Genomic DNA, 97,080 nt, shown 5'->3' with positions numbered 1-97,080 from the left:
GAGCAGCTCGACTCGCTCCAGAACATCACGGGACAATATGCCGCGAACAATGGTGTTCAACTTGCAGCTGTGGGCACGGTCGGTGGCGCTTTTGGCTCGGCGGCGACCGGTGGGACGCAAATCCCCGGAGGCGGAGCCGCTACCGGCGTCATCAATATGCTCTTCGATGCTTCGAGAGTTGCGCGCACCTCAACCGAAACCCGTCCTCGCAACATTGCCGTCATGTGGTGCATCAAAGCCTGGAATGCCCCGGTCAATCAGGGAGCCATCGATGTAGCCGCGCTGGCCAAGGAAGTTGAACGGCTGAAGTCAGCCGTCCCAGTGGGTGCTGTTCTGGCATTCCCGACGGGTATCGTCGCTCCCGGTTATCTGGAACTGGATGGCAGTGTGCAGAGCATTGCGACCTATCCTGATCTAGCCGCTTTTCTCGGCACAACTTACAACAAGGGTGACGAGGGCGCGGGCAATTTCCGCTTGCCGGAATCTCGCGGCGAGTTTCTGCGTGGCTGGGATCATGGCCGCGGAGTGGATGCTGGCCGAGCGATTGGCAAATATCAAGCGGAGTCCTTTGCAGCGCATAACCATCGTTATTTTGATGGCACTGCTGCGACTTTCGACCCCGCAGGCAATTGGCAGGGGGGGACTATCAATGGCGGGACAGCGAGTATTTCGGCTGGTGCATTCCTTTCGCCGATAGATAACGGAACCACCATGCAGATGGTGAACGCCCCGAACACGGTCAACACCGGCGGCGCTGAAACTCGCCCTCGCAATCTCGCTGTCATGTGGTGTATCAAAGCTTGGAACGCTCCTGTCAATCAGGGAGGTATTGATATCGCTGCGCTCTCTGAACAGTTGCAGCAGCTTTCTTTGAATGGACCCATTGCAGGAGACATTCGAAACGTTCGGGTTTCGATTCCGGTTGCGGCTTCTACCGCGATGTTTACAGCTTCCGATGTAGTTCTGGGAGATACGAACGGGAAAAGGATTGTTCTCACCAGCTTCAACCAAAGCATCAACCTGTCGGCTGCGGTTAAGGGCTTGGGAGCGATGGCTGCAGGCGCTGCGCCGGTCAATGGGTTTGTTGCGGTGTATGCACTTTACAATCCAGCCACTAAATCCCTCGGCGTTATTGCTGTCAATTGCACTACTTCAATCGCTCCGAAACTGCTGACTGATTTTGCTCCGGACGGATATACGTTTTCCGCGCTCGTCAGCATTCTGCCGACTAATGCCAGTGCCCAATTTGCTGTCGCTGAACAAGTTGATCGGCAGGTTTTTTATGGCACACAAGTGTTGTCGACAACGGCTCCCGTTCTGACGCTCACAGGCTTATCAATCTTTGCAGCTGTCCCAATGAATGCCAAATCGGTTTCGGGAAACTTTCAAGGAACGGTATCCGCCAATGGTTACAGCATGGCGCTTGCCGGTTCACCCGCTGCCATAGGTCTTCAAACCTTTATCGTAAACTTTTCAGGAGCAGGCGGCGGTTCATTTCTGAATGTTCCCCTGTTGTCGCCGCAAACGCTGTTTTATCGCCTCTCCAGCGCCGGAACCTTCAGTGCTTTTGCGATCACGACAAACAGTTACAAATTTTGATGGGTAACCATTAAAAAAATACGCAGGAAGGTCATGTTTGCGGAGACCTGAGGCGGGCGATGCAGTGATGACATGCTCGCTCCGGACTGTCTGCGCTCGACACCGCCCGCGCCGATCACGGCGCATCAATAAACGCACCACACAGTGGGCGTTTTCATATCTGGCCGCCCAAGCAGGCGATCTAGAAAGTTCAAACATCAAACAAGGAAGAACCCATGTTTTATTCACCATCGATGCAAGGTTTCTACGATCCTTCCATTCATATGGAAATACCAAGCGATGCCGTTGAGATTTCTCGCGAATATTGGCTTGAGCTATTGAACGGTCTGTCTCTTGGCAAAATGATCGTCATGAACGAAGAGGGCTATCCGGTGCTGGCTGATCGACCGGGGCCAACACCTGAAGAGCTGGAGGGCTATGAGCGCTCCTGGCGCAACATGCAGATTGCAGCCACCGACAGCGTTGTAACTCGCTACCGTGACGAAATCGAGCGTTGGCCGACCCTGTTGACTCCAGCGCAATACATTGAGCTGCAAACCTATCGTCACGACTTGCGTATCTGGCCGGCCGGTGGCGAATTGCCGTTGAGCGAACACCGGCCGGTTGCGCCGACATGGCTCGCCGGCCTGCCGCAATAAGAAGCGCCCCGCATCGTCGGGGCGTTTTGTTATCGGCTGATCATCTACCTGGCCCCTTCCATGAAGGGGCTTTTTCGTCTCTGGAGCAACTACACATGGCAACCCGCCAAACCTACACCGTGCTCGTCCCATTCCCCACCGGCGGTGGGCACTGGTCGAGCGTTGGTCAAGAACTCGATCTGCTCGATGTCGAGGCCAGTGCCTTGCACTTCGCCGGTCGACTGGAACTGAAAACCCCAACCACCCAGGCCAAAAAGGCCGCTGCCAAGAAGGCTGACTGAACATGGCTGAGGTTCTGAACTTCGAGCACAACGGCATTACCGTCAATGCCACTGAATCCCCCGAGGCCATGGGTGGCCTGGGTGACAACGTCATCGGGCTGGTCGGCACTGCGCCGAAAGCCGATCCGCTGATTCCGCGAAACGCGCCGTTTCGCATCAACAGCTTCACCACCCATGCGCTGCTCGATCCGACTGGGTCGGAAGAGGGCACGCTGTACCACGCGGTTTACCAGATCCTCAAAGTGGTCAAGGTGCCGGTGTACGTAGTCATCGTCGAAGCAGGCGCTACGCCGGCCGACACGGTCAACAATGTGATCGGCGGTGTCGAGCCGGCCACTGGCCGCAAGCTCGGTCTGGCGGCGCTGGGCAGTGTCCCGGAAGACCTGACCATCATCGGCGCGCCGGGCTTTACCGGCAGCAAAGCGGTGGCCGGTGAGTTCGCCGCGTTCGGCAAGCGCATCAAGGCCCGCGTGGTACTGGACGGCAAGGATGTGTCGGTGGCCGATCAGGTGCTGTACAGCCAGGAACTTGGTGGCGCCGAGCTCGGTTTCGACCGTTGCCTGGTGGTGCACAACATGCCCGCCGTGTATTCGAAAGCAGCGAAGAAAAATGTCTTCCTGTCGCCGTCCAGTCTGGCGATTGCCGCGCTGGCCAAGGTCAAGCAGTGGGAGAGCCCGGGCAACCAGGTGACTTTCGCCGAAGACGTTTCGCGGGTCGTCGAATACAACATTCTCGACACCTCCACCGAAGGCGATCTGCTCAACCGCTACGGCGTCAGCTACTACGCCCGCACCGTGCTTGGCGGCTTTTCGCTGCTGGGTAACCGCTCGATCACCGGCAAGTTCATCAGCTACGTCGGCCTCGAAGATGCGATCAGCCGCAAGCTGGTCAAGGCCGGCCAGAAAGCCATGGCCAAGAACCTCACCAAATCCTTCATGGATCAAGAGGTCAAGCGCATCAACGACTGGCTGCAGACCCTGGTCGCCGACGAAACCATTCCTGGCGGCAGCGTGTATCTGCACCCGGAACTCAACAGCGTCGAGAAGTATAAGAACGGCACCTGGTACGTGGTCATCGACTACGGCCGCTACGCGCCGAACGAACACATGGTTTATCAACTCAACGCCCGCGATGAAATCATCGAGCAGTTCCTGGAGGACGTTCTCTAATGTTTACCAACCGCGTAAGACAGGCCATCGCGGCCACCCTGCAAGGCCTGCCGTTGTCGGCGACCGTTGAGGAATTCACCCCGCCGAAAATCGAATTCGACATGGAAGAGATGCGCGGCGGGCGCTTCATCGTCGAAGAAATGGCCAAGGGCGGCAAAGCGCTCGGCGCCAAGCTGACCCTGCAAGGCCTCGGCGCCGAAGTGCTGCTGGCGCTGGGCGTGAAGCTCGGCGACGACATTCTGCTGAACGTGCGTGAAGCCGGTCAGGATCAGGATGGCAACACCTGGTTCACCTACCACACCGTCGGCGGCCAGTTGAAATCCCTTGAGGAAACCGCAGTGAAAATGGGCGAGAAGCCCAAGACCAATCTGGAACTGTCCTGCCGCACCTACAACCGCCTTGAAAACGGCGTGCCGGTGATCGACATCGACGTGCGCACGCAGAAGTTCGTGCTCAACGGCGTCGACATCCTCGGTGATGCACGGCGTGCGGTGTTGATGCCGTAAACCCCGCTTTACTGGCAAATCACAAAACCCTGTGGGAAAGAGCCTGCTCGCGAAAGCGGTCGTTCAGGTACATCAATGTCGAATGTGCCAAAGCCTTCGCGAGCAGGCTCGCTCCCACAGTGGATCTAAACGAATCACCAAGGAATTCATACATGCCGTGGATGCCACCCCAACACGAACTGCTGTCGCCGATCACCGGCGACGATGGTTCGCAGATCGAATCGATCCAGCTCAAACCGCTGCTCTACGCCGCACAGAAAGAAACGCTGGAACGCGCCGGCGATGACGAAGACGATCAGTTCTTCGAGCTGGCGCTGCTCGCCACCGGCCTGTCGGTCAAGGAACTCGATCAGCTCAAACGCCCGGACTACGTGAGCATTGCTCAGTACGTCCATGAGATGTCGACCCGGCCGAGTGCGTACTTTCTCGACCAGATCGAGGACGCGGAGAAATCCGACGATCCCGATCAAGTGCAATTGCTGCAACCGCTCGCCGTGACCGGCCGCACCGTGACTTCGCTGAGCCTGGAAATGCCCGTGCTGCGCGCCACCAAAGTGATGAAGAAACTGAAAACGGCCAAGGAACGCGCCGAATTCATCACTGCCCACTGCACGGGCCTGATGATCCCCGATCTGGCCCAGCTGACCGTCCCCGACTGGACGCAATTGCAGGTGCGCATCGACGATTTTTTAAACCAGCCGGCGGCCTACTTTCGGAACGCGACATCGAAGTAATCCTCGATATCGTCCCGCTCATTTACCCGGTAAGTGAAGCGGAGATTCTGGAATGGGACGCCGAAAAGGCGTTGCGCCGCTACGACATAGCGATCACTCGCCTTGGCGTGAAACAGGAGTAGAGCGGCATGGCAGAGAGCAAATATGCACTCACGTACGCCGGTGAGAGCGGCAATGCAACGGACGGATTTTCGTTGCCCGACAACCTCGGCAAACCGCTGCAGGATTTGAATGTGACGCTAGCGTTGGCAAGCGTGGATATTCGTTTGCTGACCCAGGAACAGATCAAGCTTCGCGAGTTGTTGGCAAGCCAGCAATCGCTATTCAAGGCTGGCGCTGCACCGGTCGCGACGAGCGAACCAAAGTCAAAACTCAACGCCGGGATCGAGCAGCGTCCGCCGCCGAAGCTGATGCAGCCGGCGATGGCCAACGAGACTGCGCTGGTTGAACTCAATCAGTTGCTCAAGATGAGTAACGACCAACTGCAAACGCATTCACAAAGCACTCTAGAACTCGCCAGCGAGAAACAGGTGGCGGCCAGTGGTGCCACCAACGCTGACCTGTTGCAAGTCCAAGTCGCCGCAGCACGATCCGGTATTGCCGATGGCGCCAAGGGTGACCAACGGGCGAACGAGCTGAAGTGGTTCTCCCGTGATGCCGCGATCAACGCAGCGGCGTTCAGTATGGACGTCAAAACGGCTGGCGAGATGTTGGCGGCCTGGCGTTCATCGCTGAAGCTGGATCGCTATCAGAGCCAGGATCTGGCCGATGCAACGAGCTATCTCGGCAACAGTGGCCTGGATGCCAAGGCCGCCGACATCGGTTCGGTCGTGCAACGTTCCGGCGAGGCTGCAATTACTGCCGGTATGACTCCGGAACAAGCGGCCGCGTTTGCGGCGGCACTGCTCAACAGTGGCGCAGACAAGGAGGGCGCCAGCGCCGCGTTGAAGGGTATTACTTCGCTGCTGGCGAAGGGCGCAGATGCATCGACGGAGCAACGTACGGCTCTGAGCCAGTTAGGGTTGAATCCCGAATCGTTGGCAGGAGAGATGCGCAAGGACGCTCCCGCTGCCATCAACTCGGTGCTTGCGGCACTCAATAAACAACCGCTGCAAGAACGGGCAACATTGACGAAGACGCTGTTTGGCGAAAACGACGTCAGAGTCCTTGAACTGCTGAAGAAACCAGAGGATGTAAAAAACGCATTCTCCCAAGTGGCCGACAAGCGCCAATACGCGACATCGGAACTGGGCGCCGATTCGGGGGCCGCCGCGAAATCCGCCGAAGTATTTGGCAATACGTCGCAAGGGCGCTGGAATGCGCTCGATGCGAGTCTGACCCGGATGACCACCGCATTCGGCACTGCATTGGCGCCGTTGGCCGATGGTGCCGCAGTAGTGCTCACCGCGCCGGCCAATGGCGTGAGTACTGCGGCGGAGGCTTTCCCGGCGCTTACTGCAGGATTGGTTCTGCTTGGTGCCGCTGCTCTTCCCTTTGTTGGAGGGGCGCTGAAAACCGGCGTTGCCTCAGTCCTCGACACCGTTTCCGCGAAGCTGTTACGTCTGGCGACGACGCGATTACCCCCCGATATTGCTGATGCCATCGTCGGTGACGATGTCTCTGATGGCAGGCGGAAAAACAAACGAGCGGGTCGTCGACCGGGTCGACGCTCGCCGGCCAGAACATCGGCGCGCACGACAGTTCCACGCGCCAGTGGGAGCAGTCGTTTGGGGGGGCTCACGGCCAAGGTCGCGCCTCTGTTTGATGACATCAAAATGGGCTTCAAACTGTTCACCGATGGCTTGGGCAACAGCGAGATGGTATCGCGACTCAAAGGCCCCGTTGCCAAGCTTATGCCCTTGGTCGAAAGCGTTGGCGCCAAGGTCATGCCAAAAATCGCCCAAGCGCTGCCGGCGGTAAAACTGGGAGCGCCGCTGGCCATTGCGCACGCGGCCTATACCGGACTGAAAGGTTGGCGCGAAGGCGATGACCAAGCGGTCAAAGGTGCCGCCGGCGAGCTGGCCGGCACTGCCATTGGCGCCACGATCGGTACTTTCATTGCGCCCGGTATTGGGACATTCCTCGGTGGGACTCTGGGCGGAATGCTCGGTTCTTACGTCGGTGAACAATGGGGCAAGCCTGCCGAGGACAAACTCGCGCCTCCCGCGCAAGTGGCCAAGGACCTGAGCAACGCTCAGATGCAAAACCAGCAGATCACCTATGCGCCGTCGATTCAGATCAGCGGCAGCGAAATCGCCAGCTCGGAAAAAGTTGGCGCGGTGATCTCTCAAGTGATGCAAAACCATTTCAGTACTCAGTTCATGTCGACAATGAGTACCAACCCCCTCGCCACCCGCCGCGACGCAGCCCTGACCGATGGAGTCGCCTGATGAAACAACAAATGGCATTGGGCAGTTTCATCTTCGGCCTGTCGCGCAACTTTGCGTACCACCAGTTGCTGCGCAAGTCTGACGGCGGCTGGACCGAGATACAGATCCTCACCAGCAAACCCAAGTCCAGCCAGACCGGACAGAAACCGGAAACCCTGACCATTACCGGCAAGTCGATGTACGCCGTAGCCATGGATCGGCTCGATGAATTGCGTGCTTTGCAGGCGCTGCGCACCCCGCTGCCGTTGATCGACGGGATTGGTCGAAACTGGGGCCTGTGGCGGATCAGTAGCGTTCAGGAAACCCAGACCCAGATCATCGATGACGGTACGGCGATGGTAGTCGATTGGGTCATCGAATTAGCGGAGTTCCACAATGCGTAAAGCACGAAGCGTGGCCGGTGATTCGGTGAATCTGCTGCTCTACCGCGAAATCGGGCGCAGTGATGACGCTGCCGAAGAAGCGCTGTGGAAGCTCAACCCGACCCTGGCCGAACACGGGCCGATTCTGCCCGCCGGCGTCTGGATCGTGCTACCGGAACTGGATGTGAAACCCGCCGTGATCAAGGCGGCGACGGCCTGGGATTAAGGAGGTTGCATGGCACTGGGATTCACGCCGGCAGTGAATATCTACGGGGCCAACGCGGCCCTGCTCAATCAACGCCTGATCAGTTGGGAGCACATCGATGCCGCCGGTTTCGAGTCCGATCAGCTGACGCTGACCATCGATCTCGAGGGCCTTGAAGGGCTGCCGAGTCTGGGTGGAAAAATTGGCCTGCAAGTCGGTTATCGAGAAACCGCAATGGTCGATAAAGGCCAGTTCAAAGTGACGCGTCTGACGCCGACACTTTTTCCGTTTCGCCTGACCGTAGTGGCCACCGCGGCGCCGTTCAGCAAGGATGATGAAACCGGCTTCAAGCAGCGCCGCACCGCCAGTCATGGGCCAACGACGCTGGGTGGATTATTTCGCAAGCTGGTGGAGCTGCACGGCTTTTCGCCACGGGTCGCGCCGGAGATTTCGTTGATCCGCATCGAGCACATCGACCAGTCCAACGAAACTGATATGGGTTTCGTCACGCGGCTGGCGAAAAAATACAACGTCGTCGCCAAGCCGTATGGCGATGTCTATGTGCTGGCGCGGCCCGGGCAGACCAAGTCGTTGTCGGGGCAGATTCTGCCGGACGTGACGCTCTCGGTTACCCACAACAATCGTCCCGGTGATCACGCATTCATCAGCGCCACGCTGGAAGAATCGGCCCGCGAGCAGGCCAAGGGCTGCAAGACCTGTTTCTGGGATGCGGCGGCCGGGGTGTTGCGTTGGGTCGAGACGGGCGTAGCGCCGTTCAAGACGCTGCGCCAGAAGCAGCCCAGCGAAGCGGATGCCATCGCAGTAGCCGAGGGCGAAGTACGCAAGATGTTGCGCCAGAGGTACAAAGTGAAAATCACCTGCCCGGGCGATCCACGCCTGGCGGCCGAAGGTCTGCTGTTGCTTGATGAGAGCTGGCCGGACTTCATGCGCGGACGCTGGTCGATCGACAAGGTCACCGCCAGCGGCAGTCGCGAGAACAGCTATCGCTGCCTGATTGATGCGTCGTGCCTGGATCCGAAGGCCGATTCCAAAGACTGATTCACCTCAATTTCACAGCGGTGAAGATACCTGTGGGAGCGAGCTTGCTCGCGAATGCATTCTGTCATTCAAAACACGATTCGACTGATACACCGCTTTCGCGAGCAAGCTCGCTCCCACAGGTGTTTGCAGTGATCTGCAGACCGCATTTGACTCAACTCTGGAACACCCCCATGAAGATCACCCCGATCCTCACGCAACTGCGTGGGCAATGCCCTGGGCTTGCCAATCACATTTCGGTGGGTGTCGATCTGGCGTTGCTGCAAGGCAACCCGGATCTGCCAACACCTTCGGCCCACGTGCTGCCAATCGCCGATCTGGCCAGCAACAGCACCGCCCAAAACCTCACCACCCAACCAATCCGCGATCGCTTCGAAATCGTCCTGGCCCTTGACGCCACCGACGCTACAAAAGCGCTGGATCTGTTGCAAGACCTGCGCGCCGAACTGTGGCGCGCGCTGGTCGGTTTCAAACCTGATGCCACCTACAGCGCCATCGTCTACGACGGCGGCGAGATGGTCTCGATCAATAGCAGCCGCGCCTTCTATCGGCTGCGTTTTTATGCCGAGTTCCAGCTCGGCCGCAATCTGCCAAGTCAGCCTGCGGAGAGTTGGCACGAGCGCGAACTGGACGCTTTGTCGTCCTTTACCGGGATGACGGTGCGGGTCGATGCGATCGATCCGGCCGACCCCAACCTGCAACGCCCGGGTCCGGATGGCCGGGTGGAAATGACTTTCTCTGGAGACGTAACCCCATGAGCAACCGCATCACCGTAGTGCCGGCCGCTGGCCGTGTCGTACCTGACCCGGAGGCCGGCGACCTGTTGCCGGCTGCAGGCCGTGACGTGCTGGACAGCGCCTGGTGGCGCCGGCGTCTGGCCGACGGCGATATCACACTCAAAACCGCAAAAGCGGCTAAACCACAGGGAGCCAAATGATGGCGATCGGATTCAGCAACATCCCGGCGGACATTCGTGTGCCGCTGTTCTATGCCGAAATGGACAACTCGGCCGCCAACAGCGCGACCTCGGCCATGCGCCGTTTGATCGTCGCCCAGGTCAACGACAATATTGCCCCGACTGAAGTCGGCAAACTGGTGCTGGTTTCCAGCGTGGCGCTGGCGAAAAGCATCGGCGGCCAGGGCTCGATGCTCGCCTCGATGTACGAAACCTTCCGCAAGGCTGACCCGATCGGCGAGATCTGGTGCCTGCCGCTGCACAACACTGAAGGCGCTATCGCCAAAGGTGTGTTGACCCTGACCGGCACCGCAACTCAGGCGGGCATGCTCAACCTGTATGTCGGCGGCGTGCGTGTGCAGGCAACCGTGGTCAACGGCGCCACCGCCGCGCAAGCGGCAACCGCACTGGCGCAGAAAATCAACGCCACTGCCGACCTGCCGGTCAGCGCAGCCGCTGCAGAAGGCGTGGTCACCCTGACCGCCAAATGGACCGGCGACAGCGGCAACGACATCAGCCTGCAATTCAATCGCCTGGGCAAGAGCAACGGCGAAGAAACTCCGGCCGGTCTGACCAGCGCAATCAGCGCCATGATCGGCGGCGCCGGTGTGCCGGATCAGATCGCCGCCGTCGCGGCTCTAGGCGATGAGCCATTCGAATTCATCGCCTTGCCGTGGTCCGATCTGGCGACCCTCAATACCTGGCAAGCGGTCATGGATGACAGCACCGGTCGCTGGTCGTGGGCCAAGCAACTGTTCGGTCACGTCTACAGCGCCAAGCGCGGCACCGTTGGCACTCTGGTCGCCGCAGGCCAGGCCCGCAACGATCAGCACATGACCATTCAGGCGCTGGAGCCGGGCGTACCGCAACCGTTCTGGGTGCAGGCCGCCGCGCTGGCTGCGCGCACGGCGGTGTTCATCTCCGCCGACGCCAGCCGTCCGACGCAAAGCGGCAGCCTGCCGGGTGTTGACCCGGCGCCGGCCAGCGAGCGCTTCACCCTGACCGAGCGTCAGTCGCTGCTCAACTACGGCATCGCCACCGCGTACTACGAAGGCGGTTACGTGCGCATCCAGCGCTCGATCACCACCTACCAGAAGAACGCCTACGGCCAGGCCGACAACTCCTATCTGGACAGCGAAACCATGCACCAGTCGGCGTTCATCGTGCGTCGTCTGCAAAGCGTGATCACCAGCAAATACGGCCGCCACAAACTGGCCTCCGACGGCACCCGTTTCGGCGCCGGCCAACCGATCGTCACGCCAGCGACCATTCGCGGTGAGCTGATCGCGCAGTACGCCAAACTCGAACTCGAAGGCCACGTGGAGAACGCCGAGCTGTTCGCCGAGCACCTGATTGTCGAGCGCGACGTGCAGGACCCGAGCCGCGTGAACGTGCTGTTCCCGCCGGATTACATCAACGGCCTGCGCGTGTTCGCACTGCTCAACCAGTTCCGTCTGCAGTACGACGACGCGGCCTGATCCGCGCAGTCGGCGTTAAGCATTCAGCCCACCTTGCGTGGGCTTTTTATTTGAAGGGAGAAACACCATGGGTCAACTGATTGCAGGCACCTGCTACGTCAAGGTCGACGGCGCACAACTTACTATCAATGGCGGCTGCGAAGCCCCGCTGATGGCGGTCAAACGCGAAACCGTCGTACCCGGCTTCTACAAGGAAACCGACATCGCGCCGTCGTTCAAAGTGACCGCGCTGCACACCGCCGACTTCCCGCTGAAGAAGCTGATCGAAGGCACCGATATCACGGTCACCTGCGAGTTCAGCAACGGCAAAGTCTACGTGCTGGCCGGCGCCTATCTGGTCGAGGAGCCAGTCTCCAAGGGCGACGACGCCACCATCGAACTGAAATTCGAAGGCATCAAGGGGACCTGGCAATGAGCGCCGCCGTGAAGCTTCAAGTAGCAATCGAAGCCCACGGCGAGCCTCTGACCGAACTCGTTCTGCGCCGTCCGACGGTGCAGGAAGTGCGAGCGATCAAGGCGCTGCCGTACAAGATCGACAAGAGCGAAGAAGTCAGCCTCGACATGGACGTGGCGGCCAAATACATCGCCGTGTGCGCCGGCATCCCGCCGTCGTCGGTCAACCAGCTCGATCTGGCTGACCTCAATGCGCTGAGCTGGGCCGTCGCGAGTTTTTTCATGAGTGCGGCGTCGGCGCCATCACCGACCTGATCGCCGTCGCCTATGACCTGGCCTGGTTCTGGAAGGTTGACCCCGAACAGATGATGGCCAGGCCACTGGATGTGCTCCGCGAATCGCTGGAGCACGCGCAACGGATCAATGCGATGCAGCAGGTGCAGTGATGGCAGACGAAGAGAAGAAAACCCCGAAACCGGTGCTGATCACCGGCATCGATGAACTCTCGCCCAAACTGGGCGCCCTGCGCATGAAGGTTGAGAGTTTTAAAAACAATCTCGAGCAGACCGGCCTCGGCAAACTGGACATCAGTGGTCTGTTCAACGGCGGCAGCGTGATCACGCCGTTTGTAGACGGCATCAAATCGGCCGCAGCGTTCCAGGGCAAATTGAGCGAAGTCAGCGACACGGCGAAAACCGTCGATCTGCCCGCCACGCCGACTGCTGCCACGCAGAACATGAACGTGTTCAGTGCGTCGATGCAGAAGGTTTCGGCGGCGGTGGACGCTGCGCTGGTGCCGGCGGTGGCGGCCTTGGTGGTCGGACTGGAGCCGATGCTGACGCAGGTCGGCAGCCTGCTCGCCGACAACCCGAAACTGGTTGAAGGCCTGGCGGCGGGGGCAATTGCCTTCTCCGCCATGCAAACCGCGGTCACCGGTATGACCCAGGTGATGGACGTCATGAGCATGGTGCTCAAGACCAACCCGATCATGCTGATCGCCATGGGCATTGCCGTGGCGGCCGGTTTGATCGTGGCCAACTGGACGCCGATCAGCGCGTTCTTCACCGGGATGTGGGAGGGCGTGAAAAACGCCGGGGCGAGTGCGATGGCGACGTTGCGCTCGGTACTAGACTGGCGGCCGCTGGCGGCACTGGCTGCGCTGTGGGAACCGGTCACCGGATTTTTCTCCGGAGTCTGGGACAAGGTGATGGCCGTGACGGCGCCAGTGATCGACTTCTTCAAGTCGGTTTTCGCGTGGTCGCCTGCGGGGATGATCATCGAAAACTGGGGGCCGCTGACCGGTTTGTTCTCGGCGATCTGGGAATTGCTCGAGGCCTTGAGTGTGCCGGTGATGGCGTTTCTCAGAAACCTGTTCGATTTCTCGCCGATGCAGATGATTACCGATGCGTGGGGTGGTGTCGTGACGTTCTTCGAACCGATGTTCACCACGCTGCAATCGGCCGTACAAAGCACCCGGGATATCCTGCGCACGCTGTTCGATTTTTTCCCGATGGAAATGCTCACCAGCGCCTGGGGTGGAGTTGTCGGGTTCTTCGAACCGATCTGGATGGCGCTGCAAACGTCTGTGCAGCGAGTCAGAGGCTTTTTCACCAGCCTGTTCGAGTGGTCACCGCTGGAGCAGATTGCCCAGTATTGGCAGCCGATCGGTGAGGTCTTTTCGGCGCTCTGGGGCGTTGTGTTGGCGCTGTCCGCGCCGGTCGTGGACTTTCTGCACAGCCTGTTCGAATGGAAACCGCTGGATCAGATCATCGAGAGTTGGGGGCCGATCACCGAGTGGTTCGGCGAGTTGTGGCAAAAGCTGCAAACCGTCATCGCGCCGATCAAGGAGTTGTTCGACGGTGGCTTCGCCGGACTGATCGCCAAGGTCACCGGCAAGGTTGAAACTCTCACTGAAGCACAACGCCAAACCAATGCCGAAGGCAAAGGCGAACTGGCGCCGGCGTTCTTCGCTGCCAGTCCGGCGCCTGCTGGCAACGGCACACTGCAAAGCGGTTCGTTGCCACAAACCTCCAGCGCGCTGATCCAGCAGAGCGCCGCCAACAACCGTACGCAGCTCCAAGGCGGGCTGACCGTGCGCTTCGAGAATGCGCCGGCAGGCCTGCGCACCGAACAACCGCAAACCAATCAACCTGGCCTGGCCGTGTCTTCACGCATCGGCTATCGCTCACTGTCGATGGGAGGTTCCCAATGAACTGGCGTGATCGTTTATTGCCGGCATCCTTTCGCGGTGTCGGTTTCTGGGTCGACCAGGCGAAAACCCCGGTCGGGCGCAAAGGGCAGTTGCATGAATACCCGCAACGCGACCTGCCGTTTTTCGAGGACCTCGGCCAGCAGGCCAAGACCCACGATCTGACCGCGTTCATCATCGGCCCCGATTGCCTCGAGCAGCGCGACAAGTTGCTCAAGGCGCTGGAGCAGGGCCGTGGCGAACTGGTGCATCCGTGGCTCGGACGCCTGCAAGTCAAGGTCGGCGAATGCGACATGACCCACACCCGCCAGGACGGTGGGTTGGTGACGTTCGCCTTGAAGTTCTATCCCGACCAACCCCTGCCGTTTCCGACCGCCACGGTCAGCACGCAGAAAGTGCTGCTGGCTAAGGCCGACGGGCTGCTGGGTTCGGCGGTGGCGCGTTTCGAACAGGCGATGACGTTGATCAAGGCAGCGCGGATCGGCATCACCAACCTGCGCAACAGCCTTACCGGCGTCTATGACGTGATCAAGGAGCAATTGAAACCTTTGATCGAGCAGTACCGGCAGATCACTGAACTGGTCAAAGCCGTGAAGGAACTGCCCAAGGAAGTGGCGGCGGAATTCAAGGGTTTGCTCGGCGATATCAAGGAACTGAAAGCGTTCGCCAAGGAAGGCTACCGGGGCGTGATCGCCGACGTGTCGCAGCAACTCGAAGCGATTCGCAAGGCCGATGCGCCGAAGATCACCACCGGCAAGGACACCAATGCCGCAGCGCAGGCGATGGCCGATCTGGTGCAGGACACGCTGATCGTCAAAGTGGCGCAGTGGGTCGCGTCGATGCCAGTGGCCACCCGAGCGATGCAACTGCCGTCGACGCCCACCGTTGCTCAGCAAGCTCATCAGCAAGTCACCCGCCCGGAAGTCCCGGCCACGGATGATTTGCAGGCGCTGCAAAAGGATTTGGTCGAGGCGCTGCAAGGGGCGAAAAACAAGGCCGATCCTGAGCACTATCAAGCCATCAGTGACGTGCAGGATGCCTTGGTTGCGCACCTCAAGGCCGTGGCATCCTCGGGCGTGCGACTGGTCAGCAAAACCTTTCAGGAAAGCCTTCCGGCACTGGTCATAGCGTACAAACAGTTTGGCGACGCCACGCGAGTCACCGAAGTCGTGCAGCGCAACGGCGTGACCAATCCGTTGTACCTCCCGCAAAGCGATGTGAAAGTCTCCAGGGAGTGAACCATGGACGAGTTGGATAACCACGTCACGCTGACGGTCAACAATATGGAATACGGCGGCTGGAAAAGCGTCGAAATCACCGCTGATCTGGAGCGTCAGTTCCGCACTTTCAAACTCGACATCACCTGGCAATGGCCAGGGGAGGCCGTAGACCAAAGGATCAAACCCGGCGACCCCTGCGAGGTAAAAATCGGCAAGGACCTGGTGCTCACCGGTTACGTGTTCAAAGCACCGATCCGCTATGACGGACGGCAGATCAGCCTGACCATCGAAGGCAGTTCCAAGACCCAGGATCTGGTCGATTGCGCCGCTCGCAACCTGCCCAGCCAATGGCAGCAACAACCCTTGCTGACTATCGTCCGCGATCTGGCGAGCGAATATGGGCTGTCAGTGGTCAACGAGATCAGCGAAACCACACGCCTGGCCAAACACACCATCGTGCCGGGTGAAACGGCATTCCAGTCGATCGACCGATTGCTCTCGCTGCTGCGGGTGTTTTCCACCGACAACGAGCTGGGCCAGTTGGTGCTGGCCAAACCCGGCAGCGGCGGCCGCGCCAGCGATGCGCTGGAGCTGGGCAAGAACATCCTGTCGGCCAGTGCGCCAATGGATTTCAGCCAGGTGTTCTCCGAGTACCGGGTGATCGGCCAGCAAAAAGGCTCGGATGCGAAGAGCGGCGCGGCGGTCAGCGAAGTCGAGTCGACCGCGGCTGACCTGAGTTTCAAACGCCGACGCACCACGGTGATCAATGAAGGCACGCAACTGACCTTTGAGTTGGCGCAGCAGCGTGCTCTATGGGAAAGCGCGACCCGCATGGGCCGCGCGCAGACCACCACCTATCAGGTGCAGGGCTGGCGGCAAAGCAATGGCGATTTGTGGCGCCATAACACGCTGGTCAAGGTCAAGGATCCGGTGCTCGATTTCGATGGTGACATGCTGATTTCCAAGGTCACTTATTCGCTGTCGGCGCAGGGATCGGTGACCACCTTGCAAGTGGCGCCGCCGCATACCTTTGATCCTGATCCGACTCCCCCGAAAAAAACCTGAGCCTGACCCCGAACCCTGTGGGAGCGAGCCTGCTCGCGAAAGCGTCGCCAGCCTCAACATCACAGCGCCTGACCCGCCGCGTTCGCGAGCAGGCTCGCTCCCACACTGATCCCATTCGGGCGAATCTTTTCAAGGACACCCCATGAGCCTACTGACACGCCTGCTGGCGCGCGGCACTGTCGTGCTCGCCAATTCGGCTTCGAAACTGCAATCGCTGCAAATGCGCCTCACCGCCGGTGAAATCAACGACGACCTCGAACACTTCGAACCCTACGGTTTCACCAGCCATCCGCTGGCTGGAGCCGAAGGGATCGTCACCTTCATCGGCGGCGACCGTTCCCATGCCATCGCCCTGGTCATCGCCGACCGCCGCTATCGCCTGCAAGCACTCGCTGCCGGTGAAGTGGCGATCTACACCGACGAGGGCGACAGGATTCACTTCAAGCGCGGGCGGATCATCGACATCGAAACCGCCACGCTGAACATCCGCGCCAGTAGCGCGGTGAACTTCGACACGCCGGTGATCAACCAGACCGGCAAGATCGTCTCCACCGGTGATCAACTGGCCGGCGGCATCAGCCAGATCAAACACGTGCATGTTGGCGTGCAGGCCGGTAACGGTCAGACCGGCGTGCCGGCAGGAGGCCAGTGATGTTCATCAGCCAGAACCTCCACGCCGCACTGACCCGCGCGGTGCTGATCAGCCTGTTCACCTGGCGTCGCGCCGCTGATGACGACGCCCTCGATGACGAAGAACGCTTCGGCTGGTGGGGCGACAGTTTTCCCACGGTTGCCGACGATCGCATCGGCTCGCGGCTATGGCTGCTGCGCCGGGTCAAGCTGACCCGACAAACGCAAATGGACGCCGAATTTTATGCCCGCGAAGCCCTGCAATGGCTGCTCGACGACGGCCACTGCAGCGCCATCGACATCCTCAGCGAACGCCTCGACGCCCAGCGCCTGAACCTGCGCACGGTCCTGACCCTGGCCGACGGTGAACGTCTGGACATCAACCCCGATAACAGTTGGCAGGTGATCTATGCCGTTTGAAACCCCTTCGCTGCCGGTGCTGATCAAGCGCACCCAAAGCGACCTGGCCGGCGATTCGCTGCGCCAGTCCGATGCGCAAGTGCTCGCCCGCACCCTCGGCGGCGCCGCTTATGGTCTGTACGGTTATCTCGACTGGATTGCCGAGCAGATCCTGCCGGACAAAGCCGATGAATCGACACTGGAACGCATCGCCGCGCTGCGCCTGAATCAGCCGCGCAAAGCCGCGCAAGTGGCCACCGGCAGCGTCAGTTTTACCGCCACTGCCGGCGCGGTGCTCGACGTTGACACGCTGCTGCAAGCGAACGATGGCCGCACCTACAAAGTCACCGCCGCGCGCACCACGGTCAATGGCAGCAACAACACCACAATTGCCGCGTTGGAGGCCGGCAGCCTCGGCAACGCTGACGCCGGTCTGGCGCTGACCCCGGTGCAACCGATTGCCGGGATTGTCGGCAACAGCTTTATGGTGCTGGCGCCAGGCCTCAGCGGTGGCGTGGCCCGCGAAAGCCTCGAATCGCTGCGCTCGCGGGTGATTCGTTCCTATCGGGTGATTCCTCACGGAGGCGCGGCCAGCGACTACGAAACCTGGGCACTGGAAGTGCCGGGCGTGACGCGGGCGTGGTGCCGTGGTGGCTTGCTCGGCCCAGGCACCGTAACCGTGTTCATCATGCGCGACGACGACCCGCAACCGGTGCCGAACGATGAGCAGTTGGCGGAGGTTCAGGAGTACATCGAACCGCTGCGTCCGGTGACCGCGGAAGTGCACGTGCAGCGACCGGTTCAGGTGCCGGTGGTGTATCGCTTCAAGAGCGTCAATCCGGACACCACCGCCGTGCGCGCCGCCGTCGAAGCGCAGTTGCGCGATCTGCACAACCGCGAGGCTGACCTCGGCGTGCCGTTGCTGATCAGCCATATCCGCGAAGCGATCAGCAGCGCCGGCGGCGAATACGATCACACGCTCACTGCTCCAGCCGCTGACGTGCCGGCCGGGCAGAGCGAACTGCTGACCTTCGGAGGCTGCGTATGGGGGGCATAAGAACCGCCGCGCAATACCAGGCGCAGTTGCGCGCCTTGCTGCCCAGTGGCCCGGCATGGGATCCGGAACGCGTGCCGGAACTCGAAGAAGTGTTGCAAGGCGTCGCCGTCGAACTGGCCCGTCTGGATGCGCGCGCCGCCGACCTGCTCAACGAAATGGACCCGGCCGGCGTCAGCGAACTGGTGCCGGACTGGGAACGCGTCATGCAATTGCCCGACCCGTGCCTGGGCACCACGCCCCTGTTCGACGACCGCCGCCTCGCCGTACGCCGCCGCCTGCTCGCGGTCGGCAGCCAGGCTGTCGGCTACTACCTCGACATCGCCAAAAGCCAGGGTTACCCCAACGCCAGCATCACCGAACACGAAGCTCCGCGCATGGGCCGTGCCCGGTTTGGTTCGGCGCACTGGGGCACCTGGGAAGCGCAATTCATGTGGACGCTCAACACCGGCGGCCGCCTGCTGCTCGGTCGGCGTTACGGTGCGAGCTACTGGGGCGAGCGCTTCGGCGTTAACCCGGGCTCGGCGCTGGAATGCCTGATCCACCGCAGCGCGCCGGCGCATACCAAGGTGCACATCAATTATGACTAGGGAGGAATGAGGGATGGATTATCCGAATAGTGTGCCCAGTGCAGGGCTGGTGAATGGCAAGTTTGTTGACGAGAACCCTATGACCGGGACGCCTGGGTCGTTGATTCCGGCGGACTGGGGCAACGGGGTTACTCAGGAAATTCTCAACGTGATCAAGGCGGCAGATCTGACGCCGGATGAAAAGAAATACGATCAGTTATTGCAGGCGATTCAATCGGTAACCGCCAAAGGCTGGAATCAGGATCTGGCGCTGCCGTTGGCAGCGCTGCCACTGCCTACGGTTGCCACCGCTGATGCACGTCTGCCGGTCAGTCCAGCTGCGGCCTCAACCAGTGGCGGCCGGGTTTCGATTGCTGCTGGCACCTTTATCAGTCTTGGCCAGGAAGTGGTGGCCGGACAACTCGGACGCTCGCGCACCTTCGTGACGACGGCGTGGAGCAGTGCGGACCTGCTACCCAACAGCCATTACTTTCTGCGAGCGCAGGTCATGGCCGGGGTACTGACGTTCTATACGCAACGCGGCGGCATTCATGACGTCGTCCCTGACTCGCTGAAGGGTACTGTCAACGGCGCTGCCAGCGGCGGTTTTCAGTCCACGCCTCTGGACATGTGCCTTGCGTGGGTAATAACCGGAGCACCCGGTTCGGTGCCGGTTGTGCGGACCATATACAACCGCGCACGGTTGACCTGGACGCAGACAGTGAATGGGACCGGCGCAATCTTTTTGCCGCTCGATCCACATGCGCGTGCGGCACGACTGGTCGCCGGTAACCCGACGCCATCGTCGACGGCGGTCACCTCAGTCGCCTTTCCGTCCACAGGGTGGGCAGGAGGCAACTACTGCTTCCTGTCGCCGATCCTGACGGGCAGTTCGAACAACCCGGGAGGATGGAACCCGGCAACGGTTTCACCGTGTGTATTGTTCACCAACAACATCGTCAATGACGTCACGGTTTCGACGCTGGCAGCCAGTTTCGACCATGCCAATTTGCGCTCGCTGTGGCAGTGCTATCAGGCGGAACACAACCTGGGCCAATCGAATGCCGACAGCGATGAGCTATTGCTGAGCATGGGCATCAAAACCCATCCAATCACTGATTACAGCGTGGGGATTGCCATCAACTTTTCCGACGCGGTGAACGTGCAATTCTCGTGGGAGCTTATTCGATGATCGTCATTCAGGAACTTCATCAGTGCGACGGTGAGTTGCGCGTGCCGCAACCCTCGGCTGCGCACGAGTGGGATGGGCAGAACTGGGTTTTCAATACGGATGCGCAGACTGCACTGGATCTGCAGGAAGCCGAACGCCTTTGCGCCAAGGTAGACGCCACTGCCGACAACGCTCGCACCGCACTGGCAGGCGACTCGCTCAAAGCCACGGAGTACGCGCAGGCGGCCGCAGACGCTCAGGCTTTTCGGGACGCCGGTTACCCGAAAAAGGAAGTGCCCCTTTCAGTTGCTGCGTGGGTTGCCAAAGGGCGCAGTGCCAAACAGGCCGCCGAGCAGATACTGAGTAAGGCGGAGCAGTTGACTGACCATTTGCTCACCCTGCGCACTTTGCGCCTGAAGGCCAAAGCGCAGGTCCGCGCGCTGGCGGGCAAGGGCAAGATCGATCTGGCGCGCAGCGCGGCCGATGAAGCCCTGATTGCCATGGGCGAACTTGCCAGCGGTCTTTCCAGCTAAGCGATATTTCCTCCCGCTTCACCCAAGCCCACTTCGATGTGGGCTTTTTATTTTCCGAACCAGACCTGTGTTTGCCAGTGCGCAGGCACGGCTCATTTGTCATTGCACAGGAACGAACAATCTATGGACTATCCAAAAAGCGTCCCAAGCGTCGGCCTGGTCGACGGCCGTTTCGTCGATGAAAACCCGGTGGCGGGAACGCCGGGTTCGTTGATTCCCGCTGCGTGGGGCAACAGCGTTACACAAGAGATTCTCAACGTGATCAAGGCGGCCGGGTTGACACCCGATGAGGCCAAAACGGATCAACTCGCCAGTGCGATCGGTGCACTGGTCGATTTCACCAAACTGAAAAATACCCCGACCACATTGGCCGGTTACGGCATCACCGATGCGGTGGGGCGGCTGCTGGCGGTCAGGCAGTTCGAGAAGGTCGGGATTACGCTTTACAAGCCAAATCCCAAAGCCAGACGGATCCATGTGCGGCTGGTCGGTGCGGGGGGGAGCGGTGGTGGGTGTTCGCCCGTCGCCGCCGGCTATCAGGGCATTGGCGGCGGCGGAGGCTCCGGAGCCTTCGCACAAAGCCTGTATGACGTAACTCCGGAAATACTTGCAGGCGTGCCCGTGACGCTGGGTGGCGGCGGTGCCGCGAGTAACGTAATGGGGCTGGCCGGCGGAGGTGCTTCGTTCGGTACCTATATGAGCGCTGCGGGCGGTGGAGGCGGGCAGGTTCTCACCGTCGCGGTAACTGCCACAGCAGTCGGTTTCGTTCAGGGCGGCGCTGGAGGACAAGCCGTCACAGGCGGCAATCTTGCCAATGCTCGGGGCATACCCGGTGAATACGCGATGTACAACGCCAACTGGGGCGTCCTCTCGGGTGCGGGCGGTGCCAGCCCGTATGACGGTGGCGGTACCCGAGTGGGGGTCAACGAGATTGGCATCACCGGCGGACGCGGTTCCGGCGGCAGCGGCTCCTGTTCGACCAACGCTTCGGCTGCCGTACTCAGCGGCGCCGGCGGCAACGCCTTCTGTGAAATCTGGGAGTACGAATAATGGCTATTTATGCTCGGGTCGAAAATGGCGTGGTCGTCGAACGGATCGATACCGGTGAGTACGTCATCAGCCAGTTGTTTGCACCATCCTTTGTGGAGTCGATGGTTCTGGTGGCTGATGGCCAGAAGATCGAAATCGGCCAGCCGCTCCGTGCGTTTCCGGTCACGGAGGATCTATTGGCGACACCGCAAGACTCGGTGGTTCTCAAAGCCTCTATCAGTGCAGAACCGACATCGCCCACACCCACACCCGCACGCGATTGGCGCCAGGCCGCGCTGGCAGCGACCGAATGGCTGGTTACGCGCCATCGTGACGAGCAGGTGCTCGGGCGGGGCACCTATCTTCAGGCCACGCAATATCTGGAGCTGCTCGAATATCGCCAAGCGTTGCGCGACTGGCCTGATTCACCAGCTTTCCCGGCAGTGCAATCCAGGCCGAAGACGCCGCTTTGGCTAACAGACGTTAATGGCTGATGGGGCGGGACGTAAGTTCAAACAAGGAGATGAAAAATGGATTACCCAAAAAGTGTGGCAAGTGTCGGTTTGGTGAATGGCAGATTCGTCGATGAAGACCCCGTCACAGGCACGCCCGGTTCGCTGATTCCTGCAAGTTGGGGTAACAGCGTGACGCAGGAAATTCTTGAAGTTATCAAAAGTTCAGGCGCAGCAGCGGACGAAGGCGATAACACGCAGCTTCGATCAGCGATCAACGCGTTGATTCAGAAGAGACAAAACGAAAGCCTGGCTACTCAGGAAGACGCGGAGTCGGGTTCGAATTCGACAAAACTGATGACTCCGTTGCGAGTCTTCCAAGCCATTGGCAAAAAAGTTTTGCAAGCAACCGAGACGATAACCGGGGCAGCAAGAGTCGCTTCTCAAGCGGAGGTCAATGCTGGCGCCAGTGATTCGGTCATGGTCACTCCCAGGAAACTCCGACTCGGGTTCATGGTGAGACTCGGTCCCTCTGGGTACCTGGTATTTCCGTCCTGGATGGGCGGTCTGATCATCCAATGGATCAACGGAAGTGCCAGTCAGACCGCTAACAATAACAACGGTGAACTCAATTTGTGGCCGTTGGCATTTCCCAATGCATTGTTCCTTGCGGTTGCAACCCATGAGGGGACTTCAACGGCGACATTTCTCACCTGGAATGCGGTGTCCTCGGTAAGTCGACAAGTGGGCATCAATGTGCGTTGCCCTGATTACGCTAATGTTTCGATTTCCGCGCGGATCATCGGCGTGGGGTATTGAATATGTATTGTTTTTCTCCGCAAACCAGCGGCTTTTATCATTCGCAACTGCATGGCCTGAACATACCGGCAGACGCTTATGAATTAAGCGAAGGCGAGTATTGCGCGCTGATATCAAATGCACCCAAGGGAACCGTTCTTTCTCTCGATAAAGACGGACGCCCGGAACGAATCCTGCTGGCCGAGCAAACTGCCGCCTCCCTTGAACGTGTGTGGCGGGACAACCAGTTGCAGCTGACTCAGTGGTTGGTGATTCGCGATATGGAAGAGTTGGAAACGGGTGGGGGCACGACACTGCGTACCGAGGAATACAGACAACTTTTGGCTTATCGACAAGCGTTGCGCGACTGGCCTGATGATCCGGAGTTTCCGCAGAGTCGCTCGCGTCCGCTGGAACCCGATTGGCTTGAAATAGCGATGCTCGCAAACAGCTGAGTTACGGGCTGAAAAAGCGCAGCGCACAAAAAATCTTCAAGGAATACTCACGTGGATTACCCAAAAAGCGTCCCCGGCTCTGGCCTGGTCAACGGCAAGTTCGTTGACGAGGACGCGATCGCCGGTACACCCGGCTCGCTGATTCCAGCGAGCTGGGGCAACAGTGTCACGCAGGAAATACTCAGCGCAATTACCGCAGCGGGGTTGAGTCCGGACGAACAGCAGACTGATCAGTTGGCCCAGGCCATTCGACAGTTGTCCAGACCTGATCCGCTGCAAGCGTTTCCGGTGCAGGTCTATCGCAAGAATCTGTTGATCAATGGCGATTTCAGAATCTGGCAGCGTGGTGGGAGCAATCAGGCGCCAAATGTCGGCGGGTACGTGGCTGATCGTTTCCGTTGTGACTGGAACGGAAATGCCGGAGTGAGCATCACGCGGCAAAATTTTGCTCTCGGGCAAGGCGAGGTCTCTGATGAACCGGCCTGTTTCCTGCGCTGGCAGCAAACGTCCGCAGGGGCGGGAGCTACCGTTCACAAAATTTCCCAGAATATAGAGTCGGTCAGAACGCTCGCCGGAAAAACGGCAACGCTGACATTTTGGGCTCGATCCGATGCCGTGCGGCCTTTGCAAATAACAATTGCGCAGCAATTCGGGGTGGGTGGATCGGCAGCCGTTGGGAAATTGATTGATACGTTTCAACTGAACCCAGTGTGGACGCGCTACACCGCAACGTTTCAAGTGCCTGTCATTGCGGGGAAAATGCAAGGCAGCGGCGACTGTCTGACATTGGCGTTCGATCTACCTCTCAACGTGCTGCAAACGGTCGATCTGACACAGGTCCAATTGGAGGAGGGGCCTGTATCCACGCCCTTTGAACTTCGTCCCTTAGCGCAGGAGCTGGCGTTATGTCAGCGCTATTATGAAAAGTCATTTGCTTCCGGGTTGCCGGTCAAAGCCAATAATGGCACCAATACCTGTATCTCGACGTTTACTCAGGTTCCGGCAGGAAATACCGGCCAATACGGGATGACGATCGGCTTTCTGGTTCAGAAAAGGGTTCAACCGACGGTTACTGCCTATAGCCCGGCGGACAGCAGTAACCAGGTCTGGAATCAAACGATCAGCAAAGCTTGCACCGGCACGCTACTTCAAGGCGTAACGGATCGTAGTATTTCTTTTGCCACTGTCACGCCAGTCGGCAGCGCACCGGGGCAGACTCTGCAACTGGAATGGACAGCGGACGCTGAAATCTAGGAGCGACACTCATGGCTTACCAACTAAGCGCTTGTGGCGTGTTGCGCCTGGCTGACTGTGCGTTTATTCCACAGGACTCCAATAATCGCGACTGGCTAGAGTTCCAGCAGTGGCAGCTCTCGGGCGGGCAGGTGCTACCGGCGGATGGGGGACTCGCGGAAACTGGTGCGACCGGCCCCCTGAAAACTCTGGCAAATAAATGGCTGGCAAGCATCAGCCGCCAGCCGTGATTCAATCGGGGCAACATCCAGGGAGGATCAAGCATCATGCAATTAACTGAAAAACACCTTACCGACATCATGCCCAACGCCCGCTCCCAAGCGGGCGTTTTTGTTTCGCCGCTCAACACCGCGATGGCCAGGCATCGCATCGATACGCCCAAGCGCATCGCTGTGTTTCTAGCACAGGTCGGTCACGAGTCGGGCCAATTGCGCTACGTGCGCGAACTGGGCAACAACCAGTACCTGAGCAAATACGACACCGGCACGCTGGCGCTGCGTCTGGGCAATACTCCGGAAGCCGACGGCGACGGGCAAAAGTATCGCGGGCGTGGACTGATTCAGATCACCGGCCGGGCAAATTATCGTCAGTGCAGTCTCGGCTTGTTTGGCGATGAGCGCCTGTTGGCATTGCCCGAACTGCTCGAGCAACCGCAATGGGCGGCCGAATCGGCGGCGTGGTTCTGGAGGCAGAAGGGCTTGAACGAACTGGCCGATCGCGATCAGTTCAACACCATCACCCGGCGGATCAACGGCGGGTTGAACGGCTTGCAGGATCGACTCGAGATCTGGGCACGGGCGAGGGCGGTGCTATGTCCGGCTCCTGGCGCGTGATGGGTCTGTTGCTGCTGGTGGCCGGGGCGTTTGCAGCAGCCTGGCAGTTTCAGGACTGGCGCTACGGGCGGCAATTGGCCGAGCAGGCGCGGTTAAACGCCGAAACGCAAAATCAACTCACTCTGACCGCCGCGAGCGCACAACAGGCCGAGCAGGACAAACGCCTTGCACTGGAGCAGCGGCTCGCGGCCAGTGAGCAAACCCATTATCGAGCGCTGAGCGATGCCCAACGTGATCAGGATCGCCTGCGCGATCGCCTTGCTACTGCCGATGTGCGGCTGTCAGTCCTTCTCGACGCCGGCGACGTTGCCCATGGCGGTGCGATGCCAGCCACCGCCGGCACCAGCGGCGTGGATTCTGCAACCGTACGCGCCCGACTTGACCCGGCGCATGCTCAACGAATTATCGCCATCACCGACACCGGCGACCGCGGATTGATTGCCCTGCAGGCCTGTCAGGCCTATGTCAGAGCGCTGGCGCCCGAACATCTTGAATGATTCTGTGTATTGAAAGCATGGCCGGCTCGTGTACGGTGAAGGCATTCCACACGATCCGGAGCTCGCCGTGAAAGAGACCACCCAACTGGCCGCAGAACTGGGCCGACGTCTGCAAGTGCTCAATGCCCATGTCACTACCGCCGAGTCCTGCACAGGTGGCGGGATTGCCGAAGCGATTACGCGGATTCCGGGCAGTTCGGCCTGGTTTGAAGCGGGGTACGTGACGTATTCCAATCGGCAGAAGACCCGGCAGCTGGATGTGCCGGGCGATTTGTTCGAGACGGTAGGGGCGGTCAGTCGCGAAGTGGTCGAGGCCATGGTGCGCGGTGCGCAGCAGCACAGCCTGGCGCATTTTGCCGTGGCGGTCAGCGGTGTTGCCGGCCCCGACGGCGGCACGCCGAACAAGCCAGTGGGCACGGTATGGCTGGCCTGGGGTGTTGGCGATGAGGTTTACAGTGAGGTTCAGCACTTCCCCGGCAACCGTGATGAGGTCCGCCGACAAACGGTGAAGGCCGCGCTAGAGGGGCTTGTGCGACTAGCGGCACGAGAAATCGAAAATCAGGGGTAGGCGATCTTCGAACGCTGTGGAATAATACTGGCTACTTATACAGGTGTTGGCCGTCAGGCCTTATTGATTACGTGAGGACTTTAATGGACGACAACAAGAAGAAAGCCTTGGCTGCGGCCCTGGGTCAGATCGAACGTCAATTCGGCAAGGGTGCCGTAATGCGTATGGGCGATCAGGACCGTCAGGCGATCCCGGCCATCTCTACTGGCTCTCTGGGTCTGGATATCGCACTCGGCATCGGCGGTCTGCCAAAAGGCCGTATTGTTGAAATCTACGGTCCTGAATCCTCCGGTAAAACCACACTGACTTTGTCCGTGATCGCCCAGGCGCAGAAAGCCGGCGCGACCTGCGCATTCGTCGACGCCGAACACGCACTCGATCCAGAGTACGCCGGCAAGCTGGGCGTCAACGTCGATGATCTGCTGGTTTCCCAGCCGGACACCGGCGAACAGGCCCTGGAAATCACCGACATGCTGGTGCGCTCCAACGCCGTTGACGTGATCATCGTCGACTCCGTGGCGGCACTGGTACCGAAGGCTGAAATCGAAGGTGAAATGGGCGACATGCACGTCGGCCTGCAAGCACGTCTGATGTCTCAGGCGCTGCGTAAAATCACCGGTAACATCAAGAACGCCAACTGCCTGGTCATCTTCATCAACCAGATCCGTATGAAGATCGGCGTGATGTTCGGCAGCCCGGAAACCACCACCGGTGGTAACGCGCTGAAGTTCTACGCCTCGGTTCGTCTCGACATCCGCCGTACCGGCGCGGTGAAGGAAGGCGACGAAGTGGTCGGCAGCGAAACCCGCGTCAAGGTTGTGAAGAACAAGGTGGCTTCGCCGTTCCGTCAGGCCGAGTTCCAGATTCTTTACGGCAAAGGCATCTACCTCAACGGCGAGATGATCGACCTGGGTGTGCTGCACGGTTTCGTCGAGAAGTCCGGCGCCTGGTACGCCTACGAAGGCACCAAGATCGGTCAGGGCAAGGCCAACTCGGCCAAGTTCCTGGCGGACAACCCGGAAATTGCCGCGAAGCTCGAGAAGCAGCTGCGTGACAAGCTGCTGTCGCCAGCGGTGATCGCGGACTCCAAGGCCTCGGCGGTCAAAGAGACCGAAGACGACCTGGCCGACGCTGACCTCTGATACCAGCGATGACCACCGCCGTACTGGATACCCTCGTCGCGGTGCGGCGAACCGCCATGGACCTGCTCGCACGTCGCGAGCATGGTCGAGTCGAGTTGACGCGTAAGCTGCGTCAGCGCGGCGCCGAGGCGGAGCTGATCGAAACAGCCCTCGACCGTTTGACGGAAGAGGGGCTGCTTTCCGAAGCCCGTTACCTTGAAAGTTTTGTCTCCTACCGTGCCCGTTCCGGCTATGGCCCCCTGCGAATTCGCGAGGAGCTCAGCCAGCGGGGTTTGCAACGTACCGATATCGAAATCGCCCTGCGCGAAAGCGGTATCAACTGGCAGGCGCAGCTTCAGGATACTTGGCAACGCAAGTTCTCCGGACATTTACCGATTGATGCGAAAGAACGGGCCAAGCAAGGCCGATTTCTAGCGTATCGGGGTTTCTCGATGGAGATGATCAACCGCTTGTTCAGCGGTCGAGGGATGGACGATTAGGCCGATTTAACAAAAAAGCCCGCTATTTTTTAGAAAATAGCGGGCCTTTTTTTTGCCTTCAAATTACGTTGAAAGGCTCGCGTGAGCGTTGTGCAGTGGGCGGTTTCGAATCGGCCCAGTTTTCCGGCAGGTTGATAAAGTCCACCAACTCCCTTAGACGACCATGGGTACGGCCATTGAAGGCAAACGCCAGCCGCGTCAGGTGGCTGAACTGTGCATCGTCGTGTTCTTCACCGCTGTAGGCGTGTTGATGAAACTCGTCGCTCAGGCACAGGTCGGCGAACTCTTCCTGCATCTGCGTCAGTGCTTGGTCGCTGAGTTTGTGGTTCATGCGAATTACAAATTGCCGCTTGAGCCAGCGACTGGAGTGGAAGTTGCTATAGAACTGATTGATCTCCTCCACCGCTTCTTCAACGCTGTAAACCAATCGCATCAACTTCATATCGGTCGGCAGGATATAGCGGTTTTCTTCCAGCTGATTGCGGATGAAGTCCAGCGCACCTTGCCAGAAGGTACCGCCCGGAACATCCAGCAACACCACCGGCACCAATGGGCTTTTGCCGGTCTGAATCAGCGTCAGCACTTCCAGCGCTTCATCAAGGGTGCCGAAACCGCCCGGGCACAGTACCAGCGCGTCTGCCTCTTTGACGAAGAACAGTTTGCGGGTGAAGAAAAAGTGGAAGGGCAACAGATTATCGGTGCCGTTGACGGTGGGGTTGGCATGTTGTTCGAAGGGCAGGGTGATGTTGAAACCCAAACTGTGGTCACGTCCGGCTCCTTCGTGGGCGGCGGCCATGATGCCGCCGCCGGCGCCAGTGATGACCATCATCTCTGCACGCGTCAGCGCTGCGCCGAGTTCGCGGGCCATCGCGTATAGCGGATGTTCCACTGGCGTACGTGCCGAGCCGAACACGGTGACTTTGCGCCGGCCCTTGAATTGTTCGAGCACGCGGAACGCCTGCTCCAGTTCACGCAGGGCTTGCAGGGTGATCTTGGCGTTCCAGCGGTTGTGGTCTTCCTGAGCCATGCGCAGCACGGTCAGGATCATGTCGCGGTAGATGGGGATGTTCGGGCTGTCGGTGGAAACACGGTTGAGTTGGGCTTCGACCTGGCTGATGAGGTCGCCGCTTTCTTGAAAATGACGGCTCAAGAGGTCATTCGGTTGATAAGGCATTCAACGTCTCCTTCTGTACAGAGCGGTTAGCCCTGACAACCAGCGTCCGGGTCGCACTGCAAAAACACACAGGGCCGGCAGTTCCATTTCTGCCGTTAACGAATGATCGGGAATACTCTCAATTTAGACCCTCGCACGCATTCGCGCTGACTTGAACAGTGCGCTGTAACGTTTTGCCTGGCAACCGATTACTGATTTGCGCCCAAGCCTTGCCGCTCGTCTGAACGTGTCGCAAAGGGCCATCACTCTGATTTACTCAAATACAGATGTCGCAAGACAACCTTGCGTTTGCGCAAGGCGAGGCAATTCAAGGATTCGTGGGTGGCAAGGAGGCGGGATGCATGGTCAGAGTGGTTCTGGAGATCGATACGCAGCTGTATCGGATGTTGCAAGAGTCGGCCGAGACGCATCAATTGAGTCTCGAAGAAGAGTGCTGCCGACGATTGGCCGGCGGCGAGCGTCGGTCGCGCTATCTGCAGGCGCTGGTGGCGGAATTGCGCGCCGAGGATGAGCAGCGGCGCGCCAAGGCTTCGCGCTGATTACTTCTTCTTCGCTGGCGCGGCTTTCGGGCAATCGGATTCCTGATAGCTGGCCGAGCCGATCGCTTTGTTGGTTTTCACTTCGGTGAAGTCGTAGCGCATGATCGCGCCCTTGGCCATCAGCTTGCGGTACGACGGGTTGTTGCACACCGACGCGCCCAACTGGAAATACACAGCCTTGGGATCGGCGCGCATCTTGTCGGCGTGGCTCTTTTGCACGCTCAGATGGTTGATCAGCTGCGTGCCTTCGACGGTGTAGCCTTGATCAAGAATGTCTTCATTGATCGCCCGTGGCGTGCCGACGCTGCTTTGGGCGGCGACGTTGCGCAGCTCTCGGTTCAGATTCTGCTCACTCAGGGACGCAGCCTGAGCGGTAAAGGACGACGCCAGCAGAATGGCAGCGGTGGGAACGATAAGGCGCAGCATGAAACTCTCCTGATTCGGTGACTGGTGGTTCGACCCGTCACGGGGCGGTGCGTTCAGTGGCGGCGAATTATAGGGGAGCCGGTCTGGACGGTACAGGCTTGTGGCCGTCGCTCTGGTAAACTGCCGGCCTTTATTGCCCTGCCGAGTGTCGTTCGTGTCGAGTTTCCCTGTCTGCCGGTGTTGCCTGCGATGAACCATGCCCCCAACGCCGTGGCCCGCCTGCGCGATCAGCGTGAGGACGAAGGCATCAAGCCGATTCAGGCGCGCGGCTTTCGCTCCGAGCGTTGCCGCGATTGCCGGGTCATCATCAGTCATTGCCTGTGCGCGTGGCGGCCAAGCGTCGACACCCGTTCCGGCGTGTGCCTGATCATGACCGGCAAGGAAGTATTCAAGCCAAGCAACACCGGTTGGCTGATTGCCGATGTGGTGCGCGACAACCATGCGTTCATCTGGTCACGCACCGAGCCCGACCCGCAGATGCTTGCACTGCTCAACGATCCGCAATGGCAGCCGTATCTGGTGTTTCCGGGTGAGTATGTCGAACCGTCGCGGGTGACCAACACGGTGACAGTCGATAGCAGCAAGCGCCCGCTGTTCATACTGCTGGATGCGACCTGGACCGAGGCGCGCAAGATCTTTCGCAAGAGTCCATATTTCGACCGCTTGCCGATCCTCAGCCTGCTGCCCGACAAACTCTCGCGCTATCGCCTGCGCCGTTCGACCCGTAGCGAGCATCTGTGCACCGCCGAAGTCGCGGCGTTGTGCCTGGAATTGGCCGGTGACAGCGATGCCGCCTCGGCGCTGGACGCCTATTTCGATGTGTTCAGCCAGCATTACCTCGGTGCCAAGCAGCAACTGGACATGAATGAATCGACCCCCGCTCACGCCGAGCTGCTGCCCTATATACGAAAGCCGCAGCCGGAGTTGGCCCGATAGTGGCCCATACTGTCGACAGCGCTGGCCATCTTGCTTGACCACCCCGGCTGCGCTGGGCATGCTTGGCGCCGATTAGGGTGCGGCCAAGGTTTGAGACGCCGTGTTTGCTGTTGATTGGCGTCGAACGTGCCCCTGTGATATCGCTTCCAAGCGCTGTCTCGAGTTGCTTTGGCCAGACCGGAATCTACCGCGTCTGCCATCAAAAACAGGATCATTTGAAAAATGGCCACATACGACATCCTGATTGCCGATGATCACCCCCTGTTTCGCAGCGCCCTGCACCAAGCGGTGACGCTGGGCCTTGGCCCGGACGTGCGACTGGTGGAAGTGGCGAGCATCGCCGAACTGGAAGCGCGCCTGACCGAAAAGGCTGACTGGGATCTGGTCCTGCTGGATCTGAACATGCCCGGCGCCTATGGTTTTTCCGGACTGGTGCTGCTGCGCGGGCAGTATCCGCAGATTCCGGTGGTGATGGTCTCGGCCCAGGAAGAAGCTTCGGTGATGGTCAAGTCCCGCGAGTTCGGCGCCAGTGGCTTCATTCCCAAATCCAGCGATCTGAGCGTGATTCAGCAAGCGGTGCGCAAGGTGCTTGATGGCGACGTGTTCTGGCCGCCGCAAGCGTTCGAAGCAGTCAGCGTCTCGGATGAGGCGAAAGCTGCCAGCGATGGACTGGCTAGCCTTACGCCGCAACAATTCCGCGTGCTGACCATGGTCTGCGAGGGATTGCTGAACAAACAGATCGCTTATGAGTTGAGCGTGTCGGAAGCGACCATCAAGGCCCACGTCACGGCGATCTTTCGCAAATTGAATGTGCGCACTCGCACGCAAGCGGCTTTACTGCTGCAACAACTTGAGTCAATTCCCAGCCAGTGATGGCTGGCGATTTCACGCTTTTTTGACTTTTGTTGATCTAGCTTCCCCACTCCTTTTTGGTTGGTTTCTTCCTTATGTCACCTTTCAAGGGCCAGACCGGCCTGAAACGCATCCTCAACGCGTCCGGCTATTCGCTCGATGGCCTGCGCGCCGCCTTCACCGGCGAAGCGGCATTCCGCCAACTGGTGCTGCTCAACGTGGTGCTGATTCCGCTGACATTCTTCCTCAATGTCAGCCGGGTCGAGCAGGCGGTGTTGATCGCGGTGTGTTTGCTGGCGCTGATTGTCGAGCTGCTGAATTCGGCGGTGGAAGCGGCCATTGACCGCATCTCGCTGGAATTGCACCCGCTGTCGAAAAACGCCAAGGACATGGGCAGCGCCGCGCAGTTCGTGGCGTTGAGCATGATTGGGCTGGTGTGGGCGGTGATTCTGCTTTAAGCAATGGTCGGCAACACGATCTCGTCGCTGCGCTGCACCCCGGCGGTGAAGGCGCGGCACAGCTCGAGAAACTCGCGCATGGCCGAGGTCTGGTATTTCTGTTTGTGCCAGATGAAATAGAACTGCCGGGCCAGATCCAGATCAGGCGTCTCTACCGGCACCAGACTGCCGCGCCGGAAGGCATCGCGCAGCGCCAGCCGCGAAATGCAGCCAATCCCCAAGCCAGATTCCACTGCGCGCTTGATCGCTTCGGTGTGTTCCAGCTCCAGGCGAATATTCAGCGCGCTGCGATGGTGACGCATGGCCTGGTCGAAGGTCAGCCGCGTGCCGGAACCCTGTTCCCGCAGAATCCATGCCTCATGGGTCAGCTCTTCCATCGTCGCACTGCCGCGTTTGGCCAACGGATGCTGCGGCGCGCAAAACACCACCAGCTCATCCTCGACCCAACTCTGCACTTCGATGTCCGGGTGGCTGCAATCGCCTTCAATCAGACCCAGATCAATTTCGTAGTGGGCGACCTGTTGCACGATATTGGCAGTGTTCTGCACGTGCAGCTTGACCTGACTTTCGGGGTGCCGCTGCATGAAGCTGCCGATCAGCAGGGTGGCCAGATAGTTGCCAATGGTCAGCGTCGCCCCCACTGATAAAGAGCCGAAACCGGATTTGCCATTGAGCAGGTCTTCGATTTCCTTGGCCTGGTCGAGCAGGGCGACCGCTTGCGGCAACAGTTGTTTGCCCAGGGCGTTGAGGCTCAGGCGTTTGCCGGCGCGGTCGAACAGCTGGCAGCTGGACTGGCGCTCGAGCTCGGTGATCGAAGTGCTGGCCGCCGATTGCGAGAGGTTGAGCAGACCCGCAGCACGGGATACGCTTTCCTGCTGGGCGACGGCGACGAAGACTTGCAGTTGACGGAGAGTAAATCGCATATCGATATAACCGATAACCCTTATCTTAATAATCCAGTTAACAGATATTGTCGTCGCTATTAGAATGCGATGCAATTGCGCACGTTAAGCCTCATTGAGCCGCGCAGACCAATCTCCAGGAGTCAAACGTACATGAGCAACATGAACCACGAGCGTGTCCTCAGTGTTCATCACTGGAACGACACTCTGTTCAGCTTCAAGTGCACCCGCGATCCGGGTCTGCGCTTCGAGAACGGTCAGTTCGTGATGATCGGCCTGCAACAGCCCAACGGCCGCCCGCTTATGCGCGCTTACTCGATCGCCAGCCCGAACTGGGAAGAGCATCTCGAGTTCTTCAGCATCAAAGTGCAGGATGGTCCGCTGACCTCCCAGCTGCAGCACTTGAAGGAAGGCGACGAGATCATCATCTCGAAGAAGCCTACCGGCACGCTGGTTCTTGATGACCTGAACCCGGGCAAGCACCTGTACCTGCTGAGCACCGGTACCGGTCTGGCGCCGTTCATGAGCGTCATTCAGGACCCGGAAACCTACGAGCGCTTTGAGAAAGTGATCCTGGTTCACGGTGTGCGCTACGTCAACGAAGTCGCTTACCGCGAATTCATCACTGAGCACCTGCCGCAGAACGAGTTCTTTGGCGAAGCGCTGCGTGACAAGTTGATCTACTACCCGACCGTGACCCGCGAGCCGTTCGAGAATCAGGGCCGCCTGACTGACCTGATGCGCAGCGGCAAGCTGTTCAGCGACATCGGCCTGCCACCGATCAACCCGCAGGACGACCGCGCGATGATCTGCGGCAGCCCGAGCATGCTCGACGAGACCAGCGAAGTGCTCGACAGCTTCGGCCTGAAGATCTCGGCGCGGATGCGCGAGCCGGGTGATTACCTGATCGAGCGTGCGTTCGTCGAAAAATAACCTGCGATATCTGTGGAGCGAGCCCGCTCGCGAATGCGGTCTGTCATCAACGTTGATGTTGCATGACACGACGCCTTCGCGAGCAGGCTCGCTCCCACAGTTGGTTTTTCGGTGTGACAGTAGAAGCCCGCGTTGCCTGAGAAGGCAGCGCGGGCTTTTTCGTTTGCGGGCTTTATGCCTCGGCCGGGATGACTTCCAGCACGCGGATCTGTTCGGGCGTCGGGTAATGCCAGCGCACGTCCAGGTCCCAGAACTGTGCACCATATTCACGTTCCGGCGCCGGCGTCTGATACGCCGGACGCGGATCCTGCGCCAGGCACTGCTCGATCAGCTCAACCAACGGCTCATCGAGCCGCTGAGCGTGGGCGTGCGCCTGTTTCAAAGCCGAATCCGCCCACTGCACGTCGATCAACTGCGGCGCGGCGCTGGCGATGTCATTGGTCGCCCCCGGGATGATGTCGGCATACGGCACATAGGGTTTGATATCCAGCACCGGCGTGCCGTCGAGCAGATCGATCCCGGAGATAAACAGCCGATTACCTTCGACTCTGTCCAGCTTTACCACCGACTGGCCAATGCCGTTGGGGCGGTGCGTGGCGCGGGTGGCAAACACGCCCATCGACTTGTTACCGCCCAGGCGAGGCGGGCGCACCTTCAGGCGTGGCTTGTCTTCGAGCGCCTGATGGAACAGAAACAACAGCCAGACATGACTGACCTGCTCCAGCCCCTGCACGGCGTCACCCTGATCGAACGGCGCGACCAGTTCCAGCACGCCACGGGCGGCCGGTGCCAGTTGCGGCTGGCGGGGGATGGCGAACTTCTCCTTGAAGCAGGAGCGCACGAAGCCGATGGGGGAGACGCTGTAAGTCATGGTCTGGGATCGAAGCGGGGTCGGGCGGGCATGATAACCCGGCTTGCTTCAAGTCTGGTGGTGACAGGGCGGACGCCATCGCTGGCAAGCCAGCTCCCACAAATTTGTGAGTGAACCTAGATTATTCAAGCACCCAAGAACCCTGTGGGAGCTGGCTTGCCAGCGATAGTCACACCGCCGATGTCAGAGGCTGAACCCACCATCCAGCGGAATGATATTCCCGGTCATATAAGCCCCCGCCGTACTCGCCAGGCTGATCGCCAGCGCCGCCATCTCTTCCTCACGCCCCCAGCGCTTCATCGGAATCAGCGCAGTATCCTCAGCCAACGCCTGCTCATCATTACCAATATGCTGGGTCATCTTGCTCGGAAACCGTCCCGGCGCAATCACGTTGACGTTGATGTGCTGGCTCACCAGTTCTCGCGCCAGAATGCGCGATAACTGATGCAGGGCGGCCTTGCTCGGCCCATAGGCATATGCGTGCTCGCCAAACGAAGAAATCCCCGCCACCGAACCGATATTGATGATCCGCGCCGGATTCGCCGCCGAACCGGCCTTGCGCAGCAACGGCAGGAACTGCTGGATGCAACTGAACACCGAGGTCACGTTGAGCTGCATGACCTTTTCCCAGCCCTTGACCGGATAACTCTCCAGCGGCGCCCCCCACGTGGTGCCGGCGTTGTTCACCAGAATGTCCAGATGAGTGATCTGCTCACCCAGACGCGCGGCCAATTCCCGCACGCCGTCTTCGGTGGCCAGATTCGCCGCCACACCGTGGCAAGTGCCCAGGGCGCCTAGTTCTTCCGCGGTTTGATGACAGGCTTCGACGTCGCGCGAGCACACGTAGACATGGGCGCCGGCCTCGACGAAGGCCTTGGCGATCATCTTGCCGATACCACGGGTTCCGCCTGTCACCAGAGCGGTGCGGCCTTGCAGGGAAAAGTAGGGATGCATGGCGAGTCCTGAAGATTAGGGATCAGTACACTCTAGGCCATGCGGCCAGCTTCGAGCTGCAAGCTACAAGCGGCAAGTCAAACACCGTGCTCCGCCTTGCCGCTTGTAGCTTGTAGCTTGTAGCTTGCAGCTGTTTTCAGGCTCTCACGCGCAGCGTGAGCCCTTTGAGGAAATTACGCAGCAACTGGTCGCCACAAGGACGGTAGTTGGTGTGGCCGACCTTGCGGAACAGCGCGCTCAGCTCAGGCTTGGACACCGGAAACTCGGCAGCCTTGAGGATCGCGTGCATGTCGTCTTCTTTCAGTTCGAAGGCCACGCGCAGTTTTTTCAGGATGATGTTGTTGGTCACCGGCACTTCGATCGGTTGCGGCGGACGGCTTTCGTCCTTGCCGCGCTTGAAGATCACCAGACCGTCGAGGAAGTGCGCGATGACTTCGTCCGGGCAGCGCACGAAGCCTTCTTCGTCTTCTTCTTTCTTGTCGAGCCAGGTGATGACATCGGCGAGCGTGACGTCCATGCCGCCCAGTTTGATGATCTCGACAACTTTCTTGTCGCTGATGTCGAGCATGTAGCGCACGCTGCGCAGTACGTCGTTATGAACCATGTCGGTATTCCTGATGCGTTGTGGGCAGCGCTCGCGGGCGCTGCCGGAATGTGGGGCGGCAGTGGAAGTCTCAGAACTTCTCTTTGCCGGACAGGTAGCGCCATTGGCCGACCGGGACTTTGCCGATCGACACGCCGCCGATGCGGATGCGGCGGATGCCGATGACCTTCAGGCCGACCGCTTCGCAGAACTGCGCGATGATTCCCGGCTGCGGGTTTTTCATGGCGAAGCGCAGGCGGTTTTCGTTCTGCCAACTGGCCTTCACCGGCGGCAGCTCTTTGCCCTTGTGGGTCAGGCCATGCTGCAAACGGTTGAGGCCGTGGGCAGCCATCTCACCTTCGACTTCGACGATGTATTCCTGCTCGATCTTCGCCGCGTCGGCGGTGAGCTTGCGCAGGATTTTCCAGTCCTGGGTGAACACCAGCAGGCCGCTGGCCTTGGGCTGCAGGTCGGCGCTGGCAGTCAGGTGCAGGAAATGCCCGCGCAACGGGCGCTTGCCGTAGCGATGCTCTTCGCTGAGAGTTTCGGCGCTGAGCGTTTGCATGGCGCTGTCGACATCCATGCCGGCGGGCGCGTTGAGCAGGATGGTCACCGGCTCCGGCGCGGTGGCCTTGGCGTCCTTGTCGAGCTCGACCTTTTGCTCGCCGACCTTGAATTGCGGCTCATCGATGACTTCGCTGTCCACGGTGACCCAGCCGCCCTCGATGAACAGCTCGGCCTCCCGGCGGGAGCAACCGACCAGTTCGATGAGGCGTTTGGAGAGGCGAATCGGGTCAGTCATGACGGGGCCGTAACAAAAAAGGGGTGGGCATTGTACCTGTGTGGAAGCGGTTAAGCCCGGTTCCATTTGCAGGCGCTGTATTCAATGTGGGAGCGAGCCTGCTCGCGAAGGCGTCCTGCCAGTCTATGTGTGCAGTGACGGGTACACCGCATTCGCGAGCAGGCTCGCTCCCACAGGGGTTTCATGGTGTGTCAGCCGTTGCTTGAGCGCTGCTGGGACTGCCGCAAGCGCATATGCAGCAGCGGATACGGCTGGCCCATGCCATCGACCTCGGAGCGGCCGATCACTTCGAAGCCCTGCTTTTCATAAAAGCCCAAGGCTTGCGGGTTCTGCTCATTGACGTCGAGTTCATCGGCGTTGAGCCGTTCGATCGCATAGCGCAGCAACTGCTTGCCCAAGCCTTGACCACGATGATCAGGATCGATGAACAACATTTCGATCTTGCCCGCCGCCACACCGGCAAACCCGGTGATGCGCTGCTGGCGATCCTTGGTGCAGATCAGCATGACCGCATCAAGATAGCGGGTGAGCACCAGATTGCGCAGCAGCTCGATGTAGCTGTCCGGCAGGAACTGGTGAGTCGCACGGACCGAGGCCTCCCAGACCCGGGTCAGTTCTTCGTAATCGCTGATTTTCGGTGTGTGAATGACCGAATGCTGACGCATGTGCGTGTGCCTCTTGTGCGGTTCAAGGGAGTCCGTCCCCCGCTAAACGATAGCCGCAAAAAAGCCCCGTATCTCGGAAAAGAGCGGGGCTTCTGGATACAGCGCTATTCACTTGTGGGAGCGAGCCTGCTCGCGAAGGCATTGTGTCAGGCAATATTTACAGCGACTGACCCAGCGCATTCGCGAGCAGGCTCGCTCCCACAGGTATTTTGCGGTGCTTAGATCTGCTCAGCCCACAAATCATATTCGTCTGCGTCAGTCACCTTGCACCAGACCTTGTCGCCCGGCTTCAGGTTGCTGCCATTGTCGATAAACACGTTGCCATCGATTTCCGGGGCGTCGAAGAAGCAACGGCCGACCGCACCTTGCTCGTCAACTTCATCCACCAGCACTTCAATCTCACGACCGATGCGCATTTGCAGGCGTGCCGAGCTGATCGCCTGCTGGTGCGCCATGAAGCGCTCCCAACGATCCTGCTTGACGTCGTCCGGTACCACTTCCAGATCCAGATCATTCGCTGGTGCGCCGTCCACCGGCGAGTACTGGAAGCAGCCGACGCGGTCGAGCTGGGCTTCGGTCAACCAGTTGAGCAGGTACTGGAAGTCTTCTTCGGTTTCGCCCGGGAAGCCGACGATGAAGGTCGAACGGATGATCAGGTCCGGGCAGATTTCGCGCCAGTTCTTGATGCGCGCCAGGGTCTTGTCTTCGAACGCCGGGCGTTTCATCGACTTCAGGACTTTCGGGCTGGCGTGCTGGAACGGGATATCCAGGTACGGCAGGATCTTGCCGGCGGCCATCAGTGGAATCAGCTCGTCGACGTGTGGGTACGGATAAACGTAATGCAGGCGGACCCAGACGCCCAGCGTGCTCAGCGCTTCGCACAGCTCGGTCATGCGGGTTTTCACTGGCGCGCCGTTCCAGAAACCGGTGCGATATTTCACATCAACGCCGTAAGCGCTGGTGTCTTGCGAGATCACCAACAACTCTTTAACGCCGGATTTGACCAGGCGCTGCGCCTCGTCGAGCACATCGCCAACCGGACGGCTGACCAGTTTGCCGCGCATCGACGGGATGATGCAGAACGAGCAGCTGTGGTTGCAGCCTTCGGAAATCTTCAGGTACGCGTAGTGGCGCGGGGTCAGCTTGATGCCTTGCGGCGGCACCAGGTCGATCAGCGGGTTGTGATCCTGACGCGGCGGCACCACTTCGTGCACGGCGTTGACCACTTGCTCGTACTGCTGCGGACCGGTCACGGCCAGCACGCTCGGGTGTACGTCGCGGATGTTGCCTTCTTCCACGCCCATGCAACCGGTGACGATGACCTTGCCGTTTTCCTTGATCGCTTCGCCGATCACTTCCAGCGACTCGGCCTTGGCCGAATCGATGAAACCGCAGGTGTTGACCACCACGACGTCGGCGTCCTGATAGGTGGACACCACGTCATAGCCTTCCATGCGCAGCTGGGTCAGGATGCGCTCGGAGTCGACCAGTGCTTTCGGGCAACCCAGAGATACAAAGCCAACCTTTGGATTGGCCGGCGCAGGAGTGGTGGACATGTCTAACCTCGGTGTTTTGTGACGTCGCTGGCCACGCGCGGCAGCTGACGGATGGGCGCTTGAGATGCGCCTCTGATCAAAAAGTGCGCAATTCTAGCGGCGGGCAACGCACTTGACCAGCTTTATACGGGGAAATACGACGAGTGCTGCGCTATGCTTCGCGCCGTTGAGCTTTACCGATTTCGTGCAGTCAATCATTGGTCTGTAACAACAGGTAAAACAGCGCATGCTGCAACTCAAAGCATAGTGCTTCCTTCAAAGAAGCCGGTATCGAGATCAGGAGTGTTGGATGGGTCAGGCAAGTAGTCATGCGGCGGGCGCCGAGGGTTCGGCAAGCAGACCGCTGAGCATGCTGGTCGCGGCGGTCGGGGTGGTTTATGGCGACATCGGCACGAGCCCGTTGTACACCCTCAAGGAAGTGTTTTCCGGCGGTTATGGTGTGCCGGTCAATCACGACGGTGTGCTCGGCATTCTGTCGTTGATCTTCTGGTCGCTGATCTGGGTGGTCTCGATCAAATACATGATGTTCGTCCTGCGCGCCGACAACCAGGGCGAGGGCGGCATCATGGCCCTGACGGCACTGGCACGGCGGGCAGCGGCGGGGCGCAAGCGCCTGCGCACGTTGTTGGTGGTGTGCGGGCTGATCGGCGCGGCGCTGTTCTACGGCGACAGCATGATCACCCCGGCCATTTCGGTGCTATCGGCGATCGAAGGCCTCGGCCTGGCGTTTGAAGGCATCGATCACTGGGTGGTGCCGCTGTCGCTGGTGGTACTGGTCGCGCTGTTTCTGATCCAGCGCCACGGTACCGCGCGGATCGGCATTCTGTTCGGGCCGATCATGGTCACCTGGTTCCTCGTCCTCGGCGCCCTTGGTGTGTACGGCATCAGCCACACCCCGGAAGTGCTGCACGCGCTGAACCCGATGTGGGCGGTGAATTTTTTCGTCGTGCACCCGGGCATGGGCGTAGCGATCCTCGGCGCGGTTGTGCTGGCGCTGACCGGCGCCGAAGCGCTGTACGCCGACATGGGCCACTTCGGCCGCAAGCCGATCGCCCGCGCCTGGTTTCTGCTGGTGCTGCCGGCGCTGGTACTCAACTACTTCGGCCAGGGCGCATTGCTGCTGGAAAACCCTGACGCCGCGCGTAACCCGTTCTACCTGCTGGCGCCGAGCTGGGCGCTGATTCCGCTGGTCGGCCTTTCGACCCTGGCCACGGTGATCGCTTCGCAAGCGGTGATTTCCGGTGCGTTCTCCCTGACCCGTCAGGCGATCCAGCTCGGTTACATCCCGCGCATGTACATCCAGCACACCTCCAGCGACGAGCAGGGCCAGATCTACATCGGTGCGGTGAACTGGGCGCTGATGGTCGGCGTGGTCCTGTTGGTGCTGGGCTTCGAATCCTCCGGTGCACTGGCCTCGGCCTACGGCGTGGCAGTGACTGGCACCATGCTGATGACCACCATTCTGGTGTCCGCCGTGATGTTGCTGCTGTGGAAATGGCCACCGATCCTTGCGGTGCCGGTGTTGATCGGCTTCCTGTTGGTGGATGGTCTGTATTTCGCCGCCAACGTACCGAAGATCGTTCAGGGCGGCGCTTTCCCGGTGATCGCCGGTATCGCCCTGTTCGTGCTGATGACCACCTGGAAGCGGGGCAAACAGCTGCTGGTCGAACGCCTCGACGAAGGCGCGCTGCCGCTGCCGATCTTCATCAGCAGCATCCGCGTGCAACCGCCGCATCGCGTACAGGGCACCGCCGTGTTCCTCACCGCCCGCTCCGACGCCGTGCCCCACGCGCTGCTGCACAACCTGCTGCACAACCAGGTGCTGCATGAGCAAGTGGTGTTGCTGACGGTGGTCTACGAAGACATCCCGCGCGTACCGCCATCGCGGCGCTTCGAGGTCGAAGCGCACGGAGAGGGTTTCTTTCGGGTGATCCTGCACTTCGGCTTCACCGACGAGCCCGACGTGCCGCAGGCGTTGAAGCTGTGTCATCTGGATGATCTTGATTTCAGCCCGATGCGTACCACTTACTTCCTCAGCCGCGAAACGGTGATTGCCTCGAAACTGGAAGGCATGGCGCGTTGGCGTGAGGCGCTGTTTGCGTTCATGTTGAAGAATGCCAATGGCAATTTGCGGTTCTTCAATCTGCCGTTGAACCGGGTGATTGAGTTGGGGACGCAGGTGGAGATGTAAACCCCGCCGCAACTCAAAAGCCCCCGTCAGCTTCAAGGCTGTCGGGGGCTTTTTTGTGCCTGCACATAAACCTCAAACCCACGCAAATCCCCCTGTGGGAGCGAGCTTGCTCGCGAAGGCTGAGTGACAGGAGAAGCATTCTTCGGCTGACCCACCGCATTCGCGAGCAGGCTCGCTCCCACAAGGGTCTGCAGTGTTAGTGGCTATCAGGTAATTCTTCTTCAGATTCAGTCTTCGTCCGCGCAGGTCGTGGGATCAGCGCTTGGATCACGTCATCAATCAAGGCCTTGCCCATCACCGTCAGGTAATGCACAGCCCAGGCGTGGCGGTCGGTGTCTTTGATGAAAGCAGCATCCTCGGCGAAGGATTTGGCGAGGGACAGCAGGTCGGAGGATTGGGACAAGGCATCGATGATCGGAATGCCGGAGCGGACGTTGAAGAACGCTTGATCCGAGTTGTAGAGGAAAGGGGTGAAGCCGATGGTTTTAACGCTTGCGAGTCCGTGCAGATCAGGTTCGGTCATCGTGTTACTCCTTAGTTCGAAGCGCCGCGACTTTCGTTACCACGCGAAAGGGAGGCAACTGTACGCAGGGTGGTAAACCGGGAACCAAGGAAACCGGCACGCTCGAAAGCGTCCCACGCACAGCCGCCATAACTCGAGGAGCGGGCTGTTGCGATGGTTTCTCCGGGTTACCACACCCGATCGCTGAATGGGTCAGCGACGTCCGGAGAGTATCCCGTTGAAAAACAGCGCAATAGAGCGGCACAGCGGCCCAACAAGAGTTTCGGAGTTTGCCTACAAGGTCTGTGGCCGTCATCTGATATTGCGAGACTGGAAGTAAACGATACTAAACGTCACGCACGAAGCGACGTGTGCACAGCATTCAGGTTCGTATGACGGCATCAGCGGAACAAGAAGTACAGGATGAACCAGAGGAGCTTCGGATCGAAAAGGAGGCCAGTGAACGATTGCTCATCTTTGATTTGGTCCGCGCAATCAGCCATGACGATATGAGGGCAAGGTATGCAGCGATTAGTGATCGACCCAAGGGCTTGACGACCCGGCCTCGGCAGTGAGATAAGTGTCCACGTTTTATGGAATGTGGACACTCGAGGTTTTGAGCTAAATGAAGAGTCAAGACATTTTACTTTTGTTCAAGATGGCCAGTCTCCACGCTCAGGAAGAGAACCTTTTGGGGGAGATGGAGGCCGAATCGAATTCGGACAGGGTCGAAGAGCTGCTCAGGCCTTATGTCGTCAGCCCGATGACCGCAGGGGAGAGTGTGGGGAAGCCATTGGTCACCTACTCCACTGATGGGGAAGACACAATCTTCCAACACCGCGAACTCGATTCGCCTTTCGCTGATGGGCCAGGCTGGGAGGGTTGGGCGGAACCAGCATCTGATCCACCGCTGACAAGTTGGAGCGATCGGTACTCTCTGCGTGCGCTGTCTGCCTCTCTCGGACTGAGCAAAAGCGAAGTCTCAAATGCTCTCGCCCGATGCCGGGAATCCGGATTGCTCATCCATGACTACGACACCGGGCTTGCCAAAGTGCACCGCCGGGAACTGCTGAAAATTACCGAGTACGCGCTGAAGTACTTCTTCCCGGTCAAGCCTGGCGCGATGGTTCGTGGCATACCCACAGGCTTTGCGGCGCCTGCGCTGTCCAAAAGCATCAAGAGTGCGGGTGGTTTGATTCCGGTCTGGCCGGATGCGCAGGGAACCGAGCGAGGCCAAGCGATAGAGCCGCTTTACAAAACAGTGCCGGAAGCGGTGAAAAAAGACCGGATCCTTTACCACTATCTGGCGCTCGCTGATGCAATCCGTCTGGGTGGTCCGCGTGAGTGTGGTGTGGCAATCAGTATTCTGAAGGCAGGGATGGGGCTTAAATAACATGTCGTCAAACGCGGATCACAACTACGAACTTATTGAGTTCGTGGCTGAAGGCTTGGGCGAGGCGTTTCTCGCCGAAGTTGCTTTTGTTGGCGGTTGCACAACTTCCATGCTGGTTACAGATACAGCCGTGCTGGACGACATTCGTTTCACTGATGACGTTGATTTAGTGATCGAGTTGGCCGGTATCAGCGCCTGGAACCAACTCACTGAGCGGCTGGCTGCCAAGGGATTCAAGATCACCGGTGAGGACGAGGTCAATTGTCGTTTTCGCTTCAATGACGTTGTTGTGGATGTCATGCCTTCCGACCCTGCAGTACTCGGCTATGCCAACCGCTGGTTCGTCGAGGGGCTGGCGAGTGCGGATAAATTCACCTTGCCCAGCGGCACTGTCATCCAGATATTCCAGCCCACGTATTTTCTCGCGACGAAACTGGAAGCTTTCGCCGGTCGGGGAAATGGTGATCCTTATCACAAGGATGTCGAGGACATGATCATCTTGATCGATGGTCGGCCTGAGCTGTTGGAGGAGGTGGGCCAGGCCGACAGCGACCTTAAGGCGTTCGTCACAGATGGAATCCGCAAACTGATGGCGCTCGACGGGGTTGGCTATGTGATCGAAAGTTCAGGCTCGGTGCAGGCGAATCCAGGCAGAGGGCAGATTATTCACAGGCGTTTGAAAGCGCTGGCCAGCGCATGAGATACCACTCCCGATCAATCACTGGGCAAGCCAGCAGGGCAAATAATGACTATGCCGGAGCGACCTGTGAGGGTGACGGTGGTTTTTTTGTTGTCGCGGATGGCACTTCCAGGCGCGGCAGTGGACAGCTGGCTGAAAGCTTCGTAAGCGGCATGTTGGCGGCTCATTCCACACGGATGGAGCAGGGGGGCTATCCTGCAGAACCCGAAGCAGTTGAGCGTCTATTGGGTTCAATACTGGCGGATTTTCATGCGTCGTTGCCTGCTGATCAGACGGGAGCCATCTGTTACCTGATTGGCTTGGTCGCTCATGACCGACTCACCATTGCATATGAGGGAGACTGTTCATGCGGGATTGTTACGCTGGCGGGAGCCATCGAGTGGATTACGCCACCTCACTGCAAGGCCAATTGGCGGCGCGACCGTTCGCACTGTGAGTTGGCGCAAGACCCCGCGCGAAATTCGGTAACACGATGCTTGAAAATCAATCGGGTTCCGAACCCTGACTTTGTTTGTTGTGCACTGAAGGCTGTTGAGCGCTTGGTATTTGTCACTGATGGCTTTTGGGCGGACTTGACGCAAGCCCAGCAAAGCATTTTGTTGGCGGCGCCGGATAGCGACTTTAGCGTTGGCGACGATGATGTCACGTGGATAGATGTTCAGCTTGGCCAGCGCGACTGACGAGTTGCCTGAATCCAGCGCAACCCCTTGTAGGAGCGAGCCTGCTCGCGAAGGCGTAGTGTCAGTCGACGAATCTGTAAACTGACCCACCGCATTCGCGAGCAAGCTCGCTCCCACAGGGATTTTGGTGGCTGTTGGGATGTAAAAAGCCCCCGTAACTGCGAAGTTGCGGGGGCTTTTTGTGGATGCGCTTCAGATCACTCTTCGGCGACCGAGTTCTTGCTCTGACGCTTCTCGATCAAGTCCACCAAACGCTTGGCCAGCGCCGGGTAGTTCTCGTCGAAGTGGTGGCCGCCAGGCAGCTTCACTGCCTCACCCACTGCCGTCTTGTCCGTGCAGCCGCTCTCGTCGGTTTCTTCTTCACCATAGATGCACACAACCTTGGCGGCTGGCAGCTTGGCCATTTCCGGGCCGGTGGCGGCTTCTTTGCCGGCGTTGCCGAGCCAGCCTTCGACTTCGATTTCGAAGCTGCCGGTGCGGGCGAAGGCGAGCAGGATGATCGCGTCGACGCGCTGCTGTTCGTTCTCTGGCAGGCGGTTGTAGATCGCCGGGAGTACGTCAGCGCCGAACGAGTAGCCGGTGAGGATGAAGCGCTTGGTGCCCCATTTCTGCCGGTAGTGCTGCATCAGTTCGGTGAGGTCGAGTGCGCTTTGCTCCGGGCTCTTGTGCTGCCAGTAGTAGCGCAAGGTATCGATGCCGACCACCGGGAAACCGATCTTGGCCATTTCCCCGGCCACGTCGCGGTCGAGGTCGCGCCAGCCGCCGTCGCCGGAGAGGAACAGGGTCACGGTGTCGTTGGCCTGACCGGCCGGCACTTCCACGACCGGAATCGCCAGACCGCCGTTGGCCTTGTCGCCACCGACGAGGATTTTGCGCAGTTCGTTGTTCAGCACTTGCGACAGGTTGATGTCGTAGTCGCTGATGCTGGTTTCGGCGTTCGGCTGATCGCGCACGAAGCCTGCGCTGGCATCGTCCGGGTTGTCGTTCCACGCCACCAGCCAGTGGCCGTGGGCGGCGGATTTCGGCAACAGGTGGGTGCAGCCGGGTTTTTCCAGAGCCAAGTCGACGGAGATGGCCTGGGCCTTATCGTCTTTCTGTTCCGCCAGCCAGCGCCATGCCAGCACAGCGCCTGGGCCGATGCCGCTGACCAGGGTGGCCGGGCCATTCAGTTCGCGCAGGCCTGATTGCAGGGCGCGGCTTTGCAGCAGGCAGTCCTTGGGCAGAATCACCTGAACGATCTGCGCCGAGGCGCTGCGGCTGAGGGTGGTCAGTTGTTTCTCGGAAAGCTTCTGTTCGTCGGTGACGGCCACCAGCACCTGAGCCTTCGGCTTGTTGCCGGGGATCACGCGGGTCATGGCCGTGCCATCGGCGGGTTTCAGTTGTTCGACGGTCGGTTCCGGTGCCGGACGTTTGAGGTACCAGTAACCGCCGCCGGCAATCACGGCCAGCACCAGCAGGGCGGCCAGGATGTACTTCAGGGAGCGTTGAATCATCAGCGTTTCACCAATCCAGTCAAGCCGCCCGCGATCAGGGCAGCAGTGTCGGCCAGCGCCACGAGCGGATCGAGTCCGGCGGGCACGGCCATATAACGGGGTTCCCAGTCAGGCTGGAACTTGTCTTTGAAGCGGCGCAAGCCTTGGAAGTTGTACAGCTGCTCACCACGGCGGAAAACCATCGAGCCCAGGCGCTGGGTCAGCGGTGCGCCGCGCCGGGGTTGCAGCCCCGACAACGGCACCATGCCCAGGCTGAAGCGCGCGTATCCGTGACTCTTATAGTGTTGAATCAGGCCGACCATCATGAATTCCATGGTCAGCTTGGGCGCTTCCGGGTGCGCGCGCATCAGGTCGAGACTGGCCAGATCGTGGCTGTAGGTCTCGAGCAGATTGGCGAACGCCACCGGGCGGCCTTCGAAGCGAATCACCGCAATGCGGAAATGCTTCAGGTAATCGTCGCTGAAACGGCCGAGGGAGAAGCCTTTCTCGCGCACGTTCTTGCCCGTCAGCCAGGCATCGGAAATCACTTTCAGCTCGTCCATCGGCGCCTGGCCCGGCTCATGGATTTCCAGCGACAGACCATCGCGGGTGCCACGGTTCCAGGTGTAGCGCAGGTCCTTCATCTCCTTGCCCTTGGCTTCCAGATCGAAGCGCAGCAGATCGACCCGGGCTTCTTCGCCGAGCTTGATCGCAGTCAGGCCGATGTCCATGTAGTACGGCAGGTTCTCCGCGCGCACTTGATAGAACACCGGGCGCGTGTGATGGATATCGCAGAGATCGCGGAACTGCCAGATCATTTCCGCACGTTGCTGGCTCGGCCCGATCGGGTCGTACAGCGCCACCAGACTGCGGCCACGACGGGCGTACATCAGGAACGCCTCATCGTTGGGATGAAACAGCAACGCCTTGTCACCGGTCAGCGCGAGGCCACCGTCGGGTTGCGACGAGGCCATGAGGATTTTCGCCGCGCGATCCAGTTCGTCCGGCGTCGGCAAGTGAATCACCGGGCGCGCCGTGCGCAGCAGCCAGGTCAGCGAGATGATCACCAGCAACACCGCCGCACCGAGCAGCGAGCGCAGACCGCGCGGCGCGTCAGCGTCGAGGGTGAACTGCCACCAGAGCTGATGGCTGTAGGGCACGTCCTGATAGGCGAACAGCAGCAACCAGGCCGAAGCGCCCAGAACGCACAGGCTTGCGACCAGATACAGCGGCGAAAACGGCAGTTCGGTCAAACGGCTCGGGCGATAGAAGGAGCGGCGGAACACGCCGAGCAGGGCGGCCGTAAACGTCATCAGCGTGGCTTCTTCCCAGTCGAAGCCTTTGAGTAGCGAGAGCAGGGCGCCGACCAGCAGCAGAATGACGGTCAGCATCCACGCCGCCGACAGGCGTCGGCGCAGACCTTGGGCGAGCAACAGACACAAAACGCCAATCAGGCTGGCGCCAAAGTGCGAGGCATCGACCAGACGATGCGGGATCAGAAAGCCGATGTGCTCCAGGCGCGTGTCGATTTCCGGTGTGGCGCCGGAAAACAGCAGCACCACGCCAGACAGAAACACCAGCACCGCCAGAACCGGCGCGGCCAGACCGGACGCCGCGCGCATGGTCTGGGATTGGAACAGGCGCTGGCCTTCGTTGATCAGCAGCAATACGCAAGCGACCAGCAGCGGCAGCACCACGTAGATCAGGCGATACAGCAGCAGTGCGGCTGCCAGTGGGGCGGCGCCAAGCTTGTCGGCAAATGCGGCGAGCAGAATTGCTTCGAATACACCGACGCCGCCAGGTACATGACTGAGGACACCGGCGGCGAGTGCCAGCAGATACACCAGCAGGAACGGCGCAAACGGCGGCGCTTCCGGTAGCAATAAATAGAGAACGGTGGCGGCAGCCGCGACATCGAGAGCGGTGATCACCAGTTGCAGGAACGTCAGGCGCCGACCCGGCAGACGCAGGGTGCGCCGCCCGGCACGAACCAGCAAATTGTCGGGGTAGGGTTGTTCCGGCAGACGACGGCGATAGATGCCGATCGCCAGCACTGCACCGAGGATCAGTACGGCAGCGGCGACCGAGCCGAGCAAGACTTCGGACAGTCCCAGCGCTTGCGAGGCGGCGGGCAGGTTGCTCAGGGTGGCCAGCGCTGCCAGTGGCGGCAAGGCGCAGCCCAGCGAGAGGCTGGCAAATAGCGTCATGTGCGCAACTTCCGACGCACCGACGCCCAGTCGCGCATATAAACGATAACGAACCGAGCCGCCGGACAGCAGCGACAGACCAATGGCATTGCCAATCGCAAATGCAGTGAAGCCGCCGAGCGCGAGGGTGCGCGGCGGCAGTTTCACGCCAGCGTAGCGGCTGGCCGACCATTCATAGCCGAGCAGAATGATGAAACCGACCACGGTCGCGCCAATGGCGCCAAGCAGGGCGGGCTTCGGCACGTCAAGAATCGAGTCATGCAGCGCGTCGAGATCAAGCTCGGCGAGCAGATGGCGGCAGGCAATCAGGGCAATGGCAAACAGCAGCAACGTGACGGCCAGACCGATCGGCTGACGGTATTTGCTTAATCGATCCAGCCAGCGCAAACGCTCGGGTTTGATCGGTTGTTCTGCTGTAACGGTGTCTTGTGGATCAGACGAGTTGGCGCGCATCAATCACCTCTTGGATTGTGCGCGACAGGATGGAGGTATCCAGCCAAGTTACCAATCCCTGTAGAAAAAAATAATCACAAAATACTACGCCTCTCGTCGGGCATCGGCGAGGGCAGTTCCTGGATTGCAGAAACCCTGTCTGCGACTCAAGCATAGTCGCAAGTCAGTGGTTCTGATGATCCCCAGCGGTTCACTGCACAGTGACAGATCATTGTTGCGAAAGGACTTTTTCAACAGATACAAAAAAGGCCACTCTTTCGAGTAGCCTTTTTTGATGTTTGGTTGCGGGAGCCGGATTTGAACCGACGACCTTCGGGTTATGAGCCCGACGAGCTACCAGACTGCTCCATCCCGCGTCTGTGTGGCGGCATTCTACAGGCGAACGACGAGGTGTCAACCGCTAATCCCGGAATGGGCCAAATAACTGCGAAATCGCGGCAAACGGTCGCAGGTGATGCGTAAGTTTCGGAAATGCAACGAATTGCCGTTTCGCTAGCGATTGAGCAGGGCGCCCGTTTGCAAAACAGACGCGCACAAAAAAGGCCACTCTTTCGAGTAGCCTTCTCTGATGTTTGGTTGCGGGAGCCGGATTTGAACCGACGACCTTCGGGTTATGAGCCCGACGAGCTACCAGACTGCTCCATCCCGCGTCTGTGTGGCGGCATTCTACAGAGGTTCGCCAGTGTGTCAACCGTCGATCTGGATAAATCTGTTGAGGTTCAAGCGCTTAGCGTCTTTTCGCGGCGGTTGGCCGGCGCGGAGGGCAGGTGGTGCAAGGCTTTCAGCTCTATTGCCCGTTGATCTATGATTGAAAAAATAAATTCATCGGAAATCTCCTACGGTCGGAAAAGAACATTCAACCACTGGTGCTATATACAGGTGCCAATGAGATACTGCCGCTCCGGCTTGCCACGTTGTCTTTTTCCGACATGACCCAGCGAAAAATCATCCACATCGACTGTGACTGTTTCTACGCCGCCATCGAGATGCGCGATGATCCGCGTCTGGCCGGCAAGCCGTTGGCGGTGGGTGGTTCGGCGGATCGGCGCGGGGTGATCGCCACCTGCAACTATGAAGCGCGCGCCTATGGTGTGCGCTCGGCCATGGCTTCCGGTCACGCGTTGAAATTGTGCCCGGACCTGACCATCGTCAAGCCGCGCATGGAGGCTTATCGCGAAGCGTCGAAGGAAATTCATACGATCTTTGCCGACTACACCGACCTGATCGAGCCGCTTTCGCTGGACGAGGCCTATCTCGATGTGTCGGACAGCGCGCACTTCGGCGGCAGCGCCACGCGCATCGCTCAGGACATTCGTCGCCGGGTCTCCAATCAGTTGCACATCACCGTTTCCGCTGGCGTTGCGCCAAACAAGTTTCTGGCGAAGATCGCCAGCGACTGGAAAAAACCCAACGGTTTGTTCGTGATCACCCCGGATCAGGTCGAGGAGTTCGTCAGTGGTCTGCCGGTGAGCAAGCTGCACGGCGTCGGCAAGGTCACCGCCGACAAGCTCGGCAAGCTTGGCATCGTTGACTGCCAGCATCTGCGCGAGTGGGGCAGGCTGGCGCTGGTGCGCGAATTCGGCAGTTTCGGCGAGCGCTTGTGGAATCTCGCCCGTGGAATCGATGACCGGCTGGTGCACAACGACAGCCGGCGTCAGTCGATCAGCGTGGAAAACACCTACGACGTCGATCTGCCGGACTTGCGCAGCTGCCTGGACAAATTGCCCGAGTTGCTCGACACCTTGAAAAACCGCATGGCCCGAATCGACAGCAGTTATCGACCGGGCAAGCCGTTCGTCAAAGTCAAATTTCATGATTTCACCCAGACCACGTTGGAACAGGCCGGGGCAGGGCGGGACCTTGGCAGTTACCAGTTGATGCTGACGCAGGCGTTCAATCGCGGCGGCAAACCGGTGCGGTTGTTAGGGGTAGGAGTGAGGCTGGAGGATCTGCGCGGCGGGTTTGAGCAGATGGAGTTGTTTGAGCGGTAGATTCGCGGCGCCTGGCAGGGCCTCTTCGCGAGCAGGCTCGCTCCCACAGTTAGAATGCATTCCTCTGGGGGAGCGAGCCTGCTCGCGAAGCTTTTAAGCTTTAATTCGGTCCCGGATCAGCCACTAAGCGCCCGGCATCCTTGGCCAGAGACTTGAGAAACTCAGTCTGCAACTCAGGATCATTGCGGGTCAGTTCGATCAGGCTTTGTTCCAATTCGCTGGCTTCTTCTTCCAGGCCCAGCTCCGACAGGCGTTTGACCCGGTGTACCCACTGGCTCACCTCATCATCTTCCAGGTCGTCATAAATCAGCCCGTGCGCCTCGATCAACTTGCCGCGCAGGTGGCCGCTGAGCATCAGGGTCGAGTCGGTATGCACGTCGTCCTTGGCGTCTTCGACACTGATCTGCAAGCGGCCAACATGGTTGAGGTCATGTTCGGCGAAAGGGCTATCGAGCAGATTCAAGCGCAGCACGCCGTTGCGGTCGGTAGTCATGTCGAAGGTCTGCTTGCCGGCCTTGACCTGCACCGGTCGTTCGCTCCACGGCAGGCTCGAATACTCCGTGCGCTTGTCGCGCTGGACTTCGTCGATGCCCGCGAGGTTCTGCTGCGCGCGACCATTGGACTGCACGTTCATGAACGGGTTGAGCCCGGCGAAACCGTAGCTCAGCCAATCCTTGGTGACGCTGTCCGGCAGGTTGCCGAGGGCAAACACGTTGACCACGTTCGCACCGACACCACCGACCACGGCCACCGCGCCCAGCGGAATTTCGTAGACTTCGCGCCAGGGTTGATAAGGCGTGTAGCGGTCGTAACGGCGGGTGACCTCGAACTCGGTGACTTCGAAAGTCTTCTGCTCGTTGATCTTCACGCGTCGCTGCGGCAGCTCGAGCACCTTGGGCTCGCCGACATCGATCTGCAGGCTGTGATCGAGCAGTTTTCGCTCGACCCGCTCTTCGTGCTCGCTGCGTTGCGACATGTGATTGGCGCAGCCGCTGACCAGCAGGGCGCCGCACAGGGCGGCGCCACCGAGGCCTAAGGTGTTTCGCTTGAACATGACGTCTCTATCTGGTTTCAGCGGCGGATACGGGCCTGAAGGAAGGACACAACATCGGCCACCGGCAGTGCTTGCGCCTCTGCTTCGGAACGACTCTTGTATTCCAGGTTGCCTTCGGCGAGGCCGCGGTCGCTGACCACGATCCGGTGTGGAATGCCGATCAGCTCCATGTCCGCAAACTTGATGCCCGGGCTGGTTTTCTTGTCGCGATCGTCCAGCAGCACTTCGAAGCCGGCCGCCGTCAGTTCGGCGTACAGCTTGTCGGTGGCTTCGCGCACCTGCTCGGTTTCATAGCGCAGCGGTACCAGCGCGATCTGGAATGGCGCCAGGGTGTCGCTCCAGATGATGCCGTTGGCGTCGTTGTTCTGCTCGATGGCAGCAGCCACCACGCGCGATACGCCGATGCCGTAGCAACCCATTTCCAGAGTCACCGGCTTGCCGTTTTCGCCCAGCACTTCGCACTTCATCGCCTTGCTGTACTTGTTGCCCAGCTGGAAAATGTGGCCGACTTCGATGCCGCGCTTGATTTCCAGCGTGCCTTTGCCGTCCGGGCTTGGGTCGCCGGCGACGACGTTGCGCAGGTCGGCAACGGTCGGAACCGGCAGATCACGCTCCCAGTTCACGCCGAAGTAGTGCTTGTCGTCGATGTTCGCGCCAATGCCGAAGTCGCTCATCATCGCGACCGAGCGGTCGATGATGATCGGCAGCGGCAGGTTCAGCGGGCCGAGCGAACCGGCGCCGGCGCCAATCGCGTCACGCAGTTCGGCATCGGAGGCCATGACCAGCGGGCTGGCCACGCCAGGCTGGTTGGCAGCCTTGATTTCGTTCAGTTCGTGGTCGCCACGAATCACCAGCGCGATCAGCTTGCCTTCTTCTTCGGCGTGGACGATCAGGGTCTTGATGGTCTTTTCAATCGGCAGATTGAATTTTTCCACCAGCGCCGCGATGGTCTTGGTGTCTGGCGTATCGACCAAGCGCAGTTCTTCGGTTGGCGCGGGGCGCGAGGTTTCCCGTGGCACCGCTTCGGCTTTTTCGATGTTCGCCGCGTAGTCGGAGCCGTTGCTGAAGACGATATCGTCTTCGCCGGACTCGGCCAGCACGTGGAATTCGTGGGAACCGGCACCACCGATCGAGCCGTTGTCGGCTTCTACCGGACGGAATTTCAGACCCAGACGCGTGAAGATGTTGCAGTAGGCTTCATGCATGCGGTCATAAGTGATCTGCAGTGACGCCTGATCAGCGTGGAAGGAGTAGGCGTCCTTCATGATGAATTCGCGGCCGCGCATCAAACCGAAGCGTGGGCGGATTTCGTCGCGGAATTTGGTCTGGATCTGGTACAGGTTGATTGGCAGCTGTTTGTAGCTGCTCAACTCGTTGCGCATCAGATCGGTGATCACTTCTTCGTGGGTCGGGCCCGCGCAGAAATCACGACCGTGGCGGTCTTTGATGCGCAGCAGCTCAGGGCCGTATTCTTCCCAGCGCCCCGATTCCTGCCACAGCTCGGCCGGTTGGGTGCTCGGCATCAACACTTCTAGAGAACCGGCAGCGTTCATTTCTTCGCGAACGATGGCTTCGACCTTGCGCATGACTCGCAGGCCCATCGGCAGCCAGGTGTACAGGCCCGAGGCAAGCTTGCGGATCATGCCGGCGCGCAGCATCAGCTGGTGGCTGATCACGACCGCGTCGGAAGGCGTTTCTTTCTGTGTGGCGAGCAAAAATTGACTGGTGCGCATGGTTGGCCGTTGTCGGTTGCTATGACTGGAAATGACGGAGCAGTGTACCGGCGAGTTTTGCTGACGTACAGAAGTGTGGCCGGCGGAAGGCGCCAGCGGCGGGATTCCTCCCGCCATTGGCGAAGCGTCCTACGATTCTTCGGTGACGGGCGTCGGTGCAGGCTCGGGCGTCGGTGTTTGTCCTTCGCGGCGGCGCTCCTGGAACCAGTGCAGCGCGATCAGTAGCAGCGTCGGCACGCCGAGCAGGGCGGTAATGAGGAAGAAGCTGTGATAGCCGAACTTCTCGACCAGCACGCCGGAATAGCCGCCCATCAGGCGCGGCAGCAGCAACATGATCGAGCTGAGCAGGGCATATTGCGTAGCGGAAAACTTCAGGTTGGTCAGGCTCGACAGGTAGGCAACGAACGCCGACGTCGCCAGGCCCGAGCTGAAGTTGTCGAGGGAAATGGTCACCACCAGCATCTGCAGGTTCGGGCCCATGTCCGCGAGCATGACGAACAGCAGGTTGGTCGCTGCCGAAGAAACACCACCGATAAACAGGATCGGCAGAATGCCGAAACGCACGATCAACAGGCCACCCATGCCGGCGCCGACGAGGGTCATGATCAGGCCGAAAATCTTGCTGACACTGGCGATCTGATCCTTGGTGAAACCCTGGTCAATATAAAACACGTTGGCCATGACGCCCATTACCGTGTCGGACATCCGGTAAGTGGCGATCAGGCCCAGCAGCAACAGCGCCTGCCAGCGATAACGCAGGATGAAGTCATTGATCGGCGTCAGTACCGGCGCCAGTCCGCGCCGGCCCATGGCCGACAGGCACATCCCCGTCAGCAATATGTAGAGGATGGCGCGCAGAAAGGCGCGATCTTCGAGGAGCAGGTCGAGCGGGCTCATGTCGCCAAACAGCACGCCGGCAAAATCCGTGTTGTACAGCTGGGTGAACATCGCCGGCACGGAAACCAGCAAAACGATCAGCACGAACACCGACATCAATTGATGCATGAACGTGTAGCGCCCGGCCTGCAACTGCGTGCGCAGCGGCACCGGTGGTTCGCGCATGAACAGCGTAGTCAGCAGTGCGGGCACCATCAATGCGCCAAACAGTACATAGGTGCCGGTCCACGCCGCGTGCTTATAGTTGAAGCCGGTTGAGCCGAAACCTTCGGCGAAGAACAGCGCGCCGGCGGTGGCGAGCAGGGCAGCAACACGATAACCGGACATGTAGCTGGCGGCGAGGGCGGCCTGGCGGCTGTCATCGGCGATTTCCAGGCGATAGGCGTCGACCGCGATATCCTGCGTGGCCGAGGCGAAGGCGACGACGACGGCAATGGCGATCAGCCAGGACAAATGTTTTTGCGGATCACAGAAGCCCATGCCGATCAGCCCGAGAATCACCAGTGCCTGGGAGAGCACCAGCCAGGAACGGCGGCGGCCGAGCTTGCCCAGCAAGGGCAGGCGCCATTGGTCAAGCAGGGGCGACCAGACCCATTTGAACGCATACGCCAGGCCGATCAGGCTGGCATAGCCAATGGTTTCACGGGCCACGCCTGCTTCACGCAGCCATACGGAGAGCGTCGAGAACACCAGCATGTACGGCAGGCCGGCGGCAAAACCGAGCAACAACAGCACGAGCGTCGAAGGACTGGCATAGGCGGCGAGCGCGGCGCGCCAGGTTTTACGGGGCATGGGCTGAAGTCTGCCTCAAAATTGCGAAAACAAAGCGCGCACTCTAACCGCTGTGCTCTACCGGACGCCAGCCATGGCGCCGAATATCCACACGATTGTTCTGGACGGTGATGCCTTCCATACGCAATCGCGCACGTTGTTCATCACCGGAGGGGCTGCCGACCGGCAGACTGATGCGCCCGCCGGCGCCGAGTACGCGGTGCCAGGGCAGCCTGGTGTCGCCAGGCAACTGGCTCAAAGTCCGCCCGACCCAGCGCGCGGCGCGGCCCAGCCCGGCAAGTTCGGCCAACTGGCCATAACTGACGACTTTGCCTTCAGGCACTTGCGCGAGCGTCGAGTAGAGTGCCGTGCGTCGGATTTGCGCATCATTTTCGACGCTGTCGAGCGGGTCTTTCACGTACGCGGCTCCTGAGCATTGGCGTGATGATGGCGACAAGGGTAATCGCTCGTGGCGCAATTGAGAAATGAACTCAATTGAAATAGTCCGGTCAGTCCTTGTCATGGGCAAAATCCTACGGATAATGCCGACCCTTTTCGCCAACTCCGAGCCCCCGATCTGCTTATGTTCCCCAGAACCCTGTTGTGCCTTGCTGTTTTCAGCGCGTCCACGCCCCTGCTTGCCGACACCGTCTGGTTGAAAAACGGCGACAAGCTGAGTGGCACTATCACGGTATTCGACGGCGGCAAGCTGTTGATCCAGACCAAATACGCCGGCGCAGTGGCGATTGACTGGAAAGAGGTCAAGACCCTCGACAGCGATCAGCATCTGCTGGTCAAGCAGGACGCCTATGCCGGCGAAGTGTCGAAGTCGCTCACCGCGGCCGACGATGGCAAGGTCACCCTGGCCAACGGCGAGGAGCCGAAGACTGTCGAATTGGCGAGCATTCAGCAGATACTCAAGCCCAAGCCGATCGTCACCGACCTGGTGTGGAAGGGCAACGTCGATCTGGCGCTGGACTATCAGCGCGCCGAAAAGGACACCGACGATTACGACGTTGCCTTCAAGACTTCTGCTCGCCATGGCCGCTGGCGGCATACCGGCGAGGGCGAGTACAACCGCGAAGTCCAGGATGCGGAAACCACCACCAACAACTGGCGCGCCGAATACTCCCTCGACCGCTTCCTCACCGATCAGTGGTTCTGGCAGGGACGCATCAACTACAAGCGTGATCACATCGAAGAGCTGGCGCGTCAGCGCGTGGTCGGTACCGGTCCCGGCTACCAGTTCTGGGACGACGAACTCGGCGCGTTCTCGCTGGGCTCGTTGCTCAACCGCACCGACTATGAATACCGCGATGGCAGCAAGGACAACTTCTATTCCGTCGCGATGAAGTGGGACTACAACCGCTACCTGATCGGCAAGAAGGTCGAGTTCTTCACCAATGGCGAAGTCGGCAAGCCGCTGTCGGGCGTTGCCGATTACGCACTGGATGCCGAGCTGGGCCTGCGCTACAAGGTCACCGACTGGGCTTCGCTCAACCTCAAGGCCGAGCGCGACATCATCAGTGGCACCAACGATGCGGATCTGAACAAGACCCGTTATACCGCAGGGTTTGGCGTCGCCTGGTAAGGGCAGAAACAAAAAATCGCGGCCCCAAGGGTCGCGATTTTTTTTGCCAGCGCAAAGCAGGCGCCCACAAAAAAGCCCCGCTTTTAAGGGCGGGGCTCTTTTCTAAAGAAGCTACAAGTTAGATAACTTGTACTTCTTCAGCTTGCATGCCTTTCTGACCGCGGGTAGCGATGAAAGAAACCTGTTGGCCTTCTTTCAGGCTTTTGAAGCCGTCGGATTGGATAGCTTTGAAGTGAACGAACAGGTCGTCACCGGATTGTGGAGTGATGAAGCCGAAGCCTTTTTCATCGTTGAACCACTTAACGGTACCGGTTTGGCGATTAGACATGGTGTAACTCCTTGAACAAAGATAACTGCGACTCAGGAAGAACCCTGGCCGAGACTGAGTGCAAAGAGCAGGAAAAATTCTTGTAGATGGTTGGATCGAAATTCAACATATCGTGTAGAGATTCTCAGTGACACAAGCAACACAGTGACGCCACCTTAACCCTTTTTCCGGAACGTGCCAATGTTTCTTGCAAAGGATTCTGTGTTTTAGGGATCGGCGGTGCGACGGTTCGTCGCCACAGCGCGTAAATACGGGGTGTTCGCCGAGAATTGCGTTGCGCACTTTGATCGCGGCGACGCGCCCGGTAAGATGCCGGACAGAATTTTCCACCTCGCTATTCAGGACAAACCCGCCATGAGCATCAAATCGGACAAGTGGATTCGCCGCATGGCGCAGGAACACGGCATGATCGAACCGTTCGTCGAGCGCCAGATGCGCGGCAGCGACGACAGCCGGGTGATTTCCTACGGCGTGTCGAGCTACGGCTACGACGTGCGTTGCACCAACCACTTCAAGGTGTTCACCAACATCAACTCGGCCATTGTCGACCCGAAGAACTTCGACGCCGGCAGCTTCGTCGACATCCACAGCGACGTCTGCATCATTCCGCCGAACTCCTTCGCCCTGGCCAGCACCGTCGAGTACTTCCGCATTCCGCGCAACGTGCTGACCATCTGCCTGGGTAAAAGCACCTACGCGCGCTGCGGCATCATCGTCAACGTCACTCCGCTCGAGCCTGAGTGGGAAGGTCATGTGACCCTGGAATTTTCCAACACCACCAACCTGCCGGCGAAAATCTACGCCAACGAAGGTGTGGCGCAGATGCTCTTCCTCGAATCCGATGAAGAATGTGAAGTTTCCTACAAGGATCGTGGCGGCAAATATCAGGGCCAGCGTGGCGTAACCTTGCCGCGTACCTGATCGACCATCCGACGGATGTCGGGAATTCTTTGGCGGGCAGACACTCTATGGGGTGTACTGCCCGTTTTTGTTACACACAGATTCGGGCCTTCACTGAGGAGTGCCCTATGAAGATCGACCCGCGAATCAGCGCTGAACTGGCAAGGCTTGAGCCCAATCAGATAGGCGTTCTGGCCTGGTCGTTACTGGCGAATCCGTCTTTGAGCCTGTCCGGGGGCGTGCCCGGCCAGCCCGATCCCGATACTCCCAACGAACAACCGACCGAACCAGGCGAACCGACCCTGCCGGACGAGCCGCCTCCGGCGCCTGTGGCCTGATCCACTGTCATGAATATGGCCCGTCAGTCTGATCGATTTGCGATCTAGCTGACGGGCCATATTTCGTTGTCACCGATCACGAAGACTTTGCAACTGTCGTCGCGCTCGACCTGATAGCCGCCGGTGAACGCACCGAATGCCGGCATCAGGCTGATGCGATCACCCAGTCTGAAACAGGCCAGGCGCAGGCTCTGCCGACCTTTGCCATGCAGCCGATAGACCGGGTGAACGTGGCCGGCGAGCACGTGCCGTTCCGGATGCGCATCGGGCTCATGCTGCAAGGCAAACGGCCCGAGTAACAGCGGTTCTGGCACCACGCGGATATTCAGCGAGGCCGGCGGGTCGCCTGCGCGTTTGTCATGGTTGCCGCGAATCAGCGTCATCGGCAGGTCAGCGTGGCGCGCTCGCCACTCTGCCAGCGCATTCAATGTGGTCGGGACATGTGAGCCAGGCCCATGCAGGAAATCCCCGAGAAAAATCAACTGGCGACACGGCAGCCGTGCCAGCAACGCGTCGATCACCTCGATGTTGCTCGCCGTCGTGCCATGCGGCACCGGCTGGCCGAGGCTGCGATAGGCCGCTGCCTTACCGAAATGCACATCGGCGATCAGCAATGCTTCCTGCGCTGGCCAATACAGCGCTTTCTCCGGCAGCAACCACAACTCCTCACCGGCTAAACGCACTGGGTACGCGCTCACGACGATTTTCCGTTATCAGCGGTTTTTTCCAGGTCACCGACCATTCTTCTGATCCTGTCAGCCAGTTTTTCCGAACTCATGCTCTCGCGCATCCGCTCCACCAGCAGTGGAAAGCCCAGCGGTGTAGGACGTTTTACCTGATGCACGTCCAGTTTCATCCGATTGATCCGCTCCAATGTCTGTTCCAAACGACGAATATCCAGTTCCTCGCGTAGGACTTCTTCCCCGGCCTGGGCCAGCAGCAGGTTGTCGGCGTCATATTGTTTGAACACCTGGAAGAACAAGCCACTCGACGCCTGCACCTGGCGGGTGCTTTTCGGTGCGCCCGGATACCCGGCGAAGACCAGCCCGGCGATTCGCGCGATTTCGCGGAAGCGGCGCAACGCCAGTTCACCGGCATTGAGACTGGCGAGCACATCCAGCAACAGGTCATCGGCGTTGAACAGGTGAGCGTCGAGATGCGTGGCCCAATCCACCGGCGTGGCGCTGAGCAGTTCCAGGCCGTAATCATTCACGGCAATCGAGAAGGTCACCGGTTGCCGCTGACTGACGCGCCACGCCAGCAGGCTCGCCAGTCCCAGATGCACTTGGCGCCCGGCGAACGGATAGAGGAAAAGGTGCCAGCCTTCGCGGGATTTCAGTACCTCGGCCAGCAGATTTTCCGTGGTGGGCAAACCGGACCAGCGTATCTGCGTCTCCAGCAGCGGCCGCAACGCGTGCATTTCCGGGCCTTTGAATTGACCTTGAGCAGCGGCGCTGAAGCGCGTGACCACCGCTTCGGCCAGTTCGTTGGATAACGGCATGCGCCCGCCATTCCAGCGCGGCACGGCGGCTTTTTTTGCGGTGCTGCGTTTGACGTAGGCGGTCATGTTTTCCACCCGCACCAGTTCCAGCAAGCGCCCGGCGAAGAGGAAACCATCGCCGGGTTTCAGTCGCGCGATAAAGCCTTCCTCGACGCTGCCCAGTTGTTTGCCACCGCCGCCCTTGCTCCAGAATTTCAGGTTGATGCTCGCGTCGCTGACGATGGTGCCGATGCTCATACGATGGCGCCGCGCCAGACGCGCATCCGGCACACGCCAGACGCCGTGTTCGTCCGGCTCGACCCGGCGGTAATCCGGATACGCTGTAAGAGACATCCCGCCATGGCGTACGAACGCCAGCGCCCAGGCCCAGTCTGCCGCTGTCAGGTCACGATAAGCCCACGCACCACGGACTTCTTCGTACAAGTCTTCAGGAATAAAGCCACCGCCAAGGGCCATACTGACCAAATGCTGGACCAGCACATCCAGCGGCTTGTGCGGTGACAGACGCGGCTCGATGCGCCGCTGTTCGACGGCATCGCGTGCGGCAACCGCTTCGATCAGCTCCAGGCTGTGGGTCGGCACCAGCGTCACCCGCGAGGTGCGCCCCGGTGCGTGACCGGAACGGCCGGCACGTTGCATCAACCGCGCAACGCCTTTGGCCGAGCCGATCTGCAATACACGCTCGACCGGGAGGAAATCCACACCCAAGTCCAGGCTTGAGGTACACACCACCGCTTTCAATTGGCCATTCTTCAATGCCTGCTCGACCCAGTCGCGGGTATCGCGTGACAGGGAGCTGTGATGCAGCGCGATCAACCCGGCCCAGTCCGGCCGCGCTTCCAGCAGCGCCTGATACCAGATCTCCGATTGCGCGCGGGTGTTGGTGAACACCAGGCTGCTGGCGCAGGCGTCGAGTTCGGCCACCACCTGCGGCAGCATCTTCAGGCCGATGTGGCCGGCCCAGGGAAAACGCTCGATGGCCGGAGGCAGCAGGGTGTCGACTTGCAGGGTTTTTTCGCTTTTGCCCTGAACACTGACGCCGCCGCCCTGTGGGATCAGCACTTGCTCGGCGTGGGATTGATTACCGAGGGTGGCGGACACGCCCCAAACGATCAGTTCCGGCTGCCAATGCCGCAGGCGAGCGAGGGCCAGTTGCAGTTGCACGCCGCGTTTGTTGCCGAGCAACTCGTGCCATTCATCGACGACGATCATGCGCAGGGTCGACAACGCGGTGCGCGCATCGGCGCGGGCGAGCAACAGAGTCAGGCTTTCCGGTGTGGTAATCAGCGTCGTCGGCAAGCGCCGGCCCTGACGAGCGCGTTCGCTGCTGCTGGTGTCGCCGGTGCGCAGGCCGATGCTCCACGGAATCTGCAATTCATCGACCGGGCTTTGTAAAGCGCGGGCGGTATCGGCGGCGAGGGCGCGCATCGGCGTGATCCACAGCACCGTCAGCGGTTCGGCCGGCGGTTTGCGTTTGCGCGGTGTAGCCACGGGCGGTTGCAGGCGGGCGAAGCGGTTGAGCGCAGCAAACCATACCGCATAAGTTTTGCCGGCGCCGGTGCTGGCGTGGAGCAATCCGGACTCGCCGTTTTTTACCGCCGCCCACACCTGTTTCTGAAAGGCGAACGGCTTCCAGTCGCGGGCGCTGAACCAGGTTTTTGCAAAGTCGGGGGATTTCGCCATGCCGGCTGCGTGCGCTCTGGAGGTGTTGTTTCAGAGACAGCGAAGCGGGGGGACAAGTTTAACTTTGTCGGTCGGTGGATTCCCCCGTGGGAGCGAGCCTGCTCGCGAATGCGATGTCACATTCAACATTGATGTTGACTGATAAACCGCTTTCGCGAGCAGGCTCGCTCCCACACAGGGCGGGGGCCAACCTTACTTAAGATTGCCGCTGAGGAACTGCTTCAGCCGTTCGCTTTTGGGATTGCCCAGCACGTCTTCCGGCGCGCCTTCTTCTTCCACCAGACCCTGATGCAGAAACAGCACCTGATTCGACACCTTGCGCGCGAAACTCATTTCATGGGTAACCATGATCATAGTCCGACCTTCTTCGGCCAGACCCTGAATCACTTTCAGCACTTCGCCGACCAGTTCCGGGTCGAGTGCCGAGGTCGGTTCGTCGAACAGCATCACTTCCGGCTCCATCGCCAGTGCCCGGGCGATCGCCACGCGCTGTTGCTGACCGCCGGACAGGAACGCCGGGTATTGATCGGCGACCCGCGCCGGCAAGCCGACTTTGTCCAGATAACGTCGGGCGCGATCCTCGGCTTCCTGTTTGCTGCAACCGAGCACCCGGCGCGGGGCCATGGTGATGTTTTCCAGCACGGTCATGTGGCTCCACAGGTTGAAATGCTGGAACACCATCGCCAGCCGCGTGCGCAGGCGTTGCAGTTCATCGGCGTCGGCGACGTGCATGCCCTGGCGGTCGGTGACCATGCGGATCGCCTGGCCATCAAGGCTCATGGCGCCGTCATTCGGTTGTTCAAGGAAGTTGATGCAGCGCAAAAAGGTGCTTTTGCCCGAGCCGCTGGCGCCGATCAGGCTGATCACGTCGCCGGTTTTGGCCTTGAGCGAAACGCCTTTGAGCACCTGATGATCGCCATAGCTTTTGTGCAGGCCTTCAACGGTCAGTTTGTACATGGACGAGCATCCTCAAGGCGAAAGTAGGTAGCCGCTGCGATAGGCTTCGGCGCCCGCGACGTGGGCGATGACCATGCCGGCAGTGGCCATGCGCCGCAGCGAGCGCGCATACAGCAGGCCGGCGGCGGTGCAATGAATGGGGGTGACCTTGTCGTGGACCGGGTCGATGATTTCGGCGATCTGCTGGCCGGCTTCCAGGTATTGGCCGGGTGTGGCGCAGTACACCAGCAGGCCGCCGACTGGCGTGGTCACCGGTTCGACCCCGGCCAGCGGCGTGGCCGGGTACGGCAGCGGCGGTTGCGGCTTGGTCTCGCCGACGATGGCATCGAACTGGATCAGATAGTCGATCAGCGCCTGACAATCGCGGCTGGCCAGCGGGTGATTGACGTCGCCCTGGCCGCGCAATTCGACGGTCACCGAGAAGCTGCCCAGCGGAATCTCGAACTGCTCACCGAAGCGCTCGCGCAGTTGCCACCAGAGCAGGGTGAAGCACTCGTCGAACGACTGCCCGCCGGAATCGGTAGCGAGCAGACTGGCCTGCGCTTCCATGTAGCGCGCCAAGGGCTCGACCTGCGGCCAGGCTTCGGGCGTGGTGTACAGGTGCACCACCGATTCGAAGTCGCAGTGCAAGTCCAGCACCATGTCGGCATCGCAGGCCAGGCGTTGCAGGGTCAAACGCTGGGATTGCAGTTGTGTGGTCGGCGTCTGGCGGGCGAGGGCGTTGCGCAGGCTGGTGCGGATCAGTTCGAGGTTGTGCTGCGCGTCGTCGTTGAGTTGGCCTTCGATGGCGTTGCCGATTTCTTCGCTGAGGTCGACGAACCAGCGATTGAAGTTCTGCCCGCTCTCGAGGTCGTAACGGCCCAGCGGCACGTCCATCAGCACTTGTTCGAGGCCGACCGGGTTGGCCACCGGCACGAGGACGATTTCGCTGCGCAGGCGGCCGGCAGCTTCCAGCTCGGCCAAACGCTGCTTCAGGTGCCAGGCGACCAGCATGCCGGGCAGTTCGTCGGCATGCAGCGAGGCCTGAATGTACACCTTGCCCTTGGCCTGCTGTGGGCCGAAGTGGAAACTGTGAATCTGCCGTGCGGTCCCCGGCAGCGGGGCCAGCAAGTCATGAATCTGGTGGCGCATTGTTATCTCTTTATTTTCAAACCGGTGCTAGTGAGTCGGCCCGAGGAAGGCCAGCCAGCGGCGTTCGGCAAGGCGGAACAGACCGACCAGCGCAAAAGTAATGGTCAGGTAGATCAGCGCGGCGATGCCGAATGACTGGAAGGTCAGGAAGGTCGCCGAGTTGGCATCCCGCGCGACTTTCAGAATATCGGGAATGGTCGCGGTGAACGCCACGGTCGTCGAGTGCAGCATCAGGATCACTTCGTTGCTGTAGTAAGGCAACGAGCGGCGCAATGCCGACGGCAGGATCACGTAGGCGTACAGCTTCCAGCCGGTCAGGCCATAAGCCTTGGCCGCTTCGACTTCGCCGTGGTTCATGCTGCGAATCGCCCCGGCAAAAATCTCCGTGGTGTACGCGCAGGTATTGAGCGCGAAAGCGAGGATCGTGCAGTTCATCGCGTCACGAAAGAAACTGTCGAGGATCGGCTGCTCGCGCACGGCGGCGAGGCTGTAGATGCCGGTGTAGCAGATCAGCAACTGGATATACAGCGGCGTGCCACGGAACAGGTAGGTGTAGAACTGCACCGGCCAGCGAATGTAGAAGTGCGGCGAGACGCGGGCGATCGACAATGGGATCGAGACGACGAAGCCGATGCAGATCGACGCGGTCAGCAGCCACATCGTCATCGCCAGCCCGGTGATGTTCTGGCCGTCGGTATAAAGGAAGGCGCGCCAATATTCCTGGAGAAGTTCGATCATCGTACGGCCTCCCGGGCACCGGCGGCGTAGCGGCGTTCGAGCCAGCGCAGGATGAAGTTCGAAGCACTGGTGATCAGCAGATAGATCAATGCGGCAAGGACCAGAAAGTAGAACAGTTGATAAGTGCTTTTACCGGCGTCCTGCGCTGCCTTGACCAGATCGGCGAGGCCAATGATCGACACCAGCGCGGTGGCCTTGAGCATGACCATCCAGTTGTTGCCGATGCCCGGCAGGGCGAAGCGCATCATTTGCGGAAACACCACAAAGCGAAAACGCTGGCCACGTTTGAGGCCATACGCGGTGGCGGCTTCGACCTGACCACGCGGCACCGCGAGGATGGCGCCACGGAAGGTCTCGGTGAAATACGCGCCATAAATGAAGCCCAGCGTCAGCACGCCGGCGCTGAACGGGTCGATTTCGATGTATTCCCATTCCATGTAATCGGTGAGCGACGTCAGCCAGGTTTGCAGGCTGTAGAAGATCAACAGCATCAGCACCAGATCCGGCACGCCGCGAATCAGCGTGGTGTAGAGCTGCGCGGGCAGGCGCACCAGTTTGACTTTCGACAGTTTGGCACTGGCGCCGAGCAGGCCGAGCAACACGGCCACCAGCAGCGACATCGCCGATAATTTGATGGTCATCCAGGTGCCTTGCAGCAGCAACGGGCCGAAGCCCTGCAGACTGAACGAGGCCAGCCCCAGATTTTGCAGGAGGGTTTCAAACATAAATCAGCAACCTGAGCGGATGGAAAAGGCGCCCATCGAGGATGGGCGCCGGGGCATTATTTGCCGCTGTACAGATTCAGGTCGCCAAAGTGTTTCTTTTGAATCTCGGCGTATTTGCCGTCGTCGTGTAACGCTTTGATACCTTTATCCAAAAGTGCTTTCAGCTCAGTGTTACCTTTCTTGATACCGATAGCGGTTTTCGACGGCAGCAATTCGCTGTCGACCGGCTGGCTGACTTCGTAACCTTCGCCTTTCGGCGACTTGAGGAAGCCCAGTTCGGCTTGCAGCATGTCCTGGATGGCTGCGTCGAGGCGGCCGGAGGTCAGGTCGGAATACACCTGATCCTGGTTCTGATAGGCCTGGGTTTTCACACCGGCCTTGTCCAGCACGGCTTTGGCGTAGGCTTCCTGAATGGTGCCTTGCTCATAGCCAACGGTCTTGCCCTTCAGCGACGCGACGTCTGCGCTCAGGCCGGAGCCTTTCTTGAACACGTAAGCGGTCGGGCCGGAAAACAGTTCGCTGGAGAAGTCGATGACCTTCTCGCGCGCCGGAGTCACGGTCATCGACGAGATCACGCCATCGAATTTGTTGGCCTTGAGGCCCGGAATCATGCCGTCGAAATCGCTTTCAACCCATTTGCACTTGACCTTCAGTTCGGCGCAGATCGCGTTGCCCAGATCGATATCGAACCCGACCAGGCTGCCATCGGCCGCTTTCGACTCGAACGGTGCGTACGAAGGGTCAACGCCAAAGCGCAGCTCTTTGTATTCCTTGGCCAGCGCGGAGCCGGCGGCCATGCACAACGCCAGTGCAGAAAGGGTCAGCAATGCTTTTTTCATTATTCAATCCCTAAGAACCAATATGAGCGCTTGTGGCGCAGAATTATTGTTACTGCAACGCTTACGACCTATAGAAAGTAGCAATTTCCGAACCAGAGTGCCGAACAGGTGTTTTAAAAGGTCGAGTGGAGACAGGCAAGGGTAGTTGAATGCACGGAAACGGGCATTGCTGTTTGCATGCACTGTTTCGGTTCAAGCGCGTGGCTGAGAGCAGGTAAAACTGTGGCAAGGGATTTGTCCCTGATGACTGATCGTTCCCACGCTCCTGCGTGGGAATGCATCAACGGACGCTCCGCGTTCGGCTCTGGGGGGACGCAGAGCGTCCCGTGCTGCATTCCCACGCAGAGCGTGGGAACGATCAGTGAAAAGGGGTTAGGCCAACAGATCCTGAAGGGTAGCGAGGCTGTCGGCTTCTTCGACGGTCTTGTCCTTGCGCCAGCGCAGCATGCGCGGGAAACGCACGGCGATGCCGCTCTTGTGCCGGCGCGACAGGGCGATGCCCTCGAAGCCGAGTTCGAACACCAGGCTCGGCTTGACGCTGCTCACCGGGCCGAATTTTTCCACCGTAGTCTTGCGCACGATGCTGTCGACCTGGCGCATTTCTTCATCGGTCAGCCCCGAATACGCTTTGGCAAAAGGCACCAGCGAGCGCTGGCTGGATTCCGGCGGGCCGTCCCACACGGCGAAGGTGTAATCGCTGTACAGACTGGCGCGACGGCCGTGTCCACGCTGGGCATAAATCAGTACCGCGTCGACGCTGAACGGATCGACCTTCCACTTCCACCACACGCCCATGTCCTTGGTCCGGCCGACGCCATACAGCGAATCGCGCGCCTTGAGCATCATGCCTTCGACGCCGAGTTTGCGCGACGCTTCGCGCTGGCGGCCAAGGTCGAACCAGTCCTCGCCGGTCAATACCGGGGAGGGCAGCAGTACCGGGCTGTTGCAGCGCGCGATCACCTCTTCGAGTTGCGCACGGCGCTTGACCTGTGGCTGGTTGCGCCAGTCTTCGCCCTGCCATTCCAGCAGATCGTAAGCCAGCACCACCACCGGCACTTCTTCGAGAATCTTCTTGTCGAGCGTCTTGCGACCGATGCGTTGTTGCAGCAGGGCGAACGGTTGCACGGCCGGCGGCTCATCGGAATGCGGATCGAAGGCATCTTCAGTAGTCGGATGGGTGCTCTTCCACACGACGATTTCGCCGTCGATCACCGTGCCGTCGGGCAAGCCGTGCACGAGCACATCGAACTCGGGGAAGCGCTCGGTCACCAGTTCCTCGCCGCGCGACCACACCCACAGCTTGCCGTCGCGCTTGACCACTTGCGCGCGAATACCATCCCACTTCCATTCCACCTGCCAGTCGCTGGCCGGGCCGAGCAGAGCTTCGAATTCCTCGACCGGTTGCGCCAAGGCGTGGGCGAGAAAGAACGGGTAGGGCTGGCCGCCGCGCTGGGCATGTTCGTCGGCGGACTCCGGGGCGATGAGTTTCAGGTAACTGGCGGCGTTGGGCCGGTTCGACAGATCGGTGTAACCGACCAGACGCTGAGCCACGCGTTTGCTGTCGAGGCCGGCCATTGAGGCGAGGGCGCGGGTGACCAGCAACTTCGACACGCCAACGCGGAAACTGCCGGTGATCAGCTTGATGCACAGCATCAGGCTCGGCCGGTCCAGTTGTGCCCACAACATTGGCAACTGGCGCGCCAGATACTCCGGCGTTTCGCCGCGAAGGGGCAGCAGCTTTTCTTCGATCCATTCGGCAAGACCGGCCTCGGAGCTGTGGGAATTTTCTGGCAGCACCAGAGAAATGGTCTCGGCCAGATCGCCGACGGCTTGGTAGCTTTCTTCGAACAGCCATGGCTCCAGTCCCGAAACTGCGACCGCCAGCTCACGGAGGATGCGCACCGGTACCAGTTGCCGAGGCCGGCCACCGGAGAGGAAATACACCGCCCATGCGGCATCTTCCGGCGCGGCCTGCGCGAAATACGCCTGCATCGCCGCCAGCTTGGCGTTGCTCGACGTGGTGGCGTCGAGTTCGGCATATAACTCGGCGAAGGCTTTCATGGCGATGTCTCGGCAACGGTGGGTTCGGTGGCGATGTTGTCGTCTTCGTCATCGCCGTATTCGGTGGTGAAGCCTTGTGCATCGAGGCCCTGTTCGCGCAGATGGCGCACGAGCACGCCGATCGAGCCGTGGGTGACCATCACCCGTTCCGCGCCGGTCTGGTTGATCGCCCACAGCAGGCCGGGCCAGTCGGCGTGATCGGAAAGGACGAAACCGCGATCGACGCCGCGCCGCCGCCGGGTCCCGCGCAGGCGCATCCAGCCGCTGGCAAAGGCATCGCTGAACTCGCCGAAACGACGCATCCAGGTACTGCCGCCTGCTGACGGCGGAGCAATGACCAGCGCCTGGCGCATGATCGGGTCGCTTTTTTTCACGTCGCCCGCATAAATCGTCGGCGGCAGGTACACGCCGGCATCGCGGTACACACGGTTCAACGGTTCGACCGCGCCGTGGCTGAGGATCGGGCCAAGGGTTTCGTCGATGCCGTGGAGAATCCGCTGCGCCTTGCCGAAGGAATAGCAGAACAGCACGCTGGCCTTGCCGGCGGCGATATTGGCCGCCCACCACTGATTGATCTCGGCGAAGATCTGCGCCTGCGGCTGCCAACGATAGATCGGCAGGCCGAAGGTCGATTCGGTGATGAAGGTGTGGCAGCGCACCGGTTCGAATGGGGTGCAAGTGCCGTCCGGCTCGACCTTGTAATCGCCCGATGCGACCCAGACTTCGCCGCCGTATTCGAGCCGTACCTGCGCCGAACCGAGGACATGCCCGGCGGGGTGAAAGCTCAGGGTCACGCCGTGGTGGGTGAGGCGCTGGCCGTAGTCAAGTGTTTGCAACTGGATGTCCTGACCCAGACGCGCGCGCAGAATCCCGGCGCTGGCGCTGCTCGACAGGTAGTGCTGATTACCGGTGCGTGCGTGATCGCCATGGGCATGGGTGATCACCGAACGCTCGACCGGCCGCCACGGATCGATATAGAAATCCCCGGCGGGGCAGTAGAGACCTTCAGGTCGGGCAATAACAAGATCCATGTCGTGACCGGAATGGGGGGCTTGTTAGCTATGAGGCGGGCGTGAGGCTGGAAGTTCGATCGGCTTTTAAGGGTGATGCAAAGCCAATGTGGGAGCGAGCCTGCTCGCGAAAGCGGTTTACCAGACACATCAATTTTGACTGTGCCTCCGTCTTCGCGAGCAGGCTCGCTTCCACAGGGAACTGCGCTTACTTGCCCGGGGTGAGGGTCAAACGGGTCTTGCCATACACCCGATCAAAGTTCTGCGGCTGCATCGGCAGGCCGATGTACTGACCTTTCAGCCACGCATCGATCCCGTTCAGGTAATTCGGACTCAGTGGATTGCCCGACTGCCCCGTACCGTTCTGCGCCATCAATGGCTCGCTCTGGCCGAAGTCGACGATAAAGCGCATCGACGGCGCGCGTGTGGTGGCGAAGTCCTGGCCCCAGGCAAACGCCGAGCTGTTCAGCGTGGTGTGATCGCCTCCAGCCGCCAGCGGCCCGCGTACAGTCTGACCGTTGCTGTTTTTCCACGCATAGCTGTGCAATTTGCCCCACTGCCAGGCGCGATGATCGCCGCCCAACTGGCTGTCGCCCGCTGTAATCGCTGCAGCGAGGCTGCGGGCGAGAATCACCGCTTTATCTTCCTTCTGCGGCGTGCGCAGATCATCCCAGAACGGACTGTCCTCACGTCCCAAGAGATGATCGGCCTGCGCCGCGTAGGACAGATCGCCATTGGCGACAAAGGCCTTCCACGCCGGGCTCGATTCAGGACCCAGTTCATCGAGGAAGAGCTGCTTCATGCTTTCCTGCAGAAACAGTTCATAAATCGCGGCATCCGCCGAGGTCGGGCTGAGCTTGCCGTCGAACGCCATCAAACGGGTGAAGGCTTCACGAGCCTTGCTGCGTTCGGCGTCCGGCAGGGCGTCGATCGCCTGTTTCAGCGGTTGCTTCATCCCCGGTGCTTCGAAGACTTTTTTCAGCTTGGCGGCGAAGGTGGTGGTCTGGTCGTACTGCATGGCGATCACGCTGCGGCTGTCGTGCTTGCCGCTGCCAGCCATTTCCGCCAAGCGTTCGCCGCGCTCCGGTGCCGCCCAGGATTTCGACAACTGCATGCCGTAGCCGTCGGGGATGACGCGCTGGTTGGCGATGCCGAGCCAGCCTTGTGCCGGGTCCTGATCGTAGGGGTGCAGCATCGGGTCGGCGTAACCGTCCCAGTCGTAGCGACCGTCCCAACCCGGCGAGGGCAGCAGGCCTTCGCCTTCGCGACGGTTGGGGAAGCGCCCGGTGACTTGCCAGCCGATATTGCTCGCATCGGCAAAGACCAGATTCAGGGTAATGGCGCGGATTTCACGGCTGGCGTCCGAGGCGCGCTCGACGTTTTGCGCTCGGGTCAGATCGAAGAAGGCATCCAGCGTTTTGTCGTCGGTGAAGCTTGGCGTCTGCAAGGCGAGGCCGAAACCGCTGCCTTGCGCCGCTGCCTGGGCACTGTTGAGCAGCGCGCCGTGACGGGTTTCGTACACGGCTTCGCGAATCGGCCGCTGGCCTTTGACGAAGTAGGTCTCGTTGCGCACGCCCAGCGGCTGCCATTTGCCGTTGACTTCGTAAGTGAGGCTGCTGCCCTGACGGCGGATTTTCTCGAGGAACAGGTCCTGATTGTCGCCGAGCACGCTGGTCATGCTCCACGCCACTTTACCGTTGAAGCCGCCGAGCACCATCGGCAGACCGGCAACCGTGACGCCGGCCGCCTGATATTTCGGCGCACGTATCTGCACGAAACTCCACAACGACGGCGCGGCCAGTGGCCCGTGCGCATCGCTGGCCAGCAGGCTTTTGCCGCTGCGGCTGCGTTGCGGGGCAATCGCCCAATTGTTCGCAGTCGGCGTGGCGAGCAGGTTCAGCGCCGACAGTTGCTGGCTGGCGCTGCTCAGTTCCGTCAGCCCCGGAATCTGCCCGTTGAGCTTAAGGCCTTGCAGTTTGTCGGCTTCAGCCACTGGCAGGTTTTCATCAGGCGCCGACGGGCTCAGCCAGGCGAGTTTGTCAGTGGTCACGGTTTGCGCGAGCACCAGCGACTGGATTTCCTCCGGCAGGTTGGCCGACTGGCTGAAATTCAGCAGGGCAAAAATCAGCGCCGAATCTTCCGGTTTCCAGTATTCGGGCTTGTAACCGCTGGCGGCGAGGTCGCCCGGCAACTTGTCGGCGTAGCGGAACAGGTAGGCGTTGACGCCCCGTGCATACACTTCGAAGAAGCGCTTGAGCCGTGGCGACGAGGCCTTGTACAGCTCGCCGGCGCTCTTCTTCAGATTGACCGCGCGCATGTAGCGGTCGGCATCGAGCATCGACGCGCCGGACATTTCCGCCAGCCGGCCCTGGGCCAACAGGCGCAGGGTGACCATCTGGTTGATGCGGTCGCTGGCGTGGACGTAACCGAGACTGAACAGCGCGTCATGGAAGCTGTTGCTTTCGATCAGCGGCATGCCCATCGCATTGCGCCGCACCGAAACGTTCTGCGCCAGGCCCTTGAGCGGTTGCACGCCGGAGGTCGGCGGCAGGCTGTCCTGGGCGTTCCAGGTCTGGCAACCGGACAGGCCGAGGACACCGGCCACTGCTGCGGCAACGCCGAACCGGGGAAGAAAATGTGAAAGGGCTGGCGAGGCCATGGCGAAGCTCCTGCGGGGGTATAAGGCTGGGGGCGCAATAAAGCCGCTACGTTAGTGACGGCGCGAGAGCCGCGCAAGCGGGGCGAGTGGTTATTTATGCAGTTGTCGGCTGATCGGTCAGAGGTGTGACAGTTGCTCGGGGGAAAGCGCTGATGTTGAACTACGGAACAAGTCCCGTGCCCTGTCAGGAGAAAGATCGCTATGGAGCTTCAGAGCAACACTGCGCTGATCATCATCGACCAGCAGAAAGGCATCCTGCATCCGCGTCTGGGGCGGCGGAATAATCCTCAGGCCGAGGAAAGAATGCTTGAGCTACTGGCGCTGTGGCGCCTGCGCGGGCGCCCGGTGATCCACGTGCAGCACTTGTCGCGCTCACCTGATTCGGTGTTCTGGCCCGAGCAGGACGGAGTGGAGTTTCAAGAGCGATTTGTTCCTCGGGACGGGGAATGGCTGGTGCAGAAACAGGTGCCGGACGCGTTTTGTGCCAGTGGGCTGGAGGCGCAGTTGCGTGAGGCTGGGATCGGGCAACTGATCATCGTTGGTGTGGCGACCAATAACTCGGTTGAGTCGACGGCGCGCACTGCGGGCAACCTGGGGTTCGACACATGGGTGGCAGAGGATGCATGTTATACCTTCGACAAGGCCGATTATTTCGGCACACCGCGTACCGCTGAAGAGGTGCACGGGATGTCGCTGGGCAATCTGCATGGGGAGTATGCGACGGTGGTCGGCTCTTCCCAGATTCTGGCGGCGGGCTGAAGTTTTGTAATGGAGGCGCCGCCGCCTTCGCGAGCAGGCTCGCTCCCACAGTGACCATATTTCTTCAGATGAAACGCGATCCCTGTGGGAGCGAGCCTGCTCGCGAAAGCGGTGTGTCAGGCGAAGAAGACCTTCGCCAGTGACATCAAGCGCCGTGGCATTTCTTGAATTTCTTGCCGTTGCCGCATGGGCAAGGGTCGTTGCGGCCGACGTCTTTCAGGGCGTTGCGCACCGGTTCCTGGTGGGCGTGGCCGCAGTTCGGGCCGTGGACATGGCCATGGTCGTGATCGTGATGGTGGTCATGATCGTGGTTGCAGTCAGGGCCATGGACATGGGGTTGCTGGGTCATCGAGGTCACTCCGGAGTTAGATCGGCGGGGATTATCACGCCATTGCGCTCAAGGTGCACGTAGTGGGCGATGAATAAACCGGTTTCCATTTCGCCCTGCAATCGATAGGGAATCTGCTGGTTCGGATTTTTCAGCAGTTTCACCACCTGTTTCACCTTCGGCCACAGGTTGGTGCGGATCGGCACTTTGAAGTAAGCGCTGCGCTTGGGCCCCACGGTAAACCAGTGCTCATGCTCGCCTTCGGTGAGCAGCATGTCGGCCAAGTGAATCCGGTATTCGAGGCCGCGCACGGTCAGGTCGCTGTCGTTGGGATTGTCGACGCGAAAGTGCAGGATGAATTTCTGTTCGAGCAGTTTGGCCCGCACCACCTCGACTTTCACCAGATGCACGGCGGGCTCGACGCTGTCGTCGCTGAACCACGAGGCACAGCCGCCGAGGTTTACGATCAGCATCAAGAGCAGAAAATGTAATGTGCGCCGACGACCGAGCATGAAATTGACTCCCTTTGTGCCCAGTCTAGACCTTAAAAGATTTCAGCCTTCGGCTAATCCCGTGTAGGAGCGGCCGAAGGCTCGGGCCGCGATCGGACGATCTTTTGATCTTCAGCTCAAGCGCCGAAATAACCCGAACAACACTTCTTGAACTTCTGCCCGCTGCCACACGGGCAGCCGTCATTGCGCCCCAGCTTCATCTGCACCGTCGGATCGATGAAGTACCAGCGCCCGCCGTTCTGGACAAAGGATGAGCGCTCGCGATGGCTGTGCTCGCCCTGGCTGTCATGCCAACGCGCAGTGAAGGTCACAAAAGCGTGTTCCGGCTGGCCGCCGAACACTTCCGAGTTTTCAACCTCAAGGCCGAGCCAGGTGCTTTGCGCACTCCAGTCGCTGATCGATTGTCGATTCAGTCCCGCCTGCTGCGCGGGCAGGGTAGTCGCTACCAGATAGTCGATCAGCCCCAGCACATAAGCGCTGTAGCGCGAACGCATCAAGGCTTCGGCACACGGTGCCGGGTGGCCGTCGTGATAAGGGCCGCAGCAGGCGTCCAGCAGATTGCCGCTGCCGCAAGGGCAAATGGCTGTACTCATTGCATTACCACCAGTATTTCCCGAAGTTTTCCGGATTGGCCCAGAAGCGTGAATTGAGCCAGTCGGGGACTTGTTTGTAGTCAAGCAGATCGTAGGTAAACAGGGTCAGCACCTGCTCGTCGCGCTGGAAACGCTCGCTGGCCTGCAGGGCCAGCGAATAGAAATCGGTTTCCTGCCAGCCACTGGCCGCCAGATCCGCCAGCACCGCGATGCGACTGGCGTTGAGATTGCGGATACCGCCCAACATATTCAGGCCGTCGCGCTTGGGCAAATGTTCCAGGCAATCGACTACCAGCGCCAGATCGAAGCGTAGCGCGGCCAGCTCAGCCGGCAGTGCGCCGGGTGCGGCATGGGCGACCACGGTGTCTGGATGCGCGTCCTTGAAAGCGCTCAAGGCGGGAAATTCGCTGGCGCCGATCAGCAGCAGTCGGGCCGGGGCGTAGCGATCCAGCAAAGCGGCCAACGCCTGTTGTGGCGTGCGCGAAGAAATGGCGGCGTTCATCGAAGCTCCTCAGTCAGAAGGCCAAGACTAGCCTGCCAGACCTCGTCGGCAAAGCGCCCGGTGGCGGCGGTTTTCGCCAAAAGAGGCAAACCCCTGTGAACACGGTCGCAAACAGCGGTGGCCTATTGCTGGCGGAGATTAAAACTCCGGTCTTTACTCCCTGAATCGGTTTTAAGCCGATCCCTCAGGAGAAAACTAGATGAGCATAGTTCGGACAGCATTACCCTTGGTTCTGCTAACCAGTGTGTTGACTGGTTGTGCAGGTTTGCAGAAAACCGACTGGCCGACCTGTGCGGCGGTCGGCGGTGTGGTCGGTGCCGGTCTCGGCGCGACGGAAAGCGCATCGTGGGCTGGCTACGGTGCGCTGCTGGTCGGCGGTACGGCAGCGGCTTACTGCTGGGTGCATGGTGATGGCGATGAAGACGGCGATGGCGTGCCGGACAGTCGCGACAAGTGCCCGGGCACGCCAAAAGGCGTGCAGGTCGATGCTGACGGTTGCCCGCCACCGACGCCTGCGCCAGTGGTCGAAGAAGCGGTTGTGGTCAAGGAAGAAACCATCGTCATTCGTGATGTGCATTTCGAATTCGACAAAGCCACGCTGACCGGCCCCGACAAGCAAGTGCTGGACAAGGTCGCCGATCGCCTGAAACAGGAATCCTCTACCGCGCAACTGACCGTGACCGGTCACACCGACAGTGTCGGCAGCGATGCCTACAACAAGAAACTGTCGGATCGTCGTGCGCACTCGGTGGTGGAATACCTGATCCAGCAGGGCGTTCCACGTGCCAGCTTTGTTTCGGTGTCGGGCCTTGGTGAAAGCCAGCCTGTGGCTGACAACAAGTCGGCTGATGGTCGTGCGCAGAACCGTCGCACCGAAATCAAAATCGTCCGCTAGCCCCTCTCGCATCCGCGGCTTGTGCAGTCGCGGATGCGGGTCTTTACTCCTGTGTAACCGGTATGGGCCGGTACACAGGAGCGTTCACAAATGCGTCTTTTCTCAAGGTCCGTCTTGCCGGTGCTGCTGCTTGGCAGCTTGCTCACCGGTTGTGCCACTCACAGCGATGGCACCGCCCCCCTCAATCAACGTACGTGGCCGATCTGCAGCCTGCTTGGCGGCCTGGTCGGCGGCGGTCTTGGCGCCATTGAAAGCGCCGGCTGGGCCGGTGGCGGCGCGGCATTGGGTATCGTCACCGGCGGGCTGATCTGTTACGCCCAGGATGGCGACGAGGACAGCGACGGCGTTTTCGACCGCCGCGACCGCTGTCCGGACACACCGGAAAATACCGAAGTCGATCACCGTGGCTGCCCGCTGCCGCAATATCCGGCGGCAGTCAAACCGGTCGAACCGGCGCCGCAAACCGAAGTGATCACCTTGAGCGATGCCGGCAACGTGCTGTTCGATTTCGACAAGTCCGATCTGACCCCGGCGGCCAAAGCCCAGCTCGACACCTTGATGGACAAACTGCGTAATGCCGACGTGGTCAGCATCAAAGTCATCGGGCATACAGACAGCAAAGGCTCCGACGCCTATAACCAGGCTTTGTCCGAGCGGCGCGCGAGCAGTGTCGCAGCGTACTTGCTCAGTCAGGGCCTGGCGCCGAACAAGCTCACCAGCGAGGGTCGAGGCGAAAGTGAGCCGGTCGCCGATAACGCCAGCGATGAAGGTCGCGCGGAAAATCGCCGGGTCGAGCTGCATATCAATCGTTAGGAAAGGTCTGAAGTCCGCCGGCTAGAGCTGCCGGGTCGAGATCGTCGCCCCGGCAGCCATTTCATCAGCGTTTGCACAAATTTCATTTTTCCCTCTGGCTTATCCCCCGCAGAAGCCGGTACTGTGCGTGCAAAGAATAATTCGCAACACGGGGGAGCGTATGAAGGTGTTCTGGGGGCTGGGGCGTTTGCTGACCCTGCTGTTCTGCTGCGTGGTACTGGCCAATCAACTGGTGCCGTTTGTTCATCCGCTGCATCTGCTGGTCAATCTGGCCGGCGCTCTGTTGTTGCTGATTCATCTACTCGAAGTGCTGCTGTGCAACCGCAGCCTCAAGGGTCGTCCGCACCCTTGGCGTGATCGTGGCCGCATCCTGTTGTTCGGCGTTTTCCACCTGCAAACCATCCCGGCCCCGGCCGCTCCGGAGGCTTCTTCCCATGCGTAAACTCTGCCTGCTCGCTGCATTCATCAGTCCACTGGCCTGCGCCCAGGTGGTCAACGTGCAAAGCAATTCTTTGATGCGCTTGCCCAACACCACCAGCACGCTGCAACTGGAGAAACTGGAAGTCGCCGATTACGGCACCTTGCTGATCCCGTCCAACGTGACTGAATTAAACATCGATGAACTGCGTCTTGGCCATGAAGCACGTATTGCTATCGTTCCGGCTGAACAAGCGCTGGAAGTGAAGGTCAAGCGCGCTGAATTGAGCGAGGGCAGCCAGATCACCGCGCGCGGCGCCCCCGGCACTTATGAAAAAGCGGCCCGGGCCGGGCGCAATCTGAATCTGCAATTCCAGGCCCTGAGCGCGCCGCAACTGACGGTCGATGCCCGTGGCGGCAGGGGCGCGCCAGGGTTCGTCGGCCTCGACGGCGGCAACGGTGAAGATCCGGGCTGCACCTATGGCTCGGCCGGTCACGGTGCCGATGGCAGTGACGGCAGCGATGGCCAGCCAGGCGCGCCGGGTGCGCTGGTGCGACTCGCCGTACCACGGGATTTTCCAGCCGAGCTGATCAAAGTCAACGTGGCTGGCGGTGCGGGCGGCCCGGCGGGTGTCGGCGGCAAGGCGGGCAAGGGTGGCAAGTCCAAGGGCTGCCTGGTGTACCGCGCTGACGGCGGCAAGAACGGCAAGGCCGGCGTGGATGGCCAGCCGGGGCCGGAGGGAGCGGCGGGTTCGGTTACCGTGCAACGCCTCTAAAACTGCGACCCACTCTCTGATCAATAAAATGCTTTGGTGAGTGAAGATCTTTGGTGAGTGAAGATCTTTGGTGAGTGAAATTATGTGGCGAGGGGATTTATCCCCGCTGGGTCGCGAAGCGGCCCCGCTCTAAAAATCAAAAGCGGGACTGCTACGCAGCCCAGCGGGGATAAATCCCCTCGCCACAACTGTGTTCACAGCAGAACAAGAGTGCGATTCAGAGCATCGGTCTCGCCGCCGCTACCGCCACCAGCACCAACCCGACCAGCAGATTGAGCCCCACCACCCGCCGAATCCGCCCCAGCACCGCCGCACCCGCCGGCCAATCCTTCGCCTCAACCGCCTTGCGCAATTCCGGCAGCATCAACCCCTGAATGCGGATGAACAGTGCCGTCATCACCACATACAAACCGATCATCACCTGCACGTACTTCGGCGCGGTTTCCAATCCGACCTGCTGCAGATGCAGCATGCCCACGCCGCTGATCGGCAACAGGATCACTGCGACCCAGACCCAACGGAAAAAACCTTGAAACACTTCCACCCACAGGGTCAGGCGAGCTGGGCCGTCCAGAGCCTTCACAGCCGCAGGGCGCAAGACCATCCAGGCGAAAAACATGCCGCCGACCCACACCAGAGCGGCAAGGACATGCAGGGGGTAAACGAGGCTAAAAGGTGTCATTCGGGCACTCCGTTCTGCGCAGGATCGATTAGGCAGGTATGATAGCCGCCGAACCAAACTACTGAAAATTTATCCAGCGTTTCCAGCGCCCGACACTCAATGATCAGCACTGAACTCAAAACCACGATCCAGGGCGCTTATTCGCGTTTTCTAGAGGCCAAGAGCCTCAAGCCGCGTTACGGCCAGCGCCTGATGATCGCCGAAATCGCCAAGGTCCTCGGGGATATCGACACCGATGACGAAGGCCGGCGCAGTGGCGACCCCGCGATTGTCGCGGTGGAAGCCGGCACCGGTACCGGCAAGACGGTGGCCTACAGCTTGGCGGCGATCCCTACGGCGAAACTGGCCGGCAAGCGTCTGGTGATTGCCACCGCGACCGTCGCCCTGCAAGAGCAGATCGTCTACAAGGATCTGCCTGATCTGATGCGCAACAGCGGGCTGAATTTCAGCTTCGCCCTGGCCAAGGGCCGTGGCCGCTACATGTGCCTGTCCAAACTCGACATGCTGCTGCAGGAAGGCCACGCACAAACCGCCACCGCGCAGTTGTTCGAAGAAGAAGGCTTCAAGATCGAAGTCGACGAGGCCAGTCAGAAGCTGTTCACCAGCATGATCGAAAAGCTCGCCGGCAATAAGTGGGACGGCGACCGCGACAGCTGGCCGAACGCGCTGGAAGACGCCGACTGGGCGCGCCTGACCACTGATCACAGCCAGTGCACCAACCGTCATTGCCCGAACTTCGGCCAGTGCGCCTTCTACAAGGCCCGCGAAGGCATGGGCAAGGTTGACGTGATCGTCACCAACCACGACATGGTCCTGGCGGATCTGGCGCTAGGCGGCGGCGCCGTGCTGCCCGACCCGCGCGACACAATTTACGTGTTCGACGAAGGTCACCACCTGCCGGACAAGGCCATCGGCCACTTCGCTCACTACACGCGCCTGCGCTCCACCGCCGACTGGCTGGAAACCACCGCCAAGAACCTCACCAAGCTGCTGGCCCAGCATCCGCTGCCGGGCGATCTCGGCAAGCTGATCGAGCAGGTGCCCGAGCTGGCACGGGAGATCAAGACCCAGCAGCAGTTCATGTTCACCGCCTGCGAGCAGATCGCCGATTTCAAACCCGGCGAAGACGTCGAAGGCCGCGAACGTCCGCGACATCGCTTTGTCGGCGGGGTGATTCCCGAGGACATGCGCGAGATGGGCATCGAGCTGAAAAAAGGCTATTCGCGCCTTAACGATCTGTTCCAGCGCCTGACCGATCTGCTCAAGGAAGGCATGGATGGCGAGGTCAATATCGGCATCGCCAGCAATCAGGCCGAAGAGTGGTATCCGCTGTTCGGCAGCCTGTTGTCCCGCGCTTCCGGCAACTGGGAATTGTGGACCGCGTTCACCGCCGAAGACCCGGAAGACAGCCCGCCAATGGCCCGCTGGCTGACCCTGGCCGAAAGCGGTTCGCTGTTCGATATCGAGGTCAACGCCAGCCCGATTCTGGCGGCGGAAACCTTGCGTCGCAGTTTGTGGAACGTCGCTTACGGCTGCCTGGTGACCTCGGCGACGCTGACGGCGCTGGGCACTTTCGACCGTTTCCGCATGCGCGCCGGTCTGCCGAAAAAAGCTGTCACGGCGGTGGTGCCGAGCCCGTTCCATCATGCCGATGCTGGCGTATTGCGCGTGCCGGACCTGAAGGCCGACCCGCGCGATGCCGCTGCCCATACGGCGGCGATCATCCGTGAACTGCCGGATCTGGTCGAAGGTTCCCGTGGCACGCTGGTGCTGTTCTCCTCGCGCAAGCAAATGCAGGACGTGTTCGACGGTCTCGACCGCGACTGGCGCAAGCAAGTGTTCATTCAGGGCAACCTGTCGAAACAGGAAACCCTCAACAAGCACAAGGCGCGAGTCGATGGCGGTGATTCCAGTGTGCTGTTCGGCCTTGCCAGTTTTGCCGAGGGTGTCGATTTGCCGGGTGCCTACTGCGAGCACGTGGTGATCGCCAAGATTCCGTTCTCGGTGCCCGATGATCCGGTCGAGGCCGCGTTGTCGGAGTGGATCGAGGCGCGTGGCGGCAATCCGTTCATGGAAATCTCCGTGCCCGATGCCTCGCTGAAACTGGTTCAGGCCTGCGGGCGTCTGCTGCGTACCGAAGAAGACCGCGGCACCATCACCTTGCTCGACCGGCGTCTGGTCACCCAGCGCTACGGCAAAGCGATCCTCAATGCGTTGCCTCCTTTCCGACGTGAAATATCCTGAGACACGGGTGGGCCGATTGGCCCGCCGCGTTGTCTATCTCTCTGCCACCGCTTTTCCACTGGCCTTGACTGGTCGTTAGGGAGAACTCCGTTCTTATGATCCGCCGTTCGTTGCCCGCTGTTTTCGCCATGTTCTTTGCCGCGCCGTTGCTGGCCGCGCCCGCCGGTCAGCAGACGCTGTTCAACTTCGTACGCCCGGCCGACGTGGTCAAGGTCGCCACGGAAAACGCCGACCTGCCCCAGGCCAATGCCGAACAGACCGCGGAAGGCGAAGTGCTGCGCCGGGTGACGTTCAACCCGGTCGCCCGGCCGACCTTGCGCCTGACTCCGCAGACCGGCGCTTGGGACTGGTCGCAGTCCGGCATGATGACTCTGCGACTGCAGAGTGCGATGAACTGGGCGGTGACGGTTTATGTGCAGATCCAGAGCAACGACGGCCGCACCCTGGTCAGCCGCGTCGATCTGCCGGCTGGCCCCGCGCAAACCTTGCTGGTGCCGCTGGTGGCGTCGACGCCGCTGAGCCAAGGCATGAAAGCCGGGCCGCCGATGCCGATGACCGTCGATGGCCAACGCATCCTGCTGGCCAGCAGCACCGGCGAGATCGACCGCAGCCAGGTGGTTTCGGTAAGTCTGTCGATGGATCAGCCGAAAGTTGCGCAGAGCCTGTTGCTCGAGCGTTTCGGCGTGCAGGACGGCGAGTCGGTGACGCGCGCGGTGTACGGTAATCTGGTCGATGCTTACGGGCAGTCAACCCGCAGTAAATGGCCGGAAAAAGTCAGCAGCGACGAGCAACTGAAAAGCGCCGCCAGCAAAGAGCAGCAACAACTGAATACGTGGCTGGCCGAGCGTGAAAAGGCTTCGCTGGACAAGTTCGGCGGCTGGAACAAGGGCCCGGCGTTCAAGGCCAGCGGTTTCTTCCGCACGGAAAAACGTGATGGCCGCTGGTATCTGGTGACCCCTGAAGGCCACCCGTTCTATTCGCTGGGCGTCAACACCGTCAGCCCGCAGGTCAACCAGACCTACGTGGCTGGTCGTGAGTACATGTTCGAATCGTTGCCGAAGAACGACGACCCGCTGGCCGCGCATTTCGGCGAGGGCGACAACCGTGGCGGCAACGGTGCCGATCAGGGGCGTGGCTACGGCAACGGCCGCTGGTACGACTTCTATGGCGCCAATCTGCAACGCCTGTACGGCGAATCGTGCAAGGCGGACAGCGACAACAAGGCCGGGATTGCCGAAGCGGCGAAGGCGGGCGCGGCTGAGGCCGGCTCGGTGCAGGCTGCTGAGACTGCAGCGGTGCCTGCCGAGCCGAAATCCGGTATTGCCGAAGCGGCGCAGACCGATGCGGTGCAAGCGTCCAGCGAGGAAACCGCCCCGTGCAAAGCCAGAATTGATGAAGAACGCTGGACCCGCCATACCCTTGATCGGCTGCAAGCCTGGGGCTTCAACACGGTAGGCAACTGGAGCGCGCCGTCGCTGGCGGATGCTGAGCGCGTGCCGTACACCTTGCCGCTGTCGATCGTCGGCGATTACACCAGCATCAGCACCGGCAGCGATTGGTGGGGCGGCATGCCGGATCCGTTCGATCCGCGTTTCGCCATGGCCACCGAGCGCGCCGTGGCCATTGCCGCCCGCGATCACCGTGACGATCCGTGGCTGATCGGTTATTACGCCGACAACGAACTGGCCTGGGCTGGCCCTGGCGACGATCCAAAGGCTCGCTACGCGCTGGCCTACGGCACGTTGAAAATGACCACCGACGTGCCGGCCAAACGCGCCTTTCTCAAGCAATTGCGTGACAAGTACCGCAATCAGGCCGGACTGTCCAAGGCCTGGGGTATCGAGCTACCGGCGTGGGAGTTGATGGAAGATCCAGGCTTCGTGCCGCCACTGCCGAACCCGGAGCATCCGGAGATCGAAGCGGATTTCAAATACTTCCAGAAGGTTTTCGCCGATACCTATTTCAAGACCATTTCCGATTCGCTGAAATGGCACGCGCCGAACCAGATGCTCCTGGGTGGTCGTTTCGCCACCAGTACGCCTGAAGCCGTGGCCTCCTGCGCGCAGTACTGCGATGTGTTGAGCTTCAACATGTACACGCTCAAGCCGCAGGACGGCTATGACTTCGCCGCGCTGGCAGCGCTGGACAAACCGGTGCTGATCACTGAATTCAACTTCGGCTCGGCCGACCGAGGGCCGTTCTGGGGCGGCGTGACGCAGCTGGCCAAGGAGGAAGATCGCGGTCCGGCCTATGCCAACTTCCTCAAACAGGCGCTGAGCGAACCGTCGATTGTCGGCGTGCACTGGTTTCAGTACCTCGACCAACCGGTGACCGGGCGTTTGCTCGACGGCGAGAACGGCCATTTCGGTCTGGTCGGGGTCACTGACCTGCCGTATCAGGGTTTTGTCGAGGCGGTGCGTAAGAGCAATCTGCAGGCGCTGGAGCAATTGGGCAAGGAGGCGCAGAAAGCACCGGTTGCAGAGATTGAAGGCGGGCGCAAGGCCGAGGCTGGCAAAGCGCCGGGGGCTGCACAGGCGGGTGGGCATTCGGGGAATGGTCACTAGGTTTCAGACCGCGTTATCGTTCTTCGCGAGCAGGCTCGCTCCCACAGGGGATCTGCGCTGCTGTTGAGATCCAGTGTGGGAGCGAGCCTGCTCGCGAAGGGATCAACACAAATTGCCGATCAACCGTCTGGCCCGCGCCTGTTCCCAAATCCCTCAAGGGCTGGAACAATGCGGGCCACTTTGTAGAGCGTTTTCGCGGGGGAGTTGCGGGTGCAGATTCAGGGACATTACGAGCTTCAATTCGAAGCGGTGCGCGAGGCTTTCGCCGCACTGTTCGACGATCCCCAGGAACGCGGCGCAGCCCTGTGCATCAAGGTCGGTGGAGAAACCGTCCTCGACCTCTGGTCCGGTACTGCCGACAAGGACGGCGCCGAAGCCTGGCATAGCGACACCATCGCCAACCTGTTCTCCTGCACCAAGACCTTCACCGCCGTCACCGCGCTGCAACTGGTCGCTGAAGGCAAGTTGCAACTCGACGCCCCGGTTGCCCGCTACTGGCCGGAATTCGCCGCCGCCGGCAAAGAATCCGTCACCCTGCGCCAATTGCTCTGCCATCAGGCCGGCTTGCCGGCGCTGCGCGAACTGCTCGCCCCTGAAGCCCTATACGACTGGCAAACCATGGTCGACGCCCTTGCGGCCGAAGCCCCATGGTGGACGCCCGGCACCGGTCACGGTTATGCCGCGATCACCTACGGCTGGCTGGTCGGCGAATTGCTGCGCCGCGCCGACGGTCGTGGGCCGGGCGAGTCGATCGTCGCTCGGGTCGCCAAACCGTTGGGCCTGGATTTCCACGTGGGCCTGGCCGACGAAGAGTTTCATCGCGTGGCGCACATCGCCCGTGGCAAGGGCAACGCCGGCGACGCTGCGGCGCAGCGCCTGCTGCAAGTGACCATGCGCGAACCGACTGCCATGACCACCCGTGCCTTCACCAATCCGCCGTCCGTGCTGACCAGCACTAACAAGCCGGAATGGCGACGCATGCAGCAACCGGCGGCCAACGGCCACGGTAACGCGCGCAGTCTCGCCGGGTTCTATGCCGGCCTGCTCGACGGCAGCCTGCTCGAGAGCGAGATGCTCGAAGAGCTGACCCGCGAGCACAGCCTTGGCGACGACAAGACCTTGCTCACCCGCACCCGTTTCGGCCTCGGCTGCATGCTCGATCAACCGGACGTGCCCAACGCCACCTATGGCCTCGGCCCCCGCGCGTTCGGCCATCCGGGAGCGGGCGGCTCGATCGGTTTTGCTGATCCTGAGCACGATGTGGCTTTCGGTTTCGTGACAAATACCCTGGGGCCTTACGTTTTGATGGATCCGCGCGCGCAAAAACTGGCGCGGGTGCTTGCCACTTGTCTGTAAAGCTTCAACAGAGGTTCCAGGGTCGGAACCTCGAAGGGATTTTCGTTTCAAAACGGCTGTTTATCCGGGCGAAAGTGCTCTGATTTTTCATTACTTCATTTTGTGGATTTTCAATGTCATCTAAAAAGACCCTCGCCCTGGCCCTGTGTGTAGCGATATCCGGTTGCGCACAGACTCCGAAAAACGATGCAGATGGCGGCAGTTGGTGGCCGTTCGGTTCTTCCGACAAAGTTGCGGCTAAGGATCCGGCTCCGGTCCCGGCTCCGCTGAAACCTGCGGCGACTGCGCCAGTGGCCAAGGCTGAGAGCAGCAACCCGTGGTACTGGCCGTTCGGTTCCAGCGACGAAGCGGTCAAGGCTGATCTGAAAGCCGAGGTCAAACCTGAAGCCAAACCGGTCGAGGTGGCCAAAGCCGAGGCGCAGTCCAATGGCAAATGGTGGTGGCCGTTCGGCGGCAAGGATCAGCCAACCGCCAAAGCCGTGCCGATGCCCGATCCGAAGGTGACTCAGGCCTGGCTCGACGACTACGAGCCGCGTCTGCGTGAAGCGGTGAAGGACAGCAATCTGCAACTCGAGCGTCGCGACAACGTACTGGTAGTGACGGCGCCGGTCGAAGGCTCGTTCAATCCGGACCGCCCGGCGATGCTGCTGCCGGTCACCCTTGGCCCGTTCACTCGCGTAGCGAAAATCCTTGAAGCCGACCCGAAAACCGCGGTCCTGGTGCTCGGTCACAGTGACACCAGCGGTGCTGCGCCGGCCAACGTCAAGCTGAGTCAGGAACGTGCGCAATCGGTGGCGGCGATCTTCCGCCTCAGCGGCTTGCAACGTGATCGCCTGATGCTGCGCGGCATGGGTTCCGAAGCGCCGCGTGCGGCCAACGACAGCGTTGAAGGCCGTGCCTTGAACCGTCGTGTCGAACTGCTGGTGACGCCGCAAAACACCATGGTTGCGCTGCTGAGCAAATACAACATGCCAGCGCCGAAGCCGGTGACGATGGTTGCTGCGCAAGACGTCAAGCCAGTGGCCAAACCCGCCACCCCAGCGCCTGCTGCCAAGAAAGCTGCTGCCCCTGCGGCGAAAAAAGCGCCAGCCAAGAAAACCGCTGCCAAGGCTCCGGCGAAGAAGGCCCCGGCCAAGGCTCCAGCGAAAAAAACTGCACCAGCCAAAGCCGCCGCGACCGACAAGAAAGTCGCCGCAGCCGACGCTGCCAAGAAGTGATCCGCTAACGAAAAGGAATCCGCCATGACCCAGGCTCTGGCCGATATGCGTCGCGACTACACCCGTGACGGTTTGACCGAGGCGCAAGCCCCGACCGAGCCGTTTGCGCTGTTTCACCAGTGGTTCGCCGATGCGGTGAAAACCGAGCAGGCGCCGGTGGAAGCCAATGCCATGACCCTGGCCACGGTCGATGCCGACGGTCGTCCGCATTGCCGCATTCTGTTGCTCAAGGGCCTGGACGAGCAGGGCTTCACCTTCTTCACCAACTACGACAGCGCCAAGGGCCAGCATCTGGCGGCCAACCCGTTTGCCGCCATGACCTTCTTCTGGCCAACCCTGGAGCGCCAGGTGCGCATCGAAGGGCGCGTGGTCAAGGTCACGGCGCAAGAGTCCGACGCGTATTATCAGGTGCGTCCGCTGGGCAGCCGCCTCGGCGCCTGGGCCTCGCCGCAGAGCCGAGTCATCAACGGTCGTGGCGAACTGGAAGATTTGCTCAAGGCCACCGAGCAACGCTTCAGCGACAGCCAGCCGCACTGCCCGGAACATTGGGGTGGTTACCGCTTGTTGCCCGAGCGCATCGAGTTCTGGCAGGGCCGTCCGAGCCGCCTGCACGATCGCCTCAACTACCGCCTCCAGGGCACCGAGTGGATTCTGGAACGACTGGCACCCTGAGCAGTCTACCGAGCGAGATAAACGCGGATGGCGCAGGATCGCTGATTTGACGCTACCTTGAGTGGACGCTCGCGGGCATCTGTACCAGGCCTGAATGGAAGCCAATTTTATCCGGATGGTGTCGTGACAGGCGCCAGGCCACGGGGTTTAATGAACACATGTTCTTTTGGAGTTGATGCTATGCGTAAGTCTGTTCTGCTGGTTGCTTCTTTTTCGACGATGGCGATGTTGCTGACCGGCTGCCAATCGAGCCTCACCGGCGACTCCTACTCCCGTGACGAAGCGCGTCGTGTACAGACGATTCGCATGGGCACCATCGAATCCCTGCGCCCGGTAAAAATCGAAGGCACCAAGACCCCGATCGGCGGCGCAGCAGGCGCAGTGGTCGGCGGCGTCGGCGGTAGCGCCATCGGCGGCGGCAAGGGCAGCATCGTTGCTGCGGTCATCGGCGCAGTGGCCGGCGGCCTGCTTGGCTCGGCCACCGAAGAAGGCCTGACCCGCACCCAGGGCGTAGAAATCACCGTCCGCGAAGACGACGGCAGCATGCGCGCCTATGTGCAGCAGGTTCAGGAGAATGAAGTATTCCGCGTTGGCGAGCGGGTACGGATCTCCACCGTTGGCGGAACCAGCCGCGTTTCGCACTAAGCGGGAAACCGGGTAAAAGATAACCCCGATCAGGTGACTGGTCGGGGTTTTTCTTTGCTTGTGAATTGTTCGTTCAGTATGTGGCGCAGATGCCCATGAAGTATTCGAGGTGCTCGGGAAAACTGACGTTGAGCAGGTTTTCCAATGCGGTTATCTGATCCTGAGTCAACAACAGCTCGCCGGGTTCCACCTCATCCAAGGGCTTTGATTCAATGAGCTGAGCCACTTTTTCATTCATCTCGCTGCCGGTGATGTCCAGCTCGAATTGCAATGAGTCATCTTGGGCTTCGTCAGGGAAGAATCCGGTAATTGAAATAAAGCGCATGTTTCAATCCTTAATTTCTAGAAGTTTTTCGTTTTGGATCCGCAGGTCCCGTTTGTTCACCCGTCAAGTGATTGAACTCGCCTAAATGAGTCGTTCCTAATTTGTCGTATTTTTCGACGGCGTTGCTTTTGTAATCCCACTCGTAAATTCGACCTTTGCGGTCTACCCAACGTGCTCGCTGCTTTCCACCACCTTGCACTGACGACTTCGATTTCACTTTGACTGCGTCAGGGAATGCGGGCAGCGTTTTCGGATGGCCGTGATAAGCATGGTCGCGAGCACGGCTGAGCACAACATAGGCCGGCCTGACGCCCGAATCTGCCGGATACACCAAAATAAAGTCTTTGTACTCCGGTGGATAAACCGGATTCACCAGAATCCCGTCCGCCGCCTTCGTCGGTGGATACACCCAGATATGCGGTGCCTGCGGTGCGGCCTCGAGCGCTGGAATGCCGAGGATGTCCGAGCCATCCACCGCCGGGGTCCAGAGCAGTTCGACGCCTTCACCAAGATCCGCAACGAACCAGTCACCGCGTGCAGTGAACTGCACGACATCGACCATTTCCCAATCGCGGTTCTTACCGGTGTAGAAACCGTAACCCTTGAGGCTGCCATCGGCCTGTTGCTCGACGCGCAGGCGCACGCGGGTTCGGGCTTGTTTGAGTGTGCTTAGTTGCTCATCGGTGTAGAGCGCGCTGTCGCCCAGGCTTGACGGCATCAGCAGCGCAACCAGGCCCACCAAAGACGCAGCGGCTGCGCTTGATGCGAGCGCTGGCAGCGCTTCAAAAGCCGAACCTGCCAGGGCCAGACTGCCGAACCCGACCGGGATGGCGTTGGCGCTGATTTTCTTGAGGGGAATGCCGCCGCTCGCGTCGGCTTCGCGAGCGCCGAGCAGGATCAGCTCGCCGTAATCCTTCAGGCTGTCGGTCGGTACCATGCCGGAAGGATTGCTGTAATCGATAATCGCATCCGGCAACTTGCAGGACTTGGCGAATACACAGCCGGCACGCACGGCTTCAGGTTTTTTCGCCGCCACTTCACGGCTGCGCTCGAACGCCTCCTGCCGCGCCAGCATCGCGTCGTAAGCGTTTTGCCCGGCTTCGCGCTCGGCCAGTTCTGCGGCCGTCATATACCGCCAAGTAACGTGATGCCCGTCGCCCTGCGGTGGGTTTTGCACCCGGGGAATGTCCTTGTTCCGCGCCACTGATCGTCCCTTCGTTCATCGTCGACATCCCCTCGAGAAGGGGCCGCACGACGTTATCGAAGCGGGGAAAGTGTGGCTGTAGGACGGGTCGCTAATGACGTGGGGATTGTTCGCTGCGTAACTGTAAGGCTAGGAATCTGTGGCGAGGGCCAAGCTCCCTCGCCACAGGGGTTATTGCAGTTGTGAATTCTTGCGACTCGCCGCCGCCGTCACCGCATAACCAATCACCGCCGCTAGGATCGAGCCGGTGAGGATGCCCATGCGATCCATGCCGGCGTAATCACTCACGCCCGGTTCGAAGGCCAGCGAGCCGACGAACAGGCTCATGGTGAAGCCTATGCCGCAGAGGATCGCGACGCCGAGGACCTGGCCCCAGTTGGCGCCTTGGGGCAGGGCGGCGATGCCGATCTTGACCGCCAGCCAGGTCAGGCCGAACACGCCGATGGTCTTGCCCAGCAGCAGGCCGATGGCGATGCCCATCGGTACGTCGTGGGTGAAGCTTTCGACGGTGACGCCGCTCAGTGACAGGCCGGCGTTGGCGAAGGCGAACAGCGGCAGGATGCCGTAGGCGACCCACGGGTGCAGCGCGTGTTCGAGGGTCAGCAGCGGCGACGACTCGGCGTTTTTCGTGCGCAGGGGAATGCAGAAAGCCAAGGTCACGCCGGCCAGTGTCGCGTGGACACCACTCTTGAGCACGCAGACCCAGAGGATCAGGCCGATGATCATGTACGGCCCGAGCTTGACCACGCCGAGCCGGTTCATCGCCACCAGCGCGGCAATGCACGCAGCCGCCAGGCCAAGGGACAGGGTCGAGAGTTCGCCGGAATAGAAGATTGCGATGATGACGATGGCCCCGAGGTCATCGATGATCGCCAGGGTCATCAGGAACAGTTTCAGCGACACCGGCACGCGCTTGCCGAGCAGCGCCAGTACGCCGAGGGCGAAGGCGATATCGGTGGCGGTCGGAATGGCCCAGCCACTTAGGGCCGCGGGGTTGTCGCGGTTAAGGAACCAGTAGATCAGCGCCGGCACCAGCATGCCGCCGATCGCCGCTGCGCCAGGGAGGACGATTTGCGAAGGCTTGGACAATTGGCCGTCGAGCACTTCGCGTTTCACTTCCAGACCGATCAGCAGGAAGAACATCGCCATCAGGCCGTCGTTGATCCACAGCAGCAGGGGTTTGGCGATTTTCAACGCACCGATCTGCGCCACCACAGGAGTGTCGAGCAGGCCGGTGTACAGCCACGACAGCGGTGAGTTGTTGATGATCAGCGCGAGAACGGCTGCGGCGATCAATAGCAGACCGCTGGCGGCTTCCAACTGAAAGAAACGCGTGAAAGTGCTACGCAGAGGCAAGGTCGCTCTCCATCGAATCAAGAAAAAGGTGAAACACCCTAACCCGTACCGTTAGTTGTTAAAACAAAAGTTATATTCTTTTTTGTTATATGTCGTTACAGGCTGTCTGGTACGGGCAGCACTGAGCCTAGCAGTTGCCTGACACATTGAGACTCAGCTGTATCTTTGCCGCCTGCGGGATTTTTCCTAAGCTTGCGGCAGACCTTTTTCAGAAGACCGATCTTCTGGCTGATTCAACGAGAACCGAAACCATGAGCGACAACCGACAGTGGGCCCGCGAAGCCATCCGCATCATCGAGGCGGACTTCCAGCGCAGCGCCGACACCCACCTGATCCCTTTGCCGCTGCCCGGTTTTGCCGGCATCGAGTTGTATTTCAAGGACGAATCCAGCCACCCGACCGGCAGCCTCAAGCATCGCCTGGCCCGGTCGCTGTTCCTTTACGCGCTGTGCAACGGCTGGCTGAAACCCGGTGCGCCAGTGATCGAAGCGTCCAGCGGCTCGACGGCGATTTCCGAAGCGTATTTCGCGCGCATGCTCGGTTTGCCGTTTATCGCGGTGATGCCGGCGACCACTTCGAAAGAGAAGATTGCCCAGATTGCCTTCTATGGCGGGCAGAGCCATCTGGTGCAGGATCCGACGCAGATCTACGCCGAATCCGAGCGCCTGGCCCGCGAGCATGGCGGTCACTTCATCGATCAGTTCACCTACGCCGAACGTGCCACCGACTGGCGAGCGAACAACAACATCGCCGAGTCGATCTTCCAGCAGATGCGCTACGAAAAACACCCTGAACCGACCTGGCTGATCTCCAGCCCCGGCACCGGCGGCACCACCGCGACCCTCGGCCGTTACGTGCGCTATCGCCAGCACTGCACCCGCGTGTTGTGTGCCGATGCCGAGCGTTCGGTGTTCTTCGATTTTTATCAGACGGGAGATGCCAGCCTGCGTCTGGATTGCGGTTCACGCATCGAAGGCATTGGCCGGCCTCGGGTGGAAGCGTCGTTCCTGCCCAAGGTGATCGATGCGATGGTCAAGGTGCCGGACGCCCTGTCCCTGGCGGCCATGCATTATCTGGCGCAGCGTTTGGGGCGGCATGTCGGCGGGTCGAGCGGGACCAATCTGATCGGTGCGCTGATGGCGGCGCAGCAGATGAAAGCGGCGGGGCAGTCGGGGTCGATCGTGGCGATCCTGTGCGATGGCGGCGAGCGTTATGCCGACACCTATTACGATCAGGATTGGCTGACGGCGCAGGGGTATGCACTGGGTGATTTGATTGCAGCGGTGGCGGCAAGTGCCGAGCGCGGACAGGCGCTGCCGACCTCGGTGCTGCGCGCGAATATCTAAAGCCAAATGCAGACACCACTGTGGGAGCGAGCCTGCTCGCGAAGGCGGAGTCACATTCAACAACTTCGTTGAATGACAGACCGCTTTCGCGAGCAGGCTCGCTCCCACAGGGTTTGGTGTTGGGTCAGCTGATGCTGATCAGTCAGACAGGCCGAGGATATCGCGAGCCACTGCCTCGGCAATGCGAATCCCGTCGACACCCGCCGAGAGAATTCCGCCGGCATAGCCCGCGCCTTCACCGGCCGGGAACAGGCCTTTGACGTTCATGCTCTGCAGCGACTCGTTGCGGGTGATGCGCAGCGGCGATGAAGTGCGAGTCTCAATTCCGGTCAGCACGGCGTCGTGCAGGGAATAACCGCGAATCTGCTTCTCGAACGCCGGCAAGGCTTCACGGATCGCCTCAATGGCAAAATCCGGCAATGCCAAGGCCAGATCGCCCAGCGCCACGCCCGGCTTGTACGACGGCTCGACTTCGCCCAGCTCGGTCGACGGCTTGCCGTTGATAAAGTCGCCAACCAGTTGCGCGGGAGCCTTGTAGTCACTGCCGCCAAGGATGAACGCGTGGGATTCCAGGCGCTCCTGCAACTCGATACCGGCGAGCGGGCCGCCCGGATAATCGACTTCCGGGGTAATGCCGACGACGATGCCGGAGTTGGCATTACGCTCGTTACGCGAGTACTGGCTCATGCCATTGGTGACCACGCGATTCGGTTCCGACGTCGCCGCGACCACAGTGCCGCCCGGGCACATGCAGAAGCTGTAGACCGAACGCCCGTTCTTGGCGTGGTGCACCAGTTTGTAATCGGCAGCGCCAAGTTTCGGGTGGCCGGCGTATTTGCCCAGACGCGCGCGGTCGATCAGCGACTGCGGATGTTCGATGCGGAAACCCACCGAGAATGGCTTGGCTTCCATGAACACGCCACGGCTGTGGAGCATGCGGAAGGTGTCGCGGGCGCTGTGACCGAGGGCCAGAACCACGTGTCTGGAATGCAGGGTTTCGCCGCTGGCCAGTTGCACGCCGACCAGTTGGCCGTCTTCGATCAGCACGTCGCTGACGCGCTCCTGGAAGCGCACTTCACCGCCCAGTTCGCGGATCTGCTCGCGCATGTTTTCGACCATGCCGGTCAGGCGGAACGTACCGATGTGCGGCTTGCTGACGTAGAGGATTTCTTCCGGCGCGCCGGCCTTGACGAACTCGTGCAGGACTTTACGACCGAGGAATTTCGGGTCCTTGATCTGGCTGTACAGCTTGCCGTCGGAGAACGTCCCCGCGCCGCCTTCGCCAAACTGTACGTTGGACTCGGGATTGAGCACGCTTTTGCGCCACAGGCCCCAGGTGTCCTTGGTGCGCTGACGGACTTCAGTGCCGCGTTCGAGAATGATCGGTTTGAAGCCCATCTGCGCCAGCAGCAGGCCGGCGAAGATGCCGCACGGGCCGAAACCGACGACGATCGGCCGCTGGCCGAGATCGCTCGGTGCCTGGCCGACGAACTTGTAGCTGACATCCGGCGCCACGTTGACATTACGGTCGTCGGCGAACTTGCCCAACACTCTGGCCTCGTCGCGTACGTTGAGGTCGATGGTGTAGATGAAGCACAGTTCGGAGGACTTTTTACGCGCGTCATAGCTGCGCTTGAACAAGGTGAAATCGAGCAGATCATCGCTGGCGATGCCCAGGCGTTGCACGATGGCGGTGCGCAGGTCTTCTTCGGGATGGTCGATTGGCAGCTTGAGTTCAGTGATTCGTAACATGGCGGGGATCCGGATTCGCGGGGCGCACAACTGCGCCAGGGCGTTTGAAGGCGGCGATTATAAGCCGCCGCGAGCGGATCCGTGGGGGAAAAACGATCAGTCGTTGCGTGCGCCGCCGAAATAGCCGCAGCCGCGCTGGACCTGCCCGTCGATGCGCAACTCGGCGCTCATGTGCTGCACGCTGCCGGTGCTGCTGTCGACGCAGCGCTGTGGCGCGACCCACAATTCGATGCGCTGGTTGTTGGCTTCGCTGCTGAGATTGAAGCGGCCGTCGCCCAGTTGCTCTTCCACATACGGCACGGCCAGCGGCGGCTGGCCGTCGCGCTCGATGACCATGCCTTTGCCGCTGACCTTCACATTCCACTCCGGGCCATGGCCGGCGGCGCGCAGGATCAGCAGTTTGAAATTCGGGTCGTCGCAGGCCGTGCCCGAGCGCTCGACGCGATATAACTGGCCGAGGTCGAGGCGGTCGCCGGAGACCTTGCCGCGCACATCGGCAAACAGCTTGCCCTGCTCGTCGGCGAGGGTGGCGGCTTCTTGCAGGACACTGGTGCCGCCGATGTCGTTGACCACCAGTTGCCGCTGCTCCTGGCACGGCTGAAACACCAGTTTGCCGTCGGCGGCGGTCAGTTGCCCCTGCATCCGCGTCTGCCCGGCATGGGACACACTTTCACGCGGGCCGTCGAACAACTGGCAGGCGGCAAACATCGGCAGCAGGGCAACGAGGACGATCGAACGGGCAACACGCATCTTTGGCTCTCCAGACAAGTGCTGCCACGTTACGCAGCCTGACCGTTCATCACAAGGGCCTTAACCGACGTGAAACGTCTGACCGGTTTGCAGGCCTTCGACACTTTTCGCGTAGGCCAATGCCACTTCCGCTGCAGGAACCGGCTTGAAGCCACGGAAGTAGGGCGCGTATTTGCCCAGGGCTTCGGTCAGCACGGTCGGGCTCACCGAGTTTACCCGCAGGCCACGCGGCAGTTCGATGGCGGCGGCGCGGACGAAGCTGTCGAGGGCGCCGTTGACCAGCGCTGCCGAGGCGCCGCTGCGAATCGGGTCGTGGCTGAGCACGCCGGTGGTGAAGGTGAACGAGGCGCCATCATTGGCGAACTCGCGGCCGATCAGCAGCAGATTGACCTGGCCCATCAACTTGTCTTTCAGGCCGAGGGCGAAGCTGTCCCCAGTCATCTCGTCCAGCGCTGCAAACGTCACGTTGCCCGCCGCGCAGATCAACGCATCGAACTTGCCGGTCTGTTCGAACAGCTTGCGGATCGACGCGCTGTCGCTGATATTCACTTGCAAGTCACCGCTGTTGCGGCCGATACGAATGACCTCGTGGCGTTGCGACAACTCTTTGTCCACCGCCGAACCGATGGTGCCGCCGGCGCCTATCAACAGAATTTTCATCGAGCTGTACCTCATGTGTGTGAATGAGGTTTCAGTCTAGAGTGGTTTTTTCTGCGGATAAGCGCACTAATAGGCAACCTTTGGTTTTCAAATGGAAACAATCCATGAGCGAAATGGATGACCTTGCCGCGTTTGCCGTGCTGATCGAAGCCGGCAGTTTTACCCTGGCCGCGCAGCAGTTGGGCTGCAGCAAGGGCCAACTCTCCAAGCGCATCAGCCAGCTCGAAGCGCAATTCAGTGTGGTGCTGCTGCAACGCACGACCCGGCGCTTGAGCCTGACGGCGGCGGGGGCGGCGCTGCTGCCGCAGGCTCAGGCGCTGGTGGTCCAGGTCGAACGCGCACGGCAGGCGTTGGCGCGGTTGAAGGACGACATGGCCGGCCCGGTGCGCATGACGGTTCCGGTGTCGCTCGGCGAGACCTTCTTCGATGGCTTGCTGCTGGAGTTTTCCGGGCAATACCCCGAGGTGCAGATTGAGCTGGAGCTGGACAACAGCTATCGCGATCTGGCCCGCGATGGCTTTGATCTGGCGATTCGTGCCGAAGTGGCCAATGACGATCGGCTGGTGGCCAAGCCGCTGTTGGCGTGGCACGAAATGACCTGCGCCAGCCCGGCCTACCTCGAGCGCTTCGGCGAGCCAGCGACGCCGCATGCCTTGGCCGAGCATCGTTGTCTGCTCAACAGCCATTACAGCGGCCGCGAAGAATGGCTGTATCACCAGCAGCACGAGTTGTTGCGGGTACGGGTCTCGGGTCCGTTTGCCAGCAATCACTACAGCCTGTTGAAGAAAGCAGCGCTGTCCGGCGCCGGCATCGCGCGTTTACCGTCGTATCTGCTGCAAGCGGAACTGGCGGACGGCCGCTTGCGCTGGTTGCTGCGCGATTACCAGACCCGACGCATGCCGATGTATCTGGTGCACCCGTATCAGGGTGGATTGCCGAAACGCACGCAGGTGCTCGCGGATTATCTGATGGGCTGGTTCAAGCGCAGTGGCGAAGCGCTGGATCGACTGCAGCGCTGATGTGATTTCCCTGTGGGAGCGAGCCTGCTCGCGAATGCGTCAGTTCAGTCGATACCGATGTTGAATGACACACCGCTTTCGCGAGCAGGCTCGCTCCCACGGGGGTGATTATTTGGCGAAACGGCGCGCGATCATCTGATCGATCGACAACCTGCCCGGCCCGGTCGCCATCAGGTACAGCAACACTGCCGCCCAGGTGCCGTGGGTCGGGTAAGCATCCGGGTAGACAAACAGTTGGATAGTCAACGTCATGCCGAGCAATGCCAGCGCCGAAAACCGTGTGGCGAAGCCGAGCAGGATCAGCAGCGGAAACACATGCTCGGCAAAAGCCGCCAGATGCGCGGCAATTTCCGGCGACAGCAGCGGCAGGTTGTACTCGCTCTGAAACAGCGGAATCGTCGAATCGGCCAAACGTGGCCAGCCCAGTTCAAAGGTGCCGTCAATCAAATCGACGGCCAATCCTTCGACCTTGGTTTGCCCGGATTTCCAGAACACCGCGGCAATGGAGAAACGCGCGATGAAGGCAATCAGGCTGTGCGGGATTTTTTCAAACAGCGCGATGACGCGCAGGATAAAAGCCTTCATGGCAACTCCTTGTAATTCAGCTGCGTGATCGCGTTATGCGCAATCAGTAAGGCGAGGGTTTGGGCGAGATCGAACGGCGGGCTGTTTTCTGCCGCCGCGAGCAGTGGCGAGCCCTGGAGCAGATGACGAAGGAACACGCTCGCACCTGGTTCAAGCGCAAACACCTCAACGTCGAGACCATTGCGCAGCACCAGAGCGTGCTGGCCTTGATTCAGGCCAATGCCCGCCAGAGTTGGCTCCTGCTGATGCGCGGCCCAGATCGCGACAACGGCGTAGGCTGAGTCGAGCAGGTGCAGCGAGGGATGCAGTTCGAAACACAGCTCAGTCAGCGACTGCGGATCGGCCAGCGCGGCACTGACTTGTTCAGGCCGTATCGGCTGCGCATCAGCGGCGTGGTAGGCGACAGTGCGCAGATGCTCAAGGCGCGCAACATCAGCGACATAAGGCACGCCGGCGATGGGTTCAAACTCTGCGATGAAGTCGGCGAAGTCTTCGCCATAGCGGCTCATCAACGGACTGTGTGGCGGCTGACTCTGGACGAAAATCGCTGCCATGGCGCGGAAGAACTCCTCGCCGACCAATTGCAGCACCACCGGATAGCTGTCGGCCAGGGCATTGATCAACGAGCTCTGCACGTTGTTGCGATACACCGCAAAACGTCGCGACGGATCGGCGCCGTTGCGGCTGCACAGGCCCTTGGGATACGGCAGTTGCGCATTGAGCAGGGCGGCGGCGAAGTCCGCTTGCGTGCTCATGCCGCACACTCCGCGCGGCGCAACAGCGTCTCGGCTTGCTGCGCTTCGGCGAGCAAAACGTCGAAGGCCGG

At 60.4% G+C, this 97,080-nt stretch carries 102 protein-coding genes, 2 tRNA genes and 1 pseudogene (1 of these 105 only partly in view); 61 read left to right on the top strand and 44 right to left on the bottom strand.

From position 1 onward, the window contains the following. From J5M66_RS27005 to J5M66_RS18850, 10 genes are all read left to right on the top strand, one after another. A partial coding sequence (locus tag J5M66_RS27005) for a phage tail protein (RefSeq protein ID WP_243433547.1) occupies positions 1-1,599 on the top strand: 1,599 nt, incomplete at its 5' end. Between the two features lie 215 nt (positions 1,600-1,814). Further along, the gene (locus J5M66_RS18890; protein WP_024011849.1) at positions 1,815-2,237 is read left to right on the top strand and encodes a hypothetical protein; all 423 of its coding nucleotides are present in this window, start codon (positions 1,815-1,817) and stop codon (positions 2,235-2,237) included. Between the two features lie 95 nt (positions 2,238-2,332). After that, positions 2,333-2,518 (top strand): hypothetical protein, encoded by a 186-nt coding sequence (locus J5M66_RS18885; RefSeq protein WP_123443032.1) that lies wholly within the window; start codon positions 2,333-2,335, stop codon positions 2,516-2,518. Between the two features lie 2 nt (positions 2,519-2,520). Then, entirely contained in the window at positions 2,521-3,687 is a 1,167-nt protein-coding gene (locus tag J5M66_RS18880) for a phage tail protein (RefSeq protein ID WP_110645911.1), read from the top strand. Next, complete coding sequence (locus J5M66_RS18875; RefSeq protein WP_039762530.1) at positions 3,687-4,193, top strand: phage major tail tube protein; 507 nt, start codon at positions 3,687-3,689, stop codon at positions 4,191-4,193. The genes J5M66_RS18880 and J5M66_RS18875 overlap by 1 nt, the downstream gene beginning before the upstream one ends. 152 nt (positions 4,194-4,345) lie before the next feature. Beyond that, positions 4,346-4,927 (top strand): phage tail assembly protein, encoded by a 582-nt coding sequence (locus tag J5M66_RS18870; RefSeq protein ID WP_207808239.1) that lies wholly within the window; start codon positions 4,346-4,348, stop codon positions 4,925-4,927. Positions 4,928-5,055: 128 nt separating this feature from the next. Next, positions 5,056-7,317 carry a phage tail tape measure protein gene (locus tag J5M66_RS18865; RefSeq protein WP_207808240.1) on the top strand — a complete coding sequence of 754 codons (2,262 nt, stop codon included), beginning with the start codon at positions 5,056-5,058 and terminating at the stop codon, positions 7,315-7,317. Further along, positions 7,317-7,700, top strand: a complete 384-nt coding sequence (locus J5M66_RS18860) for a phage tail protein (protein WP_207808241.1) — start codon at positions 7,317-7,319, stop codon at positions 7,698-7,700. Before J5M66_RS18865 ends, J5M66_RS18860 begins: the two co-directional genes overlap by 1 nt. After that, positions 7,693-7,905, top strand: coding sequence for a tail protein X (locus J5M66_RS18855; RefSeq protein ID WP_024011853.1), 213 nt, complete (start codon positions 7,693-7,695; stop codon positions 7,903-7,905). Before J5M66_RS18860 ends, J5M66_RS18855 begins: the two co-directional genes overlap by 8 nt. A gap of 9 nt (positions 7,906-7,914) precedes the next feature. After that, complete coding sequence (locus tag J5M66_RS18850; protein WP_206420970.1) at positions 7,915-8,943, top strand: phage late control D family protein; 1,029 nt, start codon at positions 7,915-7,917, stop codon at positions 8,941-8,943. A 27-nt stretch (positions 8,944-8,970) separates the two neighbouring features. Here the strand turns inward: J5M66_RS18850 and J5M66_RS27000 are convergent. Then, positions 8,971-9,075, bottom strand: a pseudogene (locus J5M66_RS27000) (metal ABC transporter ATP-binding protein); the annotation flags it as partial. A gap of 41 nt (positions 9,076-9,116) precedes the next feature. On the opposite strand from J5M66_RS27000, the gene J5M66_RS18845 reads away from it, so the two are divergent. From J5M66_RS18845 to recX, 25 genes are all read left to right on the top strand, one after another. Beyond that, positions 9,117-9,701: a hypothetical protein gene (locus J5M66_RS18845; RefSeq protein WP_207808242.1), complete on the top strand. Its 585-nt coding sequence runs from the start codon at positions 9,117-9,119 to the stop codon at positions 9,699-9,701. Further along, positions 9,698-9,880 carry a DUF2635 domain-containing protein gene (locus tag J5M66_RS18840; RefSeq protein ID WP_016771429.1) on the top strand — a complete coding sequence of 61 codons (183 nt, stop codon included), beginning with the start codon at positions 9,698-9,700 and terminating at the stop codon, positions 9,878-9,880. Before J5M66_RS18845 ends, J5M66_RS18840 begins: the two co-directional genes overlap by 4 nt. Next, on the top strand, positions 9,880-11,376 hold the full coding sequence (locus J5M66_RS18835; protein WP_207808243.1) for a phage tail sheath subtilisin-like domain-containing protein: 1,497 nt from the start codon (positions 9,880-9,882) through the stop codon (positions 11,374-11,376). The genes J5M66_RS18840 and J5M66_RS18835 overlap by 1 nt, the downstream gene beginning before the upstream one ends. A gap of 67 nt (positions 11,377-11,443) precedes the next feature. Then, positions 11,444-11,791: a phage tail tube protein gene (locus tag J5M66_RS18830; RefSeq protein WP_007908779.1), complete on the top strand. Its 348-nt coding sequence runs from the start codon at positions 11,444-11,446 to the stop codon at positions 11,789-11,791. After that, positions 11,788-12,084, top strand: coding sequence for a phage tail assembly protein (locus tag J5M66_RS18825; protein ID WP_024011858.1), 297 nt, complete (start codon positions 11,788-11,790; stop codon positions 12,082-12,084). Before J5M66_RS18830 ends, J5M66_RS18825 begins: the two co-directional genes overlap by 4 nt. A gap of 130 nt (positions 12,085-12,214) precedes the next feature. After that, the gene (locus J5M66_RS18820) at positions 12,215-13,981 is read left to right on the top strand and encodes a phage tail protein (RefSeq protein ID WP_207808244.1); all 1,767 of its coding nucleotides are present in this window, start codon (positions 12,215-12,217) and stop codon (positions 13,979-13,981) included. After that, entirely contained in the window at positions 13,978-15,216 is a 1,239-nt protein-coding gene (locus J5M66_RS18815) for a DNA circularization N-terminal domain-containing protein (protein ID WP_207808245.1), read from the top strand. Before J5M66_RS18820 ends, J5M66_RS18815 begins: the two co-directional genes overlap by 4 nt. 3 nt (positions 15,217-15,219) lie before the next feature. Then, positions 15,220-16,263 (top strand): phage baseplate assembly protein, encoded by a 1,044-nt coding sequence (locus tag J5M66_RS18810; protein ID WP_207808246.1) that lies wholly within the window; start codon positions 15,220-15,222, stop codon positions 16,261-16,263. Positions 16,264-16,405: 142 nt separating this feature from the next. Next, on the top strand, positions 16,406-16,915 hold the full coding sequence (locus J5M66_RS18805) for a phage baseplate assembly protein (RefSeq protein ID WP_123443021.1): 510 nt from the start codon (positions 16,406-16,408) through the stop codon (positions 16,913-16,915). Next, positions 16,915-17,313: a phage GP46 family protein gene (locus J5M66_RS18800; protein ID WP_071174563.1), complete on the top strand. Its 399-nt coding sequence runs from the start codon at positions 16,915-16,917 to the stop codon at positions 17,311-17,313. Before J5M66_RS18805 ends, J5M66_RS18800 begins: the two co-directional genes overlap by 1 nt. Beyond that, entirely contained in the window at positions 17,303-18,349 is a 1,047-nt protein-coding gene (locus J5M66_RS18795; protein ID WP_123443020.1) for a baseplate J/gp47 family protein, read from the top strand. Before J5M66_RS18800 ends, J5M66_RS18795 begins: the two co-directional genes overlap by 11 nt. Continuing rightward, positions 18,337-18,936, top strand: coding sequence for a putative phage tail protein (locus J5M66_RS18790; protein WP_042607028.1), 600 nt, complete (start codon positions 18,337-18,339; stop codon positions 18,934-18,936). Before J5M66_RS18795 ends, J5M66_RS18790 begins: the two co-directional genes overlap by 13 nt. Positions 18,937-18,949: 13 nt before the next feature. Beyond that, positions 18,950-20,107, top strand: a complete 1,158-nt coding sequence (locus J5M66_RS18785) for a phage tail protein (protein ID WP_207808247.1) — start codon at positions 18,950-18,952, stop codon at positions 20,105-20,107. Next, positions 20,104-20,619, top strand: a complete 516-nt coding sequence (locus J5M66_RS18780) for a phage tail protein (RefSeq protein WP_207808248.1) — start codon at positions 20,104-20,106, stop codon at positions 20,617-20,619. The genes J5M66_RS18785 and J5M66_RS18780 overlap by 4 nt, the downstream gene beginning before the upstream one ends. 123 nt (positions 20,620-20,742) lie before the next feature. Next, complete coding sequence (locus J5M66_RS18775) at positions 20,743-21,669, top strand: hypothetical protein (RefSeq protein WP_207808249.1); 927 nt, start codon at positions 20,743-20,745, stop codon at positions 21,667-21,669. Continuing rightward, positions 21,669-22,142 carry a phage tail assembly chaperone gene (locus J5M66_RS18770; protein WP_207808250.1) on the top strand — a complete coding sequence of 158 codons (474 nt, stop codon included), beginning with the start codon at positions 21,669-21,671 and terminating at the stop codon, positions 22,140-22,142. Before J5M66_RS18775 ends, J5M66_RS18770 begins: the two co-directional genes overlap by 1 nt. A gap of 36 nt (positions 22,143-22,178) precedes the next feature. After that, a complete protein-coding gene (locus J5M66_RS18765) occupies positions 22,179-22,919 on the top strand; it encodes a hypothetical protein (RefSeq protein WP_207808251.1) in 741 nt (246 codons plus the stop codon). Positions 22,920-22,921: 2 nt separating this feature from the next. Further along, a complete protein-coding gene (locus J5M66_RS18760) occupies positions 22,922-23,353 on the top strand; it encodes a phage tail assembly chaperone (RefSeq protein WP_207808252.1) in 432 nt (143 codons plus the stop codon). Positions 23,354-23,404: 51 nt separating this feature from the next. Then, positions 23,405-24,607 (top strand): carbohydrate-binding protein CenC, encoded by a 1,203-nt coding sequence (locus tag J5M66_RS18755; protein ID WP_207808253.1) that lies wholly within the window; start codon positions 23,405-23,407, stop codon positions 24,605-24,607. Between the two features lie 11 nt (positions 24,608-24,618). Further along, positions 24,619-24,837 carry a hypothetical protein gene (locus tag J5M66_RS18750; RefSeq protein WP_207808254.1) on the top strand — a complete coding sequence of 73 codons (219 nt, stop codon included), beginning with the start codon at positions 24,619-24,621 and terminating at the stop codon, positions 24,835-24,837. Between the two features lie 36 nt (positions 24,838-24,873). Beyond that, a complete protein-coding gene (locus tag J5M66_RS18745; protein WP_207808255.1) occupies positions 24,874-25,440 on the top strand; it encodes a glycoside hydrolase family 19 protein in 567 nt (188 codons plus the stop codon). Then, complete coding sequence (locus tag J5M66_RS18740; RefSeq protein ID WP_207808256.1) at positions 25,419-25,937, top strand: lysis system i-spanin subunit Rz; 519 nt, start codon at positions 25,419-25,421, stop codon at positions 25,935-25,937. The genes J5M66_RS18745 and J5M66_RS18740 overlap by 22 nt, the downstream gene beginning before the upstream one ends. 67 nt (positions 25,938-26,004) lie before the next feature. Beyond that, on the top strand, positions 26,005-26,505 hold the full coding sequence (locus tag J5M66_RS18735; protein WP_038861108.1) for a CinA family protein: 501 nt from the start codon (positions 26,005-26,007) through the stop codon (positions 26,503-26,505). Positions 26,506-26,588: 83 nt separating this feature from the next. After that, on the top strand, positions 26,589-27,647 hold the full coding sequence (gene recA / locus J5M66_RS18730; RefSeq protein ID WP_024011876.1) for a recombinase RecA: 1,059 nt from the start codon (positions 26,589-26,591) through the stop codon (positions 27,645-27,647). Between the two features lie 8 nt (positions 27,648-27,655). After that, on the top strand, positions 27,656-28,126 hold the full coding sequence (gene recX / locus J5M66_RS18725; RefSeq protein WP_024011877.1) for a recombination regulator RecX: 471 nt from the start codon (positions 27,656-27,658) through the stop codon (positions 28,124-28,126). A gap of 58 nt (positions 28,127-28,184) precedes the next feature. Here the strand turns inward: recX and J5M66_RS18720 are convergent, their stop codons facing one another. Then, positions 28,185-29,300, bottom strand: coding sequence for a TIGR00730 family Rossman fold protein (locus J5M66_RS18720; protein WP_123443007.1), 1,116 nt, complete (start codon positions 29,298-29,300; stop codon positions 28,185-28,187). Positions 29,301-29,641: 341 nt separating this feature from the next. Here J5M66_RS18720 and J5M66_RS18715 point away from each other — a divergent pair, with 341 nt between their 5' ends. Beyond that, complete coding sequence (locus J5M66_RS18715) at positions 29,642-29,839, top strand: hypothetical protein (protein WP_016770569.1); 198 nt, start codon at positions 29,642-29,644, stop codon at positions 29,837-29,839. Here J5M66_RS18715 and J5M66_RS18710 read toward each other — a convergent pair whose 3' ends face one another. Beyond that, positions 29,840-30,265 (bottom strand): PA3611 family quorum-sensing-regulated virulence factor, encoded by a 426-nt coding sequence (locus J5M66_RS18710; RefSeq protein WP_007908738.1) that lies wholly within the window; start codon positions 30,263-30,265, stop codon positions 29,840-29,842. It abuts the gene before it with no gap. A gap of 189 nt (positions 30,266-30,454) precedes the next feature. Here J5M66_RS18710 and J5M66_RS18705 point away from each other — a divergent pair, with 189 nt between their 5' ends. The 3 genes from J5M66_RS18705 (at position 30,455) to J5M66_RS18695 (ending at position 32,511) form a co-directional block, all read left to right on the top strand. Continuing rightward, a complete protein-coding gene (locus tag J5M66_RS18705) occupies positions 30,455-31,201 on the top strand; it encodes a tRNA-uridine aminocarboxypropyltransferase (protein WP_024011879.1) in 747 nt (248 codons plus the stop codon). 222 nt (positions 31,202-31,423) lie between these two features. Continuing rightward, positions 31,424-32,074, top strand: a complete 651-nt coding sequence (gene erdR / locus J5M66_RS18700; protein ID WP_123443004.1) for a response regulator transcription factor ErdR — start codon at positions 31,424-31,426, stop codon at positions 32,072-32,074. A 74-nt stretch (positions 32,075-32,148) separates the two neighbouring features. Beyond that, positions 32,149-32,511 (top strand): diacylglycerol kinase, encoded by a 363-nt coding sequence (locus J5M66_RS18695; RefSeq protein WP_016771411.1) that lies wholly within the window; start codon positions 32,149-32,151, stop codon positions 32,509-32,511. Here the strand turns inward: J5M66_RS18695 and J5M66_RS18690 are convergent. Next, positions 32,508-33,434 (bottom strand): LysR family transcriptional regulator, encoded by a 927-nt coding sequence (locus J5M66_RS18690; protein WP_024011881.1) that lies wholly within the window; start codon positions 33,432-33,434, stop codon positions 32,508-32,510. The genes J5M66_RS18695 and J5M66_RS18690 overlap by 4 nt on opposite strands. 132 nt (positions 33,435-33,566) lie before the next feature. Here J5M66_RS18690 and fpr point away from each other — a divergent pair, with 132 nt between their 5' ends. Next, positions 33,567-34,346 carry a ferredoxin-NADP reductase gene (gene fpr, locus J5M66_RS18685; protein ID WP_007908723.1) on the top strand — a complete coding sequence of 260 codons (780 nt, stop codon included), beginning with the start codon at positions 33,567-33,569 and terminating at the stop codon, positions 34,344-34,346. Positions 34,347-34,518: 172 nt separating this feature from the next. On the opposite strand, the gene tsaA is transcribed toward fpr, so the two are convergent. From tsaA to rimO, 6 genes are all read right to left on the bottom strand, one after another. Beyond that, a complete protein-coding gene (tsaA, locus tag J5M66_RS18680; protein ID WP_207808257.1) occupies positions 34,519-35,217 on the bottom strand; it encodes a tRNA (N6-threonylcarbamoyladenosine(37)-N6)-methyltransferase TrmO in 699 nt (232 codons plus the stop codon). A gap of 183 nt (positions 35,218-35,400) precedes the next feature. After that, positions 35,401-36,171 (bottom strand): SDR family oxidoreductase, encoded by a 771-nt coding sequence (locus tag J5M66_RS18675; RefSeq protein ID WP_207808258.1) that lies wholly within the window; start codon positions 36,169-36,171, stop codon positions 35,401-35,403. A 136-nt stretch (positions 36,172-36,307) separates the two neighbouring features. Then, the gene (locus J5M66_RS18670; RefSeq protein WP_016771408.1) at positions 36,308-36,775 is read right to left on the bottom strand and encodes a DUF1456 family protein; all 468 of its coding nucleotides are present in this window, start codon (positions 36,773-36,775) and stop codon (positions 36,308-36,310) included. 70 nt (positions 36,776-36,845) lie between these two features. Then, a complete protein-coding gene (locus J5M66_RS18665; RefSeq protein WP_207808259.1) occupies positions 36,846-37,556 on the bottom strand; it encodes an rRNA pseudouridine synthase in 711 nt (236 codons plus the stop codon). Between the two features lie 191 nt (positions 37,557-37,747). Continuing rightward, a complete protein-coding gene (locus J5M66_RS18660) occupies positions 37,748-38,221 on the bottom strand; it encodes a GNAT family N-acetyltransferase (protein WP_073475936.1) in 474 nt (157 codons plus the stop codon). Between the two features lie 218 nt (positions 38,222-38,439). After that, a complete protein-coding gene (rimO, locus tag J5M66_RS18655; protein ID WP_024011887.1) occupies positions 38,440-39,777 on the bottom strand; it encodes a 30S ribosomal protein S12 methylthiotransferase RimO in 1,338 nt (445 codons plus the stop codon). 289 nt (positions 39,778-40,066) lie between these two features. Between rimO and J5M66_RS18650 the strand changes: the two genes are divergently transcribed. Beyond that, on the top strand, positions 40,067-41,968 hold the full coding sequence (locus J5M66_RS18650; protein WP_076566206.1) for a potassium transporter Kup: 1,902 nt from the start codon (positions 40,067-40,069) through the stop codon (positions 41,966-41,968). Positions 41,969-42,164: 196 nt separating this feature from the next. On the opposite strand, the gene J5M66_RS18645 is transcribed toward J5M66_RS18650, so the two are convergent. Further along, positions 42,165-42,491: a DUF3077 domain-containing protein gene (locus J5M66_RS18645; protein ID WP_207808260.1), complete on the bottom strand. Its 327-nt coding sequence runs from the start codon at positions 42,489-42,491 to the stop codon at positions 42,165-42,167. A gap of 604 nt (positions 42,492-43,095) precedes the next feature. On the opposite strand from J5M66_RS18645, the gene J5M66_RS18640 reads away from it, so the two are divergent. The 3 genes from J5M66_RS18640 to J5M66_RS18630 are packed head-to-tail and all read left to right on the top strand — an operon-like array spanning position 43,096 to position 45,243. Beyond that, positions 43,096-43,863: a hypothetical protein gene (locus tag J5M66_RS18640; protein ID WP_016771400.1), complete on the top strand. Its 768-nt coding sequence runs from the start codon at positions 43,096-43,098 to the stop codon at positions 43,861-43,863. Between the two features lies 1 nt (position 43,864). Continuing rightward, entirely contained in the window at positions 43,865-44,563 is a 699-nt protein-coding gene (locus J5M66_RS18635) for a hypothetical protein (RefSeq protein WP_125918031.1), read from the top strand. Continuing rightward, positions 44,560-45,243 carry a serine/threonine protein phosphatase gene (locus J5M66_RS18630; RefSeq protein WP_125918032.1) on the top strand — a complete coding sequence of 228 codons (684 nt, stop codon included), beginning with the start codon at positions 44,560-44,562 and terminating at the stop codon, positions 45,241-45,243. The genes J5M66_RS18635 and J5M66_RS18630 overlap by 4 nt, the downstream gene beginning before the upstream one ends. Positions 45,244-45,440: 197 nt before the next feature. On the opposite strand, the gene J5M66_RS18625 is transcribed toward J5M66_RS18630, so the two are convergent. From J5M66_RS18625 to J5M66_RS18610, 4 genes are all read right to left on the bottom strand, one after another. Next, entirely contained in the window at positions 45,441-46,736 is a 1,296-nt protein-coding gene (locus J5M66_RS18625) for an AcvB/VirJ family lysyl-phosphatidylglycerol hydrolase (RefSeq protein ID WP_122505739.1), read from the bottom strand. After that, complete coding sequence (mprF, locus tag J5M66_RS18620; protein WP_125918034.1) at positions 46,736-49,375, bottom strand: bifunctional lysylphosphatidylglycerol flippase/synthetase MprF; 2,640 nt, start codon at positions 49,373-49,375, stop codon at positions 46,736-46,738. The genes J5M66_RS18625 and mprF overlap by 1 nt, the downstream gene beginning before the upstream one ends. Before the next feature lie 279 nt (positions 49,376-49,654). Continuing rightward, a tRNA-Met gene (locus J5M66_RS18615) sits at positions 49,655-49,731 on the bottom strand. A 217-nt stretch (positions 49,732-49,948) separates the two neighbouring features. Then, a tRNA-Met gene (locus J5M66_RS18610) sits at positions 49,949-50,025 on the bottom strand. A gap of 279 nt (positions 50,026-50,304) precedes the next feature. Here J5M66_RS18610 and dinB point away from each other — a divergent pair. Beyond that, the gene (dinB, locus tag J5M66_RS18605) at positions 50,305-51,366 is read left to right on the top strand and encodes a DNA polymerase IV (protein ID WP_071174711.1); all 1,062 of its coding nucleotides are present in this window, start codon (positions 50,305-50,307) and stop codon (positions 51,364-51,366) included. A gap of 100 nt (positions 51,367-51,466) precedes the next feature. Here the strand turns inward: dinB and J5M66_RS18600 are convergent, their stop codons facing one another. The 4 genes from J5M66_RS18600 to J5M66_RS18585 all read right to left on the bottom strand — a co-directional run bounded on the left by J5M66_RS18600 (position 51,467) and on the right by J5M66_RS18585 (position 56,239). Further along, the gene (locus tag J5M66_RS18600; RefSeq protein WP_073475925.1) at positions 51,467-52,420 is read right to left on the bottom strand and encodes a hypothetical protein; all 954 of its coding nucleotides are present in this window, start codon (positions 52,418-52,420) and stop codon (positions 51,467-51,469) included. A gap of 17 nt (positions 52,421-52,437) precedes the next feature. Continuing rightward, positions 52,438-54,153, bottom strand: a complete 1,716-nt coding sequence (locus J5M66_RS18595; protein WP_024011894.1) for a proline--tRNA ligase — start codon at positions 54,151-54,153, stop codon at positions 52,438-52,440. Positions 54,154-54,282: 129 nt separating this feature from the next. Beyond that, positions 54,283-55,842 carry an AmpG family muropeptide MFS transporter gene (locus tag J5M66_RS18590; protein ID WP_024011895.1) on the bottom strand — a complete coding sequence of 520 codons (1,560 nt, stop codon included), beginning with the start codon at positions 55,840-55,842 and terminating at the stop codon, positions 54,283-54,285. A gap of 43 nt (positions 55,843-55,885) precedes the next feature. Next, entirely contained in the window at positions 55,886-56,239 is a 354-nt protein-coding gene (locus J5M66_RS18585; protein WP_071174585.1) for an MGMT family protein, read from the bottom strand. 165 nt (positions 56,240-56,404) lie between these two features. Here J5M66_RS18585 and J5M66_RS18580 point away from each other — a divergent pair, with 165 nt between their 5' ends. After that, positions 56,405-57,412 (top strand): DUF481 domain-containing protein, encoded by a 1,008-nt coding sequence (locus J5M66_RS18580; protein WP_016771390.1) that lies wholly within the window; start codon positions 56,405-56,407, stop codon positions 57,410-57,412. A gap of 118 nt (positions 57,413-57,530) precedes the next feature. Here J5M66_RS18580 and J5M66_RS18575 read toward each other — a convergent pair whose 3' ends face one another. Next, positions 57,531-57,740 (bottom strand): cold-shock protein, encoded by a 210-nt coding sequence (locus J5M66_RS18575; RefSeq protein WP_002554837.1) that lies wholly within the window; start codon positions 57,738-57,740, stop codon positions 57,531-57,533. 354 nt (positions 57,741-58,094) lie between these two features. On the opposite strand from J5M66_RS18575, the gene dcd reads away from it, so the two are divergent. Both dcd and J5M66_RS18565 read left to right on the top strand, forming a co-directional pair. Continuing rightward, entirely contained in the window at positions 58,095-58,661 is a 567-nt protein-coding gene (gene dcd, locus J5M66_RS18570; RefSeq protein WP_007940589.1) for a dCTP deaminase, read from the top strand. A gap of 107 nt (positions 58,662-58,768) precedes the next feature. Next, positions 58,769-58,978, top strand: a complete 210-nt coding sequence (locus J5M66_RS18565; protein ID WP_016771389.1) for a hypothetical protein — start codon at positions 58,769-58,771, stop codon at positions 58,976-58,978. A 44-nt stretch (positions 58,979-59,022) separates the two neighbouring features. Here J5M66_RS18565 and pdeM read toward each other — a convergent pair whose 3' ends face one another. From pdeM to J5M66_RS18515, 10 genes are all read right to left on the bottom strand, one after another. After that, positions 59,023-59,682, bottom strand: coding sequence for a ligase-associated DNA damage response endonuclease PdeM (pdeM, locus tag J5M66_RS18560; RefSeq protein WP_123442995.1), 660 nt, complete (start codon positions 59,680-59,682; stop codon positions 59,023-59,025). Continuing rightward, complete coding sequence (locus J5M66_RS18555; protein ID WP_123442994.1) at positions 59,673-62,162, bottom strand: ligase-associated DNA damage response DEXH box helicase; 2,490 nt, start codon at positions 62,160-62,162, stop codon at positions 59,673-59,675. The genes pdeM and J5M66_RS18555 overlap by 10 nt, the downstream gene beginning before the upstream one ends. Before the next feature lie 192 nt (positions 62,163-62,354). After that, positions 62,355-63,119 (bottom strand): ATP-binding cassette domain-containing protein, encoded by a 765-nt coding sequence (locus J5M66_RS18550; protein ID WP_123442993.1) that lies wholly within the window; start codon positions 63,117-63,119, stop codon positions 62,355-62,357. A 12-nt stretch (positions 63,120-63,131) separates the two neighbouring features. Further along, on the bottom strand, positions 63,132-64,250 hold the full coding sequence (locus tag J5M66_RS18545; RefSeq protein WP_122698372.1) for a succinylglutamate desuccinylase/aspartoacylase family protein: 1,119 nt from the start codon (positions 64,248-64,250) through the stop codon (positions 63,132-63,134). Positions 64,251-64,277: 27 nt separating this feature from the next. After that, the gene (locus J5M66_RS18540) at positions 64,278-64,988 is read right to left on the bottom strand and encodes an ABC transporter permease (RefSeq protein WP_207808261.1); all 711 of its coding nucleotides are present in this window, start codon (positions 64,986-64,988) and stop codon (positions 64,278-64,280) included. After that, positions 64,985-65,713, bottom strand: coding sequence for an ABC transporter permease (locus J5M66_RS18535; protein WP_016771383.1), 729 nt, complete (start codon positions 65,711-65,713; stop codon positions 64,985-64,987). The genes J5M66_RS18540 and J5M66_RS18535 overlap by 4 nt, the downstream gene beginning before the upstream one ends. Positions 65,714-65,769: 56 nt before the next feature. Continuing rightward, entirely contained in the window at positions 65,770-66,552 is a 783-nt protein-coding gene (locus J5M66_RS18530) for a transporter substrate-binding domain-containing protein (RefSeq protein ID WP_024011901.1), read from the bottom strand. 372 nt (positions 66,553-66,924) lie between these two features. Further along, positions 66,925-68,613: an ATP-dependent DNA ligase gene (locus J5M66_RS18525; RefSeq protein ID WP_197890316.1), complete on the bottom strand. Its 1,689-nt coding sequence runs from the start codon at positions 68,611-68,613 to the stop codon at positions 66,925-66,927. Continuing rightward, on the bottom strand, positions 68,610-69,644 hold the full coding sequence (locus J5M66_RS18520) for a ligase-associated DNA damage response exonuclease (protein ID WP_024011903.1): 1,035 nt from the start codon (positions 69,642-69,644) through the stop codon (positions 68,610-68,612). The genes J5M66_RS18525 and J5M66_RS18520 overlap by 4 nt, the downstream gene beginning before the upstream one ends. Before the next feature lie 187 nt (positions 69,645-69,831). Then, complete coding sequence (locus J5M66_RS18515; RefSeq protein ID WP_207808262.1) at positions 69,832-72,282, bottom strand: penicillin acylase family protein; 2,451 nt, start codon at positions 72,280-72,282, stop codon at positions 69,832-69,834. A gap of 201 nt (positions 72,283-72,483) precedes the next feature. On the opposite strand from J5M66_RS18515, the gene J5M66_RS18510 reads away from it, so the two are divergent. Further along, positions 72,484-73,041, top strand: coding sequence for a cysteine hydrolase family protein (locus tag J5M66_RS18510; RefSeq protein ID WP_207808263.1), 558 nt, complete (start codon positions 72,484-72,486; stop codon positions 73,039-73,041). Between the two features lie 145 nt (positions 73,042-73,186). On the opposite strand, the gene J5M66_RS18505 is transcribed toward J5M66_RS18510, so the two are convergent. The 4 genes from J5M66_RS18505 to J5M66_RS18490 all read right to left on the bottom strand — a co-directional run bounded on the left by J5M66_RS18505 (position 73,187) and on the right by J5M66_RS18490 (position 74,976). Beyond that, positions 73,187-73,390: an SEC-C metal-binding domain-containing protein gene (locus J5M66_RS18505; RefSeq protein WP_003198420.1), complete on the bottom strand. Its 204-nt coding sequence runs from the start codon at positions 73,388-73,390 to the stop codon at positions 73,187-73,189. Between the two features lie 5 nt (positions 73,391-73,395). Then, a complete protein-coding gene (locus tag J5M66_RS18500; RefSeq protein ID WP_024011906.1) occupies positions 73,396-73,881 on the bottom strand; it encodes an LEA type 2 family protein in 486 nt (161 codons plus the stop codon). 116 nt (positions 73,882-73,997) lie between these two features. Then, positions 73,998-74,474, bottom strand: a complete 477-nt coding sequence (locus J5M66_RS18495; RefSeq protein WP_207808264.1) for a YchJ family protein — start codon at positions 74,472-74,474, stop codon at positions 73,998-74,000. A 4-nt stretch (positions 74,475-74,478) separates the two neighbouring features. Beyond that, positions 74,479-74,976 (bottom strand): DUF6231 family protein, encoded by a 498-nt coding sequence (locus J5M66_RS18490; protein ID WP_207808265.1) that lies wholly within the window; start codon positions 74,974-74,976, stop codon positions 74,479-74,481. Between the two features lie 199 nt (positions 74,977-75,175). Here J5M66_RS18490 and J5M66_RS18485 point away from each other — a divergent pair, with 199 nt between their 5' ends. The 4 genes from J5M66_RS18485 to J5M66_RS18470 all read left to right on the top strand — a co-directional run bounded on the left by J5M66_RS18485 (position 75,176) and on the right by J5M66_RS18470 (position 77,877). Further along, positions 75,176-75,871, top strand: a complete 696-nt coding sequence (locus J5M66_RS18485) for an OmpA family protein (protein WP_024011908.1) — start codon at positions 75,176-75,178, stop codon at positions 75,869-75,871. Between the two features lie 90 nt (positions 75,872-75,961). Continuing rightward, the gene (locus J5M66_RS18480) at positions 75,962-76,684 is read left to right on the top strand and encodes an OmpA family protein (RefSeq protein WP_123442987.1); all 723 of its coding nucleotides are present in this window, start codon (positions 75,962-75,964) and stop codon (positions 76,682-76,684) included. A 160-nt stretch (positions 76,685-76,844) separates the two neighbouring features. Continuing rightward, entirely contained in the window at positions 76,845-77,126 is a 282-nt protein-coding gene (locus tag J5M66_RS18475) for a DUF1145 domain-containing protein (RefSeq protein WP_016771375.1), read from the top strand. Then, a complete protein-coding gene (locus tag J5M66_RS18470) occupies positions 77,119-77,877 on the top strand; it encodes a collagen-like protein (RefSeq protein WP_125918042.1) in 759 nt (252 codons plus the stop codon). The genes J5M66_RS18475 and J5M66_RS18470 overlap by 8 nt, the downstream gene beginning before the upstream one ends. Before the next feature lie 217 nt (positions 77,878-78,094). Here J5M66_RS18470 and J5M66_RS18465 read toward each other — a convergent pair whose 3' ends face one another. Beyond that, positions 78,095-78,559, bottom strand: coding sequence for a DUF2269 family protein (locus J5M66_RS18465; protein WP_207808266.1), 465 nt, complete (start codon positions 78,557-78,559; stop codon positions 78,095-78,097). A gap of 99 nt (positions 78,560-78,658) precedes the next feature. On the opposite strand from J5M66_RS18465, the gene dinG reads away from it, so the two are divergent. The 6 genes from dinG to J5M66_RS18435 all read left to right on the top strand — a co-directional run bounded on the left by dinG (position 78,659) and on the right by J5M66_RS18435 (position 87,257). Further along, on the top strand, positions 78,659-80,803 hold the full coding sequence (gene dinG, locus J5M66_RS18460; protein ID WP_024011911.1) for an ATP-dependent DNA helicase DinG: 2,145 nt from the start codon (positions 78,659-78,661) through the stop codon (positions 80,801-80,803). A gap of 95 nt (positions 80,804-80,898) precedes the next feature. Then, a complete protein-coding gene (locus tag J5M66_RS18455) occupies positions 80,899-83,367 on the top strand; it encodes a beta-galactosidase (protein ID WP_207808267.1) in 2,469 nt (822 codons plus the stop codon). A gap of 210 nt (positions 83,368-83,577) precedes the next feature. Next, positions 83,578-84,723 (top strand): serine hydrolase domain-containing protein, encoded by a 1,146-nt coding sequence (locus tag J5M66_RS18450; protein ID WP_056783360.1) that lies wholly within the window; start codon positions 83,578-83,580, stop codon positions 84,721-84,723. Positions 84,724-84,836: 113 nt separating this feature from the next. Next, complete coding sequence (locus J5M66_RS18445; protein ID WP_207808268.1) at positions 84,837-85,940, top strand: OmpA family protein; 1,104 nt, start codon at positions 84,837-84,839, stop codon at positions 85,938-85,940. Between the two features lie 24 nt (positions 85,941-85,964). Continuing rightward, positions 85,965-86,612: a pyridoxamine 5'-phosphate oxidase gene (gene pdxH, locus J5M66_RS18440; RefSeq protein WP_122612613.1), complete on the top strand. Its 648-nt coding sequence runs from the start codon at positions 85,965-85,967 to the stop codon at positions 86,610-86,612. A 180-nt stretch (positions 86,613-86,792) separates the two neighbouring features. Further along, a complete protein-coding gene (locus J5M66_RS18435) occupies positions 86,793-87,257 on the top strand; it encodes a glycine zipper 2TM domain-containing protein (RefSeq protein WP_016771369.1) in 465 nt (154 codons plus the stop codon). 73 nt (positions 87,258-87,330) lie between these two features. Here J5M66_RS18435 and J5M66_RS18430 read toward each other — a convergent pair whose 3' ends face one another. The 3 genes from J5M66_RS18430 to nhaA all read right to left on the bottom strand — a co-directional run bounded on the left by J5M66_RS18430 (position 87,331) and on the right by nhaA (position 90,142). Further along, entirely contained in the window at positions 87,331-87,582 is a 252-nt protein-coding gene (locus J5M66_RS18430; protein WP_207808269.1) for a pyocin S6 family toxin immunity protein, read from the bottom strand. Between the two features lie 10 nt (positions 87,583-87,592). Beyond that, on the bottom strand, positions 87,593-88,786 hold the full coding sequence (locus J5M66_RS18425) for an S-type pyocin domain-containing protein (protein ID WP_207808270.1): 1,194 nt from the start codon (positions 88,784-88,786) through the stop codon (positions 87,593-87,595). 171 nt (positions 88,787-88,957) lie between these two features. Beyond that, positions 88,958-90,142: a Na+/H+ antiporter NhaA gene (gene nhaA / locus J5M66_RS18420; protein ID WP_041478038.1), complete on the bottom strand. Its 1,185-nt coding sequence runs from the start codon at positions 90,140-90,142 to the stop codon at positions 88,958-88,960. 251 nt (positions 90,143-90,393) lie between these two features. Here nhaA and J5M66_RS18415 point away from each other — a divergent pair, with 251 nt between their 5' ends. Then, positions 90,394-91,488: a PLP-dependent cysteine synthase family protein gene (locus J5M66_RS18415; protein WP_125918052.1), complete on the top strand. Its 1,095-nt coding sequence runs from the start codon at positions 90,394-90,396 to the stop codon at positions 91,486-91,488. Between the two features lie 138 nt (positions 91,489-91,626). Here J5M66_RS18415 and J5M66_RS18410 read toward each other — a convergent pair whose 3' ends face one another. From J5M66_RS18410 to J5M66_RS18400, 3 genes are all read right to left on the bottom strand, one after another. Beyond that, on the bottom strand, positions 91,627-93,240 hold the full coding sequence (locus tag J5M66_RS18410; RefSeq protein ID WP_206420939.1) for an NAD(P)/FAD-dependent oxidoreductase: 1,614 nt from the start codon (positions 93,238-93,240) through the stop codon (positions 91,627-91,629). Between the two features lie 96 nt (positions 93,241-93,336). Next, positions 93,337-93,990 (bottom strand): hypothetical protein, encoded by a 654-nt coding sequence (locus tag J5M66_RS18405; RefSeq protein WP_207808271.1) that lies wholly within the window; start codon positions 93,988-93,990, stop codon positions 93,337-93,339. A 60-nt stretch (positions 93,991-94,050) separates the two neighbouring features. Then, entirely contained in the window at positions 94,051-94,650 is a 600-nt protein-coding gene (locus J5M66_RS18400; protein ID WP_125918054.1) for a short chain dehydrogenase, read from the bottom strand. 104 nt (positions 94,651-94,754) lie between these two features. Between J5M66_RS18400 and J5M66_RS18395 the strand changes: the two genes are divergently transcribed. Further along, positions 94,755-95,669, top strand: a complete 915-nt coding sequence (locus tag J5M66_RS18395) for a LysR family transcriptional regulator (protein WP_024011919.1) — start codon at positions 94,755-94,757, stop codon at positions 95,667-95,669. Positions 95,670-95,777: 108 nt separating this feature from the next. On the opposite strand, the gene J5M66_RS18390 is transcribed toward J5M66_RS18395, so the two are convergent. The 3 genes in view from J5M66_RS18390 to J5M66_RS18380 are tightly spaced (each overlapping or abutting the next) and all read right to left on the bottom strand, a layout consistent with a single transcriptional unit that may run on beyond the window. Then, a complete protein-coding gene (locus J5M66_RS18390; protein WP_207808272.1) occupies positions 95,778-96,254 on the bottom strand; it encodes a DoxX family protein in 477 nt (158 codons plus the stop codon). Then, complete coding sequence (locus J5M66_RS18385) at positions 96,251-97,009, bottom strand: DNA-binding domain-containing protein (protein ID WP_207808273.1); 759 nt, start codon at positions 97,007-97,009, stop codon at positions 96,251-96,253. The genes J5M66_RS18390 and J5M66_RS18385 overlap by 4 nt, the downstream gene beginning before the upstream one ends. Continuing rightward, positions 97,006-97,080, bottom strand: partial view of a DUF692 domain-containing protein gene (locus J5M66_RS18380; protein WP_207808274.1) — the final stretch only. It continues 813 nt past the right edge of the window; the window shows 75 of its 888 coding nt (coding positions 814-888); the start codon falls outside the window, past its right edge — the gene reads right to left on this strand; the stop codon is at positions 97,006-97,008. Before J5M66_RS18380 ends, J5M66_RS18385 begins: the two co-directional genes overlap by 4 nt.

It is taken from the genome of Pseudomonas sp. 67(2021), from assembly GCF_017491835.1.
GTDB classification, from domain to species: Bacteria; Pseudomonadota; Gammaproteobacteria; order Pseudomonadales; family Pseudomonadaceae; genus Aquipseudomonas; species Aquipseudomonas atacamensis.
This window is presented reverse-complemented; position numbering and strand designations above follow the sequence as displayed.

Bases quoted from the DNA above. Each gene is read 5' to 3' on its own strand.
- J5M66_RS18890 (WP_024011849.1), top strand. From the start codon at position 1,815: ATGTTTTATTCACCATCGATGCAAGGTTTCTACGATCCTTCCATTCAT.
- J5M66_RS18885 (WP_123443032.1), top strand. From the start codon at position 2,333: ATGGCAACCCGCCAAACCTACACCGTGCTCGTCCCATTCCCCACCGGC.
- J5M66_RS18880 (WP_110645911.1), top strand. From the start codon at position 2,521: ATGGCTGAGGTTCTGAACTTCGAGCACAACGGCATTACCGTCAATGCC.
- J5M66_RS18875 (WP_039762530.1), top strand. From the start codon at position 3,687: ATGTTTACCAACCGCGTAAGACAGGCCATCGCGGCCACCCTGCAAGGC.
- J5M66_RS18870 (WP_207808239.1), top strand. From the start codon at position 4,346: ATGCCGTGGATGCCACCCCAACACGAACTGCTGTCGCCGATCACCGGC.
- J5M66_RS18865 (WP_207808240.1), top strand. From the start codon at position 5,056: ATGGCAGAGAGCAAATATGCACTCACGTACGCCGGTGAGAGCGGCAAT.
- J5M66_RS18860 (WP_207808241.1), top strand. From the start codon at position 7,317: ATGAAACAACAAATGGCATTGGGCAGTTTCATCTTCGGCCTGTCGCGC.
- J5M66_RS18855 (WP_024011853.1), top strand. From the start codon at position 7,693: ATGCGTAAAGCACGAAGCGTGGCCGGTGATTCGGTGAATCTGCTGCTC.
- J5M66_RS18850 (WP_206420970.1), top strand. From the start codon at position 7,915: ATGGCACTGGGATTCACGCCGGCAGTGAATATCTACGGGGCCAACGCG.
- J5M66_RS18845 (WP_207808242.1), top strand. From the start codon at position 9,117: ATGAAGATCACCCCGATCCTCACGCAACTGCGTGGGCAATGCCCTGGG.
- J5M66_RS18840 (WP_016771429.1), top strand. From the start codon at position 9,698: ATGAGCAACCGCATCACCGTAGTGCCGGCCGCTGGCCGTGTCGTACCT.
- J5M66_RS18835 (WP_207808243.1), top strand. From the start codon at position 9,880: ATGGCGATCGGATTCAGCAACATCCCGGCGGACATTCGTGTGCCGCTG.
- J5M66_RS18830 (WP_007908779.1), top strand. From the start codon at position 11,444: ATGGGTCAACTGATTGCAGGCACCTGCTACGTCAAGGTCGACGGCGCA.
- J5M66_RS18825 (WP_024011858.1), top strand. From the start codon at position 11,788: ATGAGCGCCGCCGTGAAGCTTCAAGTAGCAATCGAAGCCCACGGCGAG.
- J5M66_RS18820 (WP_207808244.1), top strand. From the start codon at position 12,215: ATGGCAGACGAAGAGAAGAAAACCCCGAAACCGGTGCTGATCACCGGC.
- J5M66_RS18815 (WP_207808245.1), top strand. From the start codon at position 13,978: ATGAACTGGCGTGATCGTTTATTGCCGGCATCCTTTCGCGGTGTCGGT.
- J5M66_RS18810 (WP_207808246.1), top strand. From the start codon at position 15,220: ATGGACGAGTTGGATAACCACGTCACGCTGACGGTCAACAATATGGAA.
- J5M66_RS18805 (WP_123443021.1), top strand. From the start codon at position 16,406: ATGAGCCTACTGACACGCCTGCTGGCGCGCGGCACTGTCGTGCTCGCC.
- J5M66_RS18800 (WP_071174563.1), top strand. From the start codon at position 16,915: ATGTTCATCAGCCAGAACCTCCACGCCGCACTGACCCGCGCGGTGCTG.
- J5M66_RS18795 (WP_123443020.1), top strand. From the start codon at position 17,303: ATGCCGTTTGAAACCCCTTCGCTGCCGGTGCTGATCAAGCGCACCCAA.
- J5M66_RS18790 (WP_042607028.1), top strand. From the start codon at position 18,337: ATGGGGGGCATAAGAACCGCCGCGCAATACCAGGCGCAGTTGCGCGCC.
- J5M66_RS18785 (WP_207808247.1), top strand. From the start codon at position 18,950: ATGGATTATCCGAATAGTGTGCCCAGTGCAGGGCTGGTGAATGGCAAG.
- J5M66_RS18780 (WP_207808248.1), top strand. From the start codon at position 20,104: ATGATCGTCATTCAGGAACTTCATCAGTGCGACGGTGAGTTGCGCGTG.
- J5M66_RS18775 (WP_207808249.1), top strand. From the start codon at position 20,743: ATGGACTATCCAAAAAGCGTCCCAAGCGTCGGCCTGGTCGACGGCCGT.
- J5M66_RS18770 (WP_207808250.1), top strand. From the start codon at position 21,669: ATGGCTATTTATGCTCGGGTCGAAAATGGCGTGGTCGTCGAACGGATC.
- J5M66_RS18765 (WP_207808251.1), top strand. From the start codon at position 22,179: ATGGATTACCCAAAAAGTGTGGCAAGTGTCGGTTTGGTGAATGGCAGA.
- J5M66_RS18760 (WP_207808252.1), top strand. From the start codon at position 22,922: ATGTATTGTTTTTCTCCGCAAACCAGCGGCTTTTATCATTCGCAACTG.
- J5M66_RS18750 (WP_207808254.1), top strand. From the start codon at position 24,619: ATGGCTTACCAACTAAGCGCTTGTGGCGTGTTGCGCCTGGCTGACTGT.
- J5M66_RS18745 (WP_207808255.1), top strand. From the start codon at position 24,874: ATGCAATTAACTGAAAAACACCTTACCGACATCATGCCCAACGCCCGC.
- J5M66_RS18740 (WP_207808256.1), top strand. From the start codon at position 25,419: ATGTCCGGCTCCTGGCGCGTGATGGGTCTGTTGCTGCTGGTGGCCGGG.
- recA (WP_024011876.1), top strand. From the start codon at position 26,589: ATGGACGACAACAAGAAGAAAGCCTTGGCTGCGGCCCTGGGTCAGATC.
- recX (WP_024011877.1), top strand. From the start codon at position 27,656: ATGACCACCGCCGTACTGGATACCCTCGTCGCGGTGCGGCGAACCGCC.
- J5M66_RS18720 (WP_123443007.1), bottom strand. From the start codon at position 29,300: ATGCCTTATCAACCGAATGACCTCTTGAGCCGTCATTTTCAAGAAAGC.
- J5M66_RS18715 (WP_016770569.1), top strand. From the start codon at position 29,642: ATGGTCAGAGTGGTTCTGGAGATCGATACGCAGCTGTATCGGATGTTG.
- J5M66_RS18710 (WP_007908738.1), bottom strand. From the start codon at position 30,265: ATGCTGCGCCTTATCGTTCCCACCGCTGCCATTCTGCTGGCGTCGTCC.
- J5M66_RS18705 (WP_024011879.1), top strand. From the start codon at position 30,455: ATGAACCATGCCCCCAACGCCGTGGCCCGCCTGCGCGATCAGCGTGAG.
- erdR (WP_123443004.1), top strand. From the start codon at position 31,424: ATGGCCACATACGACATCCTGATTGCCGATGATCACCCCCTGTTTCGC.
- J5M66_RS18695 (WP_016771411.1), top strand. From the start codon at position 32,149: ATGTCACCTTTCAAGGGCCAGACCGGCCTGAAACGCATCCTCAACGCG.
- J5M66_RS18690 (WP_024011881.1), bottom strand. From the start codon at position 33,434: ATGCGATTTACTCTCCGTCAACTGCAAGTCTTCGTCGCCGTCGCCCAG.
- fpr (WP_007908723.1), top strand. From the start codon at position 33,567: ATGAGCAACATGAACCACGAGCGTGTCCTCAGTGTTCATCACTGGAAC.
- tsaA (WP_207808257.1), bottom strand. From the start codon at position 35,217: ATGACTTACAGCGTCTCCCCCATCGGCTTCGTGCGCTCCTGCTTCAAG.
- J5M66_RS18675 (WP_207808258.1), bottom strand. From the start codon at position 36,171: ATGCATCCCTACTTTTCCCTGCAAGGCCGCACCGCTCTGGTGACAGGC.
- J5M66_RS18670 (WP_016771408.1), bottom strand. From the start codon at position 36,775: ATGGTTCATAACGACGTACTGCGCAGCGTGCGCTACATGCTCGACATC.
- J5M66_RS18665 (WP_207808259.1), bottom strand. From the start codon at position 37,556: ATGACTGACCCGATTCGCCTCTCCAAACGCCTCATCGAACTGGTCGGT.
- J5M66_RS18660 (WP_073475936.1), bottom strand. From the start codon at position 38,221: ATGCGTCAGCATTCGGTCATTCACACACCGAAAATCAGCGATTACGAA.
- rimO (WP_024011887.1), bottom strand. From the start codon at position 39,777: ATGTCCACCACTCCTGCGCCGGCCAATCCAAAGGTTGGCTTTGTATCT.
- J5M66_RS18650 (WP_076566206.1), top strand. From the start codon at position 40,067: ATGGGTCAGGCAAGTAGTCATGCGGCGGGCGCCGAGGGTTCGGCAAGC.
- J5M66_RS18645 (WP_207808260.1), bottom strand. From the start codon at position 42,491: ATGACCGAACCTGATCTGCACGGACTCGCAAGCGTTAAAACCATCGGC.
- J5M66_RS18640 (WP_016771400.1), top strand. From the start codon at position 43,096: ATGAAGAGTCAAGACATTTTACTTTTGTTCAAGATGGCCAGTCTCCAC.
- J5M66_RS18635 (WP_125918031.1), top strand. From the start codon at position 43,865: ATGTCGTCAAACGCGGATCACAACTACGAACTTATTGAGTTCGTGGCT.
- J5M66_RS18630 (WP_125918032.1), top strand. From the start codon at position 44,560: ATGAGATACCACTCCCGATCAATCACTGGGCAAGCCAGCAGGGCAAAT.
- J5M66_RS18625 (WP_122505739.1), bottom strand. From the start codon at position 46,736: ATGATTCAACGCTCCCTGAAGTACATCCTGGCCGCCCTGCTGGTGCTG.
- mprF (WP_125918034.1), bottom strand. From the start codon at position 49,375: ATGCGCGCCAACTCGTCTGATCCACAAGACACCGTTACAGCAGAACAA.
- dinB (WP_071174711.1), top strand. From the start codon at position 50,305: ATGACCCAGCGAAAAATCATCCACATCGACTGTGACTGTTTCTACGCC.
- J5M66_RS18600 (WP_073475925.1), bottom strand. From the start codon at position 52,420: ATGTTCAAGCGAAACACCTTAGGCCTCGGTGGCGCCGCCCTGTGCGGC.
- J5M66_RS18595 (WP_024011894.1), bottom strand. From the start codon at position 54,153: ATGCGCACCAGTCAATTTTTGCTCGCCACACAGAAAGAAACGCCTTCC.
- J5M66_RS18590 (WP_024011895.1), bottom strand. From the start codon at position 55,842: ATGCCCCGTAAAACCTGGCGCGCCGCGCTCGCCGCCTATGCCAGTCCT.
- J5M66_RS18580 (WP_016771390.1), top strand. From the start codon at position 56,405: ATGTTCCCCAGAACCCTGTTGTGCCTTGCTGTTTTCAGCGCGTCCACG.
- J5M66_RS18575 (WP_002554837.1), bottom strand. From the start codon at position 57,740: ATGTCTAATCGCCAAACCGGTACCGTTAAGTGGTTCAACGATGAAAAA.
- dcd (WP_007940589.1), top strand. From the start codon at position 58,095: ATGAGCATCAAATCGGACAAGTGGATTCGCCGCATGGCGCAGGAACAC.
- J5M66_RS18565 (WP_016771389.1), top strand. From the start codon at position 58,769: ATGAAGATCGACCCGCGAATCAGCGCTGAACTGGCAAGGCTTGAGCCC.
- J5M66_RS18555 (WP_123442994.1), bottom strand. From the start codon at position 62,162: ATGGCGAAATCCCCCGACTTTGCAAAAACCTGGTTCAGCGCCCGCGAC.
- J5M66_RS18550 (WP_123442993.1), bottom strand. From the start codon at position 63,119: ATGTACAAACTGACCGTTGAAGGCCTGCACAAAAGCTATGGCGATCAT.
- J5M66_RS18545 (WP_122698372.1), bottom strand. From the start codon at position 64,250: ATGCGCCACCAGATTCATGACTTGCTGGCCCCGCTGCCGGGGACCGCA.
- J5M66_RS18540 (WP_207808261.1), bottom strand. From the start codon at position 64,988: ATGATCGAACTTCTCCAGGAATATTGGCGCGCCTTCCTTTATACCGAC.
- J5M66_RS18535 (WP_016771383.1), bottom strand. From the start codon at position 65,713: ATGTTTGAAACCCTCCTGCAAAATCTGGGGCTGGCCTCGTTCAGTCTG.
- J5M66_RS18530 (WP_024011901.1), bottom strand. From the start codon at position 66,552: ATGAAAAAAGCATTGCTGACCCTTTCTGCACTGGCGTTGTGCATGGCC.
- J5M66_RS18525 (WP_197890316.1), bottom strand. From the start codon at position 68,613: ATGAAAGCCTTCGCCGAGTTATATGCCGAACTCGACGCCACCACGTCG.
- J5M66_RS18520 (WP_024011903.1), bottom strand. From the start codon at position 69,644: ATGGATCTTGTTATTGCCCGACCTGAAGGTCTCTACTGCCCCGCCGGG.
- J5M66_RS18515 (WP_207808262.1), bottom strand. From the start codon at position 72,282: ATGGCCTCGCCAGCCCTTTCACATTTTCTTCCCCGGTTCGGCGTTGCC.
- J5M66_RS18510 (WP_207808263.1), top strand. From the start codon at position 72,484: ATGGAGCTTCAGAGCAACACTGCGCTGATCATCATCGACCAGCAGAAA.
- J5M66_RS18505 (WP_003198420.1), bottom strand. From the start codon at position 73,390: ATGACCCAGCAACCCCATGTCCATGGCCCTGACTGCAACCACGATCAT.
- J5M66_RS18500 (WP_024011906.1), bottom strand. From the start codon at position 73,881: ATGCTCGGTCGTCGGCGCACATTACATTTTCTGCTCTTGATGCTGATC.
- J5M66_RS18495 (WP_207808264.1), bottom strand. From the start codon at position 74,474: ATGAGTACAGCCATTTGCCCTTGCGGCAGCGGCAATCTGCTGGACGCC.
- J5M66_RS18490 (WP_207808265.1), bottom strand. From the start codon at position 74,976: ATGAACGCCGCCATTTCTTCGCGCACGCCACAACAGGCGTTGGCCGCT.
- J5M66_RS18485 (WP_024011908.1), top strand. From the start codon at position 75,176: ATGAGCATAGTTCGGACAGCATTACCCTTGGTTCTGCTAACCAGTGTG.
- J5M66_RS18480 (WP_123442987.1), top strand. From the start codon at position 75,962: ATGCGTCTTTTCTCAAGGTCCGTCTTGCCGGTGCTGCTGCTTGGCAGC.
- J5M66_RS18475 (WP_016771375.1), top strand. From the start codon at position 76,845: ATGAAGGTGTTCTGGGGGCTGGGGCGTTTGCTGACCCTGCTGTTCTGC.
- J5M66_RS18470 (WP_125918042.1), top strand. From the start codon at position 77,119: ATGCGTAAACTCTGCCTGCTCGCTGCATTCATCAGTCCACTGGCCTGC.
- J5M66_RS18465 (WP_207808266.1), bottom strand. From the start codon at position 78,559: ATGACACCTTTTAGCCTCGTTTACCCCCTGCATGTCCTTGCCGCTCTG.
- dinG (WP_024011911.1), top strand. From the start codon at position 78,659: ATGATCAGCACTGAACTCAAAACCACGATCCAGGGCGCTTATTCGCGT.
- J5M66_RS18455 (WP_207808267.1), top strand. From the start codon at position 80,899: ATGATCCGCCGTTCGTTGCCCGCTGTTTTCGCCATGTTCTTTGCCGCG.
- J5M66_RS18445 (WP_207808268.1), top strand. From the start codon at position 84,837: ATGTCATCTAAAAAGACCCTCGCCCTGGCCCTGTGTGTAGCGATATCC.
- pdxH (WP_122612613.1), top strand. From the start codon at position 85,965: ATGACCCAGGCTCTGGCCGATATGCGTCGCGACTACACCCGTGACGGT.
- J5M66_RS18435 (WP_016771369.1), top strand. From the start codon at position 86,793: ATGCGTAAGTCTGTTCTGCTGGTTGCTTCTTTTTCGACGATGGCGATG.
- J5M66_RS18430 (WP_207808269.1), bottom strand. From the start codon at position 87,582: ATGCGCTTTATTTCAATTACCGGATTCTTCCCTGACGAAGCCCAAGAT.
- J5M66_RS18415 (WP_125918052.1), top strand. From the start codon at position 90,394: ATGAGCGACAACCGACAGTGGGCCCGCGAAGCCATCCGCATCATCGAG.
- J5M66_RS18410 (WP_206420939.1), bottom strand. From the start codon at position 93,240: ATGTTACGAATCACTGAACTCAAGCTGCCAATCGACCATCCCGAAGAA.
- J5M66_RS18405 (WP_207808271.1), bottom strand. From the start codon at position 93,990: ATGCGTGTTGCCCGTTCGATCGTCCTCGTTGCCCTGCTGCCGATGTTT.
- J5M66_RS18400 (WP_125918054.1), bottom strand. From the start codon at position 94,650: ATGAAAATTCTGTTGATAGGCGCCGGCGGCACCATCGGTTCGGCGGTG.
- J5M66_RS18395 (WP_024011919.1), top strand. From the start codon at position 94,755: ATGAGCGAAATGGATGACCTTGCCGCGTTTGCCGTGCTGATCGAAGCC.
- J5M66_RS18390 (WP_207808272.1), bottom strand. From the start codon at position 96,254: ATGAAGGCTTTTATCCTGCGCGTCATCGCGCTGTTTGAAAAAATCCCG.
- J5M66_RS18385 (WP_207808273.1), bottom strand. From the start codon at position 97,009: ATGAGCACGCAAGCGGACTTCGCCGCCGCCCTGCTCAATGCGCAACTG.